111 protein-coding genes and 1 tRNA gene (2 of these 112 cut by a window edge) are annotated in these 115,343 nt (G+C 30.2%); 31 read left to right on the top strand and 81 right to left on the bottom strand.

The window, feature by feature from the left end; genetic code table 11:
• The 3 genes in view from JOP69_RS13150 to JOP69_RS13140 are tightly spaced (at most 10 nt apart) and all read right to left on the bottom strand, a layout consistent with a single transcriptional unit that may run on beyond the window.
• Positions 1-1,974: the 5' portion of an efflux RND transporter permease subunit gene (locus tag JOP69_RS13150; RefSeq protein ID WP_203393331.1), read on the bottom strand. Its footprint begins 1,227 nt before the window's first position; 1,974 of the gene's 3,201 nt are visible here — the first part of the coding sequence; it begins with the start codon at positions 1,972-1,974; its stop codon lies off the left edge, out of view.
• A 4-nt stretch (positions 1,975-1,978) separates the two neighbouring features.
• A complete protein-coding gene (locus JOP69_RS13145; RefSeq protein WP_203393332.1) occupies positions 1,979-3,091 on the bottom strand; it encodes an efflux RND transporter periplasmic adaptor subunit in 1,113 nt (370 codons plus the stop codon).
• A gap of 10 nt (positions 3,092-3,101) precedes the next feature.
• Complete coding sequence (locus JOP69_RS13140; RefSeq protein ID WP_249986376.1) at positions 3,102-3,497, bottom strand: MarR family winged helix-turn-helix transcriptional regulator; 396 nt, start codon at positions 3,495-3,497, stop codon at positions 3,102-3,104.
• Between the two features lie 439 nt (positions 3,498-3,936).
• Here JOP69_RS13140 and JOP69_RS13135 point away from each other — a divergent pair, with 439 nt between their 5' ends.
• The 3 genes from JOP69_RS13135 (at position 3,937) to JOP69_RS13125 (ending at position 6,412) form a co-directional block, all read left to right on the top strand.
• Entirely contained in the window at positions 3,937-5,127 is a 1,191-nt protein-coding gene (locus tag JOP69_RS13135) for a GNAT family N-acetyltransferase (RefSeq protein WP_252191117.1), read from the top strand.
• Complete coding sequence (locus JOP69_RS13130; protein ID WP_203393334.1) at positions 5,114-5,980, top strand: acyl-CoA thioesterase II; 867 nt, start codon at positions 5,114-5,116, stop codon at positions 5,978-5,980. Before JOP69_RS13135 ends, JOP69_RS13130 begins: the two co-directional genes overlap by 14 nt.
• Before the next feature lie 81 nt (positions 5,981-6,061).
• Complete coding sequence (locus tag JOP69_RS13125; protein WP_203393335.1) at positions 6,062-6,412, top strand: SdpI family protein; 351 nt, start codon at positions 6,062-6,064, stop codon at positions 6,410-6,412.
• Between the two features lie 257 nt (positions 6,413-6,669).
• On the opposite strand, the gene recO is transcribed toward JOP69_RS13125, so the two are convergent.
• Together recO and JOP69_RS13115 are read right to left on the bottom strand one after the other, a co-directional pair.
• A complete protein-coding gene (gene recO / locus JOP69_RS13120; RefSeq protein ID WP_203393336.1) occupies positions 6,670-7,392 on the bottom strand; it encodes a DNA repair protein RecO in 723 nt (240 codons plus the stop codon).
• Between the two features lies 1 nt (position 7,393).
• Entirely contained in the window at positions 7,394-9,754 is a 2,361-nt protein-coding gene (locus JOP69_RS13115; RefSeq protein WP_203393337.1) for a hypothetical protein, read from the bottom strand.
• A gap of 86 nt (positions 9,755-9,840) precedes the next feature.
• Between JOP69_RS13115 and JOP69_RS13110 the strand changes: the two genes are divergently transcribed.
• Entirely contained in the window at positions 9,841-10,314 is a 474-nt protein-coding gene (locus JOP69_RS13110; RefSeq protein WP_203393338.1) for a CYTH domain-containing protein, read from the top strand.
• Positions 10,315-10,317: 3 nt separating this feature from the next.
• On the opposite strand, the gene JOP69_RS13105 is transcribed toward JOP69_RS13110, so the two are convergent.
• Positions 10,318-10,956 (bottom strand): hemolysin III family protein, encoded by a 639-nt coding sequence (locus JOP69_RS13105; RefSeq protein ID WP_203393339.1) that lies wholly within the window; start codon positions 10,954-10,956, stop codon positions 10,318-10,320.
• The gene (locus JOP69_RS13100; protein WP_252191116.1) at positions 10,953-11,660 is read right to left on the bottom strand and encodes a 1-acyl-sn-glycerol-3-phosphate acyltransferase; all 708 of its coding nucleotides are present in this window, start codon (positions 11,658-11,660) and stop codon (positions 10,953-10,955) included. The genes JOP69_RS13105 and JOP69_RS13100 overlap by 4 nt, the downstream gene beginning before the upstream one ends.
• Before the next feature lie 251 nt (positions 11,661-11,911).
• Between JOP69_RS13100 and trpS the strand changes: the two genes are divergently transcribed.
• Positions 11,912-12,880 (top strand): tryptophan--tRNA ligase, encoded by a 969-nt coding sequence (gene trpS / locus JOP69_RS13095; protein WP_203393340.1) that lies wholly within the window; start codon positions 11,912-11,914, stop codon positions 12,878-12,880.
• A gap of 113 nt (positions 12,881-12,993) precedes the next feature.
• On the opposite strand, the gene JOP69_RS13090 is transcribed toward trpS, so the two are convergent.
• The 13 genes from JOP69_RS13090 to JOP69_RS13035 all read right to left on the bottom strand — a co-directional run bounded on the left by JOP69_RS13090 (position 12,994) and on the right by JOP69_RS13035 (position 25,437).
• Complete coding sequence (locus JOP69_RS13090) at positions 12,994-13,980, bottom strand: DUF4837 family protein (RefSeq protein ID WP_203393341.1); 987 nt, start codon at positions 13,978-13,980, stop codon at positions 12,994-12,996.
• A 183-nt stretch (positions 13,981-14,163) separates the two neighbouring features.
• Positions 14,164-15,453: a lytic transglycosylase domain-containing protein gene (locus tag JOP69_RS13085; RefSeq protein ID WP_203393342.1), complete on the bottom strand. Its 1,290-nt coding sequence runs from the start codon at positions 15,451-15,453 to the stop codon at positions 14,164-14,166.
• A 41-nt stretch (positions 15,454-15,494) separates the two neighbouring features.
• Positions 15,495-16,256 carry an exodeoxyribonuclease III gene (locus JOP69_RS13080; protein WP_203393343.1) on the bottom strand — a complete coding sequence of 254 codons (762 nt, stop codon included), beginning with the start codon at positions 16,254-16,256 and terminating at the stop codon, positions 15,495-15,497.
• Positions 16,257-16,304: 48 nt separating this feature from the next.
• A complete protein-coding gene (locus tag JOP69_RS18730; protein WP_302850180.1) occupies positions 16,305-16,433 on the bottom strand; it encodes a hypothetical protein in 129 nt (42 codons plus the stop codon).
• Between the two features lie 120 nt (positions 16,434-16,553).
• Positions 16,554-16,781, bottom strand: coding sequence for a hypothetical protein (locus tag JOP69_RS13075; RefSeq protein ID WP_203393344.1), 228 nt, complete (start codon positions 16,779-16,781; stop codon positions 16,554-16,556).
• Position 16,782: 1 nt separating this feature from the next.
• Positions 16,783-17,439, bottom strand: coding sequence for a 3-oxoacid CoA-transferase subunit B (locus JOP69_RS13070; RefSeq protein ID WP_203393345.1), 657 nt, complete (start codon positions 17,437-17,439; stop codon positions 16,783-16,785).
• 2 nt (positions 17,440-17,441) lie between these two features.
• Complete coding sequence (locus tag JOP69_RS13065; protein WP_203393346.1) at positions 17,442-18,143, bottom strand: CoA transferase subunit A; 702 nt, start codon at positions 18,141-18,143, stop codon at positions 17,442-17,444.
• 91 nt (positions 18,144-18,234) lie between these two features.
• A complete protein-coding gene (locus JOP69_RS13060; protein WP_203393347.1) occupies positions 18,235-20,499 on the bottom strand; it encodes a penicillin-binding protein 1A in 2,265 nt (754 codons plus the stop codon).
• A gap of 71 nt (positions 20,500-20,570) precedes the next feature.
• Positions 20,571-21,065, bottom strand: coding sequence for a gliding motility lipoprotein GldH (locus JOP69_RS13055; RefSeq protein ID WP_203393348.1), 495 nt, complete (start codon positions 21,063-21,065; stop codon positions 20,571-20,573).
• On the bottom strand, positions 21,040-22,551 hold the full coding sequence (locus JOP69_RS13050; protein ID WP_203393349.1) for a regulatory iron-sulfur-containing complex subunit RicT: 1,512 nt from the start codon (positions 22,549-22,551) through the stop codon (positions 21,040-21,042). Before JOP69_RS13050 ends, JOP69_RS13055 begins: the two co-directional genes overlap by 26 nt.
• Positions 22,552-22,923: 372 nt before the next feature.
• The gene (locus JOP69_RS13045; RefSeq protein ID WP_203393350.1) at positions 22,924-23,154 is read right to left on the bottom strand and encodes a ferredoxin; all 231 of its coding nucleotides are present in this window, start codon (positions 23,152-23,154) and stop codon (positions 22,924-22,926) included.
• On the bottom strand, positions 23,154-24,401 hold the full coding sequence (locus tag JOP69_RS13040) for a peptidase U32 family protein (RefSeq protein WP_203393351.1): 1,248 nt from the start codon (positions 24,399-24,401) through the stop codon (positions 23,154-23,156). The genes JOP69_RS13045 and JOP69_RS13040 overlap by 1 nt, the downstream gene beginning before the upstream one ends.
• 4 nt (positions 24,402-24,405) lie before the next feature.
• Complete coding sequence (locus JOP69_RS13035; protein WP_203393352.1) at positions 24,406-25,437, bottom strand: rhodanese-related sulfurtransferase; 1,032 nt, start codon at positions 25,435-25,437, stop codon at positions 24,406-24,408.
• A gap of 231 nt (positions 25,438-25,668) precedes the next feature.
• Between JOP69_RS13035 and pflB the strand changes: the two genes are divergently transcribed.
• The 6 genes from pflB to JOP69_RS13005 all read left to right on the top strand — a co-directional run bounded on the left by pflB (position 25,669) and on the right by JOP69_RS13005 (position 33,065).
• Entirely contained in the window at positions 25,669-27,924 is a 2,256-nt protein-coding gene (gene pflB / locus JOP69_RS13030; protein WP_203393353.1) for a formate C-acetyltransferase, read from the top strand.
• 39 nt (positions 27,925-27,963) lie between these two features.
• Positions 27,964-28,758 (top strand): pyruvate formate-lyase-activating protein, encoded by a 795-nt coding sequence (gene pflA, locus JOP69_RS13025; protein ID WP_368378387.1) that lies wholly within the window; start codon positions 27,964-27,966, stop codon positions 28,756-28,758.
• A 34-nt stretch (positions 28,759-28,792) separates the two neighbouring features.
• The gene (locus tag JOP69_RS13020; protein WP_203393354.1) at positions 28,793-29,569 is read left to right on the top strand and encodes a formate/nitrite transporter family protein; all 777 of its coding nucleotides are present in this window, start codon (positions 28,793-28,795) and stop codon (positions 29,567-29,569) included.
• Positions 29,570-29,801: 232 nt separating this feature from the next.
• Positions 29,802-30,791, top strand: a complete 990-nt coding sequence (locus tag JOP69_RS13015; RefSeq protein ID WP_203393355.1) for an aspartate-semialdehyde dehydrogenase — start codon at positions 29,802-29,804, stop codon at positions 30,789-30,791.
• 10 nt (positions 30,792-30,801) lie between these two features.
• The gene (locus JOP69_RS13010) at positions 30,802-31,848 is read left to right on the top strand and encodes a ferredoxin--NADP reductase (RefSeq protein ID WP_203393356.1); all 1,047 of its coding nucleotides are present in this window, start codon (positions 30,802-30,804) and stop codon (positions 31,846-31,848) included.
• Positions 31,849-32,399: 551 nt separating this feature from the next.
• Positions 32,400-33,065 (top strand): LysE family translocator, encoded by a 666-nt coding sequence (locus tag JOP69_RS13005; protein ID WP_203393357.1) that lies wholly within the window; start codon positions 32,400-32,402, stop codon positions 33,063-33,065.
• Between the two features lie 317 nt (positions 33,066-33,382).
• Here the strand turns inward: JOP69_RS13005 and JOP69_RS13000 are convergent, their stop codons facing one another.
• From JOP69_RS13000 to JOP69_RS12965, 8 genes are all read right to left on the bottom strand, one after another.
• Positions 33,383-35,164 (bottom strand): cbb3-type cytochrome c oxidase subunit I, encoded by a 1,782-nt coding sequence (locus JOP69_RS13000; RefSeq protein WP_203393358.1) that lies wholly within the window; start codon positions 35,162-35,164, stop codon positions 33,383-33,385.
• Between the two features lie 36 nt (positions 35,165-35,200).
• Complete coding sequence (locus JOP69_RS12995) at positions 35,201-36,208, bottom strand: cytochrome c oxidase subunit II (RefSeq protein ID WP_203393359.1); 1,008 nt, start codon at positions 36,206-36,208, stop codon at positions 35,201-35,203.
• A 38-nt stretch (positions 36,209-36,246) separates the two neighbouring features.
• Entirely contained in the window at positions 36,247-37,683 is a 1,437-nt protein-coding gene (locus tag JOP69_RS12990) for a quinol:cytochrome C oxidoreductase (protein ID WP_203393360.1), read from the bottom strand.
• A 27-nt stretch (positions 37,684-37,710) separates the two neighbouring features.
• On the bottom strand, positions 37,711-38,253 hold the full coding sequence (locus JOP69_RS12985) for a cytochrome c (RefSeq protein ID WP_203393361.1): 543 nt from the start codon (positions 38,251-38,253) through the stop codon (positions 37,711-37,713).
• A gap of 10 nt (positions 38,254-38,263) precedes the next feature.
• Positions 38,264-38,791: a DUF3341 domain-containing protein gene (locus JOP69_RS12980; protein ID WP_203393362.1), complete on the bottom strand. Its 528-nt coding sequence runs from the start codon at positions 38,789-38,791 to the stop codon at positions 38,264-38,266.
• 2 nt (positions 38,792-38,793) lie between these two features.
• Complete coding sequence (gene nrfD / locus JOP69_RS12975; RefSeq protein ID WP_203393363.1) at positions 38,794-40,248, bottom strand: NrfD/PsrC family molybdoenzyme membrane anchor subunit; 1,455 nt, start codon at positions 40,246-40,248, stop codon at positions 38,794-38,796.
• Between the two features lie 70 nt (positions 40,249-40,318).
• The gene (locus JOP69_RS12970; protein WP_203393364.1) at positions 40,319-43,372 is read right to left on the bottom strand and encodes a TAT-variant-translocated molybdopterin oxidoreductase; all 3,054 of its coding nucleotides are present in this window, start codon (positions 43,370-43,372) and stop codon (positions 40,319-40,321) included.
• An 84-nt stretch (positions 43,373-43,456) separates the two neighbouring features.
• Positions 43,457-44,758: a c-type cytochrome gene (locus JOP69_RS12965; protein WP_203393365.1), complete on the bottom strand. Its 1,302-nt coding sequence runs from the start codon at positions 44,756-44,758 to the stop codon at positions 43,457-43,459.
• Positions 44,759-44,952: 194 nt separating this feature from the next.
• Here JOP69_RS12965 and JOP69_RS12960 point away from each other — a divergent pair, with 194 nt between their 5' ends.
• The gene (locus JOP69_RS12960; RefSeq protein ID WP_203393366.1) at positions 44,953-45,321 is read left to right on the top strand and encodes an SPOR domain-containing protein; all 369 of its coding nucleotides are present in this window, start codon (positions 44,953-44,955) and stop codon (positions 45,319-45,321) included.
• Positions 45,322-45,479: 158 nt separating this feature from the next.
• On the opposite strand, the gene JOP69_RS12955 is transcribed toward JOP69_RS12960, so the two are convergent.
• From JOP69_RS12955 to JOP69_RS12935, 5 genes are all read right to left on the bottom strand, one after another.
• Positions 45,480-46,055, bottom strand: a complete 576-nt coding sequence (locus JOP69_RS12955; protein ID WP_203393367.1) for a DUF2911 domain-containing protein — start codon at positions 46,053-46,055, stop codon at positions 45,480-45,482.
• Between the two features lie 89 nt (positions 46,056-46,144).
• A complete protein-coding gene (locus JOP69_RS12950; RefSeq protein WP_203393368.1) occupies positions 46,145-46,258 on the bottom strand; it encodes a FeoB-associated Cys-rich membrane protein in 114 nt (37 codons plus the stop codon).
• Positions 46,258-48,369: a ferrous iron transport protein B gene (feoB, locus tag JOP69_RS12945; protein ID WP_203393369.1), complete on the bottom strand. Its 2,112-nt coding sequence runs from the start codon at positions 48,367-48,369 to the stop codon at positions 46,258-46,260. Before feoB ends, JOP69_RS12950 begins: the two co-directional genes overlap by 1 nt.
• On the bottom strand, positions 48,369-48,599 hold the full coding sequence (locus JOP69_RS12940; protein WP_203393370.1) for a FeoA family protein: 231 nt from the start codon (positions 48,597-48,599) through the stop codon (positions 48,369-48,371). Before JOP69_RS12940 ends, feoB begins: the two co-directional genes overlap by 1 nt.
• Before the next feature lie 51 nt (positions 48,600-48,650).
• The gene (locus JOP69_RS12935; protein ID WP_203393371.1) at positions 48,651-49,331 is read right to left on the bottom strand and encodes an SCO family protein; all 681 of its coding nucleotides are present in this window, start codon (positions 49,329-49,331) and stop codon (positions 48,651-48,653) included.
• A gap of 171 nt (positions 49,332-49,502) precedes the next feature.
• On the opposite strand from JOP69_RS12935, the gene rseP reads away from it, so the two are divergent.
• Entirely contained in the window at positions 49,503-50,849 is a 1,347-nt protein-coding gene (rseP, locus tag JOP69_RS12930) for an RIP metalloprotease RseP (protein WP_203393372.1), read from the top strand.
• A gap of 839 nt (positions 50,850-51,688) precedes the next feature.
• On the opposite strand, the gene JOP69_RS12925 is transcribed toward rseP, so the two are convergent.
• The 8 genes from JOP69_RS12925 to JOP69_RS12890 form a co-directional block, all read right to left on the bottom strand.
• On the bottom strand, positions 51,689-53,137 hold the full coding sequence (locus JOP69_RS12925; RefSeq protein ID WP_203393373.1) for a flotillin family protein: 1,449 nt from the start codon (positions 53,135-53,137) through the stop codon (positions 51,689-51,691).
• A gap of 12 nt (positions 53,138-53,149) precedes the next feature.
• On the bottom strand, positions 53,150-53,722 hold the full coding sequence (locus tag JOP69_RS12920; RefSeq protein ID WP_203393374.1) for a hypothetical protein: 573 nt from the start codon (positions 53,720-53,722) through the stop codon (positions 53,150-53,152).
• A 392-nt stretch (positions 53,723-54,114) separates the two neighbouring features.
• Positions 54,115-55,170 (bottom strand): NAD(P)/FAD-dependent oxidoreductase, encoded by a 1,056-nt coding sequence (locus JOP69_RS12915; protein WP_203393450.1) that lies wholly within the window; start codon positions 55,168-55,170, stop codon positions 54,115-54,117.
• A 242-nt stretch (positions 55,171-55,412) separates the two neighbouring features.
• The gene (locus tag JOP69_RS12910; RefSeq protein ID WP_203393375.1) at positions 55,413-55,649 is read right to left on the bottom strand and encodes a NifU family protein; all 237 of its coding nucleotides are present in this window, start codon (positions 55,647-55,649) and stop codon (positions 55,413-55,415) included.
• Between the two features lie 10 nt (positions 55,650-55,659).
• Positions 55,660-56,793 (bottom strand): Mrp/NBP35 family ATP-binding protein, encoded by a 1,134-nt coding sequence (locus tag JOP69_RS12905; RefSeq protein WP_203393376.1) that lies wholly within the window; start codon positions 56,791-56,793, stop codon positions 55,660-55,662.
• 169 nt (positions 56,794-56,962) lie between these two features.
• Entirely contained in the window at positions 56,963-57,295 is a 333-nt protein-coding gene (locus JOP69_RS12900; RefSeq protein ID WP_203393377.1) for an MGMT family protein, read from the bottom strand.
• A 242-nt stretch (positions 57,296-57,537) separates the two neighbouring features.
• On the bottom strand, positions 57,538-58,209 hold the full coding sequence (trmB, locus tag JOP69_RS12895; RefSeq protein ID WP_203393378.1) for a tRNA (guanosine(46)-N7)-methyltransferase TrmB: 672 nt from the start codon (positions 58,207-58,209) through the stop codon (positions 57,538-57,540).
• A gap of 9 nt (positions 58,210-58,218) precedes the next feature.
• Complete coding sequence (locus JOP69_RS12890) at positions 58,219-58,440, bottom strand: hypothetical protein (RefSeq protein WP_203393379.1); 222 nt, start codon at positions 58,438-58,440, stop codon at positions 58,219-58,221.
• 41 nt (positions 58,441-58,481) lie between these two features.
• Between JOP69_RS12890 and JOP69_RS12885 the strand changes: the two genes are divergently transcribed.
• Positions 58,482-59,411 (top strand): DUF6427 family protein, encoded by a 930-nt coding sequence (locus JOP69_RS12885; protein WP_203393380.1) that lies wholly within the window; start codon positions 58,482-58,484, stop codon positions 59,409-59,411.
• Here the strand turns inward: JOP69_RS12885 and upp are convergent.
• On the bottom strand, positions 59,406-60,059 hold the full coding sequence (gene upp, locus JOP69_RS12880; RefSeq protein ID WP_203393381.1) for a uracil phosphoribosyltransferase: 654 nt from the start codon (positions 60,057-60,059) through the stop codon (positions 59,406-59,408). The two genes, JOP69_RS12885 and upp, sit on opposite strands and share 6 nt — an antisense overlap.
• A gap of 98 nt (positions 60,060-60,157) precedes the next feature.
• Here upp and lysM point away from each other — a divergent pair, with 98 nt between their 5' ends.
• From lysM to JOP69_RS12835, 9 genes are all read left to right on the top strand, one after another.
• Positions 60,158-60,628 (top strand): peptidoglycan-binding protein LysM, encoded by a 471-nt coding sequence (gene lysM / locus JOP69_RS12875; protein ID WP_203393382.1) that lies wholly within the window; start codon positions 60,158-60,160, stop codon positions 60,626-60,628.
• A gap of 121 nt (positions 60,629-60,749) precedes the next feature.
• On the top strand, positions 60,750-61,646 hold the full coding sequence (locus JOP69_RS12870; RefSeq protein ID WP_203393451.1) for a DMT family transporter: 897 nt from the start codon (positions 60,750-60,752) through the stop codon (positions 61,644-61,646).
• Positions 61,647-61,694: 48 nt separating this feature from the next.
• Positions 61,695-62,549: a YicC family protein gene (locus JOP69_RS12865; RefSeq protein ID WP_203393452.1), complete on the top strand. Its 855-nt coding sequence runs from the start codon at positions 61,695-61,697 to the stop codon at positions 62,547-62,549.
• A 95-nt stretch (positions 62,550-62,644) separates the two neighbouring features.
• Entirely contained in the window at positions 62,645-63,226 is a 582-nt protein-coding gene (gene gmk, locus JOP69_RS12860; protein ID WP_203393383.1) for a guanylate kinase, read from the top strand.
• Between the two features lie 31 nt (positions 63,227-63,257).
• On the top strand, positions 63,258-63,839 hold the full coding sequence (nadD, locus tag JOP69_RS12855) for a nicotinate (nicotinamide) nucleotide adenylyltransferase (protein ID WP_203393384.1): 582 nt from the start codon (positions 63,258-63,260) through the stop codon (positions 63,837-63,839).
• Positions 63,840-63,923: 84 nt separating this feature from the next.
• On the top strand, positions 63,924-64,790 hold the full coding sequence (locus JOP69_RS12850; RefSeq protein WP_203393385.1) for a M23 family metallopeptidase: 867 nt from the start codon (positions 63,924-63,926) through the stop codon (positions 64,788-64,790).
• The gene (locus JOP69_RS12845) at positions 64,790-66,289 is read left to right on the top strand and encodes a GH3 auxin-responsive promoter family protein (RefSeq protein WP_203393386.1); all 1,500 of its coding nucleotides are present in this window, start codon (positions 64,790-64,792) and stop codon (positions 66,287-66,289) included. The genes JOP69_RS12850 and JOP69_RS12845 overlap by 1 nt, the downstream gene beginning before the upstream one ends.
• A 204-nt stretch (positions 66,290-66,493) precedes the next feature.
• A complete protein-coding gene (locus tag JOP69_RS12840; RefSeq protein WP_203393387.1) occupies positions 66,494-66,943 on the top strand; it encodes a 6-carboxytetrahydropterin synthase in 450 nt (149 codons plus the stop codon).
• An 81-nt stretch (positions 66,944-67,024) separates the two neighbouring features.
• Positions 67,025-67,531, top strand: a complete 507-nt coding sequence (locus JOP69_RS12835) for a hypothetical protein (protein ID WP_203393388.1) — start codon at positions 67,025-67,027, stop codon at positions 67,529-67,531.
• Positions 67,532-67,692: 161 nt separating this feature from the next.
• Here JOP69_RS12835 and pth read toward each other — a convergent pair whose 3' ends face one another.
• The 3 genes from pth to JOP69_RS12820 form a co-directional block, all read right to left on the bottom strand.
• Positions 67,693-68,259 carry an aminoacyl-tRNA hydrolase gene (gene pth / locus JOP69_RS12830; protein WP_203393389.1) on the bottom strand — a complete coding sequence of 189 codons (567 nt, stop codon included), beginning with the start codon at positions 68,257-68,259 and terminating at the stop codon, positions 67,693-67,695.
• Between the two features lie 209 nt (positions 68,260-68,468).
• Positions 68,469-69,077 (bottom strand): 50S ribosomal protein L25/general stress protein Ctc, encoded by a 609-nt coding sequence (locus tag JOP69_RS12825; protein ID WP_203393390.1) that lies wholly within the window; start codon positions 69,075-69,077, stop codon positions 68,469-68,471.
• 21 nt (positions 69,078-69,098) lie between these two features.
• A complete protein-coding gene (locus tag JOP69_RS12820) occupies positions 69,099-70,040 on the bottom strand; it encodes a ribose-phosphate pyrophosphokinase (RefSeq protein WP_203393391.1) in 942 nt (313 codons plus the stop codon).
• A 249-nt stretch (positions 70,041-70,289) separates the two neighbouring features.
• On the opposite strand from JOP69_RS12820, the gene JOP69_RS12815 reads away from it, so the two are divergent.
• Positions 70,290-70,532, top strand: a complete 243-nt coding sequence (locus JOP69_RS12815; protein ID WP_203393453.1) for a GIY-YIG nuclease family protein — start codon at positions 70,290-70,292, stop codon at positions 70,530-70,532.
• A gap of 5 nt (positions 70,533-70,537) precedes the next feature.
• Positions 70,538-70,619: transfer RNA gene (locus JOP69_RS12810), tRNA-Leu, on the top strand.
• A 214-nt stretch (positions 70,620-70,833) separates the two neighbouring features.
• On the opposite strand, the gene JOP69_RS12805 is transcribed toward JOP69_RS12810, so the two are convergent.
• The 12 genes from JOP69_RS12805 to JOP69_RS12750 form a co-directional block, all read right to left on the bottom strand.
• On the bottom strand, positions 70,834-72,138 hold the full coding sequence (locus JOP69_RS12805) for an HlyD family secretion protein (protein ID WP_203393392.1): 1,305 nt from the start codon (positions 72,136-72,138) through the stop codon (positions 70,834-70,836).
• Between the two features lie 28 nt (positions 72,139-72,166).
• Complete coding sequence (locus tag JOP69_RS12800; protein ID WP_203393393.1) at positions 72,167-74,422, bottom strand: peptidase domain-containing ABC transporter; 2,256 nt, start codon at positions 74,420-74,422, stop codon at positions 72,167-72,169.
• 595 nt (positions 74,423-75,017) lie between these two features.
• Positions 75,018-75,395: a class IIb bacteriocin, lactobin A/cerein 7B family gene (locus JOP69_RS12795; protein ID WP_203393394.1), complete on the bottom strand. Its 378-nt coding sequence runs from the start codon at positions 75,393-75,395 to the stop codon at positions 75,018-75,020.
• A gap of 25 nt (positions 75,396-75,420) precedes the next feature.
• Positions 75,421-75,786 (bottom strand): hypothetical protein, encoded by a 366-nt coding sequence (locus JOP69_RS12790; RefSeq protein ID WP_203393395.1) that lies wholly within the window; start codon positions 75,784-75,786, stop codon positions 75,421-75,423.
• 19 nt (positions 75,787-75,805) lie between these two features.
• Positions 75,806-76,141, bottom strand: a complete 336-nt coding sequence (locus tag JOP69_RS12785) for an NHLP leader peptide family RiPP precursor (protein WP_203393396.1) — start codon at positions 76,139-76,141, stop codon at positions 75,806-75,808.
• Between the two features lie 23 nt (positions 76,142-76,164).
• Positions 76,165-76,533, bottom strand: coding sequence for an NHLP leader peptide family RiPP precursor (locus tag JOP69_RS12780; protein ID WP_203393397.1), 369 nt, complete (start codon positions 76,531-76,533; stop codon positions 76,165-76,167).
• Positions 76,534-76,556: 23 nt separating this feature from the next.
• Positions 76,557-76,916, bottom strand: coding sequence for an NHLP leader peptide family RiPP precursor (locus JOP69_RS12775; protein WP_203393398.1), 360 nt, complete (start codon positions 76,914-76,916; stop codon positions 76,557-76,559).
• A 17-nt stretch (positions 76,917-76,933) separates the two neighbouring features.
• Positions 76,934-77,263, bottom strand: a complete 330-nt coding sequence (locus JOP69_RS12770; RefSeq protein WP_203393399.1) for an NHLP leader peptide family RiPP precursor — start codon at positions 77,261-77,263, stop codon at positions 76,934-76,936.
• Between the two features lie 85 nt (positions 77,264-77,348).
• Positions 77,349-77,675, bottom strand: a complete 327-nt coding sequence (locus JOP69_RS12765; RefSeq protein WP_203393400.1) for an NHLP leader peptide family RiPP precursor — start codon at positions 77,673-77,675, stop codon at positions 77,349-77,351.
• A gap of 470 nt (positions 77,676-78,145) precedes the next feature.
• Positions 78,146-80,113: an adenylate/guanylate cyclase domain-containing protein gene (locus tag JOP69_RS12760; protein ID WP_203393401.1), complete on the bottom strand. Its 1,968-nt coding sequence runs from the start codon at positions 80,111-80,113 to the stop codon at positions 78,146-78,148.
• A gap of 19 nt (positions 80,114-80,132) precedes the next feature.
• Positions 80,133-80,462 carry an NHLP leader peptide family RiPP precursor gene (locus tag JOP69_RS12755; RefSeq protein ID WP_203393402.1) on the bottom strand — a complete coding sequence of 110 codons (330 nt, stop codon included), beginning with the start codon at positions 80,460-80,462 and terminating at the stop codon, positions 80,133-80,135.
• A gap of 32 nt (positions 80,463-80,494) precedes the next feature.
• Complete coding sequence (locus tag JOP69_RS12750) at positions 80,495-80,815, bottom strand: NHLP leader peptide family RiPP precursor (RefSeq protein ID WP_203393403.1); 321 nt, start codon at positions 80,813-80,815, stop codon at positions 80,495-80,497.
• Between the two features lie 24 nt (positions 80,816-80,839).
• On the opposite strand from JOP69_RS12750, the gene JOP69_RS12745 reads away from it, so the two are divergent.
• A complete protein-coding gene (locus JOP69_RS12745; protein ID WP_203393404.1) occupies positions 80,840-81,622 on the top strand; it encodes a DUF3667 domain-containing protein in 783 nt (260 codons plus the stop codon).
• Positions 81,623-81,683: 61 nt separating this feature from the next.
• On the opposite strand, the gene JOP69_RS12740 is transcribed toward JOP69_RS12745, so the two are convergent.
• From JOP69_RS12740 to JOP69_RS12690, 11 genes are all read right to left on the bottom strand, one after another.
• Entirely contained in the window at positions 81,684-83,828 is a 2,145-nt protein-coding gene (locus JOP69_RS12740) for an adenylate/guanylate cyclase domain-containing protein (protein WP_203393405.1), read from the bottom strand.
• Between the two features lie 8 nt (positions 83,829-83,836).
• A complete protein-coding gene (locus JOP69_RS12735; protein WP_203393406.1) occupies positions 83,837-84,955 on the bottom strand; it encodes a hypothetical protein in 1,119 nt (372 codons plus the stop codon).
• Between the two features lie 6 nt (positions 84,956-84,961).
• Positions 84,962-87,877, bottom strand: coding sequence for an NHLP bacteriocin export ABC transporter permease/ATPase subunit (locus JOP69_RS12730; protein ID WP_203393407.1), 2,916 nt, complete (start codon positions 87,875-87,877; stop codon positions 84,962-84,964).
• A gap of 8 nt (positions 87,878-87,885) precedes the next feature.
• Positions 87,886-90,090 (bottom strand): NHLP family bacteriocin export ABC transporter peptidase/permease/ATPase subunit, encoded by a 2,205-nt coding sequence (locus JOP69_RS12725; protein ID WP_215602596.1) that lies wholly within the window; start codon positions 90,088-90,090, stop codon positions 87,886-87,888.
• 11 nt (positions 90,091-90,101) lie between these two features.
• The gene (locus JOP69_RS12720; protein ID WP_203393409.1) at positions 90,102-91,364 is read right to left on the bottom strand and encodes an NHLP bacteriocin system secretion protein; all 1,263 of its coding nucleotides are present in this window, start codon (positions 91,362-91,364) and stop codon (positions 90,102-90,104) included.
• A gap of 24 nt (positions 91,365-91,388) precedes the next feature.
• Positions 91,389-92,954 carry a TolC family protein gene (locus JOP69_RS12715; protein ID WP_203393410.1) on the bottom strand — a complete coding sequence of 522 codons (1,566 nt, stop codon included), beginning with the start codon at positions 92,952-92,954 and terminating at the stop codon, positions 91,389-91,391.
• A gap of 12 nt (positions 92,955-92,966) precedes the next feature.
• A complete protein-coding gene (locus tag JOP69_RS12710) occupies positions 92,967-93,485 on the bottom strand; it encodes a cyclic nucleotide-binding domain-containing protein (protein ID WP_203393411.1) in 519 nt (172 codons plus the stop codon).
• A 397-nt stretch (positions 93,486-93,882) separates the two neighbouring features.
• Positions 93,883-94,062: a hypothetical protein gene (locus JOP69_RS12705; RefSeq protein WP_203393412.1), complete on the bottom strand. Its 180-nt coding sequence runs from the start codon at positions 94,060-94,062 to the stop codon at positions 93,883-93,885.
• A 154-nt stretch (positions 94,063-94,216) separates the two neighbouring features.
• On the bottom strand, positions 94,217-94,567 hold the full coding sequence (locus tag JOP69_RS12700) for an NHLP leader peptide family RiPP precursor (protein ID WP_203393413.1): 351 nt from the start codon (positions 94,565-94,567) through the stop codon (positions 94,217-94,219).
• A gap of 60 nt (positions 94,568-94,627) precedes the next feature.
• Positions 94,628-94,783, bottom strand: coding sequence for a hypothetical protein (locus JOP69_RS12695; RefSeq protein WP_203393414.1), 156 nt, complete (start codon positions 94,781-94,783; stop codon positions 94,628-94,630).
• Positions 94,784-94,885: 102 nt separating this feature from the next.
• Positions 94,886-95,548 carry a helix-turn-helix transcriptional regulator gene (locus tag JOP69_RS12690; protein ID WP_203393415.1) on the bottom strand — a complete coding sequence of 221 codons (663 nt, stop codon included), beginning with the start codon at positions 95,546-95,548 and terminating at the stop codon, positions 94,886-94,888.
• A 370-nt stretch (positions 95,549-95,918) separates the two neighbouring features.
• Here JOP69_RS12690 and JOP69_RS12685 point away from each other — a divergent pair, with 370 nt between their 5' ends.
• The 5 genes from JOP69_RS12685 (at position 95,919) to JOP69_RS12665 (ending at position 103,231) form a co-directional block, all read left to right on the top strand.
• Complete coding sequence (locus tag JOP69_RS12685; RefSeq protein WP_203393416.1) at positions 95,919-98,156, top strand: lantibiotic dehydratase family protein; 2,238 nt, start codon at positions 95,919-95,921, stop codon at positions 98,154-98,156.
• Positions 98,156-99,019: a thiopeptide-type bacteriocin biosynthesis protein gene (locus tag JOP69_RS12680; protein WP_203393417.1), complete on the top strand. Its 864-nt coding sequence runs from the start codon at positions 98,156-98,158 to the stop codon at positions 99,017-99,019. The genes JOP69_RS12685 and JOP69_RS12680 overlap by 1 nt, the downstream gene beginning before the upstream one ends.
• Positions 99,020-99,248: 229 nt before the next feature.
• Complete coding sequence (locus JOP69_RS12675) at positions 99,249-100,712, top strand: AraC family transcriptional regulator (RefSeq protein WP_203393418.1); 1,464 nt, start codon at positions 99,249-99,251, stop codon at positions 100,710-100,712.
• A 126-nt stretch (positions 100,713-100,838) separates the two neighbouring features.
• Complete coding sequence (locus JOP69_RS12670) at positions 100,839-100,994, top strand: hypothetical protein (protein WP_203393419.1); 156 nt, start codon at positions 100,839-100,841, stop codon at positions 100,992-100,994.
• Between the two features lie 119 nt (positions 100,995-101,113).
• Positions 101,114-103,231, top strand: coding sequence for a prolyl oligopeptidase family serine peptidase (locus JOP69_RS12665; protein ID WP_203393420.1), 2,118 nt, complete (start codon positions 101,114-101,116; stop codon positions 103,229-103,231).
• A gap of 270 nt (positions 103,232-103,501) precedes the next feature.
• Here the strand turns inward: JOP69_RS12665 and JOP69_RS12660 are convergent, their stop codons facing one another.
• From JOP69_RS12660 to JOP69_RS12600, 13 genes are all read right to left on the bottom strand, one after another.
• A complete protein-coding gene (locus JOP69_RS12660; RefSeq protein WP_203393421.1) occupies positions 103,502-103,660 on the bottom strand; it encodes a hypothetical protein in 159 nt (52 codons plus the stop codon).
• Between the two features lie 278 nt (positions 103,661-103,938).
• Positions 103,939-105,828 carry a DNA methyltransferase gene (locus JOP69_RS12655; protein ID WP_203393422.1) on the bottom strand — a complete coding sequence of 630 codons (1,890 nt, stop codon included), beginning with the start codon at positions 105,826-105,828 and terminating at the stop codon, positions 103,939-103,941.
• A 1-nt stretch (position 105,829) separates the two neighbouring features.
• On the bottom strand, positions 105,830-106,543 hold the full coding sequence (locus JOP69_RS12650) for a hypothetical protein (protein ID WP_203393423.1): 714 nt from the start codon (positions 106,541-106,543) through the stop codon (positions 105,830-105,832).
• A complete protein-coding gene (locus JOP69_RS12645) occupies positions 106,536-107,606 on the bottom strand; it encodes a hypothetical protein (RefSeq protein WP_203393424.1) in 1,071 nt (356 codons plus the stop codon). Before JOP69_RS12645 ends, JOP69_RS12650 begins: the two co-directional genes overlap by 8 nt.
• Complete coding sequence (locus JOP69_RS12640) at positions 107,596-109,914, bottom strand: ATP-binding protein (protein WP_203393425.1); 2,319 nt, start codon at positions 109,912-109,914, stop codon at positions 107,596-107,598. The genes JOP69_RS12645 and JOP69_RS12640 overlap by 11 nt, the downstream gene beginning before the upstream one ends.
• Positions 109,914-110,906, bottom strand: a complete 993-nt coding sequence (locus JOP69_RS12635) for a nucleotidyl transferase AbiEii/AbiGii toxin family protein (protein ID WP_203393426.1) — start codon at positions 110,904-110,906, stop codon at positions 109,914-109,916. The genes JOP69_RS12640 and JOP69_RS12635 overlap by 1 nt, the downstream gene beginning before the upstream one ends.
• Entirely contained in the window at positions 110,906-111,502 is a 597-nt protein-coding gene (locus JOP69_RS12630) for a DUF6088 family protein (RefSeq protein WP_203393427.1), read from the bottom strand. Before JOP69_RS12630 ends, JOP69_RS12635 begins: the two co-directional genes overlap by 1 nt.
• A gap of 562 nt (positions 111,503-112,064) precedes the next feature.
• Positions 112,065-112,376: a hypothetical protein gene (locus JOP69_RS12625; protein ID WP_203393428.1), complete on the bottom strand. Its 312-nt coding sequence runs from the start codon at positions 112,374-112,376 to the stop codon at positions 112,065-112,067.
• A gap of 427 nt (positions 112,377-112,803) precedes the next feature.
• A complete protein-coding gene (locus tag JOP69_RS12620; RefSeq protein ID WP_203393429.1) occupies positions 112,804-113,550 on the bottom strand; it encodes a hypothetical protein in 747 nt (248 codons plus the stop codon).
• Positions 113,550-114,020 carry a helix-turn-helix domain-containing protein gene (locus tag JOP69_RS12615; RefSeq protein ID WP_203393430.1) on the bottom strand — a complete coding sequence of 157 codons (471 nt, stop codon included), beginning with the start codon at positions 114,018-114,020 and terminating at the stop codon, positions 113,550-113,552. Before JOP69_RS12615 ends, JOP69_RS12620 begins: the two co-directional genes overlap by 1 nt.
• 17 nt (positions 114,021-114,037) lie before the next feature.
• The gene (locus tag JOP69_RS12610; protein ID WP_252191115.1) at positions 114,038-114,325 is read right to left on the bottom strand and encodes a helix-turn-helix domain-containing protein; all 288 of its coding nucleotides are present in this window, start codon (positions 114,323-114,325) and stop codon (positions 114,038-114,040) included.
• 169 nt (positions 114,326-114,494) lie between these two features.
• A complete protein-coding gene (locus JOP69_RS12605) occupies positions 114,495-115,082 on the bottom strand; it encodes a hypothetical protein (protein WP_203393431.1) in 588 nt (195 codons plus the stop codon).
• A 3-nt stretch (positions 115,083-115,085) separates the two neighbouring features.
• Positions 115,086-115,343, bottom strand: partial view of a site-specific integrase gene (locus tag JOP69_RS12600; protein ID WP_203393432.1) — the end only. Its footprint extends 996 nt past the window's final position; 258 of the gene's 1,254 nt are visible here — the last part of the coding sequence; its start codon lies beyond the right edge, outside the window; its stop codon occupies positions 115,086-115,088.

Below are 115,343 nucleotides of genomic sequence, written 5' to 3'. Positions count from 1 at the left end.
ATCTGTAATTGTATTTGTTATTTCTGGTGATGAAAAATCTCGTGCTTCTCCTGGTAATAAATTTACCGTTAAAGTTGCATTTGCACTACCAGGACCAATTCTTTTTATTACATTTTCTATAACTTGTACATTACCTGTTTGTTTTTTGGTATACTCATCATTCACCAACCAAACCTTTTTTTCTATGGATGAAATAATAGAATCTGTAATTTGCTCGTTTGTACCTTGTGGCATTGTTAGTGTAATTTTAACACTATCACTTGCTACTCTAGGAAAAAAGGATTGTTTTACAATACCCGCTTTCATTGCCATAAAACTAAAAATTACCAAGGCAATTGGAATAGCAAACGCAAAGATTTTATTTTTTAATGAAAACTTTAAAAAAGGCACATAATAATTGTCTCTTAATTTACCCAAACCTTTATCTGCCGCTCTATTTATTTTATTAAAAAAAGCATCTATGGCATTTTTCTTAACTTCTACTCCGTTTTCTAAACGTTTTCTATCTAAAGCCTTAGAATGCGCAATGTGAGCCGGTAAAATAATTAACGCTTCTACTAAAGAAACTGTTAAGGTTAACATTACAATTGTAGATACTTCACCAAAGAAATCTCCTATTCTTCCATCAACAAAAAAGAACGTAGAAAACGCGATAAGAGTTGTTAGAATTGCAGAAACAATTGGCGGAATTACTTCCATAGTACCGTCTATGGCTGCTTGAATTTTAGATTTCCCTAAATCGTAATAATGATGATAAATATTTTCTCCGATTACAATACCATCATCTACCAAAATACCAATAACGATGATCATTCCAAAGAGAGATAGTACGTTTATAGTAACATCAAATTGAGCAGCAAAAATAAACATCCCAAAAAAGGAAATTGGCAAACCAAAAGCTACCCATATTGCCAAACGTAAGTTTAAAAACAACGCTAAAAAGAAAAGTACTAGCAAAATACCTGCAATACCATTTTCTATCAATAATTTAGTTCTACCATTTAATGTTGTACTTCTATCACTTGTAATGTTAAGTTGTACATTCTGATTTTCTTGATTGTATTTGTGTATGTATTCTTTTATTTTATCAGCAGAAGATATTAAATCTTCATTATTTGTATTACTTACAGTAATATCTATGGCTAAATTTTCATTATAATACAACCTGTCTGGTGTTTCAGACCAAGTATCTCTAACTTCTGCTACATCTTTTAAACGGATAATATTTCCGTTAGTTTCTGTTCTAACAATTAAATTTAAAAGTTCGCTTCCATAATAAAAACGATTACTTGCTCTAATTAAATAATCTTCTTGTTCGGTTTTTATATTACCACCTGTAATTAAAAGATTAGAGTTTTGTATTGCTGCAGCTACTTCAGAAAAAGACATGTTATACGCTAGTAAATCATTTTCTCGTATTGCTATTTCTATTTCTTCATCTGGAAAACCAGACAATGAAACTTGCGAAATTCCGTCTATTCCTCTAATATCATTTTCTACATTTCTAGCGTATTGTTTTATAGATTTAAGGCTTAAGTTATCTCCACTAATGGTAAAACTAATTGTGGGTCTAATGTTTTCTACTTTTGCAATAACTGCTGGCTCCATACCAGAAGGAAAAGAAGGCACTCTGTCTACTGCATTTTTTACATCAGATAAAACAACATCTATATTTTTTCCTTTTTCTACTTCTATATTTACCGTTGCAGAATTTTCTCTAGACACAGAGGTTACTCTTTCTACACCAACAATTCCTTTTAAATTGTCTTCAATTTTTAACACCACACCTTCTTCCATTTCTTGTGGAGAGGCTCCCGGATATGCTAATGAAATTTTTATTAATTGCGAGTCTGTTAGCGGGAAAAAGGAGGACTTCATATTTAAAGCACCTACCAATCCGAACAAAACAAAAGCAATAATAAATATATTAACTGCAACAGGGAATTTAATAAAATATGTAATTATTTTCTTCATACAATTACTTTTTATTAATTTTTACAATCATACCGTTAAATGCCCCAGGTAAAACCTGTGATAACATTTTTTGATTATTTTCTAAACCTTTTACAACCACTGTTTCTGAATTAAAATAAACAGGATTAATGGTAGTTAACATTAAAATACTATCGTTTTTAACTGTGTACACTGCTTTATTATTTACCAATAACTTTCTAGAAATTTCTATTGCGTTAGCTTCTGATTTTGCGACCAAATTGGCTTCTAAAAACATACCTTCTTTTAAATCTGGATGCTTTACATCTACGTAGACTTTTATAGTTTGAGAAACCTGATCTACTTTTCCATTAACACGAACAACTTTTCCTGTGTAATTTTTAGTTTTTTCTAAATTTGTGAGTGCAACTGTATTTCCTACTTTTAATAAGTCTGCAAATTCAGAACTGATAGAAACTTCCATTTCATAAACACTTGGGTTTATAAATTCTCCTAATTTTTGTCCAACTCTAACCAAAGATCCAGGCGTCACCAAAGCTTCTGTAAGAGTCCCCGTAAAAGGCGCTCTAATTTGATGTTTAGACAAACGAACTTCTAAGTTTTTAACATTGTAGTATGCAGTAACAATACCTCTACCATTAATAAAATACTTTTCTTTATCAGAAGAGAATGCTGGTAATTTTGGGGTAGTAGAATTCATGTCAAAACCTTTAATATAGGTTTCCCATTTGCTAAATTCATTAGGGTAATCTAAACGTAAATCTGGTAAAATTGCTGTAATTAAATTATTTAAATTACTTTTTTGAGATTGTAAACTAGCATAAAACTCATCGCTATTAATACTTAACAAGGTTTCGCCTCGGTTATAATTTGTACCCGCTTTAAATAGTTTGGTAGAAGTTTTTAAAATACCAGAAACTTCAGAATATATTTCTATTTTATTTTTTGCTGTTAAATTACCGTTCGCAGATAAAATAATAGGAATCTCTTTATTCTCTACGCTTTTTACGTAAGCAGTTTTAATTTGCCTTTTATATTTTGGTTTTGGCTTTTGGTTTTTATCAATTAGATAATTACCTAAAATTATTGCTCCTACAATAGCTAAAACCCCTAGAACGGCTAGTATAATTTTTCTCATAAATCGGTTGTTAAATATGTTTTAATTTAGAATATAAATTAGTCTGTATTTTTTTAAAAATATTAATTATTTGTTGTTTATCTTCCGGCGTAATATTAGTTTCCATAGTGGTAATTAAATCTTGAATAATAGGTTTTGCTTTATTAAAAACTTCTTTTCCTAAATTGGTTATGTATACATTTTTAATACGTTTGTCGTCTTTATTTTGTTCTCTAAAAATGTAGTTTTTCTTTTCCATATTTACTAACAAACGTGCCAAAGAAGATTTGTTTCTTAACGTTAAAAAAGCCAAATCATGTTGATTTAAACCGTCTTGATCATGTAACTTTTTTAAAAGCATCATTTGTTCTTTAGTAAGATCTATGTTTCTAGATCTAAATGATTCTTGAAAAAAAAAATTAACCATTTTCCCTGTTTTCCCAAGCCAAGGGCCTATTGAGTTTTCAAAATCTATATGTTGTTCATCATTTTTCACGCAGCAAAAATAAACATAATCTCAATTAGTTGTATATGCAACTAATTAAGGTTGTGTTAAAGAAATCATAATTTTATGTATTCTTATTTTTTATGCCTCTTTATATTCAAAAAATATATAAATGCTTCTAATTATAGAATTTCTCGTGCTTTTAAAAATGCCAAAAGAAGTTGTTTTAATAGAGCTTCTAAATTTGTGCTTTTTGGTAGAACAAACTGTATATACCCAAGATGTATAACTGGTATTATAATTGAAGACCATAAAATCTATTTGATTAAATAGTGAATTATTACATTAGAAAACGGAACTTTGCAAATAAAGAGAACTCCTTTAGAAGCAACCGAAAATTTAAAACCTTATATGAATTAATTTGATTTGTTGTACCAATACAAATACCGCGCAATTTTTCTCTTCTATAGATGAAATCCCTTCTCAAATCTGGGAAAAATTAGGTTGTACAATAAATATTTATTTTCATCCAGATTTTTTAAAATCAATAGAAAAAAATCACCCAGAAATTACCTTTTCTTATATTGTTTTGGTTGATAACAAAAATTCTCCAACTGCTTTTGCAAGTTTAAAAATGATAGATTTTGAATTGAATTCTATTAAAAACGATTTCGAATTTTTAAAAGACATTGGCAGAAAACTACATGTATTTCCGGATAAAAAACCTTTAAAATTATTGATTTGTGGCAACACCTTTGTGAGTGGAGAACATGGTGTTTTTATCAAGGAAAATGAAGATAAAAAAGCCATTATAAAAGAATTAGCAGAAAGTATTAATCATTTTGTAAATTCTGATAAAAAACTAAAAAAACAGATAGATGCTTTTCTAGTAAAAGACTTTGCGAAGGAATCATTGTTTATAACTGATGTTTTAAAAGATTACAAATACCATCCATTTTCTGTAGAGCCTAATATGAAACTTCAGCTGCATGATAATTGGCAAAATTTTGACGATTATTTAGCTGCGATGAAAACCAAGTTTAGAGTAAAAGCAAAAAAAGCTTTTAAGCAAAGTGCCGCAATTAAAATTAAAGAAATCACTTTAGAAGACATCGAAGAGATGTTACCTAAAATGACTGCTCTCTATGAAAAAGTGGCTCTGAATGCTGGTTTTAATTTGGGGATTTTTAATTTGGAAACATACAGGGATTTAAAGGAAAAATTTGGGGATAATTACATTTTAAAATCTTATTGTTTAGATGATAAGATTGTTGGTTTCATTTCTGGTATCATCAACAAAGAGTCTTTAGACGCCCACTTTGTAGGCATCGATTATCAACTAAATAGAGAGTATGCCATTTACCAAAGAATGTTGTACGACTATATAGAAATTGCTATTGATAAAAAACTAAAAACCATTAATTTTGGAAGAACCGCTAGCGAAATAAAAAGTTCGGTTGGTGCAGTTCCTCAAGATTTAACCATGTATCTTCGTCACAAGAAAACTATTAAAAATAAAATTTTAAAGTTATTTTTGCAAAGAGTTCAACCAACTCCATTTCAACAAAAATTTCCATTTAAAAATTTAGAAATTTCTCATGAAAAACACTAAAGAATTAATTGCCCTTTTAAACTTAGAAAACTTAGGAAACCATAATTTTAGTGGAAATAGCGTTACTATTGGTAGCCCAAGTGTTTTTGGCGGACAAGTTATAGCACAAGCCGTAAATGCAGCTTATAAAACCATACCAGAAAATCGTTTTTTACATTCTTTACATTCTTATTTTTTAGAAGCCGGAGATCTAACGATTCCTATTAATTACCATGTACAAGAAGTAAGAAATGGTGGTAGTTTTTCTACAAGAAGAGTTACTGCTAGCCAAAATGAAAAAACTATTTTTATTTTAGCAGCTTCATTTCATAAAAAAGAAGATGGTTTTGAACATCAAACAACATTTGATTCTAACATAAAACAACCCGAAAAATTGTTAAGTTGGGATGATTTGTTGGATAAATTTGGCGATTTTTTACCAAAATCTATGAAATACTTTTTAAGTATAGAAAGACCTATAGAATTTAAACCGGTTAGAATTCCCAACCCATTACAACCAGAAAACTTACCACCAACAGAACAAGTTTGGTTTCGTTTAAAAGGAGATAAACAAGAAATGGGTTTTAGAACAAAACAAGAAATTCTTGCTTATATTTCTGATTATAACATCTTAAACCCTGCATTTAATCCGAATGCAAGTAATTATAATTTTGGCAATACGCAAACGGCAAGCTTAGACCATACTATGTGGTTTTTTAGAGATTTCGATTTTGATGATTGGATGCTCTATTCTGTGGAATCTCCAAATGCTTTTGGGGCTAGAGGATTATCTAAAGGAAATATTTTTACAAGAGATGGTAAATTAGTGGCTTCTGTTGCGCAAGAAGGATTGTTAAGACCTATTAAAAAGTAGCAGTAGTAGCAGTAGCAGTAGCAGTAGCAGTAGCAGTAGCAGTAGCAGTAGCAGTAGCAAAATTAAAAATTTAGAATTATTATGAGTCCAGTTATTTATATTTTAACCACAAACGGATTGCTTTTTTTAATGAGTATTATTTTTCTAAAATTTCCTCCAAAGAAAATAAATAATTGGTACGGTTACAGAACACCAAAAACAATGCTCAATCAAAAAATATGGGATTTTGCGCATGCCGTTTTTAGTAAAAACTTACTTATTTATGCGGGAATTTCACTTTTAGGTGGTTTGGTATTTGCATACTTTGCAACTAAAGAATTGACTTGGCAACCTATGATTTTGGTATTATTATCTGTTTTAGTTAGCATTATAAAAACAGAAAGAGCATTAAATGATAATTTTACAGAAGAAGGTAAAAAGAAGAAAAATTAGATTTTTTTCAAACTAAAAAACCTTTTTAAACACCTATCAACATTAGCCTTTACTAAAAATAGTTTACATTTATGTTAACTTTATGAAGTTCATTTTTTTTAGATAGAAATTATAACTTAAAGATTTGAATTATAAAACAGGGTATTGAATAAGCCTATTTTTTTTAATACAAAACACTTAAAAACAATCAATTGAACACGTCTTACTTCTTTTAGCGAAGCGGTCTTAAGTCTTTTTTAGTCTGTATTTTTGACGTATCAACTAAAAACAGTTTCTAAAATTTGTAACGATTTTGGTTTTCTAAAACCATCTAAATGCAATTCGAAATACTGAATAATTATTTTTAAGACAATCTGTCTCTCTTGTTTTCCAAAAGATACATTTTCTATTTCATCAAAAGTAATCCCTAACAGCTTTTTAAATTGATAATAATAATTACCAGAAATAATATTTTTAGGAGAAGTTAAATCAGAAAAGACTCCTTCACTTAAATCAAACCCTAACTTATCTTTCTCAGATAAATCTGGATAAAAGCCCAAAAAACGTGTTAAATTCAATAAAAACAACAAGTGAAAGTTTGCTATTTTATCGTGTAAATCTAACCAAATAAGCCCCGATTCTAAATACTCAAAAAGGTCTTCATTTTTCTCTTCCTCTTTTATTGCATAAGACAAAACTTCAGACAAAAACAATACCACAGATTGTTTAACAATGTCTCTATAAATAGTTTGATATGGGTTAGAAACCTGAACTTCTTTAATAGAGTTTAAAGTTCCTTTATTATTATGACTTGCAACAATAATAAGTTGTGTTAATGGTTGAAAATAAGCTACTTTTAAGCCTCCTTTTTTAGCTTTTAAAATACCTCTAATTAAATAAGACTTTACACCTTCTTCTTCAGTATAACATTTTACAATTAAACTAGAATCACCAAATTTTAGAGTACTTAAAACAATTGCCTTTGTAGTTACAATAGCCATATTAATTTACAATTGCAATTTTTGTAACGCCTGTTTCTGAAGCATCATCATTAGATAATAACACAATATAAATACCAGAAGCTACTTTAGTACCTGCCAGATTTTTTTTATCCCAAACCACTTTTCCCCCTTGTAATTCTTGCCCTTCTACTACATTGGTTTCATACACCAAATTACCAGCAACATCTATTATTTTTACGTTGGTTCCTTTTGGTAAATGGGCTCCGTTTCTACCATCAATAGTTACCGTTTCATGATTTTTTAAAGCAGGATTTGGGTATGCATACACCTCAGGAATTACATCTCCAAAGGGCGACACTTTACTATTATAAGCAACAATACCTTTATTGGTTGCAAAATAAACTTTACCAGTACTATTATCTACGGCAATTTTTACAATTTTATTAGATGGTAATGGCGAATTGTCCATGCTAAAATTTGCTAACGTTGTTTGCCCATTCGGATTTGTATAAATTACACCACCATTATCTGTACCAAACCATTTATTATCTGCACCATCTATTGCAATACTATTAACTCTTTGATCTCCTAAAAGTCTTTCTCCAAAACCCTCTTCGTTTCCGTTAATAACTACAGCATTAGCGTTTGGTGTGGTATCATCAAAAACGCCTGATGCATTGTTATACATTACCAAACCAGATCTGGTACCAATCCAAACTCTATTACTAACATCTATAGCTACAGATTCTACATTTGCATCCGGTAGATTCCCTAAGTTAGGGGTTGCAATCAATGCTTTTTTTCTATTTCCGTTTTCATTAAAAACGTAGACTCCATTTGCTCTAGCCCCATACCAAAGACTGTTATTGTTATCTATAGCAATTTCACTAATACCTGCTTTACTAACATCTGTTTCTACAGATCTCATATCAAAACTAGACCAATTGCCGCTTGTAGAAAGTTTGTGTAACTCATTATCTACTAAAACATTTGTAACCCATAAATTTCCTTGCGGATCGAAAACAGTACCACTAACTCTTATGGTTACTCTGTTTGGGATATCCGCAACAATATCTTCTAAAGAACTATTAGAATCATTATAAAATGTTTTTAATTCATCGTTTTCTATCACTAATAAACCTCCTGTTGCATTTTTATTATTAATAGAAGTTATATTCGTATCACCAAAAGAACTTACATATACTTTGTTTTCTGCATTTGGGTCAATGGTAATATGGTTTAAATCTGTAAATGGAGCCTCTGCATTTAAATTTATATTTTTCCATTTTTCTCCGTCGGGTTCTCCCTTGTTATAATGGCTGATAAAACCTATTCTATTTCCAATAGGCGTATATGTATCATCGTACCCTCCATAAACCACCCAAACATTATTGTTGCTAGCAGCTATAGAAAAAATATCATTTTCTATAGGGCCTTCTGGATGGATTTCAATATAATCTATGCTATTTTTATTCTTTTGTAAAATACCATATTCTTTGGTTGCTAAAAAAATGGTATCATTTTCAAAAAAGGAATTGTTTAAAGAAAAATCGAAATCTGACGTTGTGTTAATTTTCAAAATGGTACTTAAGGATGCATTTAAAATTTCTGAAAACTTATTTAAGGTTACTGATAAAGAAGATGCAGTACTTTTAATAGAAATAATAGTTTGAAAGAAATCTCTTCTTTCATTTAAATTCTCTCCATTTATTTCATATAATTTTGTTTCTGATATTGTAAATACCCTATTATTAAACGTCGTTAATTCTTTAAAATTTCTACCATTAAATTGTCGTTGCCAATTATTAAAGTCTATTAAAGATGTCTCATTTATATCAGCGGTATAAATTCCGTCTTCTGTGGCAGCATAAATAACATCCTTTAAAACGGTAGTTTCATTAATCTTTACAGCACTAGAACCTGCTCCTATAAAATAGGTGTCTCCAAACTCTAACTTATCAATATCATAAGCAACAATAGCAAATGGTGTAGACAAATACAATTTATTGTTATACTCCGTAATATCATTGATACTTTTTTCTCCAGATTGATTAAAACTTACAATATCGGATGAAATGGTTATTAAACCATCCTTATCTACAACTTCTACCAAGCCGTTTTCATAACCAATTACAAGCCTCTCAAAAGCACTACTGTAATGAATAGCACTTGTAATTTCTCCAGACAAACCTTGTACAGAAGATAGTTTTTCTATCTCATTAGTAGTCACATCATACGTAAAAACAGCATTGTCTGCCAATGCATAAATTACATTATCTACCTTCACAAAATCTTTTACATTATTGTAAGAATAAAAATCTTCCCAAGAAGCACTGTAATCTGTTTGAGCAGAAAAAAGTACTGAAAATAGCAATATATATAGTAATAATAGTTTTTTCATTATTAAATTTTGATTCTCAAAGATATTTATTTATTGTTACAATAACGATAAAACACCTTACATTAGTACAAAAATGAAAAGATTTTATGAGCTTAGAAATAGAAAGAAAATTTTTAGTAAAAAACGATGATTTCAAAAGTAAAAGTTTTGCTCAAAAAAGCATTAAACAAGGGTATTTAAATTCTGATAAAAACAGAACTGTAAGAATTAGAATAGCCGATGAAAAAGCTTTTATAACTATTAAAGGAAAGTCTAACGCAACAGGAACAACCCGTTTTGAGTGGGAAAAAGAAATTGACAAAGCAGAAGCAGAAAATTTACTTTTATTGTGCGAACCTAGTATTATTGATAAAACTAGATATTTAGTTAAAGTAGGTAATCACACTTTTGAAGTGGATGAGTTTTATGGTGACAACCATGGTTTAACGGTTGCAGAAGTAGAATTAAACTCAGAAACTGAAACTTTTACAAAACCAAATTGGTTAGACCAAGAAGTTACTGGAGATGTAAAATACTATAATTCTAGCATTAGTAAACATCCTTTTAAAGACTGGATTTAAAAACTACAAGTAGTAAATGGCTATAAAATGACTGATACTACCTAATAAAACAAATACGTGAAAAATTGCGTGGTTATAAGGTATCTTTTTAATAGAATATAAAATAGCACCAATGGTATAAAAAACACCTCCACCAATTAATAAGTTTAAATTAAAACTTGGTAAAGCAACCATTAAAGGTTTTATAAAAAACACCACTTGCCACCCCATTAAAAGATACATTGCTGTAGAAATTTTATCGAATCTTCCGGTAAAAAACAATTTTAAAATAATACCTGTTAAAGCAAATACCCAAACCGCAATAAACATATACCAACCTAAGTCAGAGTTTAAAGCAACCAAACAAAAAGGGGTATAACTCCCAGCAATTAAAGCATAAATAGCAGCGTGATCAAAAATATTTAACCGTCTTCTTTTCTTCGGATTTTTCGCTGCATGATAAAATGTAGAAGCAGCGTATAAAATAATTAAACTTACCCCGTAAATTAAAAAACTAGTAACCTCCCAAAAGTTAATATAGTTTGTTGCTTTTGCTATTAAGAAAGGAAAAACAAGAATACTTGCAAGCAAACCTAAACCATGAGACCAAACGTTTAAGCGTTCTTCTGTTTCTGAATATCCATGATTAAATTTTTCTTTCATTTTGTGCTATTTGTATCTTTCATGTACTTTTTATCACTTACCAAATCATTGTAAATGATATTAAATGTTTTGTCTTTTAAATTATTTACATCACTAATAGACAATCCTTTGGTTATAATAAACGGATGTTGATGCACTCTTAAAGTTCCAAAACCACCTTTAAAAACATCCCAAGAAAATAGACGTTTACTATCGTAATACACCTGAGGTACAATTGGCATATCAAATTCTATAGCCAAACTAAAAGCACCTTTTTTAAATGGAGCCAAAACAACATTTTCTTCTGGCACTAATCCTTCAGGAAAAATAGCCATACTTACACCATTTTGCAATCTTTTTTTAGCCATTCTATAAACTCTTCTTCTACTTTCTGGATCTCTTCTATCAACCATAATAACAGCTCTCTTATAAAAAAAACCAAATACAGGTATTTTAGCCAATTCGTGTTTACCAACAAATACAATAGGGTTTTTACTTGAAACTACCAGCACAAAAGGATCCATTAAAGAAGTATGATTTGGGCAAAACATATAACTTTTATCTGGTGCTATTTTTTCGTCTAATTGCAAATTTAAACGAAAACCCATTCCGTAAATTAAAACTTTAGACCAAATTCTAACTAATTTCCAAAGTAAATGATAGGAGTCTTCTTTTATTGTAAAAATAAACAGCAAAGGAGACATTATTACGACAGTTGTAAACATTAAAATGTAGAACCACAGACGCCAAATAAGAAGAAAAGGAATTTTAATATACTTCACAATATTACCAAACGTTTAATAGTACTTTTAATTATTATAACTTAAAAAGAATAAAGTTGACACTCTAAAACTTAATCTGTAAGCAAAAATACTAATATTCTTTTGTTTGATAGGTTTTCTTAAACAAAACCTTATTTTTGTACTTGTAGAGTGTAATTAGAATCTCTCAATCAAAAAAAGATAAAAACAAAGTAATGTCTAGAATTTTAACAGGTGTACAAAGTACAGGAACCCCACATTTAGGAAATTTATTAGGAGCTATTTTACCAGCAATAAAAATGGCAAATAGCCCAGGGAATGAATCTTTTATATTTATTGCAGATATGCATTCTTTAACCCAGATTAAAGATGGGGAAGAATTAAGAGAAAACACATATAGTGTTGCTGCTACTTGGCTTGCTTGTGGATTAGACATTAATAAAACCATATTCTACAGACAAAGTGATATACCACAAACAACAGAATTAACTTGGTATTTAAGCTGTTTTTTTCCATACCAAAGATTAACTTTAGCACATGGATTTAAAGACAAAGCAGATAGATTAGGTGATGTTAATGCCGGTTTATTTACGTACCCAATGTTAATGGCTGCAGACATTTTATTGTATGATGCAGAAATTGTACCTGTAGGTAAAGATCAATTACAGCATTTAGAAATGACACGTGATGTTGCTAATAGATTTAACAATATTGTGGGAGAAACGTTGGTTCCGCCACAACCAGGAATACAAGAAAACACTAAGTTAGTTCCCGGAATTGATGGTGAAAAAATGAGTAAATCTAGAAATAATCTTATCAATATTTTCTTACCAGACAAAAAGTTAAGAAAACAAGTAATGTCTATTAAAACAGATAGTTTAGGTTTAGAAGATCCTAAAAACCCAGATACAGATAATGTTTTTGCTTTGTATAAATTATTAGCAACCGAAGCACAAACTGCAACCATGAGAGCAAATTACGAAGGTGGAAATTATGGCTACGGACATGCAAAACAAGCTTTATATGAATTGATTGTTGAGCAGTTTTCTCCAATAAGAGACCGCTACAATCATTATATGGAAAATAAGCATGAACTTGATGAGGCTTTAAAAATTGGAGCAGAAAAAGCAACTGTTGTTGCTAATGGAGTTCTAAAAAGAGTAAGAGCTAAAATTGGTTACTAACAGCATAAAAATATGTGAGAATTCTTTTCAATTATGAAATAAATGTTGATTGAATTCCATAAAAAAATCCGAAAGCAAATGCTTTCGGATTTTTTTATACTTATAAAGTTTTTTTATTGAATCTTCATAGATTTTCCAATTGCCTCTAACTCAAATAAAAATGCTCTTTTATTCACCGAAGGTGCATACGTAAACCCCTCAAAAATAATTAATCTATTGTTCTTTTTATCAACTACGGTGTAGTTTAAAAAAGGTCCTGCCATAAAATCATTTTTTACTTCCCATTTCCCACGAGTTTCATAAGCTTTTTTTCCATCTATAACGGCGTCAAAAGTAAAAGGAGTATACGCTTTTTCTGTAATCATATACATTGTTTTTGGGTCTGAACCAGGAATATGTTTTTTTCCAATTTTGTTTCTAACAGAAACAATGCTATCAGCAACCTGTGTTTCATCCTCTAAAGGAACTGAATATACTAAAATATTATTACTTCCTGTTTTTGCAATTCCACTAGACAAATGTTGGCGCAACCACAAAAAATCTCCAGTATCATCTACCAAATTAAATTTATTGCTAATGGTTAAAGAAATTCCTAAATTTTGTAATGTTTTAAACTGAGTATCATCTAATTTATCCTTTGCAAACAAATTCTGAAGCATTGAAGCATCAGAGTCTAAAAACGTTTTAATAATTTCTTTCTCGTGCTTTTTAAACATTTTTACAACATCTTCTCTATCTTTTCCGTACACATACACAATAGTTTGTGGCTGCGCATACACATTATTTTTTACATAAAATTGCGCTTCATCTGAAACCCCAATAATCATAATATTTCTAGCAACCTTCATCATTTTACCAAAACCATTTGGCGCTACTTGAGAAACTGATAAAAGAGATTCTGGTTGTGGTAAACCCACCATTAATTCTCCAAAAGAGTTTCTAATTTCTTTTCCAATATCGCCAGCCCAATCACTCGCCTTAGTAATCACCATTACTTTATTTACCTTACCAACAGACGATTGTAAAATAATTTTATCTTTACCATTATCACACGATAATATAAAAAATGCAAGAGAAAATAATAGATATATTTTTTTCATGGGTTTAGCTTTTAAAGTAATTTAGTTTAGTTATGGGTTTTAATTCTTTAGCATTTCAAATATTGTTCCACTTTCAAATATTTTTCAGGAAAATTATTATTTTTTCAAAGAAAAATTTAAAAATGTTTTTTTAGGTATCTTTTATGGTAAGTTTTACTTCTTTATTTTTTCTTTAACAACAAACTATTTCCCTAATTTCTTTGGATAAACAGACAATCTCTGACCTATTTTTAATCGGCTTGTTTTTAAACTATTCCAACGTTTAAGATCACTTACACGTACACCAAATTTATTTGCAATTTTACCTAAAAAATCTCCACTTCTTACTTTGTAACGAACACGTTGGTCCATTTCAAAATATTTAGGTAAAGGTTTCTCTCTTTGTGCATCATCTGTATCTGCCAAAGCATAAATTTCTTTTTCTTTATCTAAAAATTCAATAATCTTATCACTCGGTAACCTTAAAGCATATTTTCTATCTTTTATAAACGGAATAATATCTAATTTATAAGATGGGTTTAATTCTGACAAAATATCTTCATCCACATCTATTTTCTCTGAAATTTGATCGAAACTAATGGTTCTTTTTATTTGAATGGTATCTGTCTGAAAGTTGAAGAACTTTGGTAATTCAGAATAAATATTATGCTCATTTGCATATTCAAAAATATACATAGTTGCATAAAAAGCAGGCACATAATCTGCAGTTTCCCTTGGTAAATAAGGTCTTATATTCCAATAATTTTTATATCCTCCAGATCTTTTTATAGCTTTTCTTACATTTCCCGGGCCAGAATTATAGGCAGCTAGCGCTAAATCCCAATCACCAAAAAGAGTAAATAACTCGCTTAAATATTTACAAGCTGCTATAGTTGCTTTTACAGGATCTTGGCGCTCATCTACATAAGAACTTACTTTTAAATCGAACTGAATACCAGTACCGTACATAAATTGCCACAAACCAGTAGCACCAACTCTAGATTTAATTTGAGGTCTTAAAGCAGACTCTACAATTGCCAAATATTTCATTTCTAACGGAATATCATATTGATCTAGATATTGCTCAAACACGGGGAAATAATATTTTGCTTTTGCCATTAAACCTGGATAGTATCTTTTACGATACAATAAATAACTGTTTATTACTTTTTCTAACGATGGATTAAAAGCTAAATTAAAAGGCGTTTTATCATTTAAATTAGACAGTCTAACCTTTAATAAATCTGTACTTAAAGCCGTATCTGTATTGCCAATAATATCTTTATCGTTAATTATATAACTTAAAGAATCTACCAAAGCAGATTGAAATTTTTGATCTACCAATAAACTATCAATTAAATCTAAATCAGCGTCGGAAAACAAAAATTGATTGTTTGATTCTATTATAGAATCTTGAGCAATAAATAAGGTGTCTTTTTTCTCTTGCGAAAAGACAGTACTTGTTAATAGGATGAATATAAATAGTTTCTTCATGTGTTATTTTAGGGTTCTACTGTACTAAACAAGATATTTTATTATAAACTAAGTTCTACTGCAATTGGGCAATGGTCAGAATGTTTTGCTTCTGGTAAAATATATGCCCTAGAAATTTTATCTTTTAAAGGTTCTGATACCATGGCATAATCTAAACGCCAACCTTTATTATTAGCTCTAGAATTTGCTCTATAACTCCACCAAGAATATTCTTGTTTCTCTTGATTTAAAAAACGAAAACTATCTATAAATCCGCTCTTAATAAACTCACCAATCCAAGTTCTTTCTTCTGGTAAAAAGCCCGAAACGCCTTTCATTTTTGGGTTGTGAATATCAATTTCTTCATGACAAATATTATAATCGCCACAGATCACTAAGTTTGGGATTTCTTGTTTTAAATTATTGATGTATTCTTGAAATTCATCCATGTATTTAAACTTAAAATCTAATCTTTCAGAATTTGTGCCAGAAGGTAAATACAAGCTCATTACAGAAACATTATCAAAATCTACACGTAAATTTCTACCTTCAAAATCCATTGATTCTATTCCGGTACCGTATTCTACATGATTTGGTTTTTCTTTACAAAAAATAGCTACCGAAGAGTACCCTTTTTTCTGTGCAGAAAACCAATAATGATATGGATATCCCGCATTTTCAAAATCCGTAAGATCTAATTGTTCTTTATGTGCTTTGGTTTCTTGTATACAAATTACATCTGGATTTGCTGCCTCTAACCATTCTAAAAAACCCTTTTTTAAGGCGGCTCTAATTCCGTTTACGTTGTATGATAATATCTTCATATATGCTTTTTTATTTTCCCAAAAAAGGAAAACACTTTAGTTTTATTATTATTCTATAATTATTAGATTCTTTAACAAGAACCCAGTAAATTGGGTCTTAGAACCTGTTTGTGTACTAATCTTATTTTTTCTTGGTGATAAAACGACAGCTAAAGGTACTGCAATAATTATTCTCATAATTGCACTATCAATTTTAAAGCCAAAATCTAATATTGCAATAAAAACAATTGTTAAAAAGAAGATTACTAAACCTAGTTTTTTCGCAAGATATTCTATTCCAATATTAATTTTTCTATTTTAATCTAAAAAAATAGGATTCTTTAAAAAGAGCCAAGTAATTTGTTTTTTCTTTCCAGTTTGAGTTATAATTATTTTTTTTCTTGGCGATATCATAAAAGCTAAAACAGCACAAATACCCGCTTTTAAAGGAAGGCTATCTGTTTTATAAAATTGATCAAAAATCAACATAAACAGCACGATAATAATCGGATAAATTAACCAATATGTTTTCTTAAATAACTTCATTTTAAATATTCATTTCTGGGATTTCTCCATTTACAACCAACGTTCCTTCTGTTGCTTTTTTAATTTCATCAACAGTTACTCCAGGAGCTCTTTCTAATAAATGAAACACATTATCCTTTATTTCTAGAAGCGCCAAATTTGTCACTACTTTTGTAACACAACCTACACCTGTTAAAGGCAAAGAACATTGTTTTAAAATTTTAGATTCCCCATGTTTATTGGTATGCATCATGGCAACGATAATATTTTCTGCAGAAGCTACTAAATCCATTGCTCCTCCCATTCCTTTTACCATTTTACCAGGAATTTTCCAGTTAGCAATGTCTCCATTTTCTGCAACTTCCATAGCTCCTAAAATAGTTAAATCTACATGTTTACCTCTAATCATTGCAAAGCTCATAGCAGAATCGAAAAAACTTGCTCCAGGCATTGTTGTAATCGTTTGTTTCCCTGCATTAATAATATCTGCATCTTCTTGCCCTTCAAAAGGAAAAGGTCCCATGCCTAGAACACCATTTTCACTTTGAAACTCAACCTCTATATCTTCACCTACATAATTTGCAACTAACGTTGGAATACCAATACCTAAGTTCACGTAAAACCCATTTTGGATTTCTTGTGCTATTCTTTTTGCAATACCATTCTTATCTAAAGCCATAACTATTCGTTTTGTCTTATAGTTCGTTGTTCAATTCTCTTTTCATAATCCTTTCCTTGAAAAATACGTTGTACAAATATTCCGGGAATATGAATATTATTTGGATCTAATTCTCCAACTTCAACCATTTCCTCTACCTCTGCCACTGTAATTGTTGCGGCTCCACACATATTAGGATTAAAATTTCTAGAAGTACCTTTAAAAATTAAATTACCGGCAGCATCTCCTTTCCATGCTTTTACAAATGCAAAATCTGCTTTAAAAGCAGGTTCTAATACATACATTTTTCCATCAAACTCTCTAGTTTCTTTTCCTTCGGCCACTTCTGTTCCGTAACCTGCAGGTGTGTAAAAAGCAGGAAAACCTGCTTGTGCAGCTCTACACTTTTCTGCTAATGTTCCTTGCGGAGTTAACTCGACCTCTAATTCTCCAGATAACATTTGTCTTTCGAACTCATCATTTTCTCCTACATAAGAAGAAATCATTTTTTTGATTTGTTTATTTTGAAGCAATAATCCCAAACCAAAATCATCTACACCTGCATTGTTAGAAATACAAGTAACCTCTCTAACATCTAGTTTCACCAATTCAGCAATAGCATTTTCTGGAATTCCACATAAACCAAATCCACCCAACATAAAAGTCATTCCATTTTTAACACCATGTAAAGCATCTTGTACGTTATTTACTTTTTTATTGATCATAATGTTATTGTTTTAGAACTTATCGATTAGTCTCGAGGCAACCTTTTATTAATCTACATAAAAATATGGCTGAAAGTAAATTTAGCTCAGATTAAAAATCGGTATCTTCCTCTATGGGGCTATCTTTTTCATCAGATTTTTCATCACAATTAATATTGATTGATAAATTTTCTGGTTTTTCAAAATCTTCTTTACTGATATTTAAAGTTTTATCTGCATAACATTTTTGCATATATAACGCCCAAGATGGTAAAGACATCGTTGCTCCTTGCCCTTTTGCAATACCTGCAAAATGGGTTGCTCTATCCTCTCCACCAGTCCAAACTCCTGTTGCTAAATTAGGTACTATTCCCATAAACCAACCGTCTGATTGATTTTGAGTAGTTCCTGTTTTACCTGCTATAGGGTTTGTAAATTTATAAGGATATCCCGTAACATAACCTGGCTTTGCCCAAGGTAAACGTAAACGAACTCCAGAACCAGACTGCGTAACTCCTTTTAATAAATCTAACACTACATAGGCAGATTCTTCACTTAAAACCTCTTTAGTTTCTGGAGTAAATTCTTGTAAAACAGTTCCGTTTTTATCTTCTATTCTTGTTAAGATCATTGGAGAAACTCTTAAACCTTGGTTTGCAAAAGTAGAATAGGCACTTACCATTTCTAATAACGATAAATCTACGGCACCTAAAGCTATAGAAGGGTTTGCTTCAATTTTACTTTCTATTCCTGCAGATTTTGCCAAACGAACAACATTTTCTGGGCCAACCATATCTATTAATCTTACAGACATTGTATTTACAGAACCTGCTAAACCATCTTTTAAGGTTAGCATTCCTCCATACTTTTTACTAGCATTTTCTGGTGTCCATGCTTTTGGGATTCCGTATTTTCCCTTTGGAATTGTGTACGGAATATTAGGAAATTCATCACATGGAGATAATTTTAATTGATTAATTGCTGTAGCATATACAAACGGTTTAAAAGTAGAACCTACTTGTCTTTTTTGCTGTGCAACTGCATCATATTTAAAGTGTTTATTATCTATACCACCAACCCAAGCTTTAATATGACCAGATTGTGGTTCTATAGATAACAATCCAGAACGTAAAAAGTATTTATAATATCTTACAGAATCTATTGGAGACATAATGGTATCAATATCACCTTTCCAAGAAAAAACACTCATTTTTGTTTTTGTTTTGAAAACTTCATCAATATACTTGCTAGATTTTCCAGCAATTTTTAATCTTTTATATCTATCAGAATTTTTCTTAGCTCTTTCTAAAATCGTATTAATTTCCGATTGTTCTAAGTCGTAAAAAGGAGCTGTTTTATTTCTCTCTTGTTCTTTAAAGAAATAGCTTTGCAAATTAGACATATGCTCATCAATAGCTTCTTCTGCATATTTTTGCATTCTAGAGTCTATGGTTACATAAATCTTTAAACCATCTCTAAAAATATTATACTCTTCTCCATTTGGCTTTGGGTTTTCTTGTACCCATTTTCTTAAATATTTTTGTAAATACGTTCTAAAATAAGTTGCAGAACCATCACTATGCCCTTCTTTATGAATATCTAAACCTAAATCTAATTGTTGTAAAGAATCTTTTTGTTGCATAGAAATAAACTCGCTACGATTCATTTGCTTCAGTACAACATTTCTACGATTTTTTACGCGTTCTGCTCTTCTTAAAGGGTTATATAATGATGAATTTTTTAACATCCCTATTAGCATAGCAGATTCTTGAACCTCTAATTCTTTTGGTTCTTTACCAAAATAAATACGTGCAGCAGAACGAATACCTACAGCTTGGTTTAAAAAATCGTACTTGTTTAAGTACATGGTTAAAATCTCATTTTTGGTATATTGTCTTTCTAATTTTATAGCAACTACCCATTCTTTTACTTTTTGACCGATTCTTAAAAAGATATTTCTAGAGGCTCTACCGGTAAATAACATTTTGGCTAATTGCTGTGTTAAAGTACTTGCTCCTCCACTTCCTGGTTTTAAAACAGCTCTTGCTGTTCCTTTAAAATCAATTCCAGAGTGCTCAAAAAAACGTTCGTCTTCTGTTGCAACTAGTGCCTTTACCAAATTTTCTGGCAAATCTTTAAACTTTATAGGTGTTCTGTTTTCTGTAGCGTATTTCCCTAAGGTTTTACCATCTGAAGAAATAATTTCTGTAGCTAAATTATTTTCTGGATTTTCTAACTCCTCAAAGGTTGGTAACTTTCCTAAACCTCCCCAAGAAGCTATTAAAAATAACAATAGTATAGCTGCAAATCCGCCAAGAACTAGCAACCAAAACCATTTAATATATTTTTTAAAACTTGTTGTTTTCTTTTGTGTCATAATAAAAAACTATTTCTCAACATTGTTGAGATTTCATTAATTTGTTTTTCCCTTTTAGACGGGAACCTTATCTAATTTTCGATACTAAAACCAACATCTTGAATTCCTTTTAAAAACTCAATAGGTTTCACATTGCCATTTTTACGCATTGCATGACGCACATTAAACCTATATTTCCCAGAAATTGGAAATACTTTTTTTTCTTTATAAAATAACTTATTTTCTTTAATTTCGGTAAAACCATCACCTAAAAACTTCCCTCTTTTATCTGCCATTTCGTATTGTAAAGTATCTACAACAACGGTTTCATTTGGAAAAATAAGTTCTGTAATCACATACAAATTACTAAAACTATACTCATTATTATTTCTAATATTGATAAATAGATTTTTCGGTGAAATCGTATCTTTTACATCAAACTCAAAAGACACATTATCATTGGCTTTCCAACCTTTTGCGTCAATTGATTTATATTGATTAAAATCGGATTTATCATCACAAGAAAACATCAAAAAAAGAATTACTAGAACAATTGAAAAATTATTTCTTTTCAGAATTGTCATCATTTTTTGGTTTGTTGTTATTACGGTTTCTATTATTTCTTTTTGGCTTATTCACCTTTTTAACTTCACCTTCTGGCTTATTTACATCTCCCGGAGGTTTTGGTCTAGGTTTACGTTGAGGCCTAGGCTTTTTCTGAACGTTTTGGTTCGGATTTTGGTTAGGGTTTTGGTTAGGGTTTGGTTTAGCCTTCGGTTTTTGATTAGGATTTGTATTCGGTTGTTTCTTAACCTGTGGCTTTCTTTTTTGATTTGGGTTCGGCTTTTGATTTGGGTTTGGTTTCTGATTTGGATTCACCTTAGCCCCTGGCTTACTATTCACATTAGCAGCTACCGCTGGTTTTTTCTTATTTCTATTTCTGCTATTTCGATTACGATTGCTTGTTTTTGGAGCATCAAATCGTGTTAAACTATCTTGCCCAACTGCATCCTCGAAATCTACTTTTACAGGGATTTCTACATCCGCTTCATACTCTTCTAACGAAATAGATTTCTCATTATTTTTATTGAGTGCAATTATTTCTAAAACCTGCTCTAACGTAAGTCTAAACCATTTAAAACGTTCCTCTTTATAAGTATACCAAAGATGGTTTTTAAAAATATCCATCTTTACAAAAACAGCATCTCCTTTTTCTGTTTTTAGCACCAAATCTTGTTTCGGAAATGATTTTAAGGCATCTAAATAGGTGTCTAATTCAAAATTTAAACAACATTTTAATTTACCACATTGACCTGCTAATTTTAGCGGGTTTAAAGATAATTGTTGATAACGAGCCGCAGAAGTTGTTACTTTTCTAAAATCGGTTAACCAAGTAGAACAACATAACTCTCTACCGCAAGAACCTACACCTCCTAAACGAGCAGCTTCTTGTCTTGCACCTACTTGTTTCATTTCTACACGAATAGAAAACGCACTTGCCAAATCTCTAATTAATTGTCTAAAATCTACTCTAGTATCTGCCGTATAATAGAAGGTTGCTTTATTTCCATCACCTTGATATTCTACATCAGACAATTTCATTTGCAAACCTAAACGACCTAAAATTTCTCTTCCTTTTTTCTGAGTTTCTTCTTCTTTACCTCTTGCTTGCTGCCATATATCGATATCTCTCTGACTCGCTTTTCTGTAAATTTTCTTTACATCTTCATGATCTGCAGTAATTTTGTGCTTCTTCATTTGCACTTTTACCAATTCTCCTGCCAAAGAAACCGTACCAATATCATGTCCTGGAGATCCTTCTACCGCCACAATATCTCCCATTGTTATGGGTAAATTTTCTGGGTTTGTATAAAAATGTTTTCTTCCATTTTTAAAACGGACTTCAAAAATATTGAATCTTTCTTGTCCACTTGGTAAGGTCATGTTAGACAACCAATCAAAAACGGCTAGTTTATTACTACCACTTCCGCAGGTTCCTGACCCACAATTACCATTACTCTTGCAACCTTTTGGTACTCCATTTTCTGTTGTACCACAACTTCCACATGCCATGTAAGTATATATATTTTTATAGTTGATAGTCTTTTAAAGTTTATTCTTAGCAGCAAATCCACTAAAAACCTCGCTATAAATCCTAAAAACCTCTTGGTTTATAAATTGATTATCAGACTAATGAACATACACAGCCTAATCTTCTCTAATTCGTAAATATACGCATTCTCGTAGAATGAAAAAATAGGTTTAAGAAAGTTAACATAACTACTTTTTTATTTAATGATACTTCAAAGGTAAATTGAAAACTTTTTTAAATTTTACTGACTTTAGAATTTGTAGAGATTGAATTAGAATTTGGGTAAAAATTGAGTTTTTTTAATAAAAAAAAGACCTCATTTCTGAGGTCTTTTATGATTTTATATTTAGTTTTTAAATCTGCTTCACTTCAATTATCTTAACAGGACAAGCCTTTTTTGCCTCGTTAGAAGAATCAAAAATAGATTCATCAAAAGATTTAATAGTGAAAAATCCTTTTTTTTCTATTGAATGTAACAAAACCGATTTCCCATCCTTTTTTGACATTTGAAACTGACTAGGTGCTAATTCTACACAGTAATTACAACCAATGCATTTGTTTCTTTGTAAAGTAATTACTACCATTAGTTTTCTGCGAATTCCGTTTTTACAATCTTATACAACTTATCGCTTCTTCTAATTTTAAAATCTAACTTCATGGTAACTTCGTCTCCTTTGGTTGCTTTTTCTGCAGGTTTATCATTTACAAACATTTGCTTTACTTCCATTTCTTGTGCACCTGTTGTTGGGCCAGTTATTAAAATGGTATCACCTAAAGCAACATCATAGGCATCAATTTTAAACTGACCAATTTTTGCTTTGTCAAAATAATGTTCACCTTTTCCTAAATAAACTTTCTTTTGCGTTGCATGAGAACCAGATTCTTTACTCCATTCTCCTAATTTCTGACCTAAATAATAGCCATTCCAAAAACCACGATTGTAGACTTTCTCTAGTTCTTGCATCCAAGAAATTACTTTCTCTTTATCGTAAGTTCCGTTTGTCAAACTATCAATAGCATCTCTGTAGCACTTAATTACTTTAGCTACATATTCTGGCGCTCTTCCCCTACCTTCGATTTTTAAAACTTTAATTCCGGCATCTGCAACTTGGTCTAAAAAATCAATTGTACACAAGTCTTTTGGAGACATAATATACTCATTATCCAATTCCATTTCAAAACCAGTTTCTTGATCGATAACGGTATATTTTTTTCTGCAATTCTGTTTGCAAGCACCTCTATTTGCAGATGAATTATGCGAATGTAAACTCATATAACATTTACCAGAAACCGCCATACATAAAGCTCCATGACCAAAAATCTCTACTTCTACTAATTTACCAGAAGGGCCTTTTACTTGCTCTTTTTCTATAGCTTCTGTAATCTTTTTTACTTGACGTAAACTCAACTCTCTACTTAAAACAATTGTATCAGCAAAAAGTGCGTAAAACTTAACCGTTTCTATATTAGTTATGTTGATTTGTGTAGAAATATGAACTTCCATTTGCTGTTCTCTCGCCATAGAAATCACCGCTTGATCCATAGCAATTACCGCCGTAATATTTGCCTCTTTTGCACGTTTTATCAATGTTTTTACTATTGATAAATCATGATCATAAATAATGGTATTTAATGTAAGATACGTTCTCACATTTTTTTCTGAACATCTTTTAGAAATTTCTTCTAAATCATCTAAAGTAAAATTGATAGATGCTCTTGCTCGCATATTTAGTTGCTCTACTCCAAAATAAATAGAATCACAACCATTATCTAAGGCAGCTTGCATAGACTCAAAATTACCTGCAGGCGCCATTAATTCGATTTTTTGCATGATTTTATTTTTTGAATTTTAGAACTTCTGAACGTCCTTTTTTAAAAATCTTATTACTATTTCCTTTTCCCTTTCTTAATTCTTTTTGTTCTTCAAAAGACAATTGAATTATTTCTTGGCAATCTGTAGAACAAGTATTTTCTGTAGCTTCTGCACATTCATCACACTGAATAAATAATAAATGACATGCTTCATTAGCACAATTTGTATGTGTATCACAAGGTTTGCCACATTGATGACAATTAGAAACCACATCGTCCGTAATACGTTCTGCTCTTCTATGATCAAAAACAAAATTCTTACCGATAAATTTATTCTCTATACCTTCTTCTTTTACCTGACGTGTGTATTCTATAATTCCGCCTTCTAATTGAAAAACGTTTTTAAAACCTTTGTGCTTGTAATAGGCAGATGCTTTTTCGCAACGGATTCCGCCAGTACAATACATTAATAAGTTTTTGTCTTCTTTATTGTCTTTTAAATCTTCTTCTATAATATCTAGAGAATCTCTAAAGGTATCTACATCTGGAGTTACAGCACCATCAAAATGACCAATTTCACTTTCATAATGGTTACGCATATCTACACAAACCGTATCTGGGTTTGCTAACATTTCGTTGAATTCCTGCGCATTTAAATGAACTCCTTTGGCTGTTACATCAAAAGTTTCGTCATTTAAACCATCGGCAACAATTTTGTTTCTCACTTTTACTTTCAGCTTTAAAAACGACTTATTGTCTTGCTCTACAGCAACATTTAAACGAATATCTTTCAAAAAAGAAATACTGTCTAATTGATCTTTTAAAGCATAAAAGTTTTCTGATGGAACAGATAATTGAGCGTTAATTCCTTCGTAAGAAACATAAATTCGACCTAAAACATCGAGTTCATTCCATTCTAAGAATAACTTATCTCTAAATAATTGTGGGTTTTCTATCTTAAAATATTGATAGAAAGAAATTGTGAGGCGGTCTTTACCAGCCTCATCTATTAATGCAGCGCGTTCTATGGCGCTTAACTTATTGTACAGTTGCATGCTATACTAATTAGGTTAAACTAAATATTTTTGCAAATGTAGTTAATTTCCTTAAAAAGGTTTTTACTAAACAAAAAATAAAACCCAACTATCTTATTTACAGATAATTAAAAACTATATCGTTTTCTTTAATAATAGTAAAACCTAACTTATATCATATTTTGAAAACTACATATAGAGTTATATTTGCAATATCATAAAGGAATACATAAAAACATAAAACATAGAGGAATGCAAATTGAAGAATTAATCATAGAAAGGCCTACAACAGCTGAATTTAAAAAAGGAGTTTGGAACACATCTATTAACGTTAGAGATTTTGTTATAAAAAACATTGTTTCTTATTATGGTGATGACAAATTTTTAGTTGGTATCAGTAATAAAACTCAAAAACTTTGGGAAGTTTGTAAAAAAGAAACTGAAGTTGAAAGAAAAAATGGTGGAGTTCACTCTGTGGATACTGAAACTATTTCTGGTGTTATGAATTTTGCTGCAGGTTACATCGACAAAGAAAACGAAGTAATTGTTGGTTTACAAACTGATACACTTTTAAAAAGAGCTATGAAACCGTTTGGGGGTTACAAAGTAGTTCAAAAAGCATTAGAAGAACAAGGTTTAAAACCTAGTGAAGATATTAATACATTATTTAGCAAATATGTAAAAACTCATAATGATGGTGTTTTTTCTGCTTATAATGCAGAAATTAAAAAATTTAGATCTTTAGGTTTTTTAACAGGATTGCCAGATAATTATGCTCGTGGTAGAATAATTGGTGATTATAGACGTGTTGCTTTATACGGAATTGACAAATTAATTGAAGTTAAAAAATACGATTTAGCAAATATTGAAGGACCAATGACAGATGCTGTTATTCGTTTAAGAGAAGAAGTTTCTGAACAAATAAAAGCATTAAAAGAAATGATTGTAATGGGTAATCATTACAATTTAGAATTAAATAGACCTGCAGAAACTGCACAAGAAGCAGTACAATGGACATATATGGCGTATTTAGCTGCTGTAAAAGAGCAAGATGGAGCTGCAATGTCTTTAGGTAATGTGTCTACTTTCTTAGATATTTATATTGAAAGAGATTTACAAAGTGGAGCAATTACTGAAGTTGAAGCACAAGAATATATAGATCAGTTTGTGATGAAACTAAGAATGGTACGTCATTTAAGAATGGCTGCTTATGATGATATTTTTGCTGGAGACCCAACTTGGGTAACTGAAGCAATTGGTGGTATGTTAAATGATGGACGTTCTAAAGTAACTAAAACAGCTTTCCGTTTCTTACATACTTTATACAACCTAGGCCCATCACCAGAACCAAATATTACTGTTTTATGGTCGCCAATGTTGCCAGAAAATTTCAGAAAATACTGTTCTAAAGTTGCCATCGATACTTCATCTATTCAATTTGAAAATGATGACTTAATGAGAACTTTAAGAGGTTCTGATGATTACGGAATTGCTTGTTGTGTTTCTTACCAAGAAATAGGAAAACAAATTCAGTTTTTTGGCGCAAGAACAAACTTAGCAAAAACCTTATTATTAGCTATTAACGGAGGAAAATGTGAAATCACAGGAACTCAAATGGTTGATGGTATTGAAGCTAATAATGATGAGTATTTAGACTTTGATAAAGTAATGGCAAACTTTAAAATTGCTATGAAACAGGTTGCTCGTGTGTATAATGATGCCATGAACATTATTCATTACATGCATGATAAATACTACTACGAAAAAGCTCAAATGGCTTTAATTGATACCAACCCACAAATTAATATCGCTTATGGTATTGCAGGTTTATCTATTGTAGCAGATTCTTTATCTGCAATTAAATATGCAAAAGTAAAACCTATTAGAAATGAAGCAGGTTTAACTGTAGATTTTAAGATTGAAGGAGAATTTCCTAAATATGGAAATGATGACGATAGAGTAGATATTTTTGCTCATAATGGTGTTGAAGACTTTAATAACGAACTTAAAAAATTAAAAGTTTATAAAGATGCAGATGCAACAATGTCTGTATTAACAATTACATCTAATGTTGTATATGGTAAAAAAACCGGAGCAACACCAGATGGTAGAGCTTTAGGTGTAGCTTTTGCTCCTGGAGCAAACCCAATGCATGGGCGTGACTCAAATGGTGCAATTGCTTCTTTAAATTCAGTAGCAAAAATAGATTATAAAGATTCTCAAGACGGAATTTCTAATACATTTTCTATTGTTCCTAAATCTTTAGGAGCTACAGAAGAAGAAAGAATAGACAATTTAGCTGCTACTTTAACTGGTTATTTTGAGCACGGAGCACAACACCTTAATGTAAATGTTTTAGACAAAGAAACTTTATTAGATGCTATGGAGCATCCAGAAAATCATCCCCAATTAACGATTAGAGTTTCTGGATATGCTGTTAATTTTATTCGATTAACAAGAGAACAACAAATGGAAGTTATTTCACGTTCGTTCCACGAATCTATGTAGTCCTTTTTATGTATTTATTAGGGGATTTAAAAAGTAACCATATTTTTTAAATCCCCTTTTTTTATTCACTTAAATTTTAGCGCAATTAAAACTTTAGAAAACATATTAAATGTCCATTCAATTGAGTCTTTTGGCACTCACGACGGACCCGGAATTAGAATGGTTATTTTTTTACAAGGTTGTAAATTAAAATGCCTTTACTGCCATAACCCCGATACCATTGATACTCACGGAGGCGAAGAACATGCTATTGAAGATTTAGTACAAAGAGCCATAAAAATGAAATCTTATTTTGGCGAAAAAGGAGGCGTTACTGTTTCTGGTGGAGAACCATTGTTACAGGCCCATAACCTTATTCCTTTCTTTAAAAGATTAAAAGAAGAAGGAATTAACACCAATATAGATACTAATGGAAGAATGTTAAATCATCCTGTTATTGAGTTAATAGATGATTATGCAGATTTAGTAATGCTTGATATAAAGCATATGACTGAAGAAGGATTTCAAAAAATTACTGGTAAAAGAAACAAAGAAACTACCTTTAATTTTGCGAAACACAGAGAAAAATCTGGTAAAAAAATGTGGCTACGTTATGTTTTAATCCCCGGTATTACTAATACGCCTGAATTATTACATCAATTAGGAAGTCATTTTAAAGACTACCAAACTATAGAACAAATAGAGTTACAACCTTACCATAAATTAGGCATCCATAAATGGGAAGCCTTAGGTTGGGACTATGAACTGAAAGATGCAAGAGAAAACACTAAAGAAGAGTTAGAAGAAGCATCCAATATTTTAAGTAACTATTTTAAAAAAGTAAAGATCAATTAGAACCTAATTGATTAAAATTCTACATTAAAAACTAATGAATACCCCAAAAGAAGTTATAACCCTTGTAAGCCAAATGGCCATAAACAAAGGAAAATATAAAATAAGTAAAACATTTATTCTTGCAATTTTAGCAGGAGCCTATGTAGCATTTGGAGGATTACTTGCTATTATTGTGGCAGGAGGATCTCCAGAAATAGCAGCCAACAACCCAGGATTGGTTAAGTTTCTGTTTGGTGCTACTTTTCCTATCGGACTAATACTTGTTGTAGTTGTTGGTGCAGAACTTTTTACAGGAAACAACGCTTACTTTATACCCAACCTTTTAAGAAAAAAACAACCCATTTCTGATATGCTCAAAAATTGGGGATTAGTTTATTCAGGTAATTTTGTAGGTGCACTTTTTCTTGCATACGTAATTACATATCTAACACATATTGTACACACTTCTCCTTATATAGATTCGGTTTACAATATTGCAATCGGAAAAACGAGTCATACTTTTTTAGTAACTTTTATAAAAGGTATAGGTGCTAACTGGTTAGTATGTTTAGCTATTTGGCAAGGTATGTCAGCCAAAGATACGGTAGGAAAAATATTTGCAATTTGGTTGCCTGTAATGGCTTTTGTTGCTATAGGATTTGAACATAGTATTGCCAACATGTATTTTATTCCACTTGCAATTTTTGAAGGTGCTGATATAACTTGGACTACATTTATCTTTAAAAATCTAATTCCTGCTACCTTAGGTAATATTGTTGGTGGGGCACTTTTTGTAGGACTCCCTTATGGATACCTATTTGGTAAAGAATAATTAGAAGTTAAAATAAAAGATAACTACCCCCCTCTTTTTTAAATACTAGCATTATATTTTATAACATTAAAGACTCTGCATTATAATTTTACATCAACTTGTTTAAATTTAAACATTAGAAAAATTTGTGATTCAATTTTAAACTTTGGTTGATTTATAAGGAATTAAGTGATTTATATAATTATTATTTTTAAGATATTTGCAACTCAATTTAATATTAAATTTTTAGGCGATGAAAATAGCTGTAGTAGGTGCAACTGGAATGGTGGGCACAGTAATGTTTAAAGTATTAGAAGAACGTAATTTACCTATAACGGAATTAATTCCTGTAGCATCTGCAAGATCTGCTGGAAAGAAATTAACATATAAAGGAAAAGAATATACCGTAGTAACCTTAGAAGACGCTGTAAAAATGAAGCCAGATATTGCTTTATTTTCTGCAGGCGGAGATACTTCTTTAGAATGGGCACCAAAATTTGCTGAAGTTGGTACAACAGTTATAGATAATTCTTCTGCCTGGAGAATGGATCCTACTAAGAAATTAGTGGTACCAGAAATTAACGGTGATGTTTTAACAAAAGACGATAAAATTATTGCAAACCCAAACTGTTCTACAATTCAGTTAGTAGCAGTTTTATCTCCGTTACATTTAAAATATAAAATGAAACGTGTAGTTATTTCTACGTATCAATCTGTTTCTGGTTCTGGAGTAAAAGCAGTGCAGCAATTAGATAACGAAGAGGCTGGTATTGATGGTGAAATGGCTTATCCACATAAAATTGGTAGAAATGCAATTCCTCATTGTGATGTTTTTTTAGAAAACGGATACACAAAAGAAGAAATGAAATTAGTAAAAGAACCAAAGAAAATTTTACGTGATGATTCTTTTTCTGTTACAGCTACTGCTGTTAGAATTCCTACTGCTGGTGGACATTCTGAAGCTGTAAATGTACAGTTTGAAAATGATTTTGATTTAGATGAAGTTCGTAAAATATTAAGCGAAACGGAAGGTGTTATTGTAGAAGATGATTTGGCAAATAACGTATACCCGATGGCAATAAATGCACATGATAAAGATGAAGTGTTTGTTGGACGAATTAGAAGGGATGAATCTCAAGAAAATACCTTAAATTTGTGGATAGTTGCAGATAACCTACGTAAAGGTGCTGCTACAAATACAATACAAATTGCCGAATATTTAATAGCGAATAATTTGGTGTAAAATACATGTAATGTCAACATTTCATAAAATAAATATCCAAGAAGTAATAAGAGAAACCGCAGATGCGGTTTCTCTTGTATTTAAAATACCCGGAAACCTAAAATCTAACTTTGCATTTCACGCGGGGCAATACTTAACACTTAAAAAAACCATTAACGGTAAAGAAGTTAGAAGAGCCTATTCTATCTGTTCTTCGCCTAGTGATCGCTATTTAAAAGTGGCTATTAAGGCGGTAGAAAATGGTCTTTTTTCTACGTACGCAACTACAGAATTAAAAGAAGGGAATTTTATTGAAATTTCTGAACCAGAGGGTAAATTTATATTACTACCTAAACCAAATAAAAAATACATCGCTTTTGCTGCAGGATCTGGTATTACACCAATTCTATCTATGGTTAAAGATGTTTTAGAAAACGAAACTTCGTCTACTTTCACTTTAATCTATGGAAATAAAACAGTTGCAGACACTATTTTTAAAGCAGAATTAGATGCTTTAAAAGAGGTAAATCCAGATCGTTTTAACTTACATTATATTTGTAGTAGAGAACAACTAGAAGGTTCTTTATTTGGTAGAATAGATAAAGCACACACCAATTTTTACATCAACAATAGTTACAAAAGCACTTCTTTTGATGCTGCCTATTTATGTGGACCAGAAAGCATGATTAATGAAGTTTCTGCAACACTAAAAGAACGTGGTTTTACAGATAAAAATATTCATTTCGAATTATTTACCGCTTCTGTAGATGAAGAAGCTGTTTCTGAAATTAAAGAAGGTACCACAGAAATTACGGTGCTATTAGATGATGAAGAAACCACTTTTACAATGAACCAAACAGATGATATTTTATCTGCTAGTTTGCGTAATAATTTAGACGCTCCATATTCTTGTCAAGGTGGAGTTTGCAGCACTTGTATGTGTAAAGTTACAGAAGGAAACGCAATAATGGTTAAGAACTCTATTTTATCAGACAGTGAGATAGAAGAAGGTTTGGTGTTAGCTTGTCAGGCATATCCAACAACTTCAAAAATCTCTATTGATTTTGATGATGTTTAAAATGTATAACTAATAAATTACTTAATCGAGTAATTATCCTACAAGGTTTCCAAAACCTTGTAGGTATCGTACATTATTAAATCCATTGCTATTTTTTGGGCGTTCGAGCGGGCTTTCCATTATATCTTTTTGCCGAAAAATCAAAAAGGATGTCATTTCAATCCCTAACGCGAGTTTTCGTTATATCCAAAATACTAAAATCTCCATGACTGTTGTCACTCCGAACACAGAACGATCACATACCTCAGAAAATAAGACTATTAAAAACTTTTTGTGATTTATGTTAGCGTAGAAAAGCTAAAACTAGGTAAAAAAACCACAAAAAACTAAAGAGTGTCGCTTCACACGTAGCGAGAAGTCCCATAATAATGAAAACACCAAATTAAAACTCTTTATGAGATTTTACTTAAAGTCACACTGATAAAATTAGATGAAAACATAGAATTTCTATAATTAAATCTCGTAAAATTCAATCAACAATAAAACTCGTTATCCTCATTTTTAAAAAATTCATAATTGGTAAATCCTAATTAAACAATTATCTTTATAGAATGGATATTTACGATTTTAAGAATGCTTTTTTAATAGGATTTTTCATGGCTTTTATGATAGGACCTGTTTTTTTTATGCTTATTCAAACCAGTATTTTAAAAGGTGCAAGAGCAGCCATTGCTTTCGATCTTGGCGTAATTTTAGGTGATATTACGTTTATATTAATCGCCTATTTTGGAAGTAGGTCGTTTTTAGAGAAAATAAAGGATGACCCAAGACTTTTTTTCATTGGCGGATTAGTATTAATCATATACGGACTTATTACCTACTTTGATAAACAGAACAAAAAAGAAGCACTAGCCTCTGCTGAAACCATTGAAGTTCCCATTCAAAATAATTATATCAAACTATTTTTTAAAGGTTATTTCTTGAATTTTATAAACATAGGTGTTTTAGCCTTTTGGCTAGGAACTGTTCTTTTAGTAGGGCCCACTTTAAAAATGAAACCAAATAGTATCTTTTGGTACTTTGCTACCGTAATATTAGGATATGCAATTACAGATTTAGGAAAAATTTTATTAGCCAAACAACTCAAAAATAAAATGACACCTTTGGTAATCTACAGGTTAAAGAGAATAATGGGAATAATTTTAGTAGTTTGTGGTGTATTTTTGATGCTTAAGGGATTTATACCTAATGATAAAATAGATCAACTTATAAATTAAGCATAAACGTAACCAAATTAGAAGTATACACAATAATACTATTCTTACATACAAAGTTGTTTAAAATGCATAATTAAGGCCAATAAAGCTCCATACTACCTATTCTGATACTTCCTAAATAGCAAGAGAACAAACACCAAGAAACAATACATCCTACAAATACTATTAAACTAAAAAATAAAGTTGAATACATCATAGATTTGTCCTTCAACCAAAATTAAATCTACTTATAAGACAAAAAAAACCAGTGAAATAATTTCACTGGTTTTTTTTATAATAAGATCATTTAAATATAGTTAAATGATATCTATTTAATCCTAAGAAGGCTCTTCACCCTCTAATAAAGGTACGGTTTGTAAAACGTAATCTTGACCGTGTAGATAATCACTATCATCATCATCAGCATCAACACGTTTACTATAGTCATACGCCCATCTATGAACCTCAGGTAACTTCCCTGGCCAGTTTCCATGAACATGTTCTACTGGAGTTGTCCATTCTAAAGAATTTGCTTTCCAAGGATTCTGAGTTGCTACTTTCCCTCTATAAATAGAGATAAAGAAATTTGCAAGAAAGAACAATTGTGCAACACCACCCACTAAAGCAAATAATGTAATCACTTTATTAATGTCAGACAAATCATCAAACATAGGGAAATTAGTATTTGTATAATATCTTCTAGGCAAACCAGCTAACCCGATAAAGTGCATTGGCCAGAAAACTCCATAAGCACAAATAATGCTTAACCAAAAGTGCCAATATCCTAATGTTTTATTCATCATTCTACCGTACATTTTAGGAAACCAGTGATATACACCAGCAAACATCCCAAAAATTGCAGATACTCCCATTACCAAGTGAAAATGCGCTATTACAAAATAAGTATCATGCACATTAATATCTAATGCAGAATCTCCTAAAACGATTCCTGTTAAACCTCCTGTTATAAACGTAGAAACTAATCCGATAGAAAATAACGTGGCTGGGTTTAACTGCAGATTACTTTTCCATAAGGTAGTAACCCAGTTAAAAGATTTAACTGCAGAAGGTATTGCAATTAATAAAGTTGTAAACGTAAATACAGAACCTAAGAAAGGATTCATACCAGAAACAAACATGTGGTGTCCCCAAACAATCGTAGATAAAAACGCAATTGCTATAATAGAACCAATCATTGCACGGTAACCAAAAATAGGTTTACGAGAATTAATCGCTAAAATTTCAGAAACAATACCCATTGCAGGTAAAATTACAATATATACTTCCGGGTGACCTAAGAACCAAAATAAGTGTTCAAATAATACTGGTGATCCACCTTGGTAATGTAAAACTTCTCCAGAAATAAAGATATCTGATAAATAAAATGAAGTTCCAAAACTTCTATCAAAAATCAATAATAACGCTGCAGATAATAATACTGGGAAAGAAACTAACCCAATAACTGCGGTAATAAAGAAAGCCCAAATTGTTAAAGGCAATCTAGTCATTTTCATTCCTTTTGTTCTTAAATTAAATACAGTAACTATATAGTTTAAAGATCCAATTAAAGAAGAAGCAATAAAGATTGCAATAGAAACCAACCATAAGGTCATACCCATTCCAGAACCTGGAATTGCTTGTGGTAAAGCACTTAATGGTGGATAAATAGTCCACCCTGCAGATGCTGGTCCTGCTTCAAGAAATAAAGAAAACACCATGATTACACTTGATAAAAAGAATAACCAGTATGAAACCATATTTAAGAAACCAGAAGCCATATCTCTAGCACCAATTTGCAATGGAATTAATAAATTTGAAAAAGTACCACTTAAACCCGCAGTTAATACAAAAAACACCATTATAGTACCATGTATTGTTACCAATGCTAAGTACATATCTGGATCCATTATTCCATCCGTTTGATGATGACCTAAAAATGCCTCAACAATAGAGAATGATTGTTCTGGCCACGCTATTTGTATACGAAATAACATAGACATTAACACCCCAATAATTCCCATAAACATACCAGTTACTAGGAACTGCTTAGAAATCATTTTGTGATCTTGACTAAAAATATATTTTGTTACAAATGTTTCTTTATGATGATGTTCTGACATAATCTTATTAATTTGTAGTGTATTTTTTAATTATAATTATTTAATAACTGATGCTAACGTAGGTTGCTCTGCAATCCATTTCTCATATTCTGCTGGCTCTACAACTGTAATTTTCATTTGCATGTTATAGTGAGAAGCACCACAAATTTTATTACATAATAATAAATAATCAAACACATAAGGATCTTCTCCTTTGGCTTTTCTTATTTTATTAATTCCTGCAGTTTTTTCTATAACTTCAGACTGTTGTCTCATTTCTTCGGTTGTGTACTTAGGTGTAAAACCAAATTGAGTAACCATACCAGGAACACAGTTCATTTGTGCTCTAAAGTGAGGCATAAATGCTGAGTGAAGTACGTCTTGCGAACGAAATTTGAAATGAACCTTTCTACCCTTCGGCAAATACAATTCAGTTACTTGTTTATCGTCTTGTGCATTTTTGTCTGTCATATCAACACCCAATGTGTTAATACCCTTGATGTAATTTACATTACCTAACCCAAGTGTGTTATCCTCACCTGCATAACGTGCATCCCATCTAAACTGTTGTGCATATACTTCTATAACAACAGGATCTTCTAAATCAGATAAATCCATTACGTTATTCCATTGCCATAATCCGTAACCTATTAAAACAACTAATACTACAGCTGGAGTAATAGTCCAAATAGCTTCTAATTTATGGCTATCTGAATAGAATTTTGCTTTTTTACCTTTTTCACCTTTATATTTAAAAGTAAAATAGAAAAGGATGAATTGCATTAAAAATTGTACTATACCTATTAACCAAAATGTAATATCAAAAAGGTTATCGTCATGCTCCCCTTCATAGGTAGCAGACTCTGGTAATAAAACAACATTCATAAAAATTAAGCAATAAATCATCATTGCATATAAGAATACCATAAAGTAAATGGCATTTCTACCTTGAGTAGCATTGTCCTTATCAGTAGCAATTACGCTTCTTAAGTTCATTATTCTGGTTATTTGCCAGAAACTTACACCGATTGCAACAGCTATAAAAATATAAAATAGAGCTAGCATATTTATCTCGTCTTAATTGTTTTGATTTAAATTATATATTAATGATGATCTCCTGAACCTTCACCTCTGTGTTCAATATTATAATAGTGATAATGTTCACTTTCTTCTAAGAATGGATTTCCTGTTGGTATTGGATTTGCTTTTGCGAATGCACTAAATGTAGCATAAATAAAGATTCCTAAGAAGAACAATAACGAACCAATTTCAGGAATTCCAAATGACCATTGAGCACCTACCGTAGCAGGCATTACCATTACAAAAATATCTATATAATGACCTAAAAGGATAACAACACCTCCAATAACTACAAACCAAGGAATACTTTTAAAGTCACTATTTAACAATAGCAATATAGGAAAAACAAAGTTCATAACTACCATTGCCAAGAACGGTAAATTGTATTCATTAAATCTCATTGCAAAGTATGTAGTTTCCTCTGGAATATCTGCATACCAAATTAACATAAATTGTGCAAACCATAAATAGGTCCAAAAGATAGAAAAACCAAACATGTATTTCGCTAAATCGTGAATATGACTATCATTTACACCAGGTAAAGCACCTTTAGATCGTAAGTAAATTGTTACAAATGCAATTACAGTTAATGCACTTACTAGTAAACTAGCCAATACATACCATCCAAATAATGTAGAGAACCAGTGAGGGTCTAGACCCATAATCCAATCCCAAGACATTAAAGTTTCTGTAATCATAAATAAGAATATAAAACCTACAGAAACGTTATAACTTAACTTATATGTTTTATGATTATCATTAACCGTATCTTCTTTAATAGAGTTTCTACGGATAAACCATCTATATGCATTCCATATTGCTAAATAGACAACACTTCTAATAGCCCACCCTGGAAGATTAATCCACCAAGATTTACCATCTATAATAGGATCATAATTAGGACTTGTAGGATCAAAAGTACCTTCTGCCATCCAAGGGAACATGTGATTCCAATGCATAACCGCCGAACCAATAACTATTAACATTACAATAGATGTTGGTACTAAATTAGCTGTTATTGCTTCCATTACTCTAAAAAGTAAAATAGACCAACCTGCTTGAGCAACTCTTTGAATCGCATAAAAAGCCAATACTAATAACGTTATTCCTAAAAAGAAAAATAACGATACATATAATGCCGACCAAGGCTTATTTTTTAATTGATGTAAAACATGTTCTGCATGTGCATCATCATGATGTTCACCATGAGCATCTGCTGAAGCATGAGTTTCTGCCACTGCACCATGAGTTTCAACAGCTTCTGAACTATGATGTTCATCAACTTTAACTTCCTCATGTGAAGTAGCATGACTATCGCCATGTGCTTCTTGATGTGAAATAATTTCTTTAGCTTCTTCTACCGTTTTAGGTGCTGAATAAAAACCATAACCAATTCCCACTAAACCAACAAGTATTAGTGCTAATGAGAATGTTTTTAATTTACCTGAGAATTGATACATATCTTTTCGTATTCTTTCTTATTGAAATTATAATTCTGAACGTAATTTTTCTACGTATTGTACTATCTGCCAACGTTCTGTGTACGTTGTTTGAGATGCATGTGAACCCATTAAGTTTTTACCGTGCATAATTACAAAATAAATACTACCTGCGTTAATATCTCTATCTTTATAGTTTGGAATACCTGAAAATTTATCTCTTTGAGATAAAACTCCATTTCCATCACCTTTTTTTCCATGACAAGATATACAGTAAATATCGTACATCGCTTTTCCGTTTGCTAAATTCTCTTCAGTAGCCTCTAACGGATTTGTTCCTGTTGCTTTTGCCAACTCATAACCTTCATTAGTATTAGGAATATCATATGCCGGATGACCACCTCTTGGAATTGTTCCAGCAACTGGCTCTCGGTTTACAGGTTCTCCATCAATACTTTTAGCACCATTTACATCATAAGGTACAGACACATACATATCTGGCATATATTGTAATTGAGGCGTTCGTTTATCATTACAAGAAATGATACTTGTAAGAGTAAATAAAGCGATAATTAATTTAAAATTCTTCATTATCTATATATTAGTGCTTGTCTACTACATTAATTTCTACAGCTCCTGTTTTTGCTAATAAAGCAGTAATCTTAGCTTCATTATTATTTACAGGTATTTCCATTAAAAAATGATCATCTGTAGTTCTTGGGTCAGGATTTTCAGCTTCTTTAAATGGCCATATTCTACTCCTCATATAAAAAGTAATTACCATTAAATGGGCTGCAAAAAACACTGTTAATTCAAACAAAATTGGTACAAATGCTGGCATATTAGCCCACCAAGAAAAGTTAGGCTTACCACCAATATCTTGCGGCCAATCTTGAATCATCATGTAATTAGTCATCCAAATTGCAAATGATAATCCTACAATTCCGTATAAAAATGCAGTAATTGCCAATCTTGTTGGTGCTAATCCCATTGCTTTGTCTAAACCATGTACAGGAAAAGGACAAAATACTTCTTCTATATGAAGATGTTCTGCTTTTACAGCTTTCACTGCGTCCATTAGAACTTCGTCATCATTATAAAATGCGTGAATAACTTTTGATGATTCCATAATTATTCTTTATTAGATTTATCAGTTGTACCTGCTGCGTTTGCTACATTAATAGCTGGCTTAGTTGGTATACCTTGTTCTCTTCTCTTCTTGTAAAATTCACCAGAAGATTTTAAAATTGTTTTTACTTCCGCTTGTGCAATAACTGGGAATGTTCTTGCATATAATAAAAATAATACACCAAAGAATCCTATTGTTCCTACAAAAATACCAACATCTACAAACGTAGGTTCAAAACGCCACCATGTAGATGGTAAATGACCTTTACTTAATACAATTGCAATAATATCGAAACGTTCAAACCACATACCAATATTAATGGCGATAGAAATAATAAAAGTAATTATAAAACTTCTTCTAAATTTCTTAATCCAAAGTAACTGAGGTGTAATAATATTAAATATAATCAGCGACCAGAATGCCCAAGCATAAGGACCAGTTGCTGCACCTACAGATAAATATGTATAATTTTCGTAAGGTGAACCTGTATACCAAGCAATAAAGAACTCTGTTGCATACGCTACAGCGACTATACCACCTGTTAAGATAATTACCATATTCATATATTCAATATGCATACGTGTAATGTAGTCTTCTAAATTCGTAACCTTTCTCATAATTCCTAATAACGTTTGTACCATTGCAAATCCAGAAAAGATTGCTCCTGCCACGAAATAAGGAGGAAAAATAGTTGAGTGCCATCCTGGGTTAATAGAAGTAGCAAAATCCATAGATACAATTGTGTGTACAGAAAGTACTAATGGTGTTGCTAAACCGGCAAGAACCAAAGATACTTCTTCAAAACGTTGCCAATCTTTTGCTCTACCGGACCAACCGAAAGATAACAAAGCATATATTTTCTTTTGAAAAGGCTTCACAGCTCTATCTCTAATCATTGCAAAATCTGGTAATAAACCTGTCCACCAGAAAACTAACGATACAGATAAATACGTTGATATTGCAAAAACATCCCATAATAATGGTGAGTTAAAGTTTACCCACAAAGAACCAAATTGATTCGGCATTGGCAATACCCAATACCCATTCCATGGTCTACCCATGTGAATAATAGGAAACAATCCTGCCTGAAAAACGGCGAAAATTGTCATTGCTTCTGCAGAACGATTAATTGCCATTCTCCATTTTTGACGGAATAGTAAAAGTACAGCAGAAATTAATGTTCCTGCGTGACCGATACCAACCCACCATACAAAGTTTGTAATATCCCAAGCCCATCCAATGTTCTTGTTCAATCCCCAAACTCCAATACCGGTTCCTACGGTGTAAAAAATACATCCAAATCCCCATAGCATACCTGCTAAAGAAATATAAAACGCGATGTACCAGTTTTTATTTGCAGCTCCTTCAATAGGCTTTGCAATGTCTTCTGTAATATCGTGATAACTTTTATCACCTAATACTAAAGGTTCCCTTATGGGTGCTTCGTAATGAGACATATTTTTATTACTTAGTTTATTTATAGTTTTTAAACTTTCAAAGATTTTAAACTTTGAATTTTAAATTTTCTTACGCTTCGTTTGTATTTCTAACTTTTACTTGATATACTACATTAGGTTTGGTCTGTAGGTAATCTAACACGTGGTAAGATCTGTCATCTGCAGCTAAAGCAGCAACTTCATCTTCCTTATTGTTAACATCTCCAAAAACCATAGCTCCAGTTGTACAAGCTGATGAACAAGCTGTTTCAAACTCATCTGTATTTACTGCTCTTCCTTCTTTCTTAGCTTTTAAAATAGTTGCTTGTGTCATTTGAATACACATAGAACATTTTTCCATAACTCCTCTAGAACGAACCACAACATCTGGGTTTAACACCATTTTACCGTAGTCATTATTCATATTGAAATCAAACTCATTGTTATTTGGATATTGAAACCAATTAAAACGACGAACTCTATACGGACAGTTGTTTGCACAATATCTTGTACCCACACATCTGTTATATGCCATTTGGTTTTGCCCTTGACGACCATGAGATGTTGCTGCAACTGGACAAACCGTCTCACAAGGAGCATGATTACAGTGCTGACACATCATTGGTTGAAAAGTAACCTCTGGATTTTCTGCTTCAGTTTCTATAGCTTTATACAAGTCTCCTCCACTTAAGCCCTGCGCTTTTGCTTCCTCTCGAGTTGCAATTTCAGAAGAATAGTATCTATCGATACGCAACCAATGCATATCTCTACCAACTCTTACTTCTCTTTTCCCTACTACAGGTACATTGTTCTCTACATGACAAGCAACTACACACGCACCACAACCAGTACAAGATGATAAATCTATAGATAAATTAAAATGATGTCCTAATTCTCTATTATGCTCATCCCATAAATCTATGGTATTTGCTTCAACTTCTTTATGATCATAAGATACAAAAGCAGGTTTGTTCCAAGACTCTTTTGGATCTGCACTACTTACTACCTCTTTTAAAGAAGCTACTTTTAAGATATCATGACGACCAGCAATTGTTTTTTGTACTTGTGTACAAGCAAATTTATGTGTCCCAGATACTTTTTCTATAGTAACTCCGTATTGTATATTGTTTCCGTTAGCATATAATGGATAAGCATTAACACCAACTTGCATTTCTTCTTTTAAACCAAAAGTTTTACCATAACCTAAAGCTAAACCTACAGAACCGATAGCCTGACCAGGTTGCACCATAACCGGAACAACAACATCAACACCATTAACTGTTACTTTGGCATAATCTCCATTGATAGCTCCATTATCTTTTATAGGATTAGAAAAACCTAATTCTCTGGCATCTGCCATAGACATCATTAAGTAATTATCCCAAGAAGCTCTTGTAATAGGATCTGGAAATTCTTGCAACCAAGGATTGTTTGCTTGTTTACCGTCTCCTAAACCTGTTTTAGTATATAAGTTTAATTCAAAACCAGCAGCTTGTTTAGATGCACTAGAAAGTTTAGATGCAGCATCAGAAATAGATACTTCAGCTAAAGTAGCCTCAGAAACAACTGCTTCTTTTGTAAAGAAACCGTTATGTAAAGCTTTATTCCAAGAGCTTCCACCTAAAACATTGGTAGTAGCATACGTTTTTAAATAATCGTAATATTTTGTAGTATCTCCAGACCATTTTAATAACGTATCTTGAAACTGACGTGTATTAAATAATGGTTGAATTGTTGGTTGCATTAAACCATACGTTACTTCATCGAATTGAGTATCTCCCCAAGATTCTAAAAAGTGTGCCATTGGCAATGCAAAATCCATAGCAGCCGCTGTACTACTATTTTCTGTAGACAATGCAACTGAAATTTCTAATTTCTCTAATCCCTCAGAGAAATCTGCTGCGTTTGATAATGAATAAATAGGGTCTACATTGTAAGCTATTAAACCTGCAATTTTACCAGCTTTCATATCTGAAACTAATTGAGCAACTTCTGCATCATTTCCTTTACGGATGTTTAGCGTATTTGTTGTATCAATAATTTCACTATTTAATGCTTTGTTAATTGCCAAAGCAATTAGTTGTGCATTTTTATCATTTAAACCTATTAACACAACACCTTTAGAACCCGCTTTCTTTAAATCTGAGGCAAGTACTTTAATTGTTGCATCTATAGAAGTTGCTTTAGAAGAAACGTTAGCTCCTGTAATAGCGTTGTATAAATTTAACAATGCAAATACCTGATCAGAAGGTTTTACAACCACTCTTTTATCAGAATTAGCACCTGTTAAAGACATATTACTCTCTACCTGTACATGGTAAGACATGAATCCTTTTTCTGGTTTTCTACCAGCAATGTATTGCTTTTCTAAACCTCCGTGGAAATCTCCAAGAAAATCTGCACCAAAAGAAACAATTGTTTTTGCATTTTCTAAATGATAATTTGGTAATACACGTCTACCGTACATTGCCATAAAAGCATCTGCCGCTCCAGATTCTGAAACCGCATCGTAAACCACATGTTTTACATTTGGATTTGCCGCAATAAATCCTTCAATAATTTTATCTGTAGATGGACTAGCCATTGTACCTGTTAATAACACAACAGGTTTATTTGCTTCTTTTAATTCGTTTAATTTTGCACCAATTTTAGCATCAGCATCTGCCCAAGTTAAGAAAGACTCTTTATCTTGAGGTTCTTTTAAACGTAATTTTTCATCATATAAAGAAAGAACAGCAGCTTGCACTCTTGCACTAGTTGTTCCGTTTGCTTCTTTATTTGGCATTATTTGAATAGGACGACCTTCACGTGTTTTAACCAACACATTTGCAAAATCGTATCCATCTGCCATAGATGTTGCATACCAATCTGCAACTCCAAGAGTTATATCGTCTGGTTTTACAACATAAGGAATAGCCTTTCTAACCGGTCCTTCACAAGCGGCTAAAGAAGCAGCAGCTGTAGTAAAACCAACATATTTTAAAAAGTCTCTACGCGAAGTAGAAGAATTCTCTAAAGTTTCTTTATCACCTAAAAACTCATCTGTAGGAAGTTCTTCTACAAATTCGTTTTTACTTAACGTTTCAACAATAGAACTACCTTTAAGTTCCTCAACACTTTGCCAGTATTTTTTGTCTGAAGCCATTTATACTTTTTATTTAATGATTGAAAGATTGAAAACTAAAAAAACATTCAGTCTCTTAATCTTTTAATTTTTAATTCTTTTTGATTAGTAGTGACATTTACCACACTCTTTACCTCCCAATTGTGAAATGGTAACCTGATCTACGTTGTATTTCTTTGCCAAATCTTCATGAATTTTTTTGTAATAATCATTACCTTTTAAATCCACTTTAGTTTGTTTATGACAATCGATACACCAACCCATTGTTAATGGAGAGTATTGATATACTTCTTCCATTTCTTCTACAGGACCATGACATTTTTGACATGCTACCCCTGCAACCGTAACGTGTTGTGAGTGATTGTAGTAAACGAAATCTGGTAAATTATGAACTCTTACCCATTTAATAGGAGCTGTTTCACCCGTATACTCTAAATTATCAGCATCCCAACCAGCAGCTTTGTATACTTTTGCAATCTCAAGATCTAACTCTTCTTTTCCAAGAACAAGTCCATCTTCTAATTCTACAACAGTATCATCTGCAACTTCAGAAATATTTTTATGACAATTCATACAAACATTAACAGATGGAATACCAGATGTTTTACTATGTTTTGCTGATGAATGACAATATTGACAATCTATTTTATTATCTCCCGCATGTATTTTGTGAGAAAATGCAATTGGCTGTATTGGTTGATATCCTTCATCTACACCTACTTTAAATAAGGTTCCGAAAAACAAATATGCGCCAACCAATAATAAAAATATGGTTGATAACACTTTTAAGAATGTATTTTGTTTTAAACCTGCCCAAAGTTCATGTAAATCTCTTTTAAGATTAGAATCTTCTCCTGGTACAGTATTCCCTTTTAATTCACTTACCTGTTTTAACAAACTAGCAATCATTAAAAAAGCAACAATAATTGCACCTGCTAATATGTATATTAACCAACCCGGAGCAGCTGCAGTAGAAGTATTAGCAGTAGCACTCGCAACAGCTTCTACCTTTTTTAACTCACCTACCGTGGTGTAATATAAAAGGTCATCTATATTTTGATCTGATAATTGAGGAAAAGCAGTCATTGCAGCACCTTTGTACTCATCAAAGATTGCATTTGCATCTTTATCTCCTGAAGCTCTAAACTCGGCATTATTTTTAATCCAAGATTTTAACCAATCATTCTCTCTTCTTTCTTCAACACCACCTAAAGCAGGGCCTACTAATTTCTTATCTAACTTGTGACAAGAAGCACATAAAGATTTAAATAATTTTTTTCCTTCTTTTTGACGAGCTTCATCTATATCTTGAGAATAAGCAGACACGCTAAATGCAAAAATTAGGAGAAAAGTAATACTTTTTAAAAGTAATGTGGTTAGTCTATTGTGCAATTCTACACTTTTCATATTTAAACTTTGTTTAAAAATATCTAATATAAAATGATAAAAGTCATTTTTTTCCGTTTGACAAAAGTACTACTTCTTCCTAAAGTTTGAAAAGCTAAAAGAATGTTAAACTTAATTTATAATTATTCTAAATAAGAGGTTTCACTAATTTATTCCTAAACTAGTCGTTATTTTTGTACAAAATTAAATTAGGCATGAAAAGTAAATTTACAGTACTCTCGTTTTTGATTGTTTTATTAACAACAAGTTACACTTCTTTCTCTCAGAATAAAACAAATGAAACTGCAGAAATTAAAAGTATAATTTCTAAAAAAAGAAGTTTTAATAGTACCTACGGATTTGGTTATAGAATTCAACTTTATAATGGAAATGAATCTAAAGCAAGAAGCATTATAGCTCGTTTTAAAGTAGAGTTTCCAGAAAACTTCTCTAAACTAGTGTACAAAGCACCCGATTGGAAAGTACATGTGGGTAATTATAAAACAAAGTTAGAAGCAGATAAAGATATAGTGAAATTTCAAGAAAAATTCTCTGGAATTATAGTGATTCCAATGGGCAAGTAAAGAGACTATATTAAAAGTAATTGAAAAAGCTTCAAATTTTTTACCATCTGTATTTAGATAGTGAAAAATTTGAAGCTTTTTAATATAATATATTTAAAACTCTACATAGCTAAGCAAAAACTCTAAACCACTAATGATTAAGGTTCTAAAAAGAATTCTTATTTTCCTTGCGCTTCTAAATCTACTTCTTGTAAAGGCACAGAAACCACTGTATTTCCCCAACCTAAATACATAGTAACCAAATCATCCTTATTTTCATTAAAAACAATTGAAAAAGACTCAATAGGTTTTTCTGCTTCAGAAACTTTACCAGATACTCTAAGAACATCATCTTTCTTGTCATATGTATAATGACCCCAAACGTTTCTAACAGCACTTAAAATGAAAGTCCATTCTTTTTCTGAAGGAATCGTAAATAAAGTATAAGTACCCGCTTTTACTTTTTTCCCACCAAATAAAACATCTTTAAAAAAAGTAATTTCAGAAGCTTCATTAGCACCTGTTCTCCACACACCTTTATCAGAAACCGCCGCTAAAGAAGACAATTCTCTTCCTTTTAATTGTGGTCTACTATAAATTACTTTTACTAGTTTATCAGAATTTCTCCAATCAGATGGATAGGAAGCAGCATCCATAGGACTTACGTCTAATCTTGGGAATTTTTGAGCGAAAGTGTTTGTTGCTGAAATAATGGTGATTGCAAAAACGGCAAAGGATAAAATTGTTTTCTTCATTTTTATATTTTAAGATATGATTTAAAAATCAGTCATCAAAAATAAAAAACCTTACACAGTGAAAATCCTAATTTTGTGTTAAAGAATTTTTAACAACCACAACCCGAACTACACCCTTTCTTTTTCTTAGAAGGGAAAATATATTTTCTCACCAAAAAAGCAACGGCTACTACAACTAATATGTATGCTATAATTTCTTGCATTAACTTAAAATTTGATAGGTTATAAACGAAGCCATATAAGCTAAAAAGCCCATACCAAACAACTGAATTAACGGCCATTTCCAAGACTTGGTTTCACGTTTAACAATGGCTAAAGTTGCCATACATTGCATTGCAAAGGCATAAAAAACCATTAAAGACATTCCTACAGGAAAATTAAATCTTTTTTCTCCAGTATCTGGATTTATTTCAGACCTCATCTTTTCTTTAATCGTAGATGTATTTTCATCATCTGCTTCTACACTATAAATAGTAGCTAAAGTACCTACAAAAACTTCTCTGGCAGCAAAAGATGTTATTAGAGCAATTCCTATTTTCCAATCATACCCTAATGGTCTAATTGCCGGTTCAATTGTTTTCCCTAAAACACCAATATAAGAACTTTCTAATCTTGCAGAAGCTACTTTTTGTTGTAACTCTTGGTCTGATAAATTTTGATTCGCCACTTTTTCAATAGTATTTTTTTCGGCATCATCAAAAGAACTTGGTCCGTTAGATGCTAAAAACCATAAAACAATAGACAAGGCTAAAATGATTTTTCCTGCTTCAAAAACAAATGATTTTGTTTTTTCTACCACTTCAAAAAATACATTTTTTACTGAAGGTAACTTGTAATTAGGCATCTCTACCACAAAAAAAGACTTCGTTTTTATCTTTAAAGTTTTATGTAAAATATACGCAGCTATCACTGCCGTTGCAAACCCCAAAGCATATAATGACAAGAGCACTAAACCTTGTAAATTTAAAAATCCAAATATTTTTTTACTAGGAATTATCAACGAAATTAAAATTGCATAAATTGGTAAACGTGCAGAACAGGTAGTAAAAGGCACTACTAAAATGGTTATTAAGCGCTCTTTCCAACTAGCAATTGTTCTAGTTGCCATAATTGCAGGAATAGCACAAGCGGTACCAGAAATTAATGGAATTACACTTTTACCGTTCATACCAAAACGTCGCATAATTTTATCCATTAAAAATACTACGCGGCTCATATACCCAGTTTCTTCTAATACCGAAATAAATAGAAACAAAATAGCAATTTGTGGAATAAAGATTAATACCCCACCTATACCAGGAATAATTCCTTCTGTTAATAAATCTGTAAGTACCCCGCTTGGTAAATTACTTTTTGTAAAATCGGCAATCTCAGCAAAAGTAGTATCTATAAAATCCATTGGTACCGAAGCCCAATCGAAAACAGATTGAAAAATCACCAACAATAAGAACACAAAGAAAAAGTACCCGAAAAATTTATGTGTAAAAACTCTATCTAATCTACCACGTAGGTCTTTGGCTTTTGTTTTATCAACTATATAGGTCTTTTTAAGAATTTTATTAATTTCTTGATAACGATATATGGTTTCTTTATGTTGATATTTCTTTAACTTAGAAACATCCTTTTTAAAACTAAGAAGCTTTTGTTTTTCTACTGATGAAATGGTGTCTGGATAATTATTCTGTGTTACCATCAACCATAATTCATACAAAGAATAATTAGGGCTAATTTCTTTTAACTTATCAAAATAATCTGGATCAATCTGATGATTAATACCACATAAAGGAGATGCTTTTGCTGCAACATGACATCGAATAATTGCTGCTTTTACATCATTTATACCTTCATTTTTTCTGGCACTTATTAAAACGACTTCTGTATTTAACTCCTTTTTTAATAATGATAAATCAATAGTAATTCCTTTTCTGTTCATTTGGTCAACCATATTGATTGCCAAAACCGTTGGAATTTCTAAATCTTTAATTTGAGAGAAAAGCAGTAAGTTTCTTTTTAAATTTTCTACATCTGCAACCACCAATATAACATCTGGAGATTCTTTTATGTCCTTTTTAAGTAGTGTTTTTAAAACAATACTTTCGTCCATAGAAGTAGGGTTTATGCTGTAAGTACCAGGTAAATCTGTTATAATAGCATTTTGTGTAGCAGATAATTTACTAATACCTTCTTTTTTATCAACCGTAATTCCAGGATAATTACCAACTTTTTGGTTTAAACCTGTAAGTTGGTTAAAAAGAGAGGTTTTCCCAGTGTTTGGGTTCCCTATTAAAGCAACTTTTATATCGTTTTTAGACATTATAAATGGACTTTAAGTATTCGAATTTTAGCAGCTGTTTCTTTTCTTATTGCCAAATGGCTTCCATTTACACATATATATATAGGATCCTTTAAAGGCGCTATTTGAACCAACTGAACCTCTGCCCCAGGTAGACAGCCCATTTCTAACAACTTTAAAGGAATAAAATCTAAAGACTCTTCAGAAATATATCCTATCTCTCCCTTACGTAATGTGGCTATTGTGCTCAATGAATTTTATTTGGAAGGCAAATATACTCATTTAGAATCATTCTAAACAAGTTATTTGGAAGCATATTCTTCTTTTAACAAAACAATATCTTTTTTTAGCTTTTCCATGTCTTTTTTCTCTGTACCATCGTAATATCCTCTAATACGTCTTTCTTTATCCACCAAAACAAATTGTTCTGTATGTATAAAATCATTTTCGTCTCCAGTACCTTCATCTGTTACAGCGAAATAACTTTTTCTGGCAAGCTCATAAATATGTTTTTTAGGTCCTGTAGTAACATTCCATTTTCCATCTATAACACCTTTTCTATCTGCATAGGCTCTTAATACTGAAACGCTATCAATTACTGGGGTTACAGAATGAGACAAAAACAAAATATCCGTATCATTTTTATAATATTCCTGCAACTCACTCATATTATAAGCCATGGCAATACAAATAGTTTGGCAACGGGTAAAAAAGAAATCTGCTATGTAAATTTTATCCTTATAATCATCATTTGTAATGGTTTTTCCATTTTGGTTGATCAATTTAAAATCTGCGACGGTGTGGTTTTTTTGAATATGCAACATACTTTCATCTACCAACCTCGGGTTTACATCTACGGGGTTATAAATTTTAAGGCGATTATCAACCTTTAGTAAATGATAAAATACGGGAAGTGAAATTGCCGAAAAAACTACTAAAAAAATAAGAGTTGGCAACGATTTTTTAAAGAATTTGAACTCCATAAAATAATTTTATAAGTACAAATTTACGACTTAAAAACCCCTTAGAAAAGCTAATAAAAGTAAATACTACCCAAAATCTTTGTTAAAATAAAAAGGTAGCTCAATTTGTTCTTTTGCAACTCTCTTTAAAAACGTACATTTGCCACTATTTTAATTATGATTTAACACTGAATGGAAATATTAATAAAAGCATCGCAATTTATTTTAAGTTTATCTTTATTGATTGTATTGCACGAGCTAGGGCACTTTATACCTGCAAAATTGTTTAAAACGAGAGTAGAAAAATTCTACTTATTCTTCGATTATAAATTCTCAATCTTTAAGAAAAAAATTGGTGATACCGTTTATGGTATTGGCTGGATTCCTTTAGGTGGATATGTAAAAATATCTGGTATGATAGATGAAAGTATGGATACCGAACAGATGGCTTTACCTCCACAACCTTGGGAATTCCGATCTAAACCTGCATGGCAACGTTTAATAATTATGCTAGGTGGAGTTTTTGTGAATTTTGTATTAGGGATATTTATTTACATTATGTTAATGTATACCTACGGAGAAAAATTTCTACCAAATGAAAACGTAACAGACGGAGTTTGGGTACAAGATTCTTTGGCAATAAATCTAGGTTTACAAACCGGAGATAAAGTATTGACGATTGATGGTGAAAAAATTAAAAAGTTTAATGAATTAACTTTAGGCTTTGTAAACGGAAATAATTTTCAAATAGAAAGAAATGGGAAAATTATTGACAAAGTAATTCCTGAAGATTTCATCTCTCAACTAGTAGATAGAGGTAAAGATGCTGGGTTAATTGTACTCCCTAGATATCCCTTTGTTATTGGTGCTGTTTCTGCAGATTCACCTAATATAAATTCTGATTTAAAACCAAATGATATTGTTGTTTCTATTAACGGAGATGCAATAAAATATTTTGATGAAGCTAAAGCTCCTTTAGATAAATTTAAAAATCAAGATATAAAATTAACTGTAAAAAGAGGATCAGAAACAAAAGACGTAGCCGTAAAAGTTACTAATGAAGGAAAATTAGGCCTTAGTTTAGGCCAATTACCTTCTAAAGATTTAGAACGACTAGGTTATTACAAGTTAGCTAATATTGAGTATTCTTTTGCACAAGCAATTCCTGCAGGATGGAACAAATCTGTAAAAACACTTACAGACTACATAAAACAATTAAAGAAAATTTTTAACCCAAGCACAGGAGCTTATAAAGGTTTAGGTGGTTTTATTTCTATAGGAAGTATTTTCCCTTCGGAATGGAGCGCAGAAACCTTCTGGAACATTACAGCATTCTTATCTATTATGTTAGGTTTTATGAACCTTTTACCAATACCAGCTTTAGATGGTGGACACGTAGTTTTTACCCTTTGGGAAATGATTACAGGTAAAAAACCAGGAGATAAATTTTTAGAATACGCACAAGTAACAGGTTTTATTTTATTAATAGCCTTATTACTTTTCGCTAACGGAAACGATATATTTAGATTGTTTAAGTAAAGTAAACAAAACATAAGAAACCAAAAAGCCTCACTTTTATAAAAAGTGAGGCTTTTTTTTACACTCTTAAAGAACGATTGATAAAAGAAAACCAAGTATAATACGTATAGCAATTATTACAACCATATGTCTTAGTTCCTGGTATTAACCTAATAATAAATTTTCTTTTTTCTCTATGCCTAGACACAGAATTACATCTTGGACAAGCTTTCATAATTTATAGTTTAGAGTTAGAGTGTTGAAATATAAATATTTACAACACATTAAAGCTACTCTAAATTAACTAATTTATATGCTCTATATTTGTTAATGCATCTATCTTTTATACTTTTACTAGTATAGATTAATTAAAAAAAACTTTACTCCTACTAATTTATTTACTGCTTCCTGTAAATAAAAGTACTATTTAATTTACATAACAGTTCATAAAAAACCCTCACAATGTTATTATTGTAAGGGTATTTTTATATTTTAAAAGAACGATTGATAAAAGAAAACCAAGTATACTCTGTATTACACTTATCGCAAGCATAAGCTTTTGTACCTGGTATTAATCTTATAAATGCACCTCTCTTCATTCTATGGTTTGATTTAGATTTACACTTTGGACAAGCTTTCATTGTTAAGGAAATATTTGATTTAGACTTGCAATCTACAACAAACAAAAATTATATCATATACCGTCATATTCAATTTAATAATTATTTAATATGCAGTACTTTAAAACCAATAAAAGGAAAACAAATTGTTATCAAACAAAGAAAAACCACCATTCAAAATAAATGAATGGTGGTTTTATAAAAATTATATGAATAGAATATGCTCGTTTATTAGAACACTTATTTTTTAGACGGTAAATCTCCTTTAGGTTCAATAACCTCGGCTGCCTCTACAATTTCTTTAACATCTTCAGCAGAAATATCTTTTCCTTTTAAATAACTTGGCAACTCCATACCAGCCATATTAAACATTTCTTGTAATGGTGGCACTGCTTTATACATACCAGAAATAAAGTTAGACGTTGATGTCTTACCATCTGCACCCCCTCCATTTTCCCAAACAGTTACTTTATCAATCTTAATATTTTTAATAGCTTCTGCTTGTATTTTTACCAATTCTGGTAATTTATCTGCAATTAATAACAATGCAGCATTTTGAGAATCATTTCCTGCCGCTTTTACTATTTGATCTAAACCTTGTGCTTGTTTTGTTAAAACTTCAAATAAACCTTGCGCTTCTGCTTGTGCTTTAAACAAAATTGCATCCGCTTCTCCTTTTGCAATTCTTCTAATATTTTCTGCTCTTGCTTCTGCATCTATTTCTACTTTACGTTTATCTATTTCTGCAGGTACAATAATATCTGCTAATTGAGAAGAACGTTCTCTTTCTGCTCTTGCAACTTCTGCTTCTTGCTCTGCCGCATAAGACTCTTTTAATGCGTTTGCTGTTTGTACTTTTTCTGATGCAATTGCTGTACGCTCCGCTTCCGCCTCTCTTTGTCTTCTTAAAGAATCTGAATTGGCTACATTAATTTTTGCGGTATTTTCTCCAGCTACTGCTTGTGCATTTGCTGCTGCAACCTGCGTTCTTTCATCTTGTACTGCATTTGCTTCTCCAATAGAACCATCTCTATTTTTTTCTGCTACAGATTTACGTGCTGCGTTAATTGCGTGTGCTGCAGCTTCTTTACCAAGTGCTTCTATATAACCAGATTCATCAACAATATCTGTAATATTTACGTTGATTAATTTTAAACCTACTTTCTTTAACTCAGTTTCTACAGATTGAGAAATATTCGTCAAAAACTTATCTCTGTCATTATTAATTTCTTCAATATCCATAGAAGCCACTACCAAACGTAACTGACCAAATATAATTTCTTGAGCTAGATCTTGAATGCTATCTTGATCTAAACCTAACAATCTTTCTGCAGCATTTTGCATAATTCCTGGCTCTGTAGAAACCCCAATAGTAAATCTAGAAGGTACATTTACACGAATGTTTTGCTTAGAAAGGGCGTTTACCAAATTTACTTCTATAGAAATTGGTGTTAAATCTAAAAATTGATAATCTTGAATTACAGGAAAAATAAATGCAGCACCACCATGAATACATTTGGCAGATTCTCCTCCTCCAACTTTTCCATAAACCACCAAAATTCTGTCTGAAGGACATCTTTTATATCGTTTTACCAAAGTGACAAACACAATTATAATTGCTAAAATAGCAAAAGCAATTACTGGCAATGCACCAAAGGATTCAATTTGTAATGTTATAAAATTTTGCATAGTATTTTTTATTTATTTTTGAGGTTCTATTATTAATATTCCATTGTTTGTTACTTCAATTACTTTTATAACATTTCCTTGTTTTAAGTCTTCATTATAATCTGTTAAAGCTTCTAATTCTCTTAAAGCTCCTTGTACTTTTACTTGTACTTTTCCAATTTTAGACCTATTTGCCCCCACGGTTAAATACACTTCTCCAATAGCATTTAAAGCATTTTTCATTTTTAAAGTTCCGCTAGAGGTTAATTTACTGATGTAATAAAACATTGCTGCCATTACAAACATCATTGCTAAACCACAAAGAAGTGAAATAATAATAGTGGTAGGTTTTGAATTTCCGGCATCGATACTTGAAATTCCACTCCATCCGAAAATAGTAAAAAATGCGACTAAGTTTTTCAAGGTAAAAAATTGAAATCCTGCACCGGTATCCGCATCAATCTCTGCATCTACATCGCCAATATCATCTGTATCTGCACCAAATATTGTAGTTATTAAGACCAACAAAAACATAAAGGTAGAAATACTTGTAATTATCCAATACGTTTTTTGAAAAGCAGTTAATTCCTGAAACCATTCCATCATAGGTGTTCGTTTTAAAAGAGATTAAATATAAAAAAAAATGACTGAATAACCACGTTATTCCACCAATATAAAGAGAAACTCAATTTTATGAAAATCAACTTTTATAAATGTGCTTTTATAAATTGATTTTAACCTTTAATTGATAAAAAATATAGCATTAAAAATTACTGAGTTTACCTATTAGTAACCTAAAAAGGTATTTTGTTACATAAATTTTAAAAAATATTAACAATCAAATAAAATAGAGTGCAATTTTGTTATCATTACTATTTTACTCCTATTAACTAAGATAAAAAGAATACTAAAAAACCCCTTCTGGTTTTTGAAACCTAAAGGGGCTGATTTAGTTATTTATAAAATGAGATTCTAACAAGTTTAGAATGACACATTGATTACTCTATCTTTTTTATAACGGCTTTTGGCGCTTCTTTTTTAGTTCCATCAAAACCTTCTACACCACCCACTGTTGTGTATTTCATTACATATTTTTTATCTGGATAAATTCTTTGATACGCACTTTGACACATTAAGGTTGCCTCATGAAAACCACATAAAATCAACTTTAATTTTCCTGGATAGATATTTACATCTCCAATGGCATAAATTCCTGGAATATTAGTTTGATAATCTAAAGAATTATCAACTTTAATAGCATTTTTTTCTATTTCTAATCCCCAATTTGCAATTGGACCTAGTTTTGGTGATAAACCAAAAAGAGGAATAAAATGATCTGTTTCCACGATAAAAGGTTCCTCTCCTTTTTTAACAACCGAAACTCCGGTTACTTTATCTGTACCCACAATTCCTTTAACTTCTGCAGGCGTAATCATGGTAATTTTACCAGCGTCTTTTAATTCTTGTACTTTTTCTACAGAATCTAAAGCCCCTCTAAATTCGTTTCTTCTATGTATTAATGTTACTGAAGAAGCTACATCTGTTAAAAATATAGACCAATCTAAGGCAGAATCTCCACCACCAGAAATAACTACTTTTTTATTTCTGTAAAATTCTGGATCTCTAATAATGTATTCTACTCCTTTGTCTTCGAAATCTGTAATATTAGGAATTGGCGGTTTCCTTGGCTCAAAAGAACCTAAACCACCAGCAATAGCTACTATTTTAGCCTGATGTTTTGTACCTTTATTGGTAGTTACAATAAAAGAACCATCTTCTTGCTTGTCTATGGTTTCTGCGCGCTCTCCTAGTGTAAAACCTGGTTCAAATTGTTTAATTTGTTCCATTAGTTTGTAGGTTAAATCGCCCGCTAAAATTTCTGGATATGCAGGAATATCATAAATAGGTTTCTTCGGATAAATTTCAGAACATTGTCCGCCTGCTTGTGGCAATGCATCTATTAAATGACAACGTAATTTTAATAAACCTGCTTCGAAAACGGTGAATAATCCTGTTGGACCAGCACCAATAATTAAGATATCTGTTGTAATCACTTTTAGTTTCTTTAATTTTATCATTTTAAAAAACCAAGCATTCTGCTTATTTAAGCAAATTACTTGGTTCTTTATAACGCTATTTATTTTTTATGCTGATGAGCGCGTTAGGGATTGAAGCACTTGTTTGAGCCCTTTTTTACTTTTTTCGAGTAAAAAAAGCGAGTGCGAAAAGCCCGACCTTTTTAGGTAACGCCCAAAATTATATTTTTACAAATGTTTAAAAACTGATTTTTATCAGTTTACGCTACATTTATCACTTCAATAATTTGTGGCGCATACTTTTTAATAGTTGCTTCTACCCCGTTTTTTAAGGTCATTTGATTTACAGAACATCCTGTACAAGCACCTTCTAATTGTACTCTTACTATAGATTCTTCTATAGAAAGTAGTTTGATATTACCTCCGTCGCTTATTAAAAAAGGACGAATTTCATCTAATGCTTTTTCAACATTATTTAATGTTTCTTGTGCTGTCATAAAATCAAATTTATTTTGTACTACAACCACTCATGGTTGTAATTCTAACTACTTCTGTTGGCGGTAAATCTGCATTTCTTTTTAATAATTCTGAAACCATTTCTTTGGTAATATCATTAAAAGCTTTTTCTAAAACAGTTCCGTTTTGTAAAGCTACCGGATGCCCAACGTCTCCAGATTCACGAATACTTTGCACTAAAGGAATTTCTCCTAAAAACTTGGTATTAATATCTGTTGCTAAATTTTTTGCTCCGTCTTTACCAAAGATATAATATTTATTGTCTGGCAATTCTTCTGGTGTAAAATATGCCATATTTTCTATGATCCCTAAAACAGGTACATTAATATTTTCTTGTTGAAACATTGCTACACCTTTTTTAGCATCTGCTAATGCGATGTTTTGCGGTGTACTTACCACAACTGCTCCGTTAATTGGTAATGCTTGTACTATTGATAAATGTACATCTCCTGTTCCTGGAGGTAAATCGATTAATAAAAAATCTAATTCTCCCCAATCTGCATCAAAAATTAATTGATTTAATGCTTTTGACGCCATTGGCCCTCTCCAAATTACTGCTTGATCTGGATTTGTAAAAAACCCTAAAGACAATAATTTTACTCCGTAGTTTTCTACGGGTTTCATTTTAGAACGACCATCTACTTGTACAGAAAGTGGTTTTGCTTTTTCTACATCGAACATGATGTGTTGTGATGGCCCGTAAACATCGGCATCTAAAACCCCAACGTTAAAGCCCATTTTTGCTAAAGAAATTGCTGTATTTGATGTTATTGTAGATTTACCAACGCCTCCTTTACCAGATGCAATTGCAATAATATTTTTAATATTAGGAATTGCTTTTCCTTTAATTTGGTTTGGATTTACTTTTGCTACAGGCTTTTCTACTTTTAAATGTATTTTTACATTAATTTCTTCTCCAACATGGGTTTTAATTGCCTTGGCAATCTCCGTTTCAATCTTCTTTTTTGCTTGTAAAGTAGGGTTACTAATGGTAACATCTATTTCAACATCATTTCCAAAAGTAACTACATTTGTTACATTGTTGTTTTCTATTAAACTTTTACCTTCTCCGGGAGCTGTAATTGTTTCTAATGCCTTGTATATATCTTGTTTCTTAAAACTCACTTTATTTTTATTTAATCTTACTTGCAAATATACGTTTTACGGATTAGAATAGAAAGTTTGTAGATTATGATTATTTATGTTCTGATAGTTGGATATTATAGACACGAATTTGACAAATTGCACCAATGGTTTTGTAATTATTGATAAATCTTAGATAGGTTTAGAAAAACTAAGACAATTCTTCTATAGGATTCCAAAACACCTTTTCTAAGTCTTGAATTTGATTTTCTACAACCATAATTCCTTCATTTTCTAGTAATTGTTGCATTAGGTTTGTACCATCAAAATGATGCTTACCTGTAAGTAATCCTTTTCTATTTACTACTCTATGTGCAGGAACATCGTCTAAATTATGAGCTTTATTCATGGCCCAACCTACCATTCTTGCAGATCTTGCTGCTCCTAAATACGTGGCAATTGCGCCATAACTGGTAACTCTACCATACGGAATTAGTCGAGCGACTTTGTAAACTTTATCAAAAAAATTATCGGATTCTTTCACGTTGTGAAGGTAGCATTATTACACGGAGTTTCGCAGAGATAACAAAGAGGTACTCGGAGGCTTCAAAAAAAAGACACAGATTTCACGGATTATCACTGATGACTGTGGTGCAAAGTTATTACACAGAGTTTCACGGAGTAAAACAGCCATTCACGGAGTTGAAAACGAACATTAACAATTATGCTGCAATGAGATTCCTCAATCGCCGAAAAGACTCATTTCGGAATGACAGCATGCGTAACCTAATACTTTAATCTAAATTTTATGTAGGTAATAGGTTTATCTACTTCTAAATATTGCTTTTCGTAAAAAGTTTGAGTTTCTGTAACTTCTTTTGGTGCGCCTTCATTTTTATACACAGTATGGTTTGCATATAAAATTTCATGGCCTTCTCCATGCAATAAACCTAAAGTATAACCATGCATAAATTCTGAATCTGTTTTTAGATTCATGATACCATCTTCATTAAGAATATGATGGTATTTTTTCATAAAACTAGCATTAGTCATCCTATGTTTTGTACGCTGAAATTTTATTTGAGGATCTGGGAACGTAATCCAAATTTCTGAAACTTCATTTTCTGCAAAAATAAAATCGACCAACTCTATTTGAGTTCTTACAAAAGCTACATTATCTAGATTTTCTTCTATTGCAGTTTTTGCGCCTCTCCAAAAGCGAGCGCCTTTAATATCGATACCAATATAATTTTTATTCGGATTTTTTCTAGCCAAAGCAATGGTATATTCTCCTTTACCACACCCTAACTCTACAACAATAGGATTGTTGTTACCAAAAAAAGAATGCCATTTACCTTTATAAGAGAATTCTGTTACAACTTCTTCTCTAGTTGGCTGAATGACATTTTTAAACGTTTCATTTTCTTTGAAACGTTTTAGTTTGTTTTTGCTTCCCAAGTTATTATTTTAAGCTTTATCTTCTGTTCCTTCTCTCTTAAACTTAAGAGATTCTTTCATCCAATATGCTAATAAGCATAATAAAACTACTAGAAAACCCCAGTTTACTGCATTAGAAATCCACCAACCTAAATCTGCTTGTGCTACACTTGTGCGTAACCAGTTAAAAGGTAGGAATAAAAAATCAGTAAATAAACTACCAATCAGTCTAAAAATATTGCTTGCTATCATAACTTAATTATCTTTACGCTGCAAAAATAACAAAAGAAACCATGCTAGCCAATTTTTTAGAGAAATCTAAACCAATCAATTTTATCAGCTATTTAGGGCTGTTTTTTTGCTTCTTTTTAATTACTATTTTTTCTAGCTTTTTTACAGACGCTTTTACTTGGTTAAGTGCACTAGAAAACCTCTCTTTTTTATTGCTTTTTTTGATTGTTTTTTTCTTTTTTAATTTTATTATTTCAAAAAACAAACTAACTTTTGATCATTCTTATGCTTTCTTCATTTATGTATTAGCAACCATACTTTTTATTCCTAAGCTACTTGAGCTTAAAACCTTTATAATGCTAATAATTTACCTTCTTTTTTTAAGAAAAATATATAGTTTACGTTCTCCTAAAAAGGTAATTCAGAAATTATTTGACAGTGGTTTTTGGTTGGGTGTTCTTTTTATTCTGGAACCCTTTACCTTGGTTTTTATCTTCTTAATTTATGCTGCTATTTTATTGCGGAAAAAAGTTTCATTTCACACTTTATTAACTCCAATTATTGGGTTTATTTCACCCTTAATAATCTATTTTGCATACTTATTTTGGAACGATTCTATGGAAGAATCTCATCAATTATTTATTTTTAATAAAATAAATAACGTACTTATTTATGCAAAAGATAGCACTATTTGGATTTCTGGAACGATTCTTTTATTAACTATATGTGCTATTTTCTTAAAATCTCCGAAAGCATTATCTGTAAACAATTCTTTTAAAAAGAGTTGGATACTTTTAATTATAAACTCAATTATTGCGGTAGTTTTTGCTTTACTTATACCTAAAAAGGATGGATCGGAAATTATTTTTTTATTGGTTCCAACATCCATAATTATTGCAAATGGATTTGAAGTTATTGAAAAAATGATGGTTAAAAATATTTTAGCAGTATTGTTATTAATAGGAACAATTCTAACTTTTTTCTTATCATAATTTAGATCCAAAAGCTAAATCGCCTGCATCTCCTAAACCAGGAACTATATACCCTTTACTATTTAGTTTATCATCAATAGCAGCGATCCATAAATGGGTGTTTTCTGGAAATTTATCTTTAATAAATTCTATTCCTTCTTTAGAAGCAATCACCACTACAATATGAATTTCTTTGGGGATTCCTTGTTTTTTTATTGCCTCATAAACAGAAACTAAAGATTGGCCTGTTGCCAACATTGGGTCTGCTAATAATAATGTTTTATTTTCTACAGATGGTGCTGCAAAATATTCTACCACAATTTCGAATTCTGCATCGTTATTTGGATGACGACGATACGCAGAGATAAAAGCATTTTCTGCATCATCAAAATAGTTTAATAGCCCTTGATGCAGAGGTAAACCTGCTCTTAAAATTGAACACAGAACAACATCATTATTAGATAGTTGCACTATTTCTTCACCTAAAGGAGTTTTAACAGACACATCTGCATAAGAAAGATTTTTACTTAATTCATACCCCAGAACTTCACCTATCCTCTCAATATTTCTTCTAAAACGAAGGGAGTCTTTTTGAATATTTACATCTCTAATTTCAGCGATGAACTTATTAAGTATAGAATTCTTTTCTTGTAGGTAATGAATAATCATTTTGATATTTTTTTGGAAACAAAAGTAAAACAATTGTCTAAAATTTGTATCTTGCATCAGTACAAAAAATTAAAATTTTAACAAAAACATTTAAAAAAATGGGAATTTTTTCATTCATTAAAAATGCTGGAGCAAAAGTTTTCGGTATTGGAAAAACTACAGAGGAAGAAAATGCTGACAAATCTGGCCAATTAAGAAACGCTATTGCGGCTTTAGATTTAGAGGTTACAGACTTATCTATTGAAGTAGAAGATGATGCTGTAAAACTTTGGGGAGAAACTGCAGATTTAGCTACCAAAGAAAAAGTAGTTTTAGTAGTAGGTAACACCAATGGTGTTGCATCTGTAGAAGACAACTTAACTGTTGCAGAAGTAGAAGTTATTGAAGAGGCTGCAATGGCTCAATTTCACACAGTAGAAAGCGGAGATACTTTAGGTAAAATTGCAAAAACTTATTATGGTAACGCAATGAAATACCCTGTAATTTTTGAAGCTAACAAACCTATGTTATCGCATCCAGATAAAATTTATCCTGGTCAAGTTTTAAGAATACCACCTTTAGTGGATTAATTTCAAAATCAACCAACCAACTTTAAAAGAGTTTCAAAAAAATTTGAAACTCTTTTTTTGTGCTATAAATTAAAATTTATCCTCAACTTTGCTTGCTCATTTTAGAATTTTAATATTGAAAATAAATCAAAGAACATTAGCATTAATTGCTGTTTCTATAGCTACATTAATTTACGGACTTAATTATACGATTGCCAAAGAAGTAATGCCCATCTATGTAAAACCATTTGGTTTTATTTTAATAAGAGTTCTTGGAGCAACTACTATTTTCTGGATTCTTGGCTTGTTTATTACCTCACAAAAAATAGAAAAAGAAGATTATCTAAAAATACTTTTGGCTTCCTTTTTTGGAGTTGGTTTAAATATGCTTTCCTTTTTTAAAGGATTAAGCCTAACTACTCCTATTAGCGCTTCTGTAATGATGGTTACCTCTCCTATTTTGGTGCTAATTTTCTCTAGTATATTAATACGAAAAGCAATTGGTAAACAAAGAATTGTAGGAGTTATCATCGGTTTAATAGGTACCGTTTTACTAATTACGTATGGTAATTCATCAGACACAAATGCTACTAACAGCAATTGGGGTAATTTTTTAGTATTTGTAAATGCTGCTTCTTATGGACTATATTTAGTGATTTCTAAAAATTTAACTGCAAAATACCATCCAATAGTTCTGGTAAAATGGTTATACTTATTTGGACTAATTTTTACAATTCCTTTTGGTTACAACGAATTAACTGCTGTCAAATGGCAAGAAATGCCTACAAACATTTATTGGAATATTGGCTACGTAGTTGTCTTCACCTCTTGCATCACCTATCTTTTCAACTTATATGGTTTATCAAAATTAAAACCAACAACTGTAAGTGTTTTTATTTATTTACAACCAGTAATTGCAACTATTTTTGCATTAATTGTGGGTAGCGACTCTTTAAACTTTGTGAAAATTAGTGCTACATTACTTATCTTTTCTGGCGTGTATTTAGTAACCAAGCAAGTAGAAAATTCTGCTAAATAAAAACTATATTTGCCTTTCAAATAAAATGTACCTTTTATGATTCAATCTATGACTGGTTATGGTAAGTCTGTATTACAATTACCTACAAAAAAAGTAACCATAGAAATTAAATCTTTAAACAGTAAAAATCTCGATTTAAACGTTCGTATTCCTTCTTATTACAAAGAAAAAGAATTGGCAGTTCGTAAAAAATTGGCTAGTGCTTTAGTTCGTGGTAAAGTAGATTTTTCAATTTTTGTAGAAATGACTGCAGATGAAACTTCTACTACTATTAATCACGGAGTTGTAAAAGAATACATGCAACAACTAAGAAATGTTGTACAAACTGGTACTTCTGATGATGTTGAGTTGTTAAAAATGGCCGTAAGAATGCCTGATGCTTTAAAAACAGAACGTGAAGAATTAGATGAAAACGAGTGGAATCTTATCAACGAAAGTGTAGATATTGCTATTAAAGATATTGTACAATATAGAATTGATGAAGCTGCTTCTTTAGAAATAGATTTTAAAGAAAGAATTGCCAATATCAAAAAATATTTAGAAGAAGTAAAAGCTTTTGATGGTGATAGAGTAGAAAACGTAAGAACACGTTTAAAAAAGGCTATAGACGATTTAAAAGTAGATACTGATGAAAATCGTTTTGAACAAGAATTGATTTATTATCTAGAAAAATTAGATATTAATGAAGAGAAAGTTCGTTTGGCTAATCATTTAGATTATTTCCTACAAACCATGGAGTCTGAAGATTCTAATGGTAAAAAATTAGGCTTTATAGTGCAAGAAATGGGTAGAGAAATAAACACTACTGGTTCTAAAGCTAATTTTGCCCCGATGCAAAAAGCAGTAATTCAAATGAAAAACGAATTAGAGCAAATTAAAGAGCAAATTTTAAACGTATTGTAAGGTTTTCTGCAAGGTTTTAAAAACCATGTAGCTCTCTACAATATTCTAACGATAAGATGCTGAAACAAGTTCAGCATGACAAAAACTAAAAATTTATGTCAGATTTTAAAGGAAAATTATTCGTCTTTTCGGCGCCTTCTGGTTCAGGAAAAACAACTATTGTACGCCATTTATTAAAGCAAGAAAGATTTAATTTAGAATTTTCTATTTCTGCTACTTCTAGAGAACCTAGAGGTGAAGAAAAAGACGGAGAGGATTATTATTTCATCAACCTAAGAGAATTTAAGGATAAAATTAAGGCTGATGAATTTTTAGAATGGGAAGAAGTATACAGAGATAACTTTTACGGCACTTTAAAAAGTGAAGTTGAGCGCATTTGGGCGTTAAAAAAACATGTTATTTTTGATATTGATGTAGTTGGAGGCTTACGTATTAAAAAGAAATACCCAAACGAAACATTGTCTGTTTTTGTAAAACCACCAAGTGTAGATGAGTTAAAAATTCGTTTAAAAAAACGTTCTACAGAAAGTGAAGATAAAATAAACATGCGTATTGCAAAAGCTTCTGTAGAATTAGCAACCGCACCACAGTTTGATAAAATTATAAAGAATTACATTTTAGAAGATGCTTTACAAGAAGCAGAAGATTTAATGAGTGATTTTTTAGAGTTAAACTAAAGGCAAAAGGCGAACAGCGAAAAGCATAAAAATGAAAATAGGTTTATATTTTGGTACATTTAACCCAATCCATATAGGGCATTTAATTATTGCCAATCACATGGTAGAATATGCAGATTTAGATGAAATTTGGATGGTTGTAACGCCACATAATCCCTTTAAGAAGAAAAGCTCTTTACTAGACAATCATCATCGTTTTGAAATGGCTTATAGAGCAACAGAAAATTATCCGAAGATTAAACCTTCTAATATTGAGTTTAAATTACCACAACCCAACTATACTGTTCATACATTAGCTCATATTTCTGAAAATTATCCAGATAAAGAATTCTGTTTAATTATGGGTGAAGACAATTTAAAAAGTCTGCATAAATGGAAAAATTATGAAACTATTTTAGAGCATCATCACATTTATGTATACCCAAGAATTGCTGACGGAAAAGTAGAGCATCAATTTAAAAATCACCCTAAAATTCATAAAGTAGAAGCACCCATTGTACAGATTTCTTCTACTGCGATTAGAAACGGAATAAAAAATCAAAAAAACGTACAACCTCTCTTATCTAAAGAGGTTTGGGAATATGTTGATGAAATGAACTTTTATAGAAAATAATTAAATTATATTTATACCACTATTAGAGATACTAATTTCTATAAGGGTTTCGTTATATATTTATTAAAAATCAAATAATTTTTTGTGGGGAATAAGAATAAAAAGAAAGGAAAACTTAAACAAAAACTAACTGATAAATACCGGTTGGTGGTTTTAAATGAAGACACTTTTGAAGAGCGTTTTTCTTTAAAACTATCAAGATTAAATGTATTTGTTTTCGGTGGATTTTTCTCTATATTGTTAATTGCTGGTACTATTTTATTAATTGCTTTTACTCCCTTAAAAGAATATATTCCGGGTTACTCTTCTACTTCTTTAAAAAGAAAGGCTGCCAATTTAACTTTTGAAGCCGATTCTTTAAAAATTAAATTAACTGTTTTAGAAAACTATACAAAAGCATTAAAACCTGTTTTAACAGGTGAAATTGAACCTGAAAGCATCGATTCTATACAAAACGAAACAAGACATCGATTGATAGATGAAAGTGCGTTAAGTGCTACTAAAGAAGACTCTTTATTTAGAGAAAAAGTAGAAAGTGAGAATCGTTTTGCCATTGAACAAAATGCTCAAAGCAATGTTAAAATTGTATTTTTTGCACCTTTAAACGGTACTATTTCTCAAGGTTTCGACGCTACCTCTAAGCATTTTGCCGTAGATATTACCGCAAAAACAGGTACACCAATTAAAGCAACTGCAGATGGTACTGTTATTTTTTCTGGTTGGACCACAGAAACAGGTTACGTTATTATTTTAAAACATGCTAAAGATTATATTTCTGTATACAAACACAATGGAAATTTACTAAAAAAACAAGGAGATTTTGTAAAATCTGGCGAAGTAATTGCCAGCGTAGGTTCTACGGGAGAATTAACCACAGGACCACATTTACATTTTGAACTCTGGAGCGGTGGTTATGCCGTAAACCCAACAAATTTTATAGATTTTAAATAATGAGTATCAAATCACTTTTTGCAATTCCGTTTGCTAAAATTGCAACTAAGAAAGTTTATAAATGGGCAAATAACCCTCATAAAACGCAAGAAAAAGTTTTTAAAAACTTAATTGCTGTAGGAAGTAAAACTGCTTTTGGAAAAGATCATAATTTTTCTTCTATATCTAATTATAATGATTTCAAAAAAGAAGTTAAGGTAACTGACTACGAAGGATTAAGACCTTATGTAGATAGAATTGTAGCTGGTGAATCTGATGTTCTTTGGACCGGAAAACCTCTTTATTTTGCAAAAACTTCTGGTACAACTTCTGGCGCAAAATTTATTCCGATTACCAAAGATTCTATGCCTACGCATATTAAAGCAGCTAGAAATGCGCTGTTATTTTATATTAAAGAAAAAAATGACGCGAGTTTTGTTGATGGAAAAATGATTTTTTTACAAGGAAGCCCTATTTTAAGTGATAAAAATGGTGTAAAACTAGGCAGATTAAGTGGAATTGTAGCGCATTATGTACCTCAATACTTATTAAAAAACAGGTTACCAAGTTGGGAAACCAACTGCATAGAAGATTGGGATACCAAAGTAAATGCCATTGTAGAAGAAACCATTAATGAAGACATGTCTGTAATTAGCGGAATTCCTTCTTGGGTGCAAATGTATTTCGAAAAACTAATTGAAAAAACAGGTAAATCGGTTTCAGAATTGTTTCCAAATTTTAATTTCTTTATTTACGGAGGCGTAAATTTTGAACCATATAAAAACAAATTTGAAAGTTTAATTGGTAAAAAAATAGATTATATAGAATTATATCCTGCATCAGAAGGGTTTATTGCATATCAAGATTCTCAAACAGAAAAGGGAATGTTATTGCAATTAGATTCTGGTATTTTCTATGAGTTTATTCCTGCGGATGAATTTTTTAATGATAACCCAACACGAATTTCTTTAAAAGAGGTAAAAATAGGCGTTAATTATGCCATCATTTTAAATACTACAGCAGGTCTTTGGGGCTATAATATTGGTGATACCGTAGAGTTTACATCAACAAAACCTTATAGAATTAAAGTTACCGGAAGAATAAAACATTTTATATCCGCCTTTGGCGAACACGTTATTGGTAAAGAAGTAGAAAAAGCATTAAACGACTCTATTACAGGTACAAATATAAATATTAGTGAATTTACTGTAGCTCCACAAGTGAGTCCGGAAAGTGGTTTGCCGTATCATGAGTGGTTTATAGAGTTTGAAAATGAGCCAGAAAATTTAGAGGCTTTTGCAGCTAAGATTGATGCATCTATGCAAGCTCAAAATATTTATTATATAGACTTAATTGAAGGAAAAGTTTTACGTCCTTTAATTATTAGAAAAGTTAAAAAAGGTGGTTTTCATGAATATATGAAATCTATTGGTAAATTTGGAGGACAGAATAAGATTCCGCAATTATCTGATAATAGAAAAATTGCTGATGTTTTAAATAATTTTTTAATTAAAGAGTAACAAAATACACACAAAATGGGAGGAAATTTTTTATTTTTAGGATTGGCCATAGCTTTGGTTATTGTTTATTTTTACAACAAATTTAGAAACAGAAGATAATTATAATGATTTATCCTTTCGAATAACGAATGAGAAGAAATCTTACATTAATTAGATTTCTAAATCGCTCCTTATTTCGAAATGACAAACTAATAGAAAATACAGATGAGTACAATTAGAATTACAAAACAATTCAGTTTTGAAACAGGCCATGCTTTATATGGTTATGATGGAAAATGTAAAAACGTTCACGGACATTCTTACAAACTTTCTGTAACTGTTTCTGGAAAACCAATTAAAGACAATACTAATGTAAAATTTGGTATGGTGATTGACTTTGGTGATTTAAAAAAGATTGTAAATGAAGAGGTTGTAGATATTTTTGACCACGCAACGGTTTTTAATAAAAACACACCTCATATTGAGTTAGCAAAAGAATTACAGGCAAGAGATCATCATGTTATTTTAGTTGATTATCAGCCAACAAGTGAAATGATGGTGATAGATTTTGCTGCAAAGATTAAAAATAGATTACCAAAAAACATCAAATTATATTCTATAAAACTACAAGAAACAGATTCTAGCTTTGCAGAATGGTATGCTAGTGAAAATTAACATTCTATACTTAAAAAAGTGCTATTTTTTAATAGTACCATTTTAAATTATGGCTTATATTTGCCCAAAAATCAAAATATTATGAAATTATTAAAATCTATTTTAGTATTATTTATCGCAATCTCTATTACAAGCTGTAGTAGTGACGATGACAATTCTCTTGAGTTAGTAGCAACCAATTTAGTTGGTAGTTATAACCTTACAGCTTATAAATCTGTAGAAACAGAAATAGCAACAGCTTCTAATGGTAATGAATCTACACTTTCGACAACTACAAAAACAGGAAGTACTTTTAAAGTAGTTGTAGAATTAAAAGCAGATGGAACATATAGCATTGATGGAAACTTTATATTAACACCAAATAAAGGTGAACAAAATGTAGAAATTATTACTTCTAGTGGAAATTACTCTTTAAACGCAACAGATAAAAAAATTACTCTTATAGCTTCTGAAGACGGATCTTTTGTTGGTGGTTCTTTTGATATTAAATCTTTTAATGAAGATAAAATGGTACTAAAACAAACAGTTGAAGGAACAGGTGACGTTAGAATAGATTCTATTACAGACATTACTTTAGAAAGAAATTAAAAAAGTAAGTAAACTTTAATAAAAAAGGTATCTAGAAATAGATACCTTTTTTATTAAAGTTTATTTTAACACTAACCTTATTTTAGAGTTTTAATACAATAATAATTAAAACCATAAGAACCTGAAATAAATTCAGGTTGACAAGGAGCTACTTTTAAGAATTACTTACCGTTAAACGTATTCATCGTATTATTTAGGCCAGCAGTACCAAAAGAAGTAATTACTTTAGCTGATGTTGGCAAACGCTCTATTAACTCACTGGTTTCTTCTTTATTCCACTCGCCAAGTACATAATCTACTTGCCTACCTCTACTATAATTACCACCAACACCAAATCTAAAACGAGCGTATTGCTGCGAATTCAACTTTTCTTGAATATCTTTAAGTCCATTATGTCCGCCAGCAGAACCTTTTGCTTTTACACGGATAACACCAAAATCTATATTTACATCATCTGTAACCACTAAAATATTTTCTACGGATATATTTTCTTTATCCATCCAATACTTTACTGCTTTACCACTTAAATTCATAAATGTACTTGGCTTTAGCAAAACAAAAGTTCTTCCTTTAAAACGAAACGTAGCTACATCTCCAAGCTTTTCAGTCTCAAAAGTTACGTTGTGCTCTTCTGCTACTTCATCAACAATTTTAAACCCAATATTATGACGCGTATTTACATACTTTTCACCAATATTACCTAAACCAATAATTAAAAATTTCTTCATCAACTCTTCTTTATATTCAACTTTTATACCAACTATTTTAGAAAAAAAGTTTTTGAATTTCATTCTTCAAAAATAAGAAGAATTATACAAATTTAGATTGCAAAATATAATTATAAGCCTCAAAATAAATTCAATGATAATAAATTTAGAGCATAAAAAAAGCGTTACAGAATTGTAACGCTTTTTGAAATTTATGTTTTGAATAAAATTTATTCTGCTGCAGCTTCTGTTGCTTCTGCTCCTTCTTCTTCTTCTTCTCCTTCTTCTACACTTGCATTTCTAGAAGTTCTAACCTGAACAACAACTGTATTGTCTGGGTGCATAAACGTATACCCTTCTGTTGCCAATGAAGTTACTACTAGTTTACTTCCAATTTTTAATTTAGAAATATCTGCAGTTACAAAATCTGGTAAGTTAGCAGGTAATGCTTTTACTCTTAATTTACGGTTTGTAAAACGTAAAGAACCACCATTTAATACTCCTGGAGAAGTACCAGTTAATTGTACAGGAATTTTCATTGTAATTTCTTTATCATCAAATAATTGATAAAAATCTACATGAATAATTTTGTCTGTTACTGGGTGAAACTGAATGTCTTGTAAAATTGCTGGAATTTTTTGACCATCAATATCTAAACTTGCTGTATACACATTTGGAGTGAATACCAACTTTTTAAACGCTTTTTCTTCTGCTGAAAAATGTATTGGGTTTTCTCCTCCGTATATAACGCAAGGAACCATACCAGCATTACGTAAGGCCTTAGTTGCTACTTTACCTACGCTTTCTCTTTTTGATCCTTTAATTGAAATTGATTTCATTACTTTTTTTCTATTATTTATTTACATTAAAAATTTTCCACTAATTGAAGTATTGTCTTGCACTTTATGCATAACATCCGCAAATAATGGCGCGCAAGATACCACTTTTATTTTAGAAGTAGCCTTTTTCAAAGGAATTGTGTCTGAAACAATTAACTCTGTTAATCCTGAGTTTTCTATTTTCTCATAAGCGTCTCCAGAAAGTATTGGATGCGTACAAATTGCTCTCACACTTAAAGCACCTCTTTCCATCATTAAATTTGCAGCGTGTGCTAATGTTCCTCCAGTATCAATCATGTCATCTACCAAAATCACATTCTTTCCTTTTACATCACCAATTAACTCCATGTGTCCTATTACATTTGCTTTTTTACGCTGTTTATAACAAATAACAACATCTGAATGTAAATGTTTAGAATAAGCATACGCTCTTTTAGAACCACCCATATCTGGAGATGCAATTGTTAAATTGTCTAATTTTAAGCTTTCTATATAAGGCATAAAAATTGTTGACGCAAACAGATGATCTACTGGTTTTTCAAAGAAACCTTGAATTTGATCTGCATGTAAATCCATCGTCATAATTCTAGTTGCTCCGGCAGATTCTAAAAGTTTTGCTACTAATTTTGCACCAATAGCAACTCTAGGCTGATCTTTTCTGTCTTGTCTTGCCCAACCAAAATAAGGCATAACAGCTGTAATATGTCTTGCTGATGCTCTTTTTGCAGCATCACACATCAACAACATCTCCATTAAATTGTCTGCATTCGGAAATGTAGAGCCTATAATAAAAACGCGTCTTCCACGAACAGATTCTTCAAAAGCTGGCTGAAATTCTCCGTCACTAAAGTAGGTTGTTTTCACTTTTCCTAAGGTAGTATTGTATTCTTTTGCAATTTTCTCTGCTAAAACTGAGCTTTGTCTGCAGGTAAATAGCTTTGGTGCTAACTGATTTGTAGGCATTTAGTTGTTTTTTTTGTTGTGTTGTTGTAAGATAACAAAAGTAGAATTTATTTATTGACTTTGAAATATATTTATTGACTTTAAAATAAAATAATTTTATACATTTGCAGTCCTCTTTAATTTGTGTTTCTAAATGAAGAGGCTACTATCAAAAAAAAGGTGATTGTTTTTCAAAAACCTCATAAATGCTCAAGTGGCGGAATTGGTAGACCTGTCTGCCGACAGGCAGGCGCGCTAAAATTAATAGCTATGTTCTACGTTTATGCAATTTCTAGTATTGCAAAAAATTATATTTATGTTGGATTAACTTCTAACCTAAACGAAAGAATAAAAAGACATAATGGTTTAAGAGAAAGAACTACAAAGTTTTATGCTCCTTTTAAATTGATTTATGTGGAAGAAGTAAAAACTAGAATTGAAGCAAGAGTAAGAGAAAAGTATTGGAAATCTGGTATAGGAAAAGAAAAATTACGTTCTTTGCGAGACTCCTAATAAATGCTCAAGTGGCGGAATTGGTAGACGCGCTGGATTCAAAATCCAGTTTTTTCGGAAGTGCGGGTTCGATTCCCGCCTTGAGTACGAAAAACCCTTTAAAGACATCGTTTTTAAAGGGTTTTTTAATTTTTAGGGCTACCTAGAGGGCTAACAAGTTATTATTTATTTAATTTAATATTATTAACGTAGGTTAAATTATACAATCTGAACTATCAAAAATTTATTATTCAATTCTATATTTAGCTTTTTAAAGGCTTTTACCATATTATTGAATAATATTTAATTAAAAGATCTAAACTTAACGTTCAAGAATCTTATTAAACTGATAAAAGAAACGCTGAATTAAGCGTAAATCTTCGGTAATAATTTCTGCGGTTCCTCGCATTTCTTGTTTAAATACTATTTCTTTATTGTAGGAAGTAATAAGTGTGTCAGGCAAAGAAACTTTAATGGTATAAAAGCCATTTTTATTTGAGGTTTCAGAAATTGTGTTTACTTTTCCTTTTAAAACTCCAAATTCATAATCTGGATAATTTTGCAGCTTAACATTTACTATTTGACCTATTTTTACTTTTCCTAAATTTTGAGCAGGTGTTTTTAGTTTAGCTATAAAGGAAGAAGTTTGATTGGGAATAATTGTAAAAACCAAATCTCCCTGATTTACAGTTTGGTTTTTATTCCAGTAATTTAAAAAAGAAACTTTACCTTTCATTTTAGAACTTAAAACATATTTCATTTCCCAATCCTTAATACTTTTCTTCAATTGATTAAAAGACTGAATTACATTTTTTAATAAAGTCATTTCTTCTCTAATACGAGCTATCTCTGTTCCTTTAGAGGTTTTTTTATTCCCAGAAATGGCTTCTCTTAATTGTGAAGTAGCGGAAGTCATATTTTTAAAACTCCGTTCTGCCTGCAAATACTCTAATTGTTTTATTTCGTATTCTTTTTCAGAAATAACGCCTTTGTCAAAAAGAGATTTACTTCTCTCCAAATCTTTTTGTTTAAAGGCTAACTCTCTTCTATTTAATGATTTCTGTGCTTGTAAATTGATTAATCTTCGTTTTAATTCTGAAGATGTAATTTTATTCGCAATGGCTTCATTAGAAAACGGATCTAATTCTTTGTTTAAAATATATTGAATATAATTATTTTCAAACAAAGCATAACTTGCCTCTATATCACCCAAAAATAAAATAGGTAATTTGTCTATAGGGAAAACAAATTTTTGTTTTTGAACTTTAATAGTGTCTATTACCCCCTTTAAAAAGAATACATCTTCATAATTAGCCGTATTTTCAATGATAGCTAAAGGTTCATTTTCAATAACATTTTGCCCATCAATTATAAAAAGTGTGTCAATTTTTCCTGTAATTCTCGCATATTCTTTTTGGGGAGGAATTTCGGTTGTAATGATTGCTTCTGATATAATAATATCTGGGTATTTTATAAACCAAGACATTAACAAAAGCATCAGAATTAAAAACAAAAAAAGTGTATTTCCCCAACGAACCATCCAACTTGGTACTTTCGTTAGAATTTCTTGTACTTCTTCGCTTCGAAGTTCTAATTGTTCTATATGTTCATTTTTTATTTCTGGCATGCTGCTAACTACAACTATTAACTAAATATTAGTTTCCTAATTCTAATTGATTTTTTACTAAATGATAATAATTTCCTTTGTCTTTAATTAAAGATTGATGATTACCAACCTCAACTATTTTTCCTTTGTCTAAAACAACTATTTGATCTGCGTTTTTTACCGTACTTAGTCTGTGGGCAATCACTAAAACTGTTTTATTCTCAAAAAAAGTATTCAATTTCTCCATAATTACTTTTTCATTATTGGCATCTAGAGCCGAAGTTGCTTCATCAAAAAATAAAAAATTGGGGTTTTTATACACCGCTCTTGCAATTAGTAAACGTTGTTTTTGACCTGTACTTAAACCCACACCTTCCATACCTATTTTGGTGTTGTAAGATAAAGGTAAACTCTCTATAAATTCTTTTATGTTGGCAACATCTACTGCATGTGCTAATTTTTGTTTATCTACAACATCTACACCCACCGCAATATTATTGGCAATTGTATCGCTAAAAATAAATCCTTCTTGCAGTACCACGCCACACTGATTTCTCCAGGCTTTTTGAGAAACGTTTTTTAAATCATGATTTCCTAATTTAATATCGCCTGTATTGGGTTCGTAGAATTTTAACAACAATTTCATAAGCGTTGTTTTCCCGCTTCCGCTAACACCCACAATAGCTGTAATTTTATTGGCAGGAAGTACCACGTCTAAATCTTTTAAAACAAATTGTTCTGAACCAATATATCTAAAGGAAACTTTTGACAAAGTAATTGCAGCATTCTCTTCAATATCTGTAATCTTTTCTACATTTTGTTGTTCTTCATCTTCTTTGGTATGAATTTCTGACAAACGATTCAATGATATTTTTGCATCTTGAATTTCTCGCACAAAATTAATCAATTGAGCAATAGGCGAATTTAATTGACCAACAATATAACTAATTGCCAACATCATACCTAAAGTAATTTCACCATCAATTACTAATTTAGCCGACAATACTGTAATCAATATATTTTTTAATTCGTTTATAAAACCAGACCCAACACTCTGGTATTGCTCCAAAGCCAAACCTTCTATAGAGATTTTAAAAAGACGTGCTTGTAAAAACTCCCAACTCCAACGTTTTTGTTTTTCGGCATTATGCAGTTTTATTTCTTGCATTCCGTTTATAAGTTCTATTACCTTAGATTGCTCTTGACTTACTTGCGAAAAGTTTTTGTAATCTAAATCATGTCGTTTTTTTAGAAATAGCGTAATCCATAAAAAATACAAAAAACTCCCCACCACAAAGATTCCGAAAATTTGCAGGTTGTAATACGCCAACACAAAACCAAAAACCACCAAATTAACCATAGAAAATAATACGTTTAAAGAAGAATTGGTTAAAATACGTTCTATACGTTTATGGTCGTTAATACGTTGTAAGATATCGCCTGTCATCCGGGTATCAAAAAAAGCAATTGGTAAATTCATTAGTTTGATAAAAAAATCTGAAACTAATGAAATATTAATTCTGGCGCTTAGATGTAATAAAATCCAACTACGGATAACCTCTAACGCTGTTTTACCTAAAAACAAAGCCAATTGAGCAAATAACACTAAATAAATAAAATGGATGTCTTGGTTTTTAATACCAACATCTACAATACTTTGGGTTAAAAAAGGAAACAAAACTTGCAACAAACTTGCGGCTAATAGTCCTAAAACTAACTGCCATAAAAAACGTTTGTATTTAAAAATGTATTTAGATAAAAAAGAGAACCCTAAAGAAGGAGTTTCTTTTTCATAAGTATCTTTATAAAATTTAGGTGTTGGTTCTAATAATAAAGCAACACCCTCTTCTGTAGTTTCATTTGCATTGTTACCAACCCAATGTTTTAAAAAGTCTGTTTGGTTATACTTGAGTATACCGTGTGCAGGGTCACTAATATAAAAAACCAATTGTTTTTTAGGTTTATTAAAATAATTTTTCCTTTCTAACTTAGTATTCCTAATTCGTAATTTCTCATTCGTAATTTTATACACCACCACATAATGGTTCTTATTCCAATGTAAAATGCAAGGCAAAGGTGCCTCGCATAATTTTTCTAAAGAAATTTTTACATTTAAAGATCTAAAACCCAATTGCTCTGCAGCTTCACTAATACCCAACAAGCTACTTCCTACTCTTGTAGTTTCACTCAGTTTGCGTAATTGTTCTATGCCAATGGTTTTTTTATAATGCTTGGCAATAATTTTTAAACAAGTAGGCCCACAGTCTTTACTGTCATATTGTCTATAATGAGGAAAGTTTGCCATTTTACTTAGTATTCTAAAAAATCAAATATAATTGCTTTATTTTAAACATATGATAAAAACAAAAAAGCTGTCTATTGAGGCACTTAAAAGAGTAATAATTTTTGAAGAATTAAACCTAGAAACTATAATAATTATTAGATAAGCAACACTCTATTGGTATTAAAAATTGTTGTTATTTTTTATCAAAAAAAGAACACTCCAGGTTTAAGGAGTGTTCTTATCTTTTTTTTCAATTCCTTCTTTACTTTTATTCTTTGCTTTACTGAAAATATAAATAACAAGTATCATTATTGCAGCAATAAAAACAAATATACTTATAAGATAATATTTAAATAAAAGAAAAAAATTTCCAAAAAGCATTAAAAAAATCCCAATAAGTAACAAATTTTTTTTATTCTTCATAAGCAAATATATATATGATTTCTCGTATATAGAGAAACTATTTAATTAATTTTTGGGTTTAATTCTCCGAAGCTCTGCATCGAAATGAAAAAAGGAATTTTCCTGTTTAACACCTCGTACCTTTGAGTCGAGGAAGTTTATTTTAAATAATGTCTAATTCCATAAGAATACTTATGGTCTAAACAACCTGGTACTACCTTTGGTCAATAAGTGAGCATACTCCATAACCTGCTCCACCAATAGCAAGACCCAATAAACAATAACCAGCTAAAGCTAGTGCTGTTATGATTAGACCTCCCGATACTAATTCTAATTGTTCATCTGTTAATTCAAAATTTTCTAAATTTATTTTTTGAGGAATATTTAAATAAATAATATCCGTATTTGATTGATCCTCTACAATTAATCTTTCGTTTTCGACTAAGTTCATTTTTTCACCTGTAACACTTTCAATTGTAGTTTTTGGGTTTTTAATTAACTGTTCTTTAAAAGTTTTACTTTCCCATGCTTTAGTTACTAATGTTTGAAGTAACTCTTGTCCATTCTCTTGTTGCTCTAATGTAACTTTCATTCTAATCTATTTTTAAAATTATTATTTAATGTGTTGCAGCGTATACAGCTACCCCCGTTCCGAAACAAGTAAGATAAATAGCAGCTAAAGCTAAAGCTGTAGAAACAAGTATTCCCCCTGCAACCATTTCCATTTGCTCCTCAGTCAACTCAAAATCATCTAAATTCACTTTTTGAGGAATATTCAAATAAATAATATTTGAGTCTGTTTGATCTTCAACCACTATTTTAGTGTCTTCTATAAGCTTAGAAGTAACACCTGTAACTTCAGAAATAGCAATCTCTGGGTTATTAATTAATTGCTCTTTAAAGGTTGCACTCTCCCAAGCTTTTTGCACTAATTCTTGGTGCAGTTTTTTTCCTTTTTCTTGTTGTTCTAATGTAATTTTCATGCGTGTATTTTTTTTAAAATTATTTTGGTAAAAATGTTTTTATTAAGCCATCTAAAGGAGAATCGTTTCCTGGACCATAAGGTTCCCAACAACCACCTGCAACTGCTTCTAGTTGTTCTTCATTCAATTCTACATCCTCTAACTTCTGCTCTGCAGGTATATTAATATACACAGTAGATTCATCTGTTTGGTCTCTTACCACAAAGGTTTTTCCTTCTGGGATGTTTAATTTTTCGCCAGTTAATTCTTCAATGGCATCTACTGGGTTTGCCATTAACTTTTTCTTAAAATCTGCATTTTCCCATGCTTCGTTTATTACTTGTTGTAATACTTGCTGTTCTTTTGTAATTTCCATAATTTTGGTTTTAAATAGTTATATTAAGAATTTTGCTGTATAATTGTTATATCACTTGGATTTTTAAGACCTCCAGCTCCAAGACCTAATAATCCTACAAAAGGACCTGAATATGGAAGGAAAACATTTCCACCAGCAACCGCTTCTAACTGCTCTTCATTCAATTCTACATCCTCTAACTTTTGCTCTGCAGGTATATTAATATACACAGTAGATTCATCTGTTTGATCTCTTACTACAAAGGTTTTCCCTTCTGGGATATTTAACTTTTCGCCAGTTAGTGCTTCAATAGCAGCTACTGGGTTTGCTATTAACTCTTTCTTAAACTCTGCATTTTCCCACGCTTCATTTATTACCTGTTGTAATACTTGTTGTTCTTTTGTAATTTTCATAATTATTGATTTGTAATTGTTATTTATCTTGTAGGAAAAACTGGATCTACAATCGGTTGTGGAGGTCCAGGAAAGATAAAAATAGGATCTATCGGAAATACATACCCATAACCAGCTTTTCCACCTGCTACAGCTTCTAATTGCTCTTCATTCAATTCTACATTCTCCAATTTTTGTTCTGCTGGAATATTTATATATACTGTAGATTCATCTGTTTGGTCTCTTACTACAAAGGTTTTTCCTTCTGGAATGTTTAACTTTGCTCCTGTTAGTTCTTCAATAGCAACTTCTGGGTTTGCCATTAACTTTTTCTTAAAATCTACATTTTCCCATGCTTCGTTTATTACTTGTTGTAATACTTGCTGTTCTTTTGTAATTTTCATAATTTTATTATTTATTTTTAGTTAAAAATCTTAGAAATCCAATGAATAAAAGGACTATCGTAATTATCCATAGGTATAGCACTACCTCCCGCTACAGCTTCTAATTGCGCTTCAGTTAACTCCATGTTTTCCATATTTGGTTGAGCAGGAATGTTAATAAATAAAGAAGTTTTATCTGTTTGATCTTTTACTACGATTGTTTTTCCTTCAGGTAGATTAATTTTCTTTCCTGTTAATTCTTCAATTGCTTTTACAGGGTTTGCAATTAATTCTTGTTTAAAAGCTTCGTCTTCCCAAGCTTTCTGAATAATACTTTGCAGTAACTCTTGTGTTTTTGTAATTTTCATCCTATATTTTTTTTGTTTTACTATGGTGTAAATATATTTTTAAGAATCTGTATAAAAATGCCAGAAATACTGACAAAACTGCAGGTTAGTCATTACCTTTTCCTAACCCATTCAAAAGTATATTAAAAAACGTCCAGCCATAATCAAAACCACCAGCTACAGCTTCTAATTGCTCTTCAGTTAATTCTACATCATCTAAATTTAATTTTGCCGGGATATTGATATATATAACAGAATCATCTGTTTGGTCTTTTACTACCAATGTTTTATCTTCAGGTAGATTAATTTTCTCTCCTGTTAATTCTTCAATTACTTTTACAGGGTTTGCAATTAATTCTTGTTTAAAAGCTTCGTCTTCCCAAGCTTTCTGAATAATACTTTGCAGTAATTTTTGTGATTTTGTGATTTCCATATTATATTTTTTTTGTTTTACTATGGTGTAAATATATTTTGAAAAAAAAGTGTAAAAATGACAAAAAGACTGAGAAAACTGTATTCTTTAATTTGGTACTCGAAATTTGAAACCTTACTGTTTGGTTGTCTTTTTGTAATTATTAATAATGTAAAAGTATTGTGAAGATTAATGATAGAAATGCCAAAGAAACTGACGGAACTGATTTCTTAAGAAGATAGATGTTAGATTGCTTCGCTTTTAGATAAAAGACTGGGTTTGGTACGATTTGAGTACCTTATTTATTTGAGATTCTTGCTTTCGCAGGAATGACAAGGTTGGAATGGCAGATTGCTTCAGGTTTACTTCGTCTTCCTCGTAAAGCTCGCAATGACGATTGGGTTTTAAAGAAAATAAATAATCTAAATAGATCCCGATATTCATCGGGATAAGTTCGTCTAACAACTTTAAATGCGTTGCTTTGCAACTTTTTAAAGTTGAGTCTTACTAACAAAATACATTTCTAACGCCCCTTTTCCTTTTGCTTTAATTTTTCCACGGTATTCAAAAGAGAATTCTTTGTCTTCCTTAATAAGCTCATAAACATCTTGACTGATATTTACTTTGCCAACTTCTCCGTTACTTTCCATACGGCTTGCTGTATTTACAGTATCTCCCCAAACATCATATTGAAACTTTTTAACCCCTACAATACCTGCCACAATTGGACCTGCATGAATGCCCACACGCATTTCGAAAGCAGGTTTACCTTGTGCATCGTTTTCTAATTTTCTTTTTACCGTAAATGCCTGCATTTCTAAGGCTGCAATAATGGTTTTCTTCACAGAATTTATACTTGGTTTTGGCAAACCACCTGCCGCCATATAAGCATCACCAATCGTTTTTATTTTTTCTATGGAATAGGTTTCCATAATATTATCGAATGCTTTAAAGCACACATTAATTTCTTCTACCAATTCTTGAGGGGTTAATTTAGAAGCTGTTTCTGTAAAGGATTTAAAATCTGTAAATAATATGGTTGCTTTATCAAAATCTTGAGCATCTACATAGCCTTTTTCTTTTAACTCTTGAGCAATTTCTTCTGGAAGTATGTTTAATAATAAGTGCTCTGAACGATCTTTTTCTATCTGTAAAATGGCTTTCGATTTATTGGTGTACCTCAATCTATTCCATAAACCAACAGCAATAATAAGAACTAAAAAGACGGAGCCTATAAATACATTTCGTTGTTTCTCTTTCTCATTTACTTCTTCTAAGTGTCTTATCTGTATCTTTTTTTCTTTATCTACATGAGCAATACTGTCTAAAAGCAATTGCTTTTCAAACTTCATATTTAAAATTTTGTCCGTAGTTTTCTTTATATTTAAACTATCTTCCAATAAAATCATGTGCTCATAATAATCTAGTGCAGATTTATTTTTATGTATACCCTTTGTTATTTTGTATAAATTCTCATAAGCGTCTTTCTGTACTGAAATTACTTTTATTTTTTTAGCTATTTCTAAACCCTCTTTACACGTTTTTATAGCCAATTTATTCTTGCCTTGCTTGTAGTTGATTCCACCAATAGCAACCTTTGAAATACTTGTAAATATAGGACTGTTTATCTCGGTTGAAATTTGTAGGGATTGCTTATAGTACATTAAAGACTCTTTGTATTTTTCTTGAAGATTATACAGTTTACCTAAACCAATTAACACTTCTATTATTGTTTGTTTGTCTGTAGTTTTTTTAGCTAGTTGTAGGCCCTCCTTAAAATTTATTTCTGCATTTTTATAATCACCTTGTTGCGTATAAATTTCTCCTATTCCATTTAACACCTGAGAAAGCGTCTTAGTGTCCAAAGATTTTTCGAGTGTTTTTTTTGCTATTTGAAAGTAACTCATGGCATTTTTATAATCTTCCAATTCCAAATAAATACCACCTATATTTTTAATAGTTCCTGCGGCCTGTGTTTTATTACCTAATTCTTCATGTAATTTTAATGCTTTTTTATAATGGTCTAGTGCCTTTGGGTAATTACCTAAATAGTAATAAATAGCGCCTTTGTTATTGTTAGAAAAAGAAATTCCTTTTTTATAAGATGACTTTTTAAAGTAAGTGATGCTTTCATCATATAATGATAATGCTTTGGTAAAATTTCCTTGGTAATAATATATTGTCCCCATTTTACTTAAACAGTTTCCAATAGATGATGCCTTTTCTAAATTTTTGTATATTTCTAAACTGTTCTCTACATGTTCAAGCGCTTTTTTAAAATTACCTGCTAAAATATTTTTACTACTTAAGTTAAATAAACTATCTGCTAAAATATTTTCTATCTTCTTATTCCCTTGAGACAAAATACTGTTGCTAACTATAAAGAAAAAGAGAAGCACAAAAATTCTTTTGTACTTCTCTTTGTTTCTTCTTTTTCTATTAAGCGCAATATTTCCCAAAGTTCAGAGTATTTTTAATTTATTCACTAAGTTCTACACCATTCAAAGAAGACGTAATTCCCTGTACAGCTGGAGGTAGCGTTCCTCCACCAGCAACAATTTCTAATTGTTCTTCATTTAATTCCATATCATCCATATTAACCTCTGCAGGAATATTGATATAAACAACAGAATCGTCTGTTTGATCTTTTACTACAATGGTTTTGCCATTTGGCAGGTTCACTTTCTTCCCTGTTAACTTTTCAATTGCCTCAATTGGGTTTGCAATTAGTTCTTGTTTAAAAGCAGTATCTTCCCATGCTTTCTGTACAATAGTTTGTAATAATATTTGTTCTTTTGTGATTTCCATAATTTATAATGTTTAAAATTTTATAATTAAATCTAAATGTTAGAAAATTTGAAATTTGAAAAAAACCCTGAAAGAAAAGCAAGATCCCATCCTCCTGCTACTGCTTCTAGTTGCTCTTCGTTTAGTTCCATATTATCCATATTAGGCTTTACAGGAATGTTTAGGTATATAATAGATGCATCTGTTTGATCTTGCACTACAATCGTTTTTCCTTCTGGAATACTAATACGTTCTCCTGTAAGGTTTTCGATTACACTTATTGGGTTCGTTATTAATTTTTGTTTAAAAACTGTATCTTCCCATGCTTTCTTTACAATAGTTTGTAATAATATTTGTTCTTTTGTAAACTCCATAATATTTGTTTTAAATCTCTATGCTTGATAAAGCATAAAGATACTTTTAAACCTATGGATAGAAATGACAAAAAGACTGATAGAAATGCCTTCAATAAAATTAATAGTACAATGAATAATAGTCAAAAAAAAATATGTTCCGTTTGTTCTAATGAAATTGAAAAAAAATACTGTCCAAAATGTGGACAATACTTTACAAATAAGAAAGTTACAAGCATTACAATTTTAAAGGACATATTTAATAGTGTTTTCTCATTAGAAAAATCCCTTTTTAGAAATATAAAAACAGGGCTAATTCAGCCTAAAAAACTTATTTTAAATTATTTGAATGGGTATAGAGGGTTCTACTTTAGTCCTGGTAAGTTTTTTACTATTGCCTCTTTATTTCTTTTACTGCACTATCTATATGCAAAAGATTTTTTAGGAATTACTATAGAAGGAGCTGGCGGTTTTACACAAGTTATTATGCTTTTTGTTAATATTCTATTTTTAACTTTTTTTAGTTATCTACTTTATTATAAGTATAAGAAAAATTTTTATGAACACCTTATATTAATTACTTACAACGTGAGTCTTTGGTCAATACTGTTTACTCCAATATCAATATTATTAAATATTTTTATAGCAGATAATTCTATTGAGCAATATTTTTTCTTTCCCTATCATTTGTTAATCATGATTTGGACTTCTAAGGTTTTTGAAATGAGTAAACTGAAACGAGTTATCTTTGTTTCTTTAAATTTTATTTTATTTTATGGCGTATTTTCTTTTTTAGTTATTAAATATGGGGGTGGGTTTGATTGGTAGATGAAAAAGCTTAATGTTTCAATTATTTCTTGAATCTAATGGTGATTTTTATTGGAAGGAGCTAAACTCTTTCCAAAATAAATGTATTCAATCTTTCAATAAAGACTTGTGTAGCTCCATCTTTAGGTTTCAATTCTTTTGCTTCTCTAAAATACTGAATTGCTTTTTGATACTCATCTTTTTTGTAATGAGACAATCCTTTTGAGTATTTTAAATTAAAGTCTAATTGCACTTTAGTTAGTGGTTCTTTTTTATCACTAATAACTGTAAATACTTTTACAGGAATATTTTTTCCTTTTACTAATAAAGTATCAATCTCCCTGCAATGAAAATCATTTTTAACTTCGTTGTAGGTTTCTTCACAAATTAAAATGTTCACATTGTACGTTTTTGTAGCGGTCTCTAATCGGGCAGCCAAATTAACAGAATCTCCAATCACGGTATATTCAAAACGCTTTTCTGACCCAATATTACCAGAAACTACATTACCTGTACTAATACCAATACCTATATTTAATAACGGTAATTTTGTGTTTTTTTTATTTAATTTAGAGAGCATTGTAAACATGTCTAAAGCACAACTTACTGCATTTTTAGCATCAGAAATGTTTGCGTATGGCACACCAAACACAGTCATAATTGCATCTCCAATATACTTATCTAAAATTCCATCATATTTGTGTACAGAACTTATCATTGCTTCAAAATACTTGTTTAATAGTTCTACAATTTGTATGGCACCAAACTCTTCAGTTAAGGTAGTGAAATTTCTAATGTCAGAGAACAGGATACTACATTTAGAATAGCTTCCTTTTAATAAAGATAGGTTGTCTTTGTTCATTACCTCTTTAACTAAGTGTTGAGGAATATATCTACTTAAATTGGATTGAATTCGTTTTTCTTTAGAAATATCATTAAAAACAGTAATTGCTCCAATAACTTTTCCTTTTGCGTCTTGCATAGGTAATACACTTAAGTTAACTGTTACTGCTTTTTTTGCATTTATTTTTATTTCTAAATCATCTTGATATATTTTTTCACCAGAACGAATCGTTTCTTCACAGTACATAAATAATGGCTTAATAAAATTGTTTACATCTTCTATATGGGTGTTTATTAAATCATCTGCAGGTTTTAAACCAAACATTTTAAAGAATGTATCATTTGTTGTTCTAATTTTTAGTGATTTATCGATAGTAACAATACCATTATCTAAATTTTGAACCAAAATATTGAGATGATTTTTCATACCTTGAATCTGGTCAAACAATTTTGCATTTTCAATAGCAATACGAATTTGACTTGCAAAGCCAGTTAAGATATTTAAATCGTCTATAGTAAAATTTTCTCCAACTTTATTAATGGTTTGTATAACTCCTAAAACTTTATTATCCGCATTAAAAACAGGAACACTTAATATTGACTTTGTAGTAAAGTTTGTTTTCTTGTCTATAGAAGAGTCAAAGAAAAAATGTTTATATGGATCATTAACGATAAGTGCTTTTTTGCTTTTTGCAACTTGAGCTACAATTCCTTTTTTAGTTCTTACAGTTTTATTACCAAGGCCTTTTGCAAACACCGTCCATAATTCTCCTGTTTCATCATCTACCAAAAAAAGAGAGCTACGCTCAGAATTTGTTATTTCTGCTGCCTTATTCATAATCAATTGAATTAGATTGTTTAAATCTAACTCGGAAGAAACGGCAGTAAAGACATCTAAGAGTGTTGAGAAATTATTTTTAATATGTTCAGTTGCAAAGTACAATTCGTTGTTTTTAACAATAAAAGTAATTGCTGCGGCAAAACTATTTAATATAGTAATGTCTTTTTCTTTAAAAACACCTTCTTTTTTGTTTATACATTGTAAGGCCCCAATAGCGATGCCAGCTTCATTAAAAACAGGAACACAAACGGTTGAATTAGTTCTAAATTGCAATTGCTCATCATACGAATTATTAAACAAGCTACTTTCTTGAATATTGTTTTCAATAATTGGGCACTCACTTTTAAACATACTGCCTACAATTCCACTCCCTATAGGCACAGAAATAATAATATTTTCTACTCCTTGCGCAACCAAACTTTCAAGAGTTTCTGTATCTTTATTTAATAAATAAAAAGTACTTCTATCTGCGTTTAATACCTTAGAAATTTGGACTAATAAAGTATTGACTTCTTCGATTATTTTTTTGTTCTTTTTTATCATATAGCAACTTATTTTCTTTTGTTATTATATAATTCTAATAAGCTTTTTACACCATTTGAAGAAGCCATTGTAATTAAATCAATCTCACAAAGACTCATAACTCTATATAACTGATCTTTAGATGATTTAATTTCTCCAAGGAAAGCATCAAACTCAGCAATAGAATTAACAACTTTTACCATAATCGTTTTCAATCCATTAAATGCCTCTTGTGTTAATTGAGGTTTCCCTAAATAATTTTCTAATCTTGCTCCTTTACGATAATTAGGATAATTTTCTAATCCAATAAAGTGTAAAAGCCATTCCTTATTAAATTGCCCTAATACTTTTGTAATTCCCATATAATCGGCAATAATTTCATCGTGCATGTTATTTGCCATTGCGCCATAATACTTTAATGTAAATAAATGAACACACTCATGTTCTCTCCTTATTTGTAAAGAAAAAGATTTCCAATCACTTGTAGATATATTTAATTTTTCATTACCAACGCCACTATATGGTTTTGTGCTTAAAACAATTATTTTATCTTTATAAAAAGATGGAAAAGGAAGAATTTTCTCTTTAAAATGTTTGCTCCAATTTTCAAAAGGATGCTTTTTTAACCAATCTTCTTTTAATCTGTGTATTCTATCCCAATTATTAATTCCATTGATAAAAGCAGCACCCATAGATTCTGGTAATTCAACAGGTTCATTTTTAGAAGAAAGTGCACAAACTAAACTATTAAAATCGTGGTTATTAGGAACTGTAATTACCGGTACTTCCCCAAAAACACTGCAATACATTTCTACCTTGACTAATTCAGGTTGTTTTAATAATAAGCTTGATACACTTTCCTTTACCCCTCCTCTTAACGTTGTATCAATATATTCATCAGTTTTAGAAATTCCTTTTTGAATAGGAAATTGTAACTGTACCAAATACTTTTTTAATGTTTCAAAAACACCAAACTGTTCTGACTCTTTTGTGTATTGTTTCCAAGCAGAAGTATAAGATTCCTCTAATAGTAAAGTTCTTTCATTTCTAACGCTAAATTTGTTTTCTGTATATAAAAGCAACTCATTTATGGCACTTTCTTTTTTTACAATTTCTTTTAGAAATATATATTTATCTTCTTTATTCATGAAGTTTTAGGCAATTTGCCTTTTTGCTAGTTTTGAAAAAACACCCTCTTTTTCCATTAATTCATCATAAGAACCAAACTCTACAATTGCACCTTTGTCTAATACATAAATCCTGTCTGCATTTTTAACTGTACTTAACCTGTGAGCAATTACAATTCTTGTTGCTTGTAATTTGTCTAAACTTTCTGAAACAATGTTTTGAGTTTTATTATCTAATGCACTTGTTGCTTCATCCATAAATAATAATCTTGGTTTATGAACAATAGCACGAGCAATCATAAGTCGTTGTCTTTGTCCACCAGAAAATGTTCCTGCACCTTCACTAATAACTGTATGCATTTCCATTGGCATTTGTTTGATATCCTCTTCCATTCCTGCCATTCGAGCTGCCTCCCACGCATCTTCTAATGTTAATTCTGAATTCCCAACAATATTTTTATAAATACTCCCAGACATTAATGCACCATTTTGAAGTACAACACCAATTTGTCTACGAACCAAATCTTTATTCATAGAATCATACGCATCACCATCATAATAAATGGAACCTGCCTCTGGAGTTTCAAACCCTAATAATAATCTCATAATAGTAGATTTCCCTGACCCAGAAGTTCCAACAAAAGCAACCATCTCTCCTTGATTAATTTTAAACGATAAATCATTCAAAATTAAAGGTTGCTCTTCCTCATATCTAAAGGAAACCGAATTCATTTCTATTTCTCCTACTAACTCTCCTGGATCTGTACTTTGCTCTGAAGACTCTGGTGTTTCCTCTAAAATGGGTTTTACTCTTTCATAAAGGGTTATAATATTAAGTGAGGTTATTAATGCCATACTCATTTTTAAACAATCTCTCAAAAATTGATTGAAAGCACTAATAAATGCCATAAATGCTCCTACAGAAATCATTGCCCCAATACCTGTAGAATTTGTAACAGTATAGTAGATAAATGCAAAAAAGAAAATATTCGTCACTAAAGGGTATGAACTGTTAAAGGTTTCTACAAAATTTTGATAGCTTCCAGAACTGAATCCTAATTGTTTTAATTTAGAAAATTTAGATGCCCATAATGTAAAAATTCTTCGCTCACCTCCGGTGATTCGTATTTTAGTAATACCTGACAAAAATTCAAAAAGAAACCCTTGTAAATCTCCTTGAATATCAGAAATTTGTCTATCGAATTTAAGTTTCATCCAACCAATAACAGTCATAAAAACAACAGCTACAAGAGCTAAACAAACACCAATCCAAGCAAGACTTGATTCATAATAAAATAGAAGACCTAAATTTACAAATGAAAAAGCACCACTTAAAACAGCAGTCATAACAGTACTTGATAGTATTTGTCTTATACCATTAATACTTAATGCTCTATTGGTAAGGTCTCCTGCTGTAAATTTTTTATAAAACGTTACAGGTAATCTCAATAAATGATCCATAACTCCAGCCTGTAAGTTAATACTTGACTTTGTTTCTACTCTAAGTTGTAAAACACCTTGAACCAATTGCAATCCAGCACTTACTAATCCTAATAATAACATAATTAGAAATACTTCAAAATGTAAAGAATTGTCGGCGGTTGGAATCACGTCATCAAACATAACCCCTGATAAAATTGGAACTAACAGCCCTATTAAACTTCCGGCTAATGCTGCCAATATTAAATATTTAGAATCTTTTTTTATACCTTGAATTGCAAAACGACCTATTTTTCTAACCGAAGTCATGGTGTCGTTAAAACCATAGAAAAACATATAGCAAATTGGTTCTAGTTCTTCTGCTATTTTATGATTAACAATTTGTTCTTTTCCTGTTAAAACATCTTTTAATAGATAAGAATTTGGTGTTTGTTGAATTAAAGCAACAGCCCTTTTATCTTCTTTATAAAAAGCAAGTAAATGGCCATTTTCTTCCTTCCACCAAACTCCTCTTAGAATTATTTTACGCACCCTAACTTTTGAAGATTGCGCAATGGCATATAATTGATTAGTAGTACTATTTTTATAAGATTCCATAAATTTTGGAACCTCAAATTGAAATCCTACAGCATTTCCTATTAACTGACAGGTAGCAAATAAATCATTACTTTTTCCTTGATTCGTAAAAGAGTCTGCTGACTGCTTACCCTTACCGCCCATTACAATTGTACGTAACTGCTCTAAAGTTTTAGTTAAATTTTTTTCTTCTGAGTTTACTTTCTCTGTAATGCGTATTTTTTCTTCTTCTTTTAATAAGGTGTCATTACTAATAAGCTTTGCAAATAAATGATTTTGTAAGTCATTTAAGGAAAGCATAAAATAGATTTCATCTTTTAATACTTCTCTTGTTGAAATAACTTGTAATTCAGAATCATTTGTTAATGCTTGTACCCATAGATCACTAGAAACAGCAAATGGGTAATCAAATTCCGGATTTGATATTTTAGTTTCAATTTTTGTGTACTTATTGAATTCTCCTTTAATGATACGACACCATACAATACCTTTTGTTGGGTAGCCTATTGTATCTTTTTTAATTGATACCTTTTTATACGTTTCTAAGCTAGTATATAATCTTGGAATCTGTGTTTGTTGTATTTTATTTGCATTTTTTAAAATCCATTTATCAATCATGGTTTTTAAAAATAGATGATCGATATCAAATAATTTGTTTTTATTGATAGCTACTAAAGATGCACCTTTGCTTATAGCAATTAATCTAAAATTTTCTTTTTGAGCTTCTATAGAAGTTAATAAACTAAACAGTAATTCTCCGCTTTTTGCACTATAAAGATAATTTAACGTGCTTTTATAATCTCCATTTGAATCTACTTGAACATAAAACACATCTACTTCTCCTGAAGTAATCATCCAAAATCGATCGTAATCCTTGAGAACTAAAGATTCATTTACAACTAACTTTATTTTTTCGTTTTCAAACATATCTCTGATTATTTTGAGTCAATTAATTGTGCGTAAACTCCATTTATGTTCATTAATTCTGGATGTGAACCTCGTTCTACTATTTTTCCAAATTCCATCACAATAATTTCGTCACAATCCATAATTGTACTTAATCTATGCGCTACAATTAAACAAGTACATCCTCGTTTTTTTATATTATCCATCACTATTTTCTCAGACTTTGGGTCTAGAGCACTCGTAGCTTCATCCATTACTAAAATAGAAGGATTTAAAGCCAATGCTCTAGCAATTTCTAACCTTTGACGCTGTCCTCCACTAAAGTTAGCTCCTCGTTCCATTACTTCGCTATCATAGGCATTTGTTCTTGCTGCAACAACATCATGTATTGCCGCATCCTTTGCAGATTGAATAATATGTTTTTCAGGAATTTTAGAATCCCAAAAAGCAATATTTTCTTGTATAGAACCTTTAAACATTAAAACCTCTTGATCTATAACTGCTACAGATTCTGTAATAATACGACGAGGAATTTCTTTTCTCAGTTTTCCATCAAACAAGATGTCTCCTTCCCAAGCATCATATAGACCTGCTGCTAATCTTGCTACTGTAGATTTACCACTACCAGAACCACCTACTAATGCAATTCTACTTCCTGGCTTTAATTTTAAACTGAAATCTTTAATTAACGCAGGCATAGTTCTATTATAACCAAAGGTTACATTTTTCATTTCAAAATGACCTATCAGTTTATTAAGTACGAACGTTTCTTTTTTTGCACTATCTTTTTCTAATTCTTCATTGGAGTTGCTAAATTCATTTGCTATTTCATAATTTAGAACATCATCAATTCTCCCCATATCTCCTTCAGTTTCTTGAAGTAAACTTCCAACCCTTACTAACTGATTTACGGGTCCCATAAAATTGTTCATTAAATACAGAAAAGCCACCAACATACCTAAGGTCATTTGACCATCCATAACACGCATAGCGCCAGCTCCTAAAATAATGGAAGTGGTTAATGACATTAATAAAGGTGGAATAATATTTAATCGGGTAGTTAACCACCCTAATTCTTGCTGTGCATTCATTACTTTCGCTAAATACCCTGTCCAAGTAGTAAAAAAATCATTTTCTCTCCCTGAGGCTTTTAAAGTCTCTATCATACTAATACCAGAAGTGGTTGTTCCTAAAAGTTTCCCATTTTCGTTTATAAAACGACGGTTTCCATCTTTACGAGCTCTAGAAACAAACTGTAAAGCTACAATGTTTAAGCCAGCCATTCCGATACCAATCAGCGTTAAAAAAACATCGTAAGAAAACATTAGTAATGCATAAAAAACAACAACTATTACGTTTAAAACTGCATTTGCAAGATCACCACTTAACAGTTTTGCAACCTTATCATTCAAAGAAACCCTATTTCCTATTTCACCACTATAACGTTGTGTAAAAAATGCAATTGGCAAATGAAAAACATGCCATAAAAACTTACTAGAAGTGGTTAGCGCTAATTTAGTCTCTAATCTTAACAGGTAATATTGTTGAAGGTATACCAACGCTGCATTAATAGTTAAAACAACCCCCATAACTAAAAGTAAAGGCATCACAAAATCAGAAACACCGTTTATTAAATATTTATCAATAAACATTTTAGTAAAAGAAGGAATTACCAATCCTGGAATTACTAAAAATAGGCTTACCAGAATAATATAAGTAATACTCATTTTAGAGCTCGCAACTCTTGAAGCAAGAGAACCTATTAAACCTTTTTTCTCATTTCCTTTTTCAAAATTTTCGGTTGGTTTAAAAGTCATCACAACACCGGTAAAAGCATCATCAAATTCTTGATGACTCACATGGTACCGTCCTTGTGCAGGATCGCTTAAAAAAACCTTATTTTTTGTAAACCCTTCAATCACTAAAAAATGATTAAAATTCCAGAATATAATTGCTGGCATTTCTAACTGCATTAACTTTTCTATAGATTTTGCATAGCCTTTTGCTTCTAGTCCAAATTCTCTTGCTGCTTTTAAAATATTAGTAGCTTTTAAACCATCTCTTGAAACCCCACAAGCAATCCTTAATTTTTCTAAAGGAACAAATTTCCCATAATAACCTAGAATAATACTTAATGCAGCCGCACCACATTCTACACCCTCCATTTGTAAAACAGTTGGTGTTTTTACTGGGCGTGCTTGCTTTTCTATAATAAATGCTGTCTTTTTTGTCATCATTCTAAGTTTTAATAAAGGTCAAAGAATTTTTTTAACGCTGGTACAACCATAGTTGCTGGAGGTTCACTTTTAACTGTAATTTTGCCCATACAAGAAGTCCCTTCATTTATAGCGATTTGTGGCCCTTGAGCAGAAGTCCATTTAAAACCACTAAAGGCTTTGTCATCTTTCTCAAATTCTACATATACTTCAAATAAGGCACCTCCTGATAATAGACCTTGAACTAACTGTGCATTTTTAACAGTCATCATCATTCCTTTTTGAGTAATAGGGAAGTCTGATACGTAAGTTACTTTTCCTTTCATAAAGCCGTATTCTTGTGGTTGAATTGTTGAAGGAACCACTAAAGCCTCCATACCTTTTTTTATTTTTTTCCCATCCTGAGAAGGTATATAAAGCACACCTCTTAATTTATTACCTGTAATATGTGACTGATTCTTCAATTTAAATAAAGAAGCTCCTTGCCCTACTATAACTCCTGTATCTGTTAGCACTTCTACCACTTCCCCAGAGTATGAACTTCTTATATTCGTTTGTATGTCATAGCGTTCTTCCAAATGAATTAGATTCCTTATGGTTTCTGCAATACGTTGTTTATTGAGATTAATTTTTTGTTGTAAATCAAAGCCTAAATTTAATTTTTGACTAGACGTTTGCATCTTTTGACTTTTAAGACTTTCTATTGAGTTTTTTGCAGATTCAATTTGCTGTTCAGTATTTACAACTTGAGACTTAGTGATAAGCCCTTTGCCTAATAAACCATTTTCAGTCTCTAATTGGTTTTTTAAAAACTCTAAATTTTTAATGTTTGATTGAATTTGTAATTGAATACTATTTCTTTGTTGTTGAATTAACTCCCCTTGTAATCTTGTATCTTGATTCCCAAAAGAAGAAAGTTGTTTCAATTCAAACTCTCTTTCCTTTAGAGATGCTTTTACTTCCTCAATTTGCTGAAACAGTTCTGGTTGTTCTATAGTTGCAATAATATCTCCTTGATTTACACTATCACCAACTATCACTTTAAGGCTTGTTAATTGTCCCTGAGCTGTAGTAACGACTTCATGAATTTCACCACCTAATAAAACCCCAACAACATTTAGTTTTGTTTTAATATTACCTAAAAATGACCATCCAATTCCTATCCCTAAAACTAGAATTATAGTACATAATGAAATCCAAGCCTTAGGACTCGTTACTTTTATTAATTGATCCAATTTTTCTGGAGTAGAAAGCTTTTCTAATGCTGCTTTTCTAAAAAATCCTGCTGCCATATTTATAAGTTTTAGTAATTAGTTTTATTTAGGAATTGTAAAAAATAATTCTTTATTTATTTCAAGAATTCCATTTAAATTTTTCTTCTTTAAAAGTGTTCCTGTTTCATACCTTAGATTAATAATAGCTATAGCAAACTGCAGATGTGCTTGTAAATACTCTAATTGTGCAAAAGTTAATCGTTCTTGAAATTGTATAAGATTTAATAAAATGGTTAAACCGTTTTGAAACTTTATCTGCTCATTATCATAAACCTCTTGATAAAAATTAAGTGATTCTAATGCCTTTTCTAAAACAAGTACACTATTCTCTAAATTATTTAATGCAATAGAAACATTTAGTTTTATATTCCTTTGTAAGTTCTCATTCGCAATCTGTTGGTCTTCTAATGCTACCTCATTTTGTATGTAAGATCCTTTTGCAAGGTTATTATTAATAGGAAAAGAGAGATTCAAATTAAGACCATAACCAACACTTCTTCCTTCATTTCTTGAAAACGTTGCCAACGCATTATCTAAACCATTTCCCATATTCATTCCTCCATAATTCACAAAACCAGTTAAGTCTAATTGTGGTTTCTTATTATTTTCAGCTAAACTAAGTTGTAATTCTAATGCTCCTTGTGTTTTTTTGGATGCCAAAATATCTTTTCTATTATTTTGAGCTATTTCTAAAAATTTGACCTTATCAACATCCTTATTATATTGAGATTCTACTATTGTTGGAAACTCATCTGTTGGTTTTCCTAATTGTTTGCTTTCTTCTTCGCTTAATCCTATAGATCTTCCAAGGTTTAACTTTGCACTATATAAAGATTGTTCTGCTACTTTTGTTTGTCGTTCTTGATTTGCTAAATCAGCTTGTATTTGAGCTAAATCTCCAGAAGGTTTTTTATCAGCTTTCACTAATTCTTTGGTTATTTCCAAAACACGTCTTACACGTGCTTCATTTTCTTTAAATATTTTTAGCCTTTTGTATGAGGATACATATTGCCAATAAGCTGACCCCGTTTGAAAAAGTTCAAAAGAATTTGCAAACTCCACATTTTCATTAGTGCTTTCTAAATTTAACTCTGATGCTTTTTCTAATGCAGTTGCCGTTTGGTTTCCTCTACCTCTTAAAAGTGGTTGTGTTAGAGAAAATGTACTTGAAACAGTATGGTCTTGAAAATAAGCACCTACGTCTTGATTAAACCTATTAAGAGGAAAGTTGTCATTTGAATTCGAATAATCAACGCTTAAATTAGCAGTTAAACTGGAACGAAATGTTTTTTGCAGTCCAACAGATGCTCCTGTACTTTTCGATGTTAACTGATTATTTATATATTCATTTCTAGGATCTACTTCAAAAAGGTTTAATGCATTGCGACTTAATGACAATCTTGAAACTAATTGATAATCAAAGGTGCTTTTTTGTATCTGTAAACCACCTTCTGCATCATTAACACTTAACATGTTTCTTTTAATAATAGGGTTTTTAGTAAGTGTAATTTCAGACAACTTAACAATATTTACCGGCAATGTTGTTTGGCTATACACTTTGCATAGCCCAAAAAACAGAAAACTAAAAAACAGGAATCTATAAATCATTATATTGCTTTTTTATACTTCAGAAAATTTTTGTAATATTTGCCCAAATCTTGCTCCTGCTTGAGAAATACCATCCAATACACTCTCATCTATAACGTCTGCTTCGTCTGGAGAACCATAACCTAATTGACTTGTTGTTTTACGTAGTCTGTTTGATAAGAATAGAGAAATGGCATAATAAAAATTAGCCTTAAATTCTAAATTGTTTGCCAATCTGCTGTTCATTAACTCTCTCGAAATACTAAAAACCGTTACGGGCTCAGAAGCAATGACAGATACTGAAGGTGGTCTAGCCTCTAAAAAAGACATTTCTCCGACAATTTCACCAGCTCCTATGTGCGCAATTTGTTTTTTGCCCTTACCATCTGAGATAGCCAACTGACCAGATAAAATAATATATAAGTTTTCGATTGTTTCTCCTTTTTGGATTAACCGATCCCCTGTTTCTAAATCTTCTTTACTACCATTGTTTATCATCCATTCGATATCTAAATCGCTTAAATGACCTAATAAAAAAAGCACACGTTTCATAGTTGTTCTATTTTAAAATTATATATTCTGTAATTAATTACTGCTAAATTAAATTATAGAAAAGTTGTAAAACTGCCAATAAATAGGTTGAAAAGGACAAATGTTCATTAAATAAAAAAAAAGCAACTCTTAAGTTGCTTTTTTAGATAATTTCTATTGTAAATTTCACGAATACATAATTTAATCATTTTTATCTAAAATAAACATCAATGTAATAAGTGCTCAATTTTAAATTATTTTACTTCCAAGGGTCGTAACACCCTAATGTCATTATATAAATTGCCACATCCTCCCAATTAACTCCTCCAGCAACCATTTCCAATTGTTCTTCATTTAATTCTACATCATCTAAGTTTAGTTTTGCAGGAATATTTATGTAAACATGATTTGGGTTTGTTTAATCGACCACTATTAATTCTATGCCAGCAGGGAAATTTACTTCTTTACCCGTAAATGTATTTAACGTTGCAATTGGGTTTGCAATTAATTCTTGTTTAAAGTTTTCATCTTCCTGCGCTTTAGTATAAATACTTGCTAAAAATTCTTCTGATTTTTGTTGTTCATTTAATAATTTCATTATTTGTATTTTTAAATTAATAATACTACAAATATCTTTTTATGTTTTCGGGAAAAACGGTCAATAATCAGGTTGAAAATGACAAAAGTTCATTAATTAAAAAAACGGCTTCAATTTATAATCGTTTTTTGACCATGTTGTTTAGAAGAATGTATTACAGTCTCCAAATATCTCTCCAAATAAAACTCATATTATGCATGCCAAAATATATATCCCCGGGTCTATTATCACCTCCAGCGACCATTTCCAATTGTTCTTCATTTAATTCTACATCATCTAAGTTTAGTTTTGCAGGAATATTTATGTAAACATGATTTGGGTTTGTTTGATCGACCACTATTAATTCTTTGCTAGCAGGGAAATTTGCTTCTTTACCCGTAAATGTATTTAACGTTGCAATTGGGTTTGCAATTAATTCTTGTTTAAAGTTTTCATCTTCCTGCGCTTTAGTATAAATACTTGCTAAAAATTCTTCTGCTTTTTGTTGTTCATTTAATAATTTCATTATTTGTATTTTTAAATTAATAATACTATAAATATCTTTATATGTTTTCGGGTAAAACTGTCAAAAAGACTGTGAAAAATCACTAGAAGTAATGCTTTTATTCATTTCACCACCGGCAATTACATCTAATTCATCGTCACTTAGTTCTAATAAAAAGTCAAAGTTTTTAGTTTGAAGTATACTATTATTAGATGTTTTTTGTTTTATAACTTTCATAGTAATTGTATTTATTTAAAAGAAAGCCAGAGAGCACTATTCTAGTATTAACATATTATGAGAAATAAGTGAATTAGAAATAGTACTTCTGGCTTAAAGAAATTAGTATTCCAAATTATTTAATAGCTCTTTAGGAGACACACCGTGTTGTTGGTTAAACAATTTTGAAAAATAATGTGTATCATAATAACCAACTGCAAAAGATATTTGTGAGACGGTATCGTATAAATAATTATCTATAAATTGTTTTGCCTTGTATAGTCTTAAAACTCTAATGTATTTATTAGGAGTTAAATGAACTAAATTTTTAATTTTTCTATATAATTGTCTTTCACTAACGGATAAACTATAGGATAAATCATATAAGTTTAAGTCTTTCTGGTCTATGTTTTTATAAACTTCATTTTCTAGTTTCAGTAACCAAGAAGCATCTTGTTTAGAAATTTTTTTAGGGTCAATTTCTTTGCTACACATCAATTGAACTCTATTATTAGCATGATATATTTTAAAAATAACAGGTTCCTCTTTAGCTGTATTACTAGCCTGCGCAATTTTTACAACTTCATCTATCAACCGTTTTATTTCTTGACTATTTGAGAAAATAATATTGGTAGGTTTCTCTTTTAAGAGACCGTTATAACTTATTTTTAAAGAGTTATGTTTGTTTGCTTCAATGATAGAAGCTAATGGTGCTTCAATATTTTTTACTATTTGAAGTAAAATATCTGAAGAATTCCAATTTATATTTTGATTTTCTAAATTCATAACAATTTTTAATTTTAGCAATTTTCTCATTAAACTTCCTTTCCTAATTATTCGTATTAATTTTAAAGAGCATTTATAAAACCAATTCCATTTTCATAGCATTTTTTGAATTGACTTTTCTTTCACTTATATTTAGCAACCCTCCCTTATTAATCTTTTTACTGTCACCTCAATTATTCTCGAACAAAGCACGCAAAGAAAAGAGTTGAAAACAAATGATTATTCTTTGGATTTATAAATTTTAGGTTGAGATTTATAAATTCAAAGAACCCCAAACACTAATTAAACCACTGTATTTCATACCATAGCACAGACTCGCTGATTGTTTTTAAAAATAGTAGTATTTTAGCTACTTGGCTTTTAAAATTCTATGAAAAAACAACAAAATCCATATCATTTTTTAGACGTTTTTTGCTTACGCGTACCTCTTTTTTCGTTAGATTTTTATAAAAAACTGTTCGAGAAGGAAGATGTTGAGTATGATGATTTAAAAAAAATATGGGAAGACAGCAATATTAAAGAAGCTATATTTTTAGCTTCTCCTTACTTTTATTCTGAGTTAGAATTATTATTTAAAGGCAAGGTTAACAACTTAAAAAAAGAGATAAAATTAAAAGGTAGTTTTTTAAAGTACATTATTAGAGCTTCAACACGTAGCACTCCTTTTGGTCTTTTTGCAGGGATTAGTATTGGCAATTTTAAACAAGAAACTGATATTGTAATAGGTAGTATTACAAAATATACTAGAAAAACAAGTTTAGACATGAACTATCTGGTTTCTTTGTCTAGCTATTTATCTAATAAGTCCTCTATAAAAAAGCAATTAGTTTATTATCCTAATAGTTCATTATATAAGCTAGCAAATCAATATCGGTATATAGAGTATCAAATAGAAAACTTGAAACGAATGTATTCTATTGAAGGTATAGAATATTCTAATTATATAGAGCAGATATTAAATAAAGCAAAAACTGGAGAAAAAATAAACACTTTAGCCAATTTATTAGTTAATGAAGATATTACTAAAAATGATGCTACAGATTTTATCAATGAACTTATTGATAATCAAATATTAGTTAGTCAATTAGAGCCATCAGTTACAGGAGACCAAATGCTTTTGCAAATAATTAATACATTAAAGCGTTTAGAAAATTGTAGTGAATATATAAAGCCTCTTCTTAAATTGCAACAAGCTATTTCAAAATTGGATAGTTTAGAAAAAAATGAGGTACAAGATTATAAAAATTGTTATTCAATTTTAGATACGATAGGTGTAAATTATGACGTTAAATATGTTTTTCAAACAGACCTTTTTATCAAAAATAAAAAAAACGTATTAAGCAAAAAAATTGCTTACAATTTAAAGAATGTATTGCCTCTTTTAAATACTCTGAGTAAAACAAATACAAACAGTAATTTAAAAAAATTTAAGAAAGCATTTTCAGAACGTTATCATACAAGGAAGATTCCTTTAGCGCAAGCTTTAGATATAGAAATGGGAGTTGGATATATACAAAATGATGCGATTTCAGATACAGTTCCCTTTTTAAATGATATTACTCCTAGAGTAAATAAAAGAAGTTCCAAAAATAATTTTTTAACGGATTCAGAAATTATTATTCAGAAGCTATTGTTTCAGGCATTAAAAAATAATGAATATAGCATTGAACTAAAAGACCATTTTTTTAAGGATAGTAAAAAGAAATTGACTGACTTACCAGATACTTTTTCTGCATTAATCGAAGTCATAAAAATAAATAATGAAAACAAAATTTATATAAATGCATTGGGAGGTACAAATGGAGCTAATTTATTAACTCGTTTTAGTAAAGGAAATAAAGAGCTATTAAATTTAGTTACTGAAATATCATCAATTGAAAAAAAAATAAATTTCGATACAGCTTTAGTAGAAATTGTGCATTTACCCGAAGCTAGAATAGGAAATGTTATAAAGCGACCTCATTTAAGAGATTATGAACTGCCATTTTTAGGAAAATCTAATTTGCCATTTAATAAACAAATAAGCATAAATGATCTTTTAGTTTCTATAAAAAATAATCGTATTGTACTTTGGTCTAAAAAAATGAATAAAGAGGTATTGCCTCGTTTAACAAATGCCCATAACTTTAGTTTTAATAGTTTACCTATTTATCATTTTTTATGTGATTTACAAACCCAAAATAAAACTGTAAGTTTAACTTTCTCTTGGAGATCACTTTCTAAAAACCAATCATTTTTACCAAGAGTATGTTATAAAAATATTATTCTATCAAAAGCAACATGGGTTGTAGAAACAAAAAAACTAAAATCTATTATTGAGGTAAGTGATAAGAATGAAAATCTATTATGCAACATTAATGAGTGGAGGTCTAATAACAAAATACCAAAATACGTTCAGTTAAAAGAAAATGATAATACCCTTTTAATTAATCTTGAAAACATAACTTTGATTCAATTGCTTTTGGCTTCTGTAAAAAATAAAGAAAATTTTATATTAGAAGAGTTTTTATTCACCGAGGATGCAATTGTTATAAATAAAACTCAAGAGAATTTTGCAAATCAATGTATAATAACATTTTTTAATGAATCCAAATTAAAAAAACACTAATGAAAACTAGGTTTGTAATAGGGGATGAATGGATTTATTATAAAGTTTACTGTGGAAAAAAAACAGCTGATACTATTCTTATAGATATAGTAAAGCCATTCACAGAAAAACTAATCAAAGAAGAAATAATAAATAAATGGTTTTTTATTAGGTATAATGATCCCGATAACCATTTACGCATTCGCTTTCAGTGTAAAAATAGATCCCATATAGGTACACTTATTGATGAGTTTAAAAATGTTCTTGAATATTATATTGATCATGATTTTATTTGGAAAATACAAGTAGATACATATCATAGAGAAATAGAACGTTACGGAAAAAACACAATAGAAGAAGCTGAAACTTTATTTTTTCAAGATAGCTGCGCTAGCATTAATGCTTTGAGTCTGATTAGGGAAGATGAATTACTATTTTTGTTTGTTTTAAAATCTATGGATGCATTTTTAAATAGTTTTAAATATGATTTAGAAAATAAAGTTGCCTTTTTAAAGTTAAATTTAGAACGTTTTAGAATTGAATTTAATGTAGATAAAAATCTAAATAAACAACTTAGTAAGAAATATCAAAAATTGAAATTAAAATTTGAGTCTTTTATTTCAATGAAAGAGAGTGAAGAATTTAACAGTCTATTGGAACTAATTAAGAATAAGAACGAAAATCTAAAACCTATTACAAATAAAATATTAAAACTACATAGCAATAATATTTTAGGAGTTTCTTTGGATAACTTGATTTCAAGTTTTTTACACATGATGCTTAATAGGCAATTTAGAGATAAACAGCGATTGTTTGAATTAGTCTGTTACGATTTTTTATTTAGATACTACAATTGTATATTAGCTAAAAGTTTAAAAAAATAAGGAATTGAATTTTAGCAGAATATTTTTTATCATCTTCTTATTTATAACTCCATTAGTTTTATGCCAAGAAACGTCTTTAGATTCTCTAAAGTCTAAAAGTTATAAGAAATTAAAAGAGTCGATAAAAACTTCTAAAAATGATTCAATAAAAACAAAGTACATTCAATTCTACCTAAAGAAAGCAAAAAAGGAAAAAGATACGTTAGAAATAATTAAAGGGCATAGGCATATGTCTTTACTTTATTATCCTGATTCATTATCAATTAAGTTTGCAGATAGCTTAATTTTCCTCTCAAAAGAAAAACATTTTAGATATACATCTTTTGGCCATAATATTAAAGGGAATATATCATATGAGTTTGGTGATTTTAGAAATGCACTTAATGAATATATTATAGCCTCTGAACTTGCTAAAAAGTATAATAATCATTTTCAATACTTAACTTTAAAATTTAACATTGGACTACTAAAAAATAATTTAGGCGAAAGGAAAGAAGCATTGGATATTTTTAAAGATTATCTAAGTTATGTTGAAAAGATTAGAGATAAGAATCCAAAAAATTATATTAGAGGGTTATTTGCTATGGCCGACTCTTATATATATTCTCAAGAAATAGATACAGCGGAAGTTTATATTAAAAAAGGAATCCACGCTACATTAGTCCATAAAGACAAATATCATTATGAGCATTTTGTTTTTCTTTCTGGAATTAGTAATTATTTTAAAAAAGACTATATAAATGCAATTGATAGCTTAGTAAAAGCTAAAAAAACATTTTCTTTAAATGATTTTGAACAGACAAGGCTCTCTATTTGTAATTATTATTTAGGAAAATCCCTTTATAATTTAAATAAACGGAAAGAGAGTCTTAAATATTTTAAAGCAGTCGATTCTATATTACAGATTAACAATGATGTTAGCATTGAGTTAATAGATTCATACAATTACCTTATTGCTGATGCGAAAAAAAATAAAAACTTAAAATCTCAAATTAGATATATTAATTCGTTTATAAAGTTTGATAGTATTTTGGATATCAACTATAAATATATAAAATCTACTCTTGTTAAAAACTATGAAACTCCTGAACTAATATTTGAAAAGGAGAGAATAATAACTCAACTTAGCAAGGAGAATAAAGGTTCAAAAAGTATGATAATAGTTATAAATTCTATTCTCTGTACACTAATTTTACTTACTACCTATATTTTTAGAAGAAATTTAATTTATAAAAAAAGATTTAAAGAAATTATTAACAGAGTCTCTTTAGAAAATGAAAACACGATTAATAATCAATTAATAAAAGCTAGTAGTAGTAGTAGTAGTACAGGACTTCCTGAAGAATTAATTAAAGAAATACTTCTAGCTTTAGACAAATTTGAAAAATCGTCTAAATATCTCACAAAAAAATATACATTAAATACTTTGGCTAAAGAATTAAAAACAAATAGTTCTTATCTATCTAAAGTAATTAATGTTACAAAAAAAATGAATTTTTCAAATTATTTAAATAATCTTAAAATTGATTATGCTATTAAAAGACTTACAAAAGAAAAAAAATTTAGATCGTATACTATAAAAGCAATTGCTTTAGAGTCTGGTTTTAATAATGCACAATCTTTTTCTGTGGCATTTCACACTAGAACAAACTTATATCCCTCTTATTTTATAAAAGAATTAAATACTATTTAATTCTTTGTTTTTCAATTATTTAAACCACATATTAGCGCTTGGTATTTATAAATCCAAACTACTAGTATTTTAATTAATCAGTTTAGTTTTATAGTTTCGTCGAGTATTAATTAAAAATCAAATATTATGAGAACAAAATGTGAAAACAAAACGATTGAAAACAAATTAAGCTTAGAGAAATTTCAAATTTCTAAAATTAGTAACCCTCAATTCATATTAGGAGGAGGTGATGATGATCCAATTAAAACAACACCAACTATTATTGACGATGCAAATAACTAAAATCTCACTTAATAAGTGTCAATATTTTGTATATTGACACTTATTATTCTCTATTATTTATGAAGTTACGTTTTCTTTTAATTCTAACAATATGCTCATTACTATTTTTTAAATGTAAAATGGATAAAAAACTCGTTTTACCAAAATATCCTATAAATAAAACTTTTGACACCATTTTTGGAGAGAGAGTTGTTGACCCCTATAAGTATATTGAAAATTTAGAAGATACAGTAGCATTGAATTGGTATAAAAAGCAAACAGTTTTTTCCAATCAAATAATATCAAAAATAACGAATAGAGATGAAATAATTGAATTACAGAATAAACTACAAATAGGTAGTAGTACTAACATATCCAATCTAGAAATTACATCTAATGATAAGTACTTTTATTTAAAATCTAATGCAGTAAATAGCAATAAAAGATTATTTTACAGAAATGGATTTAATAACAAAGAAATCTTATTGTTTGACCCAAAACAAATTGATAATACAAATATAATTAACTACATAAAACCTAGTTGGGATGGATCAAAAATTGTAATTGGAATAACAAAAAACGATATTGAAATAGGTGATTTAGTCGTACTAAATGTCGTTAATAAAAAAGTTATTGAATCTAAAATTAAAAACTGTTGGCCTTCAGCATTAGGTGGTATTAGGTGGCTTCCTAACAACTCAGGTTTTACTTATGAATTTATTCCTGAGATTGACAAAAAATCAAAGAAGTATTTGCATAATATTGAAACAATGTTACATGTACTAGTTGGAAATTCGTTTAAGGATAAGATTCTTTTATCAAAATCAAATAACCCTGAACTGGGCATGGAAGAACAGGATTTCCCAGAAGTAAATTTTAAGAGTAATATTAGTAAGTACATGTTTGCTAGTGTTTCTGGCGCAAGTTATTATGCTGATTATTACTATTCAAACTTGAATAGTATTTTAAAGTCTAAAATAGAATGGAAAAAATTATATAATAAAGAAGATTTAGTTAAAAGATTTTATATTGACGGAAATGATATTATATTCTTAACAGCTAAAAATGCAAAAAACTTTAAAATTTGTAAAACATCTCTTTTAAATCCAAATTTCACAGAAGCTGAATTATTAGTTAAAGAAGACACTACTGCTGTAATTACAGATTTTACACTAACAAAAAATGGCATATTTTTTGTTAAAACAAAAAATGGTGTTAATGCTAAATTGTATCAACTAAATTCAAAAAAAGAAATTTCAAAAATAAAAACACCAAAAAAGGCTGGATATATTAATGTCAGTTCAAAAGGTAGTAGCTATGATAACTTATGGATTGAAGTAAGAGGATGGGCTTCACAAAAAGAACAGTATCAATTTGATTATATTAAAAATAAATTTGTTAACCATAAACTTTATTCAAATGCCTTTTATAAAGGACTTCTTTCTGACTTAATTATCGAAGAGGTAGAAGTACTTTCTCATGATAACGTAAAAGTTCCACTATCTATAATTTACAAAAAGGGGACAAAATTAGATGGAAATAACTCTGTATTATTAAGGGGTTATGGAGCATTTGGAGTTTCAATGAAACCAGCTGTAAGTAATTATTTAGTGCATTGGATAAATAATGGCGGCATTTATGCTGTTTCACATGTTAGAGGTGGTGGCGAAAAAGGGAATGCTTGGTATAAAGCTGGTTATAAAAAAACAAAACCTAATTCTTGGAAAGACTTTATAGCGAGTGCTGAGTATTTAATAGACAATAAATATACGTCTGCAAAAAAAATAGTAGCAAATAGTGCAAGTGGAGGTGGTATTCTTGTAGGAAATGCTATTGCAGAAAGGCCTGATTTATTTGGTGTAGCAGTTGTTACAGTAGGTATTTTTAATACAATAAGATCCGAATTTGCTCCTAATGGTAAAAACCTTTCCAGAGAATTTGGTACTGTTTCAGATTCACTTGAATTTAAATACTTGTTGAAGATGGATGCTTATAATAAAATTAAAAAAGGTATAAATTATCCAGCGGTTTATTTAACTGCCGGGCTAAATGACTCTAGGGTAGCTGTGTGGCAACCCGCTAAATTTGCTGCAAAATTACAAGAATCTACTGCCTCAAATAAACCAATTTTACTTTCCGTTAACTTTAATGGTGGTCATGGTTTTGATGCAACTAAAGAAACAAGAAACGAAGAATTGGCAAATATTCTTTCTTTTGCTTTTTGGCAAACTGGACATCCCGATTTTAAATTGAAATAATTATTAGTTTTAGTGGATTCAAAAAAATAAGCCGATATTTTAAATTCGCTCCTTTTTTTGGCACTGTCTCATAAAGTGTGTAAATTTAACTCTTTCTTAAATTCATAAAAAGCATTTATATCTTTTTGTTTTTTACATATTCTTTCAAGAATTCCCTCCTCTTTAAGCTGAGCTAAAAATCTACCAATTATATTTGTTTTTGCACCTAAATAGTTCTATCAGTTTCTCCTGCTTTTTTAAGCTCATTTGCATGATATATTTTAATATGGCTTAAAACCGTTTGAAAAAATATTTGATAATCTTTTCAATACTCACTAAAACAATATTTAATACCGCCTCTCTATTACCCATGTCTAAACTCAACAAAAGGTCATCAATACCTAATATTTTAGGTGATGTTTCTACAAACTTATCTTTTAAAATTGCCATTCTTATTGCTAAAGAAATGGATGAAAGTTTAGCCCATTCAAATAAGTATATACTCGTTCTAATTTATTTAAATCACCAACTAAATTAAGGTCAGTAGAGTAGCTGTTAAATATAATTCGGGAGCAATTGTATTTATATAACAACCACTATTAGCTCTAATTCCAATTAACTTAAACCCACTCATAAAAAATAACTTTATTTAATTTGAAATCCCACTAATAAAAGTCTCCACAAACTCTAATATCTTATTCATAATTCTTTCTGTTTTAGTTCCCCCATCAATTACCTAATTGAATAGAGTATTTTTTTTCTAAAAAATCATCTATTTCATTTTGTTCAGTTAAACTAGACAGAACTTCTTTCTCTATTTCTGATAAATCACATATTCCGAAACTTTTTATGTAATTTTTAGCTACAGAAAAATAATTCCCGGCATATGGTTTACTTGTATTTTTAATATAATACCAAAAAACTTTTGACATTAATACCTTCTGTAAAATAAGAAGGTCTTCTGTAGACTCAGACAATACTGCATAACCATTATAAAATAACAAATCAGTGTCTTCTGTGAGGACAAAACAAGGTTTATTGGTTATGTAAGGAAATAGTAACTTAAAACCATTTAAAATCAGTGCTTGGTTTCTACCAAATGCAAACCATTGATCATATTTCTTGTTTCCTTTATCTCTTTGGGCTAGTACTTTTTTGTTAGATTTCAAATACTTAAAAGCAAATGGATAATTTGTTTTAAATTCAGATTCAGTAAATATTTTAAGTACTTTTTCATCTGTTTTAAATAACTCAGTATTATTCAGTTCAATATTGTAAGGAAAAATCAACTTTTCAGTTTTACTCTCAAGTTCTAATTCCGATTTTAAAGTATTTGGTTTTATAGCATTTTTACAAATCCCTTTTTCAATTTTATATTCAACACCATCTTTCAAAAGGTAATAATATTCATTATCTTCTTTGACAGGTTTGAATACATAAATATTGTTTTTTAGTGTTGCAAAACCGTTTCGTATTTCAAATTTCCTACCTAAAGGAGTTCCACAGTTTTCTATTTTTGATATAATTTTTTGAACTTTCTTATTAATTAAATACCATCCATTAAAATCATCAAGATTAGAGTAAGGAATGCTTATGTAGTTTGATTGTTTTATTTTTTGAATTTCTCTACTTAACCTCTTTACATATTTAACAGAAGAATCTTCTACTTTGCCAATAATACAAATACAAGTATAAGTTGACCTTTTTTTAAACAGTTGTTCCCCTCCAAAATCTATGATGGATAAATCGAACTTGTTTTTTGAAAAATAACTTCTTACAGATCGTCCATTTAAACTTTTGTAAAAGGTGTTGACTGTTATATATCCTAAAACTCCATTTCTATTTAAGTTTTCCATTCCTATTTCAAAGAATGGAATATATAAATCTGGTTTTCCTATAGACGAAACGCTCCAATTTTTTAATAAATCTTTTGTTTCTTCATCTATTTTTGATGAACCAACATAAGGTGGATTTCCTACAACAATATCAAAACCATCATTCTCATTTAAAGTTTCGACTAATTCCCAATTAAAGTTGAGTGCATTACCACAATACAGGTTAAATTCGAATGCTTCACAATCCTCATTATTTTTTATAGCGAGTAATGAAAGTAAAATTTTTGTTCTTTTAATACTGTATTCTTGAATATCTAAACCATAAATGTTATCTCTATAGATTTCAAAATAATTCTTATCCGTTTCATTTATTAAAACTTCTGTAATAGTTTTAAAGAAACCTCCGCATCCACAGGCAATATCTCCAAATTTTAAATTAGATAATGCTTCTGTGTTATGTTTTTTAATAGTTTGTTGTACTATATGTTTTCTGATATATTCTGGTGTAAAAATGGCTCCGTTTACCTCTTTGTCCTGAGGAGAAATAACAAATTCAAAAAGCTCTATTAGTTCTTCAATATCAAATGTGTTTTTATCAAATAGTTTGATAAAGTCATTTACTTGTTCAAGTTCTTTTTCTTTATATATTATTAATTCATTGATAAACATGTTTTCTACATTTTCAATTTTATTAATCATCAAAAATGAAGACACTAAAAGACGATTAACATCTTTTGTGTCGTAAGAATATTCTTTTAAATATTTAAGCACATTTTGATTCATATTAGCTTATGTACAATGGAAAAAGGTTATGCATTGTGAAATCTTGATGTGTGTTTGTTGAATCAAAAGCCTTAAAATATGGAGTCCATAATCTTTGCTGAGCACGTTTCATAATCTGTTGATATTCATACTTTCCTTTTAATTCGTTAACAAATGGAAACTCTTTAGAACTATAAAAGTTTGAGATAATAAAATGAAAACCTAAAAAGAAATCCATTGGTGGGTGCGGTAATCTAGGACTAGAAAAAATAGAAATCTCACCAGTGTCTAGACCTTTTAAATATTCACCGCCAAAATGGAAATGATATGTTGGATGAGTATATTTTGGCTCAGAACTATCTATATGTTTATCTAGGTGCCAACAATTTTTATAAGGTTTACCATCTCCTTCGTCAGTACTAGCATAAGAATCAATATTTAATTCGAATAAATAATCTTGCGCTATAATATCATTTATTTTATAATCCTTTTTATTCAGAGAAATGGTGTTATCCAAAGATATTTTATATTTATTTAAAGTTTCTGGCATTGTACCAGAAATTCTTTTATTTAAATTAAAAATAATATCCTTTATTTCATATTCGAATGAAGTTAAGGAATCTATTTTTCCTTGTAAGTTATATAACGAATTAAAATCTCCAATTTGATATTCACTGACTAACTCTAAGAATTTACTTAAATCATTTCTTAAATCTCTTAAACTCCAACTATCCATTCGCTCTCTCTTTTTTAACTAATTCACGAATAGCTTTTTTATCAATTTCACTTATTTGATTTTTGTATTCATCCATTTTACCAGCCATAGCAGATTCTATAGATAAATATTCTTTTTCCTGCCAAGGTAAATAATCCTTTAATAATTCAATTCCGTCAAATGGATCTATGGGTTGTCTTGAGTCTTTGCAAATTGTCCAAAAATTAGAGCTTAATGAATGTTTTGTTTTAGTTAATGGGACTAAGTTTTTCAAACCTAGTTTTTCTTTTAATAATTTTACTCTTTCCTCTGCTGTCAATCTTCTCAATGATGTTTCTGTGCTTATTGTTTTACTCCACCAATTATTGATTTTATCCATCCACCACCTTTCTAGGTAATCTGAAAAAGCGCCTGAGTAAATTGTTATGTTAATTATTTCTAAAAGTTTGCTCCAATCTTCGGATTTTTGAGATACCCCAAGTCTTGCAGAAAGCACATCTTTACCAATCATTACACCTATTGGTCTAACAACATCATAATATATAAAGCTACTTAAAGTAAAAAGATTATTACTTATTACAGCTGCATCAGATTTGATTCTAGAGTGCAGTGTGTAACTTTCATCAAATGCAATAATCTTATTTAAATTAAATCTATGTTCAACGATTATTTTATATGAATTAACAAAAGAATCTAATTTCTTTTTAAATTTAGATTTGTCGTTTGAAAACTCTTGTTTAGTTAATACAAAATCAAATAAATCCTGACTAGTTAAATCCTTATCAAATTCTCTCACTTTAATACCTTCATTAGACATTAAAACTAAAGGGAAATCTTTTAAGTCATTTTTGTGTTTTGTTCTAAGGGTTTGAGCAATGGTAGGAGCATCAAAACAAGCATTGTTTTTGCCTTTAGTTAACCTATAGTCTAAAACACAAGCCTTTGTTTTAGAATCTAATTCCTTGAATAAATCTGAAATATCGGATGTGGGATTATAAAGTTTAACTTCATATCCTAAGTTTCCAATATCTTTTTCACGACTTTTTGTTTCTAAATCGTCTATGTATAGTACTTTATAAGCCATAATCATCTAATTCTTTATCTGTTGCTTTAGGTATTTCTATTCTTATACAGGTGTTAAAATTTTCTTTTGGTGATACTACTTGAATATTCCCTCTGTAACTAGTCACAATATCCTTTACTATTTTCAAACCTAATCCTGTTCCTGTTATTTCGTTGCTTTCGTCTATTTCCTCCAATGTATTTGGAGAAGTAGTTGTAAAGAATTCTTCAAATATTTTTTCTTCATTTTCTTTAGATATTCCATCTCCCGTATCTGAAAACTCCAAAAACATATTATTTCCCTCTAAACCACATTCTATTTTTATTTCTCCTGATTTTTCCGTTCTTTTTATTGCTTTTTTTGCATTTGTATAAAAATTAAAAAGAATAGAAGACCATTCAGATGGGTGCATAGGTCTTGTGTATAAATAAGAACCTTTTCGTATTGGCAAAGTAAATACAATATCGCTTTTCACAGCATCATTGTTTATTGATTTCCAGAAGTTTTCAGCTACATTTTGAATCTCAATAGGTTTTAACTCTCTAACAACATTTTGAGAAATCACATTGTCAAAATACGAGGTGTAGCTTTTAAAAGTTGTGATATTTTTATCTAAAATTAAAAGTCTTTCAGTTAAAATAGCATCAGAACGTAATTTTTCTAAAAGAAATTTCACATCAGATTCCATACTACTCACATAATCTCTTACTTCATGAATAAATTGCCCGATTGTTATGCCAACACTACTTAAAACTCGTAACATTGATTTTTCTTTTAGCATTTTACTAGTTTCTTCTTTTTGTAGTTCGGCTACTTTTTCTATATCTTTTTTTAGTTTCTGAACTTTCTTTCTCCTTTTTTGTTTAATCTGTATATTTCCTTCTTCTTTTTCTAATTCAAGATCTAAAGCTTCAAGTGTATGTGCAATATTTTTAATTCGTACTTCAATTTTTTCCCAAACTTCTCCCTCTTTTTTTTGACCAGAAGCAATTTTTATATTTCTCACCTCTGCAACTTTAATCACACCAGTTATTAAAGTTCTATATAGAAAATTTTGTAATTGAATTAAGGCCTCATTTTCTACTAAGCCTTCTCTACTTGATGTTTCATTAAACTTTTTTTCTAGATCAGTCAATTCTACAAATCCAAAAAAGTTAATATTACCATGAACAGGTAGTATTGATCTTTGTCTAATAGAAGCATCAAGTTTTAACCAATCATCTTTACGTTCTCCATATGGCAATACTCTAAACCCATTTCTATATAACCTAACTCCGCCATATTCTCTTGCTAATTTTCTTATACTTGACTCATGCATTTTAGGTATCAAATTATTACCATATATGTAATAGTAAGCTTTAAATCTAACTTTCTTTAATTCTGAAAAGGGTACGGTCATATCGTCTGGATCACTCCCAATTTCACCATACTCTTCTATTTCTAATTTTTCACTAATTACAGAATAAATACCTAAACCATTATCATCTATCCAACCTTCAATTTCAGCTAATGCGTGCTTGTAAATCATTGAAGATTCATCAGCAATTATTATTTCTTTAGAGTTTTCTACTTTTTTAAAAATAGTTTTAAAACCTGGATCAACTATTTTTATATCTTCTAGCTCATTATCTTCTTTTAATTCCGATAAAGGAAAAGGTTGGATAATTGCACTTACGTATCTATAAATTCTTTTTATTGCCGCTTGAGACCATCTATCTCTTAAGCCATCAATTTTCAGGGTTGTGCCTTCTTCTTTTTGCTTTTTTATGGAAGTAATTTTATTAGTTATATTTACTAAATCTATATCTCCAACATATTTATCCCATTCTATTGTTAATTCTAATGCTTTTTCACTCTCTTTTGTCTGTGTTGTGATGGTTAATTTTTCACCAAGTCTTTGTACAGCAAATCTTCCAATTCCTTTTTGACCTGAGCGCTTTCTATTATACCTTTCAGAAAGTGGATTACGTAATTTATCTGTAGAAGATATCCTCATAAAACCATTAACTAATTGCTCTTTAGTCATTCCAAGTCCATCGTCTTCAATAAAAAGTGTTCCACCAATTGAATCTGAATTTTCAAATTTTAATGTTACAGTTTTGGCATCTGCATCATAAGAATTTTTAACCAGTTCAGATACCGCTGTTTCTTGTCTGGCCACTAATTCTGTTCCTAGCCTATCAATTACTCCAGCATCTACACTAAACCGTACATTATCTTTGTCAAAACTTGCAAGTTTTGAAGATAATTCTAGAATTTTACTGTAATTACTAGAATCATTGGCTAAGGTTCTTTCTAATTCCTCCCTAATTTGTTTTTCTTCCATCATTACATTGTTTTAATTCTAGTATTCAATTCTGTAATTCGCTCTATCAGTTTATCAAAAATAATGGTATCTCCATAAAACATACTTTCTTGCATGGTTTTATAATCTTTTTCCCAATCTTTAATTGTTTCTTCTGGCGGTATAATATTAATAGATTTAGGTATGTGATTTGCATAATCAATACCTCTTATAGCATTAAAATTCTTTCTATGTTCTACAATTATAGCATATAGCACAGTATCTTTAAGAGCTTCTATTCCATGGGCAGAATCCATTAATTTTTCTAAATCATATAAATGACGACTCATTCTTTCTACTCGTATAAATTTGGTTTCTTTTTGAAACTCTTCATGTAGTAAAAATATTTTTTCTAAGAACGTACGTTTTGGAGATACTACAGGAATTGTAATCTCTTTTTCCGCAAATGGAAGCTCACTAAACGCACTAGATACTATTGAAATAATTGCTTTATTATCTACAGGCTCCATTAAAGACCTTGCCCCAACTTCTATTAAAACTCTTGGTTTTAAATAATCAGATTCTTCCGTTAAAGATTTGTAGCGTAATTCAATAATCAATGGGTCTGTATCGGTATTTTTTGTTTCTTGAACTACTAATTCATAATCAGTTACCCCTAATTTTATCAGCTCATTATTAATGTCGTTATAAAATTCTGTACCAATAAAATTAAAAGAAGCCTTTCTTAGTTTTTTTACTTGTGTTTTACTCAATTCTCCTTCAAAACCAAGATGTTTTCTATCTATTACTAAATCAATATCTTCAGAAAAACGTTCTATTAAATTCCAAGCTTTACTAAGTGAAGTACCGCCTTTAAAAACTATTTGATTCGCATAAGGTAAAGAGAAAATAATATTTAATGACAAAGTAACCCACCAATCTTTTTCGACAGCAGAAGATGGCAAACCAGAACGTTCACTTGTTTGATTAAAGATATTTATTTTATCTTTTTTACTAAGTTTTATAAAGTTTTTCATTATTTTCTATTCTTTATAATTTTTGATATCCATGCTGGTGCTAATTTAGCATCATGCTCTCTAATTTCTTTTTCTTCTAACTTAAGGTGATTACGAATTTTCTCTAATTGTTCATCCGTAACATTATCTTTTCCTATCTCTTTTAAGGCTTGTATAATTAAACCTGTTAATTTTCCTTTTACTAATAAGTTTTTGGGTGTGGTTCTTTTAAATTTAATAGTCCTTTTTCCAACAACAACACTGCGAGAAGCTCCATCAGTTAAAAAAACAATATTCATAGGAATTTGAGTTGATAGTCCTAATTTATTTAGCGCTGTTATTCCTGTAGGAATAATTCGTGCTTTGTCTCTATCTGCAATTGCATTCGCAATTTCTTCTATTGAAGGATATAATACACCCAATAGTTTGTCTTGCTTTGGGTATAAATATATTCCATGAGCTAATCTTATTAGAAACTCTTTATTAGTAAGTCTTAATAGCGATTTTTTTACAACTTCCACATTTCCAATAGCATCAAAGTTAGAAGGAAATAGAATACTTCCTCTTTTCATTGATTTTATTTCATTTTCAATTCTAGCTTGAACTGATTGCATCATTGCTTAATTATTTATGTCCCAAATTTAGTAAATATTTGGGACAATAATTTGCTGAATTTAGATTTTAAATATAAAAATTAGAATAGAAGAAATTATTTTGCTTTTAGTACCTTTTTTAAATCCAGAGATAACACTCTGTTAATTCAGAGATAACACTACTATAAAAATTATTTAACTGTTCTAATATTGGTTTATAGCGACTAGTTAAATTTGAATCAAATTAACATTTTAGTCTTGCTTTATTATTTCTCAAAAAAGTAGATTGCTTTGAAAATGCGCCTTAACAACAATAGAATAGTCATTGTATATTTATATAAAAGTATAAATGTCTCTTTATATAAAGATATAGTAATTTTTACTTCTAAAACTTACCCTTGTAGTTTTTCCGTTTTAAAAATGATTTGATTTTTCTCTTCATACTAATACTTAAAAAATCAGATTGTTTTTAAAATGCCCCTAGCGGGAAGCGACACGTAAGATTTGTATAAATCTATAATTGTTCTTTTGTATATTCATATAAAAGTATAAGTGTACATTTATACAAACGTATAAAAATATAAAACTATTTTTCTCTTAAAACTAAATATCTAAACTCGATTAACTTTTGTTTAATTATATGAAATTTTAATTTTTCATCTGTACAATTAAGACTTACGGCTGTAATATCAGCAGATAAAATATTTGCTCCATTTATTTGATGCCACTTAGGATTAGAACATAAGTCTTCAATTCCTTTTTCAATTAAACCTTCTTTAAACCCTGAAACATCTAATTCAACTTCAAAGAAAAAATTATCAAATACTTTAAATCCTTCTGAATGATAAAAAGTGTTTTTTAGTAGACCAACAATAATATTATTATTTTTTAAATACATATTTACGCTTTTTAAACCTGTTAAAAATTTTATTAATTACAAGGTTTCCAACTATAATTGGTTTTTTATATTTAACTTGTTTGAACACTTCTTTAGGTTTTTGAGTTCCGAAAAAATCATTCTTACCTTAGTAAGCAAGTTTATTTTTATGTAGCGATTTGTTAAAATCGTGTGCATAAAGATACATCTTGCACTTTAAATTTTGATATAAATATTTACAGAAAATTTCTAAAAATGTTTCAAGGTTATTATATAGAAATAGTCAATTACCTCTAAAGTTATTTTTTTAAGCAACTTGCAACAATACTCTAAGAATACATTTGTATAAAAGTATTTTTGTATAAAAAATAATAGTATAAAGGTATCTGAGAAATAATAAAGCAAGCTTAAAAAATACAACTTGCTTTATTATTTCTCGAACACTCTCTCAAAATCGTCTAGAGTTACCCGTTAATTCAATAAAATTAAATAATTCATATAATCTATCGGCAACTCGTACGCCGTAATATTTTTCTATTTCTTCTATCGATAAATTTGTTGTTACAAAAGTTTTAATTCCATATTTTTTGAAATTATTATACCTTATCTCTAAAATTCTTCCTATTAATTTTTCTCGAACCCCCCAAGAATTTGCTAATTTTTCTGTACCTAAATCATCAAAATGAATATTACCCGTAGTAAGTCGTTTAACTATCTCTTCGCCATTTATATTGTAATCTGTAATAATATCATGGACAGATACATTTTTATACCACAAGTGCTTTAAATTGTATTTTAAGCTGATGTTTTGAACTATATCGAAGATTGAAGACTTGCCCGAACCACAATTACCAAAAACTAACAATCCTTTTCTCAATTCTCCATCCGTTTCCTTTTCAAAATCTAGGTTATTTGTGAAGTACAAAGAAATTAATCTTAAAAATCTCTTATTACTATCGTCAACAATAAATTGTCTATTCATTTTTAAAAAGTATGCTGTAGCTTCTTTAAATAAAACTGTTTTGAATTCTGCTGTAGTAATCTCCTTGTCTGGTTTTGTTTTAGGGTTTCTTACTTTTTCATTATAAACCTTATGCTTGTCTCTTTCTTTTTTTTCGAGCGCAATTCTTTTTTTTCTTTCTTTTTCAGATTCCATTCCTATTTTTATTTTTAATCGCTGACCTAAACTGCTCATTATTTTCTTGGATTTACTGAAATTTTATGATTTTCACTTTTATAAAATTTATTATTATTTATTTTTCCTTTTTGTTTAATGTTAGTATTAGTATGTTTAGGAGAAAAACCGTGTCGGTTTTTTTCGGTAACGGTTTTTACCGTGTCGGTTTTTTTCCTATACGGTAAATAATTAACATTTGGTTTTTCGTGAATGATATAAATATTAGATACAAATTTTCCTAACTCTCTTCTTTTTGTTAACCTTGTTAACCAGCCCTTATCTGCCAATTCATTCATATATTTTCTCAAAGTATCTTCACTACAAACCAATGCACGACACAATTGTTTATTATAAAAAGTCCAATCATTAGGTCTTGAAGCTAAATACACAAATAGAAACCTTCCTCTATCACTAATACAATTATCTTCAATTAGTTGATTTGGTATAATTGTAAAGCTCTTTTGAATTTTATTTTTAATCTGATTCATACCTCAAAGACTTCAGATTAGAATGACTTTTGTCTAGCGTACTCAAGAAGTTTCTTTTTTGAATAAAAAATAGGTCTTCCAATACGCATATATGCATCCCTTGGTATTTTACCAGATTTTCGCCAATCAATAATTGTGGTTACACTAATACCTAAAAGTAACGAAGCTGCTTTTTGAGAAAGTTTTTCATCATCAGTAGGTATTGAAGAGTCTACTAATTCTGTTTGTCTTATTTCATTTATTACTAGACGAACTGCTCTTACTAAATCGTCTTTATTGTGTGTGTAGAATAATACGTTTGCCATCTTAATTTGCTTTATTTAGATTAAACTTCAATCTATGTTTAGATAAGGCAAATCTCATTAAAGTTCACAAAAACGACAATAGACTTAAAAAAACTGTTACTAAAATTCCCTTTTACATAAAGAGTTTCAGAGTTTTTTTATTTTAATAGCCAGTAAAAAAATGATATTTTTATTTAAAATTATGCTTTATTTTATGAAGTTTAACTTCAGAAGAAATAGGAGTATATTTTGAGAGGTTTTTACTTCCTTTAATGAAATGCTCTTTTAAAATTTTTCGATTATTTGCAACAGAATTATTAGAGTTTTTTTCTCCACAACAAAAATTATTTGTTATAATTTTTGAAGCTAACAATGGATTAAAATTATTAAAGCAATTTTCATTTTGCATAATTATTATAATTGCTCTTATATTATTAATTTCTACAGCAGAAAGATTATCCAAAACAGGATATTTACTGAAATTATTAAAAGGAAATTTATGATGTCTTTTTTTATCAAATTTAAAAGATGATAAAATTGAATTAATAATTCTTCTCTCAAATTCAGTATGTAAATTTAATATACTCGCTAAAGTCGTTTTCTTTTCATTGGGTACAATTAAGAATTTTTTAAATAACTCAAATATTTTATTTGGAGAAATTACACTTTTTAATTCGAGCTTATTTGTAATTTCTCTAGATTCTTTTTTTTCAGTTTCTAAATCGGATTTCTCAACATAGTTTTTTAAGTTTTCTAAAGTTTTGTTTAAATGATTCATAAATTAATTTTCTATAATTTCAACATTATTCCAAGTATTGTCCATTTCTTGCCTTTTAAAATCTTCTGCAATTTTAACGTAACGTCTAAAACTTTCCTCTTTCTTATGTCCTGTAATATTTCTAACAACCATTTCTTTCATTCCTAAAATTAAAGAATTGGTTACAAAAGTTTTACGAGCTGTGTGCGACGTAATTAATTCATATTTAGGAACTGTTATTTCGATTCTTTTCTGCCCAACATATCTTGTCTTAGTTATGAG

The organism is Polaribacter sp. Q13 (genome assembly GCF_016858305.2).
GTDB lineage: Bacteria > Bacteroidota > Bacteroidia > Flavobacteriales > Flavobacteriaceae > Polaribacter.
This window is presented reverse-complemented; position numbering and strand designations above follow the sequence as displayed.

Bases quoted from the DNA above. Each gene is read 5' to 3' on its own strand.
- JOP69_RS13145 (WP_203393332.1), bottom strand. From the start codon at position 3,091: ATGAGAAAAATTATACTAGCCGTTCTAGGGGTTTTAGCTATTGTAGGA.
- JOP69_RS13140 (WP_249986376.1), bottom strand. From the start codon at position 3,497: ATGGTTAATTTTTTTTTTCAAGAATCATTTAGATCTAGAAACATAGAT.
- JOP69_RS13130 (WP_203393334.1), top strand. From the start codon at position 5,114: ATGAAAAACACTAAAGAATTAATTGCCCTTTTAAACTTAGAAAACTTA.
- JOP69_RS13125 (WP_203393335.1), top strand. From the start codon at position 6,062: ATGAGTCCAGTTATTTATATTTTAACCACAAACGGATTGCTTTTTTTA.
- recO (WP_203393336.1), bottom strand. From the start codon at position 7,392: ATGGCTATTGTAACTACAAAGGCAATTGTTTTAAGTACTCTAAAATTT.
- JOP69_RS13115 (WP_203393337.1), bottom strand. From the start codon at position 9,754: ATGAAAAAACTATTATTACTATATATATTGCTATTTTCAGTACTTTTT.
- JOP69_RS13110 (WP_203393338.1), top strand. From the start codon at position 9,841: ATGAGCTTAGAAATAGAAAGAAAATTTTTAGTAAAAAACGATGATTTC.
- JOP69_RS13105 (WP_203393339.1), bottom strand. From the start codon at position 10,956: ATGAAAGAAAAATTTAATCATGGATATTCAGAAACAGAAGAACGCTTA.
- JOP69_RS13100 (WP_252191116.1), bottom strand. From the start codon at position 11,660: ATGTTTACAACTGTCGTAATAATGTCTCCTTTGCTGTTTATTTTTACA.
- trpS (WP_203393340.1), top strand. From the start codon at position 11,912: ATGTCTAGAATTTTAACAGGTGTACAAAGTACAGGAACCCCACATTTA.
- JOP69_RS13090 (WP_203393341.1), bottom strand. From the start codon at position 13,980: ATGAAAAAAATATATCTATTATTTTCTCTTGCATTTTTTATATTATCG.
- JOP69_RS13085 (WP_203393342.1), bottom strand. From the start codon at position 15,453: ATGAAGAAACTATTTATATTCATCCTATTAACAAGTACTGTCTTTTCG.
- JOP69_RS13080 (WP_203393343.1), bottom strand. From the start codon at position 16,256: ATGAAGATATTATCATACAACGTAAACGGAATTAGAGCCGCCTTAAAA.
- JOP69_RS18730 (WP_302850180.1), bottom strand. From the start codon at position 16,433: ATGAGAATAATTATTGCAGTACCTTTAGCTGTCGTTTTATCACCAAGA.
- JOP69_RS13075 (WP_203393344.1), bottom strand. From the start codon at position 16,781: ATGAAGTTATTTAAGAAAACATATTGGTTAATTTATCCGATTATTATC.
- JOP69_RS13070 (WP_203393345.1), bottom strand. From the start codon at position 17,439: ATGGCTTTAGATAAGAATGGTATTGCAAAAAGAATAGCACAAGAAATC.
- JOP69_RS13065 (WP_203393346.1), bottom strand. From the start codon at position 18,143: ATGATCAATAAAAAAGTAAATAACGTACAAGATGCTTTACATGGTGTT.
- JOP69_RS13060 (WP_203393347.1), bottom strand. From the start codon at position 20,499: ATGACACAAAAGAAAACAACAAGTTTTAAAAAATATATTAAATGGTTT.
- JOP69_RS13055 (WP_203393348.1), bottom strand. From the start codon at position 21,065: ATGATGACAATTCTGAAAAGAAATAATTTTTCAATTGTTCTAGTAATT.
- JOP69_RS13050 (WP_203393349.1), bottom strand. From the start codon at position 22,551: ATGGCATGTGGAAGTTGTGGTACAACAGAAAATGGAGTACCAAAAGGT.
- JOP69_RS13045 (WP_203393350.1), bottom strand. From the start codon at position 23,154: ATGGTAGTAATTACTTTACAAAGAAACAAATGCATTGGTTGTAATTAC.
- JOP69_RS13040 (WP_203393351.1), bottom strand. From the start codon at position 24,401: ATGCAAAAAATCGAATTAATGGCGCCTGCAGGTAATTTTGAGTCTATG.
- JOP69_RS13035 (WP_203393352.1), bottom strand. From the start codon at position 25,437: ATGCAACTGTACAATAAGTTAAGCGCCATAGAACGCGCTGCATTAATA.
- pflB (WP_203393353.1), top strand. From the start codon at position 25,669: ATGCAAATTGAAGAATTAATCATAGAAAGGCCTACAACAGCTGAATTT.
- JOP69_RS13020 (WP_203393354.1), top strand. From the start codon at position 28,793: ATGAATACCCCAAAAGAAGTTATAACCCTTGTAAGCCAAATGGCCATA.
- JOP69_RS13015 (WP_203393355.1), top strand. From the start codon at position 29,802: ATGAAAATAGCTGTAGTAGGTGCAACTGGAATGGTGGGCACAGTAATG.
- JOP69_RS13010 (WP_203393356.1), top strand. From the start codon at position 30,802: ATGTCAACATTTCATAAAATAAATATCCAAGAAGTAATAAGAGAAACC.
- JOP69_RS13005 (WP_203393357.1), top strand. From the start codon at position 32,400: ATGGATATTTACGATTTTAAGAATGCTTTTTTAATAGGATTTTTCATG.
- JOP69_RS13000 (WP_203393358.1), bottom strand. From the start codon at position 35,164: ATGTCAGAACATCATCATAAAGAAACATTTGTAACAAAATATATTTTT.
- JOP69_RS12995 (WP_203393359.1), bottom strand. From the start codon at position 36,208: ATGCTAGCTCTATTTTATATTTTTATAGCTGTTGCAATCGGTGTAAGT.
- JOP69_RS12990 (WP_203393360.1), bottom strand. From the start codon at position 37,683: ATGTATCAATTCTCAGGTAAATTAAAAACATTCTCATTAGCACTAATA.
- JOP69_RS12985 (WP_203393361.1), bottom strand. From the start codon at position 38,253: ATGAAGAATTTTAAATTAATTATCGCTTTATTTACTCTTACAAGTATC.
- JOP69_RS12980 (WP_203393362.1), bottom strand. From the start codon at position 38,791: ATGGAATCATCAAAAGTTATTCACGCATTTTATAATGATGACGAAGTT.
- nrfD (WP_203393363.1), bottom strand. From the start codon at position 40,248: ATGTCTCATTACGAAGCACCCATAAGGGAACCTTTAGTATTAGGTGAT.
- JOP69_RS12970 (WP_203393364.1), bottom strand. From the start codon at position 43,372: ATGGCTTCAGACAAAAAATACTGGCAAAGTGTTGAGGAACTTAAAGGT.
- JOP69_RS12965 (WP_203393365.1), bottom strand. From the start codon at position 44,758: ATGAAAAGTGTAGAATTGCACAATAGACTAACCACATTACTTTTAAAA.
- JOP69_RS12960 (WP_203393366.1), top strand. From the start codon at position 44,953: ATGAAAAGTAAATTTACAGTACTCTCGTTTTTGATTGTTTTATTAACA.
- JOP69_RS12955 (WP_203393367.1), bottom strand. From the start codon at position 46,055: ATGAAGAAAACAATTTTATCCTTTGCCGTTTTTGCAATCACCATTATT.
- JOP69_RS12950 (WP_203393368.1), bottom strand. From the start codon at position 46,258: ATGCAAGAAATTATAGCATACATATTAGTTGTAGTAGCCGTTGCTTTT.
- feoB (WP_203393369.1), bottom strand. From the start codon at position 48,369: ATGTCTAAAAACGATATAAAAGTTGCTTTAATAGGGAACCCAAACACT.
- JOP69_RS12935 (WP_203393371.1), bottom strand. From the start codon at position 49,331: ATGGAGTTCAAATTCTTTAAAAAATCGTTGCCAACTCTTATTTTTTTA.
- rseP (WP_203393372.1), top strand. From the start codon at position 49,503: ATGGAAATATTAATAAAAGCATCGCAATTTATTTTAAGTTTATCTTTA.
- JOP69_RS12925 (WP_203393373.1), bottom strand. From the start codon at position 53,137: ATGCAAAATTTTATAACATTACAAATTGAATCCTTTGGTGCATTGCCA.
- JOP69_RS12920 (WP_203393374.1), bottom strand. From the start codon at position 53,722: ATGATGGAATGGTTTCAGGAATTAACTGCTTTTCAAAAAACGTATTGG.
- JOP69_RS12910 (WP_203393375.1), bottom strand. From the start codon at position 55,649: ATGACAGCACAAGAAACATTAAATAATGTTGAAAAAGCATTAGATGAA.
- JOP69_RS12890 (WP_203393379.1), bottom strand. From the start codon at position 58,440: ATGATAGCAAGCAATATTTTTAGACTGATTGGTAGTTTATTTACTGAT.
- JOP69_RS12885 (WP_203393380.1), top strand. From the start codon at position 58,482: ATGCTAGCCAATTTTTTAGAGAAATCTAAACCAATCAATTTTATCAGC.
- upp (WP_203393381.1), bottom strand. From the start codon at position 60,059: ATGATTATTCATTACCTACAAGAAAAGAATTCTATACTTAATAAGTTC.
- lysM (WP_203393382.1), top strand. From the start codon at position 60,158: ATGGGAATTTTTTCATTCATTAAAAATGCTGGAGCAAAAGTTTTCGGT.
- JOP69_RS12865 (WP_203393452.1), top strand. From the start codon at position 61,695: ATGACTGGTTATGGTAAGTCTGTATTACAATTACCTACAAAAAAAGTA.
- gmk (WP_203393383.1), top strand. From the start codon at position 62,645: ATGTCAGATTTTAAAGGAAAATTATTCGTCTTTTCGGCGCCTTCTGGT.
- nadD (WP_203393384.1), top strand. From the start codon at position 63,258: ATGAAAATAGGTTTATATTTTGGTACATTTAACCCAATCCATATAGGG.
- JOP69_RS12845 (WP_203393386.1), top strand. From the start codon at position 64,790: ATGAGTATCAAATCACTTTTTGCAATTCCGTTTGCTAAAATTGCAACT.
- JOP69_RS12840 (WP_203393387.1), top strand. From the start codon at position 66,494: ATGAGTACAATTAGAATTACAAAACAATTCAGTTTTGAAACAGGCCAT.
- JOP69_RS12835 (WP_203393388.1), top strand. From the start codon at position 67,025: ATGAAATTATTAAAATCTATTTTAGTATTATTTATCGCAATCTCTATT.
- pth (WP_203393389.1), bottom strand. From the start codon at position 68,259: ATGAAGAAATTTTTAATTATTGGTTTAGGTAATATTGGTGAAAAGTAT.
- JOP69_RS12825 (WP_203393390.1), bottom strand. From the start codon at position 69,077: ATGAAATCAATTTCAATTAAAGGATCAAAAAGAGAAAGCGTAGGTAAA.
- JOP69_RS12820 (WP_203393391.1), bottom strand. From the start codon at position 70,040: ATGCCTACAAATCAGTTAGCACCAAAGCTATTTACCTGCAGACAAAGC.
- JOP69_RS12815 (WP_203393453.1), top strand. From the start codon at position 70,290: ATGTTCTACGTTTATGCAATTTCTAGTATTGCAAAAAATTATATTTAT.
- JOP69_RS12805 (WP_203393392.1), bottom strand. From the start codon at position 72,138: ATGCCAGAAATAAAAAATGAACATATAGAACAATTAGAACTTCGAAGC.
- JOP69_RS12800 (WP_203393393.1), bottom strand. From the start codon at position 74,422: ATGGCAAACTTTCCTCATTATAGACAATATGACAGTAAAGACTGTGGG.
- JOP69_RS12795 (WP_203393394.1), bottom strand. From the start codon at position 75,395: ATGAAAGTTACATTAGAGCAACAAGAGAATGGACAAGAGTTACTTCAA.
- JOP69_RS12790 (WP_203393395.1), bottom strand. From the start codon at position 75,786: ATGAAAATTACATTAGAACAACAAGAAAAAGGAAAAAAACTGCACCAA.
- JOP69_RS12785 (WP_203393396.1), bottom strand. From the start codon at position 76,141: ATGGAAATTACAAAAGAACAGCAAGTATTACAACAAGTAATAAACGAA.
- JOP69_RS12780 (WP_203393397.1), bottom strand. From the start codon at position 76,533: ATGAAAATTACAAAAGAACAACAAGTATTACAACAGGTAATAAATGAA.
- JOP69_RS12775 (WP_203393398.1), bottom strand. From the start codon at position 76,916: ATGAAAATTACAAAAGAACAGCAAGTATTACAACAAGTAATAAACGAA.
- JOP69_RS12770 (WP_203393399.1), bottom strand. From the start codon at position 77,263: ATGAAAATTACAAAAACACAAGAGTTACTGCAAAGTATTATTCAGAAA.
- JOP69_RS12765 (WP_203393400.1), bottom strand. From the start codon at position 77,675: ATGGAAATCACAAAATCACAAAAATTACTGCAAAGTATTATTCAGAAA.
- JOP69_RS12755 (WP_203393402.1), bottom strand. From the start codon at position 80,462: ATGGAAATCACAAAAGAACAAATATTATTACAAACTATTGTACAGAAA.
- JOP69_RS12750 (WP_203393403.1), bottom strand. From the start codon at position 80,815: ATGGAGTTTACAAAAGAACAAATATTATTACAAACTATTGTAAAGAAA.
- JOP69_RS12740 (WP_203393405.1), bottom strand. From the start codon at position 83,828: ATGATAAAAAAGAACAAAAAAATAATCGAAGAAGTCAATACTTTATTA.
- JOP69_RS12735 (WP_203393406.1), bottom strand. From the start codon at position 84,955: ATGAATAAAGAAGATAAATATATATTTCTAAAAGAAATTGTAAAAAAA.
- JOP69_RS12730 (WP_203393407.1), bottom strand. From the start codon at position 87,877: ATGTTTGAAAACGAAAAAATAAAGTTAGTTGTAAATGAATCTTTAGTT.
- JOP69_RS12725 (WP_215602596.1), bottom strand. From the start codon at position 90,090: ATGACAAAAAAGACAGCATTTATTATAGAAAAGCAAGCACGCCCAGTA.
- JOP69_RS12720 (WP_203393409.1), bottom strand. From the start codon at position 91,364: ATGGCAGCAGGATTTTTTAGAAAAGCAGCATTAGAAAAGCTTTCTACT.
- JOP69_RS12715 (WP_203393410.1), bottom strand. From the start codon at position 92,954: ATGATTTATAGATTCCTGTTTTTTAGTTTTCTGTTTTTTGGGCTATGC.
- JOP69_RS12710 (WP_203393411.1), bottom strand. From the start codon at position 93,485: ATGAAACGTGTGCTTTTTTTATTAGGTCATTTAAGCGATTTAGATATC.
- JOP69_RS12705 (WP_203393412.1), bottom strand. From the start codon at position 94,062: ATGAAATTATTAAATGAACAACAAAAATCAGAAGAATTTTTAGCAAGT.
- JOP69_RS12700 (WP_203393413.1), bottom strand. From the start codon at position 94,567: ATGAAATTATTAAATGAACAACAAAAAGCAGAAGAATTTTTAGCAAGT.
- JOP69_RS12695 (WP_203393414.1), bottom strand. From the start codon at position 94,783: ATGAAAGTTATAAAACAAAAAACATCTAATAATAGTATACTTCAAACT.
- JOP69_RS12690 (WP_203393415.1), bottom strand. From the start codon at position 95,548: ATGAATTTAGAAAATCAAAATATAAATTGGAATTCTTCAGATATTTTA.
- JOP69_RS12685 (WP_203393416.1), top strand. From the start codon at position 95,919: ATGAAAAAACAACAAAATCCATATCATTTTTTAGACGTTTTTTGCTTA.
- JOP69_RS12680 (WP_203393417.1), top strand. From the start codon at position 98,156: ATGAAAACTAGGTTTGTAATAGGGGATGAATGGATTTATTATAAAGTT.
- JOP69_RS12675 (WP_203393418.1), top strand. From the start codon at position 99,249: ATGTCTTTACTTTATTATCCTGATTCATTATCAATTAAGTTTGCAGAT.
- JOP69_RS12670 (WP_203393419.1), top strand. From the start codon at position 100,839: ATGAGAACAAAATGTGAAAACAAAACGATTGAAAACAAATTAAGCTTA.
- JOP69_RS12665 (WP_203393420.1), top strand. From the start codon at position 101,114: ATGGATAAAAAACTCGTTTTACCAAAATATCCTATAAATAAAACTTTT.
- JOP69_RS12660 (WP_203393421.1), bottom strand. From the start codon at position 103,660: ATGGCAATTTTAAAAGATAAGTTTGTAGAAACATCACCTAAAATATTA.
- JOP69_RS12655 (WP_203393422.1), bottom strand. From the start codon at position 105,828: ATGAATCAAAATGTGCTTAAATATTTAAAAGAATATTCTTACGACACA.
- JOP69_RS12650 (WP_203393423.1), bottom strand. From the start codon at position 106,543: ATGGATAGTTGGAGTTTAAGAGATTTAAGAAATGATTTAAGTAAATTC.
- JOP69_RS12645 (WP_203393424.1), bottom strand. From the start codon at position 107,606: ATGGCTTATAAAGTACTATACATAGACGATTTAGAAACAAAAAGTCGT.
- JOP69_RS12640 (WP_203393425.1), bottom strand. From the start codon at position 109,914: ATGATGGAAGAAAAACAAATTAGGGAGGAATTAGAAAGAACCTTAGCC.
- JOP69_RS12635 (WP_203393426.1), bottom strand. From the start codon at position 110,906: ATGAAAAACTTTATAAAACTTAGTAAAAAAGATAAAATAAATATCTTT.
- JOP69_RS12630 (WP_203393427.1), bottom strand. From the start codon at position 111,502: ATGATGCAATCAGTTCAAGCTAGAATTGAAAATGAAATAAAATCAATG.
- JOP69_RS12625 (WP_203393428.1), bottom strand. From the start codon at position 112,376: ATGTATTTAAAAAATAATAATATTATTGTTGGTCTACTAAAAAACACT.
- JOP69_RS12620 (WP_203393429.1), bottom strand. From the start codon at position 113,550: ATGAGCAGTTTAGGTCAGCGATTAAAAATAAAAATAGGAATGGAATCT.
- JOP69_RS12615 (WP_203393430.1), bottom strand. From the start codon at position 114,020: ATGAATCAGATTAAAAATAAAATTCAAAAGAGCTTTACAATTATACCA.
- JOP69_RS12610 (WP_252191115.1), bottom strand. From the start codon at position 114,325: ATGGCAAACGTATTATTCTACACACACAATAAAGACGATTTAGTAAGA.
- JOP69_RS12605 (WP_203393431.1), bottom strand. From the start codon at position 115,082: ATGAATCATTTAAACAAAACTTTAGAAAACTTAAAAAACTATGTTGAG.